Source organism: Stappia indica (genome assembly GCF_009789575.1).
In the GTDB taxonomy this organism is placed as follows: domain Bacteria; phylum Pseudomonadota; class Alphaproteobacteria; order Rhizobiales; family Stappiaceae; genus Stappia; species Stappia indica_A.
On record NZ_CP046908.1, the window covers coordinates 1072331 to 1179566 of the forward strand.

The window sequence follows — 107236 nt, forward strand, 5'->3', positions numbered from 1 at the left end:
CGAGGTGACGGCGCCGCTCTGCACCGCCGCCACCAGGTCGATCACGTCGCCCTTGTCGCCGGACACGAAATCCGTCCAGCCACCGCGCCGCGCGCCGGACAGCCAGATGACGGTCTGCGAGGCCTTGGCCCGCGCGCGCCACGGCCAGACGACGTTCCACAGCCCGCCGCGCTTGTGGCGCGCGGCCGCGCCCGAGCCGAACAGCTCGGGGATCAACGTCTCCAGGTGGTCCAGGGCCACCTGCTTGGCGATGGCGAAGCGGGATGTCATGCGCGCCGCCTGCTCTTGGGGCGGCGGCGGATCTCGGCGGCCGAATAGATCCGCGAGCGCCACTTCTCCTTGGCCAGCACGGTGATGACCATGCCGTTGTTGCACAGGCACACATGCCCCTTGCAGCGCACCCGCGCCGCGCCCTGGCGCAGGGCGAACAGCAGCTCCGGCGGCAGGATCTTCCGCCGCAGGTCCTCGATGTCGATGCCGGTTTCCGCCTGGAAGGCGGCGAGCACCTGCGCGGGCGCGGCCGTGCGCCCCTCGCCGCCGCCGGCCAGCCGCTGGAACGGCCGCAGGTCGACATGCATCACCCGCGCGAGGTAGCGCAGCACGGCATGTTGCGTGACCGGGTAGCGGGCGGGTGCGGTCACAGCAAACCGCCTTGCTCTTGGCTGTTCGAGGCGGGCCGCATCCATTTGGCGGGAGCAGGAACAATCGAAGCGTCACCCGGCGACCACCGGAAGTAGCCGAGCGCACCGACCGCAGGGACGAACGGGACCGCCCGGGCACTTTCCAGGACAAGCCCGCGGGGTCCAAAAAACCACGGGCTCTCGTGCTGCTTCACGACATCGACGACATCGACGACATCGACGACACCGATGATGCCACCTCGTAGGAGCTCCGCAGGAGGCGGGCATTCCACCCCGATGGACGCCATGAAATCGGCAGCGTCTTCATACTCGCTTCGGGTCATGCCCTTGGCAGCATGGACGCACACCCGGCCGCGCATGAGCAGGCCGCGATTTATGGCTTGCCACGAGCGATTTTCGATATCCTTGCCGGCATGGATAATTGCCCATGCCCACGGTTGCCGGACGGAAAGTGCAAGATCCGGGAGCTGCATCCCCTCACCTCCCCCAATCGGCACTGTAGGGATTGCGCAGGCCGGCGCGGCCGGGCTGCCCTTGGTCTCGGCAAGGGCGGCGTTCGCCTCGTCGAGGATCTGGCCCAGGCTGATCGCATGCACCTTGGACGCTTCACCGCCCGGCTCCGGCACGCGGAACAGCGCGTCTTCGGACACGCCGGCATTTTGAGCGAGGCAGGCCAGCACGGAGGCCGAGCGCGCCAGCGCCAGCTGCAGCAGCCGCACCTGCCGCTCGTGCAGATAGGCCTGCCCCGGCTCATCCGGCCGGCTGTCGAACACGCCCTGCACATAGGGTTTGCCGGACGGGTAGGACGTTCCGGCGCCGCGCCCCTTGGCACGGATCCACATCGGCAATTCGGTCATGGGCAGGCTCATCGCTTCACTCCTCCGGAAACAGCTGCAGCTCGATCGCGTCGAAGGCCGCCTCGATCGCCGGCTCCATCACCCGGCGCGCCTCCACCTGGGCGACGGCCTTGGACACGTACTGCTTGGACACGCCGAGCACCCGGGCGGCCGAGGCCCCCGGCACACCGGCCGAATTGACAAGAAGATGGATGGCCCCGGCATGGCGCAGCGCGCGCGGCACCGCCGACACCTCGACGAGGGCGCGGATGCCGGTGAGCGCCAGCTTCGCGCCCTTCTCCAGCGGCGTCAGCGGGGTCATGACAGCCACCCGCACACCAGCGCGAAAAGGCTTTGCGCCGGGCCGACGACGAACATGCCGTAGATCATCCAGAACACATGGGCGTTCTTCGCCTGCCGCTCCTGCGCCTTGCGCAGCGGCATCATGGCCAGCGCCGCGCGGCGCATTGCCTCGGCCTCCTGCAAAGCGGCGCCCGCCGCCTTGCCCAGATCGACGGCGCGTTGATCGCGCTCCAGCACGTCGATCAGGCCCTGGCAGTAGGCTTTCGACATGTCGAGCGTGAGCCTCTGTCCTTCCGGGCAGAGGGAAAGGTGAAGGCGCAGTCTCCTGGCCTGCTCGGCCGGGTCGAAGCGGGCGAACGCAGTCAGGGCCATCGCTCAGCCCTCCCGTGCGCTGCGCAGGGCGCGGCCGGCGGCAGGGTCCCAGACCGGCTTCGGCAGGTCGATGAACAGCGCCTTCTGGTTGCCGCGAAAGTCGGCGACGGAATGGCCGACCGCCATGGTCGCCATCTCGACCTCGGCCCAGCTGTCCACCGGCGGCAGAAACAGCCGATAGACCCCGCCGCCCTTGGCCTTGCCCACTTCCTGCAGCTCGAACCGCCCGTCGCTCGCCGGCACGATGGCCAGCCGGTGGCGGTTGCCGCCCTTGCCGATGCGCACAGAGAACCGCCAGTGCGTTGCCCGCAGCTTCTCCAGCACCTCCTTGCGGATCAGCACCGTGGCGCGCCAGGCGCCGCCACGCCCCTGTTTCAGCGAGAAGCGCACGGGAGCCGTCGCGGCGGCCGCCTTGGGCGCGGGCTGCAGATCGTCCCATTCGTCGGTGTTCAGGTTCATGATCCCAGCGCCTCCTGTTCGGCCGCGCGCTCGCGCTCGATGGCGCGAAGGGCAAAGCGCAGCGCCTTGATGTCGCGTGCGAAGGCCCGCCCTTCCGAGCGGATCCGGCACAGGCGGCGCAGGCGCACGCCCGAGCGGGCGGCAAGATCTTCGAGGGAGACGCCCAGCCGCTGCCGCCGCCGCTCCAGGCGGGCGATGGCCTGTTGCTGGTCGGGCCGGTACGGGCCGCGCTGTCGCAGGTCTGACATGGGTCGCCTCGTGAGGTGAGAAGTCGGGCGCCGGACACGAGACACACCGGCGGATAAGCGAACAAAGGACGGGGCGGCGTTCCAGGCTTCGATGTTTCGAGCTGCGGAAGTCAGCGCATGGGCTTTCACTTCACCGCAACGAACGCCGCCCCGAGGGCTTAGAAGTCCGGATCGCCGTCGCAGCGGCTGACCACCATGTCCGAGCGCAAGGTGGCGGCCGTCACCGGAACAGCGACGGCCTTCCATTCCGGCTCCGGCGCCGGAATGACCGTCTGGGCCTCCAGCACGACAAAGGCTGCCTTGTGCAGCCGCGACAGCCGGTAGGCCTCGGCGCAGGCCGCCTGGTAGGTCGAGTGGCGGAAGCTCGTCCTATCGCTGCCGAAGCCGTCATGCCGGATCACCATCCAAAACCGGATGACGATTTGGGTGTCACTCTCCATCTCACTTCCCTTCCTTGCGATGCCGCGAGCGGCAGTTGCGATACTTCATCGGCAGCGGCTTGCCCTGCTGCGCCTTCAGCCGCTCCCGATTGAGGGCGCGCATCTCAGCCTTGTGCGCGGCGCGCTGTGCCGAGGGCGGCTTCGCCGGCACGCGGAACCCCTTTCCCCCGGTCATTTCCGCGAAGTGGTTCAGCCGGAAATCGATGTTCCCGGCCGGGCAGCCGAGCCGATAATCCGTGCCGAGTTTCGGGCGGATGATCTTCCGCCATGAGGGAAAGAGGCTCATTCGCCGGTCTCCTGGTTGGGGTTTGCCGGCGGGTGCAGGCCGCGCACGGCCGCCTCCACCGCGATCAGCGCGGCGCCGAGAACCATCGGCGTGCGCGCATGGGTGATGTGCCGCGGGCTGCCGGCCAGCACCTGCTCGGCCAGCTCCAGCGCCTGCGGCAGGGTGAAGGGCCCGGCCCGCACGTCGGGGGCATCGCGCCCGCCGCCGGTCTCCAGAACGACGATCTCGCCGTCGTCCGTCTCGGCGATGTGGCGCTGGCGGCTCGCCTGCCCGTGCAGGGCCAGCGTGGCGATCTGGGTGCAGCCGACGGGCTCGCGCTTTTTGCGGGTCATGGCTCCGCTCCGGCGCGCGCCGCGTTCTCGCGCTCCGCCTCGTCCAGCACCTGTTCACAGACCGTGCGGACGGTGTTACGAGGGCTGATCTTCCGCTTCAGCCCCTTGGTGATCGTGCTTTCGGAAAGGCCTGCGCGCCGGCTCAGCTCGGCGCGGGAAATGCCGGCGGCAAGGCGTCGGCGTTCGATGTCATGCCAGCTCGTCACAGCATGTCCTCCTTTGCATATGTGAAAAAATGTGATTTGCTTCACGGAGTCAAGGGGACATTCACCGGATTTGTATTGGAGTACCGCTGAGGCATGCTCGCCCTTGTGGAAAACACTCGGCGAAAACAGTTGGCCTGGATCGAGGCGATCCTCGAACACAAGGGCTGGAACAGATCGCGGCTTGCGAAAGAGGCCGGCGTCGATCCCTCGACGCTGTCCAAATTCCTGGCCGACCCGCTGAACAAGGCTCAGCTCCAGACCAACTCGATCGAGAAGATCGCCGACGCCAGCGGCTTTCGCCCGTATCTCACGCACCCGCCGGTCCGTCCGGCCGGCCTTACCGACATCGAGGCCGAGCCCTTCGACGATGCCGCCGCCACTACGGTGGTTGACGTTGCGGTCTCCGCGATGAAGGCGGGGCGCAACGGGCTCGATCCGTGGGTGATGCGGTCGCGCGCGCTGGAGCACGAGGGCTATCTGCCCGGCGACATATTGATGGTCGATCTCAACATGCAGCCCCGTTCGGGCGATGCCGTCTGCGCCCAGGTCTATGACCGCCAGGGCAAGGCGGAAACTATCATGCGGATCTACGAACACCCCTTCCTCATCGCCGCTTCGTCCGATCCGGCGGCCCGCCGCCCGCTCCTGGTGGACGATGAAAAGGTGATAATTCGCGGCGTGATCGTCGCGTCTTTCCGTCCGCGCCGGGCCGCCTAAGTCCAGAATTCTCCACCGATTTTTCACTTATCGTGATTTTTCGCCATATCCTTTTCACGACTTTTCACGTGAATTTTGTTGACGCGATGTGAATTTCTTCACATCCTCGCTCGTGTTCACAGCGAGGGAACCGACATGGAACGACCCCGAACCACACCCGAAACCGCCCGAAAGGCGCAGGGCGCACCGCCCCGCCCGTCTTCGCCCAAGCTCACCGCCACGGCGGCCGAGGTGGCGGCGATGCTCGGAATTGCCGAGGGCACCTTCCGCGAAAAGCGAGCACGGTTGGAGGCCGCGCACGGCTTTCCGCCGCGCCTGCCGGGCTGCAACGCCTGGTCCCTGCCGGCGGTGCGCCGGTGGATCGCCACCAATGGCGGCACCTACCTGCCGTCCGACATGCACCCGCTGCACACGGTCGATGCCGGCCCTCTCTCCCTCGACACCCTCAGCCCCGACGCCAGCCAGCTGCTGGCCGACTACGGAAGGAAGTCCGCATGACCGCCCATGTGCATTTCGATGTAGAAGCCGCGGTGGCTCGGCTGATCGCCGAAACCGAGAATGTGGGGCAGGAGGCGCTGGCGCAGGTCGGCGACACGGACGGCCGCGCGTTCGTCATGGCTCAGACCGCGCTGCGCCTTGCCTTCATCTCGGTCGACAAGGCGGTGATGGAGTTGGCGAACAAGGGCGCCTCGCGCGCCACGGTCGAGAGCGCCATGTGCGCGATGCTGGCCAACGTCGTCGCCGGCAAGCTCGACGAGGGCGGCAACGTCGGCAGGCTCTGGACCAACAACTTCCTCGACTACGTGAAGATGTGCCGCGAAGGCATCGACACGGTGCAGCGCACCGTCACCACCACTCCGATGCAGGGAGGCCAGGCATGACCGCCCATGTGCATTACGATGTCGAGGACATCACCCGGCGCGTGCATGCGGAGGTCGAGCGCGGCTGCGCCAAAGCGCTGGAGACCGTTGCAGACGACGAGGCTCGCCAGCTGGTGGAGGCACAGCGCCGTATCCATCTCGCAGCGCACATCATGACGCGGGAAATGCTCGCCCTTCTCAATGAAGGCATGGATGAGACCGTGATCATGAACGCGGTCTGCGTCGTCCTATCCGGTCATGTGATGTCCCTGTCGCAGGGCTTTGGGCCTGCGTTCCAGGAAACGCTTGCGCGGGCCATGCTGAAAACCGCAACCAGAACCAACGCCTTTGACGGACAGGTCACCGCCACTCCCGTCAAGGGAGGCCGGGCATGAACCCGCGCGAGGCGGCCGAGCAGATGCCCAGGCTCGGCAAGCGAGAGGCGGCCATGTTGCGCCGCCTGCGCAAACAGGGCGTCGCCTTCAAGCAACCGCGCGGCTGGCGCTTCCGGGGCGACCGGGAAGGCACCCCGTTCAAGGTGGCGGACGAACTCGTCGGCCGCGGCCTCGCCTTCGAGGAAGGCGGCGCGCCGGCCCGGCTCAAGCTGACGCCGCGCGGCGTGCTGCTTAGCGCCCGCCTGTGCGGCGAGACGAAGGAGCGGCCCGATGCTTGAGCATCCGGAAGGCTGCCCCGACTGCGGCTGCACCGACGGGCAAAGCTGGATCCATGACGATCAGGTCTGTCTCGCCTGCGGATACGGCAGGAGTGCAACGCAGACTTTTGCCTTCATCCGCGGGCCCTGGAGGCCCGAAGGCCTGCCGCGTGCGCTCGCCGACAAGACCTCCGCCGTGGTGCTGATCGAAGCGGCCGAGCGCGAGCTGCGCGAGGCCAAATCCCACATCGACAGCCTTACGGTGCTGTTGGCGGCCGCCACCCTGCGGCTGAGCGAGGGCGCGAAATGATGGAGATCTTCGGCCCCTGGTCGGCGGCGCGCGTCGTCGTCGCCGGCCTCCTCCTGCTGACCATCGGCCTTGGCGTCCTCTGCCTGTGGGCGGCGCATCAGCTGGAAAGGGCCGTCGAGCGGCGGCGCCGGCGGCGCCTGCTGCAGAAGATCCAGGCCGTCGCCCGCCGCCGGCTGCCGTGAGCGCCCACGCCATGACGCCGCACCTCCTCGAGCTGATCGAGATCGTCGCATGGATCGTCGCGGCCGGCGCCGCGGTTCTCGTCGTCGCCGGCCTCGCCGCCCTGCGCCGCATCTCGCGGGCGCTGGCCCGGATCGACGAGGAAGAAGACCAGATCCGCGCCATCGAGGCGCGCCGCAAGGAGCAAGAGAGATGAACAGGGAACGACGCAAGCGGATCCAGGCGGCGGCCCAGATGATCGCCGATGCACACGCCGCCATGGAGGCCGCGAGGGATATCGTCGAGGGGGTTCGTGACGAGGAAGAAACGGCCCGCGATAACCTGCCGGAGAGCCTGCAGGAGGGCAATCGGGGCATGGCTATACAAGACGCGATCGACGCCTTGGAGGCGGCCCTCGGGGAGTTCGACACTTTCGATTTTTCCGAGCTGACCGACCAGCTCGAAAGAGCGGCACGAGGCTGAGCCATGCCCATGAAAACCACAGCCGCCATCGCCGCCGTTCTCGTCTTCGCCACGCTGCAACACGCCGCGGCGGACGAGCCGCAGCTCGGCCAGCGCATCGCCGTCGACGGCGCCATCGCCACCGTCGCGGCCGTCTCCTCGGCCGGCCGGCTCGGGATCGTCACGGACGATTGCCGCTACATCGTCACCGGCGCCCCGGTGCCGGGCGAAACCTGGACCGGCGACCTCGAAGACGAGACGCCCCTCCTCGACGATTGCCGGCCGGCAGCGGCCGAGTGAAAGGAGGCGGGCTGTGAGCGATCTTCGTTTTTTCCGAGACACAATGCACCATCTGATCGCCGTCGAACGCAGGCTTGCGGAGGTCGAGGCGAACGCCAGGACTTACGCGCAGAAGTGCGATGAGGAGCGACGTCACCACCTCACGCATAGCGGAGCGCGCGGCCCCGGCTTCTACGCAGCGGCGGAAGGGCTCTGCGCCGTCCGCACTATCATTAGGCGCGCGAAATGACCGACCGCGAACTCTGCCCGGCGTGCGACGGGCGCGGCTATTTCCACTGCGACTGCCGGCCGGCAACGGCCGAGTGAAAGGAGCAAGAAAGATGAAAGACGACACGAACCACGTTGATGTGACCACCCCGCCGCGCTTCCTCGTTTGCGAGGGTGCCGAGACCAGGGCCCTAATCGATGGGCCGGGCGACACGCAAGCGCATGCGGTCTCCGTCGCCAGGAAACTGCAGCAGGAAACGACACTCGGGATCACTCTCTGGCGGGAAGCCGGCCGCTTCCCTGCGCCGTCGCAGCAGCAGACGGACGCGCCACCGCCCAGAGAACCGCAGACCTGTGCCGAGGCGGCCGCACGAAACCCGTTCAAGTATGGCGACGTGGTGCGCCTGAAATCCGAAGACCGCTGGATGACGGTGGTCTGCCCGTCCTGCTTGGACGTGGAATGCGGCTGGTTTGACAGCAGCGGCGCGTTCCACTGCGAGAGCTTCCACATCGACACGCTCACAAAGGCCGAGCGCGACGACGAGCTGCCGTTCTAACCCTCCCCGGTTCGCGCCCTCCCTGGCGGACCGCACCTCGGGCGGCGGCCTGTGTCTCTCGTAGCCGCCGCCCGTTTTCTCTTGAAAGGATACCGCATGGCCGAATTCGCACGCCTGGAAGTGATCGACGGAACGCAGCTGCTTTGCTTCATCGACATGGAGCAGCAGGAAGACGGCGAGTATGTCGTCCGCCTGGTCGCGATGTGCCATCTTGAGGTGATCATCACGGTTCGCAAGGGACCATGGCCCGACGACGACGACGGCTGGCAGGTGGCGCAACGGGCCTTGGCCGCGTTCGACATGCCGGCCTTTCTGCTGTCCTCGCGAGAGCTTTCCAATCGGTTCAAGCCCGACGACGCGGCAGAGTGAGCGGAGATTGCCCCGATGGCACGCAAGCTGTTCCGTATCGCAATGGCATCGCTGGGCGTACTGGCGGTTCCAACCGTCGTTGCTATCGGTCTGGTCGCTGTCGTTGCCGAGATCAAACACGTTGACCGGCGCATTGCAGCAGCACGGCAATGCGTGATGGATGCCATCGCCACGCTGCCGGCGGCGTATCCGCTGGACAAGATCGAGTACCATTGCCACCAGCAGGCGAGGAACACACCATGAAGAAATCGAAAGGCCCGCGCATTCCCCTCGTCGCTTGGCGCGACGGCCGGCCGCGCTACGTGCCCTCCGCCACCGCCCGCGCGCGGGGCGAGAAGGGCCAGGACCTGAAACACCCCTCGGGCAGCTGGTTCACCTACGAGCAGGCGTTTGAATGGTCGCAGGAGAAGCGCGCAGCCCTTTCGGCCTCATCGCACGCGGGAGGGGCCGAACGCGCGCCAGCGGCGCCCGCTGGCCCGGCACGGGGCACTTTGCCCGCCGCCCCTCGCCGGCCGGCCACGGGCCGCAGCGGCCGCACGCTCGCCCACATCGTCACCGATTTCACCGACAGAAGCCCGCGCATGCTCGGCAAGGACATCGTCGAGGGCCGCAAGGTGCGCCCGGCGCTGGCGCCCAAGACCGCGCAATATTACCGCGATGCCGCCAGCCTGGTGCGCCGGCTGGACGGCGGCGACTTCTGGGCGCGCCCGGCCGAGGCCTGGCACCCGGAAACCATCTCCCTGCTGCTGGACCGGGCCGAAGTCTGCCACGGGCTGGCGCAGGCCCGCGCCGTGCGTGCCATGCTGTCCCAGGCCTTCGCCAACGAGGTGAAGCTGCGCCACCGGAAAAACAACCCGATGCGATTTCTGGAGGAGCGGCTGCCGGTCCTGCCGCCCCGCGTGCGCTACGGATCGGTAGAGGAAATTCGCCATCTGGTGGCGGCGGCCGATCTCGTCGGCCGGCCGGAAGTCGGCGACATGGTGCTCCAGGGCGTGTGGACCGGCCAGCGCCAGGCCGACCGCCTGTCGCTCACCCATGCGCAGCTCCGCGACCTGACGCTTGCCTTTCGCCAGGCGAAGAAGGGCGGCCAGCCGCTGGAGATCCCCGTCGCCCGCCTGCTGGAAAAGCGCCTCGCCGCCACCGCCCGCCGCCGGCAGCAGCGTGAAGACGCCCTGCGAGAGGGCGGCACGCCCGTCGTCGTCTGGCCGCATGTGAACCTCGACGAGAAGGCCGGCCGCCCGTTCAAGAGCAAGCACTACCAACACGTCTTTCGCGAGGTGGCCAATGCCGCCGCCTGGGGCCTGTGGCGCGTGCCGGCCGAAGACGGCGGCCCGCCGGCGCTGGCGACCGTCGTGCCCTCCGGGCGCCCCGCCCCGCGCCATATCGGCACGCTGGCGCTGGCGCGCCTGCCGGCCCGTGGCGCGGTGGAGGTGCTGCCGCCGATGCCCTCGCTGCTCGACCTGCGCGACCAGGACCTGCGCGACACGGCGGTGACATGGCTTGCCCGTGCCGGCGCCGACAAGATGGAGATCGCCTCCATCACCGGCCACTCCTTGAAAACCATCGACCAGATCCTGCAGCACTATTTCGGGCTGCACCCGGACCTGGCCAAACGCGCCATCGGCAAGCTGGAAGATTGGTACATGGGAGCAGAAGGGTGATGGACCCCGAGCGTGAAAAGCTGATCCGCCACACCTGGGACCGGACGCGCGCGGCCGTGATGTTTCAGGAAGGCATCATCCTTTGTGCGCGGGCCGATCTATTTGAGCGCCCGAAGGTGATGCAGCGCCGCGTTCCGGCTCAGCCTGAGCCCATCGAAATTCTGGAATACCGCTGCGAGTTCTATGGCAGGGAAGGCCGCAAGGCCTATCGCGTCGTCTGCGAGGGCATCGTGGTCGAAGACGGCTGGAGGTAGATCCGATGAAGACCAGATACGACAGCAGGACGGGAAGCTATCACCTCGACTACTCGGACGAGCTGCAGCCCTTCGAACAGATCATTGAGAAGGTCCGCACCGCCATCGCCGAGGACACGGAAGGCAAGCTCCGCCGCGCGCTGATCGAGCTGGACTGGACGCCGCCGTGCGGCGCCGAGCCGCCGCCGCTCCCGCCTTCGGAAAGTCTCCGCGGCTAACGCGCATTCTCCAGAACCGGCTCGCCGTCGAACTTATCAAAGATGTTCGGCGGCGTTTTCTTTGCGAACGTCGCGTCTTCGGTCGGAGTGCACAGGTCGAATTGGCAGTGCCGCACCTCGCCCGTCCAGCGATCGAGAATGTAGACGCCACCCGCGCCGCCGACGGCGCGCATGTCGAAGCGCATCCACCAGCCGGCAGCCAGAACGATGGCGAGAAGTGTGAGGGCAAAGACGCTTCGTGAAATCACTGCTGCAAACCTTGACAAGCCGTCGACGGCGGCACTATGCCACGCGCGCCGCAGGCACGAAAGGAACCATGGCGCTTTCCACGCAGCGACATGAGACTTTCACAAGAATTCGCGAAATGGAAAATGCTAAGCGATTGAAAACATTGGGTAGGTGACTGATTTGTAATCAGGGGGTCACGGGTTCGAATCCTGTTGCCGGCACCACTACCTCCCCGATGTTTTCCAGTCCGAACACGGCACGGTCCGCATCGCGGGTCGAACGGTTTCGCCCGGCTGCGCAACAGCCGGGCCGAAGGCGCAACACGGCGCATACAGCAGCGAGAGGACAGCACATGAACCCGATCGGTTTCCCGGATCCCGCCTTCGTGTCACGCCAGACGGCCAGGATGCTGCTCGAGGTCAAGGCGGTCCACTTCCGCGCAGACGAGCCCTACAAGCTGACCTCCGGCCTTGCCAGCCCGGTCTATATCGACTGCCGCAAGCTGATTTCCTTCCCGCGCCTGCGCGCCACGCTGATGGATTTCGCCACCGCCACGATCCTGCGCAATGTCGGCTTCGAATCGCTCGACGCGGTCGCCGGCGGCGAGACGGCCGGCATCCCCTTCTCCGCCTGGATCGCCGAGCGCCTCGGCCTGCCCATGCAGTATGTGCGCAAAAAGCCGAAGGGCTTCGGCCGGGACGCGCAGATCGAAGGCGTTCTGAAGGAGGGCGACCGGGTGCTGCTGGTCGAGGACCTGACCACCGACGGCGGCAGCAAGGTCCGTTTCGCCGAAGCGCTGCGCAAGGCCGGTGCCCAGGTCGACCACGCCATCGTGCTCTTCTTCTACGACATCTTCCCGCAGACCTATGAGGCGATGGCCCGCAACGGCCTGACGCTGCACTATCTCGCCACCTGGCGCGACGTGCTGGCGGTCGCCCGCGACGAGAACCACTTCGACGAGAAGACGCTGGCCTCGGTCGAGTCGTTCCTCAACGAGCCGCTGAAGTGGTCGGCCGCCCATGGCGGCATCTCCGAATTCTCGGTCTGAGCCGGCACGTCCTCACTCTGCCGACTGCAATTTCTCGCGCTCCAGCCGCCGCGCCAGGACCGGATGTTCCACCGGCTCCTTGGCGCGGAAGGCATGGCGGCGCGCGATCTCCAGATACGAGCGGTAGACATAGCCGCCGTTTTCGGCCCGGAACGCATCGCGGTGGCGGCGATAGAGCCTCGGCAACCGGTACCAGGGCACGGCCGGAAAGCGGTGATGCACCGCATGCAGCGAGTTGAAGAGGAACAGGACGGCAAGCGGCCCCCTGTCCTCAATGATCACCGTCCGGTGTCCGACCGCCTCTTCCGCCCGGTGCTCCAGGAACGTGCGCACGCTCAAGAGCGACCAGGCGCCGTAGCAGACCGCCAGATAGGCCGGCAGCGAGAAGCCCGGCAATAGCCCCAGCAGCCCCAGCAGAACGCCGGCGAGCACCAGATGCTCGCCCCAGGCGCGCAGCACGTCGTTGCGCCCGCCCCGCACCAGCCGCCATTCGGCAGCGACGAAGCCCGCCATGCCGATGGCAGGTCCCACCAGCATCCGTCCGAACAGCGTGTTGTTGAAGGCAAGCAGGGCGCGCCTCCCCCGCCCCGCCGCCTGCCAGTCGCGCGGATGCAGGTACCAGCTCTCGGGATCCTCGTAAGGATCGGTCAGGCGCGGGTCGTCGTGATGGGCGATATGCAGGGCGCGGAACCGCCAGTAGGGCACGAACAGCCCGAGCGGCAATCCGGCGAGCAGCGCGTTCAGCCGCGGATTGCGGAACGGATGGCCGTGCAGCAGTTCATGCTGCAACGACGAATGCAGCGTCACCACCGGCACCAGGCAGAGCCAGAGCAGCGCCGACCAGCCGGTCCCCTGCAGCGCAGACGCCGACGCCGCCAGTCCGGCGAATGCCAGATAGACCGCAGCGACAAGCGCCAGCGTGGGCCAGTCGAACGCCGCCCGCGAGAGCAGCTCCCGCTCGACACCGGCAAGCGAGCCCGCTCCGGCGTCCTCTTGCAAGGGAGGGAGTTCGAAGGGGGAGCCGGCGGCTGGCAAGGCTTGCGAGTGCTGCATCCGCACAGAGTGCCGGAACCGGCACGCGGAACAATGTGTCGATATCCAAAGACAAATGTGATTTCATTGAGGACATGTAGATTTGATGTGATTTCGCAAATTTCGTGCGAATCAGAAAATCACATCCGAGCGACGAGGAGCGGCCGACATGACCGGCACCGACAAGCGCGAACTCGCAGCGCTTTTCCGAGAGCGGCTCGGCATCCTGATGGCGCGGCGCGGCGAGCCGCCCGGCCGCTTTGCCGCCCGTGTCGGCCTCGACCGGTCGGCGCTGAGCCATTTTCTCGATGCTGCTTCCACGCGCATGCCGCGGGCCGAGGCGCTGTGCGATATTGCCCGCTCGGAGGGTGTCACCACCGACTGGCTGCTCGGGCTGACCCAGAGCGCGTCGGATGCGGCAGCCATTGCGCCGGCCATCGAGATCGAACAGGCGGAAAACGGCCGCGGCGACACGCTGCTGGCCAGCTGGCACCAGCAGGCGGTCGGCTACAAGATCCGCTATGTGCCGGGCACGATTCCCGACCTTCTGCGCACCGAGGCGGTGCTCGCCTACGAATTCGGCGCGCCGGAAACCGTCAAGGCGGCGGCCAAGGCCGATCAGGGGCGGCGCCTGCTCGCCTATACGCGCCGTCCCGAGACGGACATGGAAGTCTGCATGCCGCTGCAGACGCTGGAGCAGTTGGCCGGCGGAACAGGCATCTGGACGGGCCTGAGCGAAGGCGACCGGCGCGAGCTGCTCGAGCATATGGCCCGGCTGGTGGAGGAGCTCTATCCGACGTTCCGCCTGTTCCTCTATGACGGCCGCACCCGGTTTTCCCCGCCCTATACCGTCTTCGGGCCGCAGCGCGCCGCCCTCTTCCTTGGCTCGTTCTATCTGGTGGTGAATTCGGTCGAGCACATCCGCGCGCTTACCCGGCATTTCGACATGCTGATCCGCGCCGCATGCATCGGCCCCGACCGCGCGGCCGGACACTTGCGCGACCTGGCGCGGCACTAGGTCGCGAACGCGACTGCTCTCACGCCTTCGTGAAATGCGGCATCTTGAGCAATGAGGGGTAATGCGTGGACACTCCTCTCGGGCGGCGTGTCGTGCCGCACCTGAGGGAGACACACATATGCTCAAGTCCTGCCTGCGCACGGCAGCCGTGCTCGTGGCCTTTGCGACGACTGCGTCGCTCGCCAATGCCGACCCCATCGAGATCCGCCAGAACATGATGAAGTCCGTGGGCGCGGCCACGGGCACGCTCGGCAAGATGGTGAAAGGCGAAATCCCGTACAATCCGGAGCTGGCCGGACTGGCCATGCGCATCCTCTTCACCACGCCCTCGGGATTCGTTGCCCAGTTTCCGGACGGGGCCGATTCGCCGACCAGCGAGGCCGGTCCGAAGATCTGGGAAGACCGCGCCGGCTTCGAGAAGGTCGCCCTCGACATGCAGAACGCCGCCATGGCCGCAATCCCGGCGGCCGGCGAAAGCCTCGACGCGCTGAAGGCCTCGTTCGGTTCGGTCGCGCAGAACTGCCGCGCCTGCCACGAGACCTACCGCGTCAAGAAGAACTGATCTAACAAGGGCGCTTGAACATGCCGCACCGCGCGCTGGAGCAGGTCTCCTGGCGCGCGGTGCGGTTCTGCCGGTCGGCAGGCATTTCGCACGACGTGTCCCGGAGTAGCACATGACCCGCCGCACCTTCCGCCGTCTCCTCGGCGTGTTCCTGCTGCTGATCGCCGCGGGGCTGTATTTCACGCGGCCCGAGCGGGTGGACCCCGCCACGATCCCGGCGCATCAGGCGGACCTGGCAAACGGCGAGCGGATGTTCTGGGCAGGCGGCTGCGCCTCGTGCCATGCCGCTCCGGGAGCCACCGGCGACGCCAAGCTGGTGCTTGCCGGCGGGGTGGAACTGAACACGCCCTTCGGCCTTTTCCGCGTGCCCAACATCTCGCCGTCGCAGGCCGGCATCGGCGGGTGGTCGGTCAACGACTTCCTGAACGCGATGAGCCACGGCACCTCGCCGCAGGGCCTGCACTACTATCCGGCCTTCCCCTATGGCTCCTACCGCAACATGAAGGCGGAGGACCTGATCGACATGAAGGCCTATCTCGACACGCTTCCTGCCTCGGACAACCAGGTGGCCGACCACGAGCTGGCCTTCCCGTTCTCCTGGCGCAGCGCGCTCGGCATGTGGAAACTCCTGTTCCTCGACACCAGCGCCCCCGCCCTTGCCGCGAATGCCGGAGCCGAAGCCGAACGCGGCGCCTATCTCGTGACGGGCGCCGGACACTGCGCGGAATGCCATACGCCGCGCAATGTTCTCGGCGGTCTCGATACCTCGCAGTGGCTGGCGGGCGGCCCCAATCCCGATGGCGAGGGCACCATTCCCAACATCACGCCCTCTCCGCAGGGGATCGGCTCCTGGTCGGCGACCGACATCGCCTATTACCTGGAAAGCGGCTTCACGCCGGACTTCGACAGCGTCGGCGGCAGCATGGCGTCGGTTCAGGCGAACTGGGCAAAGGTGCCTGCGGAGGACCGCGCGGCCGTCGCCGCCTATCTCAAGGCCATCGCCCCGGTCCCGGCGCAGGGCAACTGATCCGATCCGCCAAGGTGCCGGAGATCAGCTGCCCTCGAAGGCCTCGCTGCCCGTCTGCCGGCGGATCCAGTCGAGGAACGAGGCGCTGCCTCCCTCCACCGGCAACAGCATGACCGCCGGCTCGTCGTAAGGGTGCGCCTGGACGACGGCCTCGATCGCCTCCCGTGCCCGCGACCTCGTGGTCTTGGCCAGGAACACCACCTCCTGGCTTTCCTCCAGCGCCCCGTCCCACTGGTAGATCGACGTCATTCCCGGCCACATGTTGACGCAGGCCGCCAGCCCCTCGCCAACCAGCCGTCCGGCCGCCGCACGGGCGCTCTGCGTGTCGGGAAAAGTCGCGTAGATCAAACGGATATCCATCTCGCCCTGCATCAAAAGACGGGTCCCCAAATTTCCCGGCCCGTGCTACGTGAAAGACATGGACCGTCTGCCGCAGACTATCGAAAAACTGGCCTTCGTCTCAAGCGAGACGGACGAGGCGGAGCGTGCCCGCATCCAGCTGGAGGGCCTCTACGGCGCCAACGACCCCAAGCAGGCCGATGTGATCGTCGCCCTCGGCGGCGACGGCCTGATGCTCCAGACCCTGCACCGGTTCATGAATACCGGCAAGCCGATCTACGGCCTCAACCGCGGTTCGGTCGGCTTCCTGATGAACGAGTATGGCGAAGAGGGACTGCCCGAGCGGATCGCGCGGGCCGTGGTCAGCCGCATTCATCCGCTCGTGATGGAGGCGACGGACACGTTCGGCCATATCCATTCGGCTCTTGCGATCAACGAGGTGTCGCTGCTGCGCCAGACGCACCAGGCCGCCAAGCTGCGCATCTCGGTCGACGAGCGCGTGCGGATGGAGGAACTGGCCTGCGACGGCGTCCTCGTCGCCACCCCGGCCGGCAGCACCGCCTACAACCTTTCGGCCCATGGCCCGATCCTGCCCATCGACGCACAATTGCTGGCGCTGACGCCGATCAGCGCATTCCGCCCGCGGCGCTGGCGCGGTGCCTTGCTTCCGAACTACGTCAACGTTCGCATCAGCGTTCTGGAAGCAGACAAGCGCCCGGTAAGCGCGGCAGCGGACTATACCGAGATCCGCAACGTCATCGAGGTGCGCGTGCGCGAAGAGAAGAACTCTTCCAGCCTTGCCCTGTTCGACGCGGACCACAATTGGGACGAACGGATCCTGTCCGAGATGTTCCGCTACTGACCGCAATAAGTAGCTTGCCTTATTTCGCAAATAATTAAGCTTTGGCCGCGATCTTTCCGCTAGGCTCTTTTGAAGACAAGAGCGTGCAGGACTGACGCAGGATGCAACTGCCCCATCTCGACCTCGGCGGAATACGAGTACTGATCGTCGACGACAACACCAACATGCGCAGGATCCTGCGGACGATGGTTGCCGGCTTCGGCGTCAAATCCATCTACGAGGCCGAGGATGGAGCCGATGCGCTGGAAGAGATCTCCCGCAACGATCCCGACCTGATCATCATCGACTGGCTGATGCCTCTGGTGAACGGCAACGAACTGACCCGCCGCATTCGCACCTCGCACGCGCCCGCCTGCTTCGTGCCGATCATCGCGGTGACGGCACATACCCAGAAGCGCCGCGTGATGCAGGCAAGGGACAGCGGCGTAACGGAGGTGATGTGCAAGCCGGTTTCCGCCCGCGCCCTCTACCTGCGCATCGCCAATTGCATTCTCAACCAGCGCGACTTCGTCCGCACAAAGGGCTTTTTCGGACCCGACCGGCGCCGCTTCCAGAACCCGAATTTCTCGGGAGACGAACGTCGGGGACAGCCGGTCGACGATGGATATACTCTGGACGGTCCATCGGAACTCCCGCAAAGTCACTCCTCACGGGCTGGCAGGGAATCGGCGACAGGATGAGACCGCATTCCTTTGGCAACCTGAGCAGCATGTCGTTCGACGGCGAGATTGTCGGGAACGGCGCGCAGCGGGAGCGAAAGAACAGATGAGCAGCGACCCGACCAAGCAGAATGCCGGCTACGAACTCGTGAAGCCACCACGCGATCTTCGCGCGAAGGTCCGGGTCATGAGCGAGCGCGAGGCTGCGCGGTTCGACCCGATCAAGTCGGCGGAAGCAGCGCTCGAGCGCCTTTCCCACGATTTCGACGACTGGATGGCCAGCGAGGCGCAAACCCTGTCGCAGGCCTGGACCGACATCCAGGAGAACGGCATCGGCGATACCGAGCGGCGCGAGACGCTGTTCCGCGCGGCCCACGACATCAAGGGCCAGGCGAGCACCTTCGGCTATCCGCGGGTCGGCGCCGTCGCCGGCAGCCTCTGCCATCTGATGGAGCATGTGGCGGCGGAAAAGCTGCCCTTGAAGCTTATCGCCCAGCATGTCGAGGCGATCCGCGCCATGGTCGCCGAGACCGGGCAGCAGGAAGAAAACGCCACCGCCAAGGCGCTGGTCGACAGGCTTGCCGACGTCACCAACGACTACGTGTCGCGGCATGGAGACGGCGAGGAGGAGTGATCCCCTCGCCCTCCGTCGACAAGCCGCAAACCGGTCAGGCGGCGGCCAGCGTCCGGCCGACATAGGCGCGCGCTGCCTCGCGCGCGATCTCGGCCGAGAAGCGGCGCAGCATGACCACCAGATCGTCCGCCTCGACCCCATCCTGCGACTGGTAGCGCTCGAGCACCTCGGCGATCATCAGCCGTGCCACGGCCGGGTTCGACGGAATGACGAGATCGGGAGAGATCTCGCGCGCCAGATCCCGCCACACGCCCACCGCAACCTGGATCAGCGCATGGGTGCGCGGCGGCAGACCGGCGCGTGCCAGCAGCGCCCGCACGGCAAGTCCCCTGCCCGTCTCGAGCACCGCGTGCACGCGATCTCCGCGCATGCCCGACAGGCGCGCCAGCGCTGCATTGAACAGGCGGATATTGCCCGTGCACAGCGCCCGCAACAGCAGGCCGGCCGTCAACTGTCCCGATTCCACGAGATGCCCGACCAACGCATCCGTTTCCTGCGGCCCCGCCTGGCTGGCAAGGCTCACCGTCGCCCGCTCGCGCGCTTCCGTCACCACCGTTCGGGCGCGCTCTTCCTTGAGCCCCCGGCGGACGAGAGGGTGATCGCTCAACAGGTCGCCAACCTGCTTCAGCAGCATCTGGCGGATCTCGATGGGAATGCCGGGCCGCGCCATCAAGGCCTCGCGCAAGGCCGCATCCTTGCCGTGCCGCTCGACGAGCCGCACCAGGCTGAAGCGCGGGATCTCCGCCGTGTCGTTTTCGGCAAGCGCCACGCATGCCTGCAGCGACCCGACCTCCGCGATCGCAGCCGCCACCTGAACCGACAGGTGGAACCGGCGCGCCACCGCCGCCGGCAGCGGGTCCGCGAAGCCGCCGATTGCATCGACCAGTTCCGCATCCAACAGCACGGGAGACCGCTCCAGAACGGGCAGCGCCACCTCCGGCAGATCGCTCACCAGCGCCAGCACCACCTCGCGCGGGGCCTTGTCGCTGCGCGACAGGGCCTCGGCCAGGGCGCGGCGCACCTGCAAGGCCGGGTCGTCGAGAAGGATGATCATCGCCGCTTCCGCCGCATCGCGGTCGTCGGCGGACATTTCGGAATAAAGATAGGCCTTGGCGAGCGCGCTCGTTGCCTCCGCCCGCCGGGCCACCGGCGCATCTGCCATCCAACGCAAAAACTGATGCACGATCATGATGCGTAGTCCCCTGGGTCGCGCCGCGTAACGCTGCGCAGGTCACCAGTCTGGGGCCAAAACGCTTAAAGCTTCGTTCACCATAAAGCCTTCGTTCACCATGACCGGCCGGGACAAAAAGAAAGACGCGCGAACCGCCTGGTCCGCGCGTCGCTGTCCATCCTTGCTGGTGCCGCGGCTCACACCGGCGGCAGCAATTCCCTCTGGGCGAAGGTCGGCTGGTAGTTGAGGAAGCCGGTGAGATCCATCGGCTGGCTGCGCACAAGGCTCGCAGTTCGCTGCCCGCCGCTTGCCTCGACGAGAACCCGCGACCGCCGCTCGGCATAGGCATCGCTGCTCGAAGCCGCCTCCAGACGCGCCGCAGCCCGCTCAAGCGCCTCGGCCTGCCCGGCTTCCTGGGCGGCAAAGGCGGAGGTGAAGCGCGAATCGAACGACACGCGCCGCGCCTCCATGCCATTGCGGAACAGCGCATGGAACGGCGAGGAAATGTCGTCGGTGGCGGACCAGGCGGTCAGCACCCGGCTGGTGGGGGCGTCGCTGGCGGACCGCTCGCCGCCGGCATTGTAGGCAAGCTCGGAGCCCGCGGCCGGCTTCGTCTCCGGGCGCGCTGCCACCATCGTGCCGCCGGCGCCGGGCAGCGCCGGCATGGGGCCGGAATGCTTGGAAATCAGGTTGGCATAGACCTCGGAAACGCTGCGCGCGCCGCTCCGGTCATAGAAGATCGGCTTGTTCGCCTTCGCCTGGCGGGAAAAGACCTGATCCGCAGCAAGGTCCGGCTGGCTCTGGGCCAGCGAGATCAGCTTGTGGGCACCGCCCGCCCCCAAGAAATGCGCGATGTAGAGTTCGCCCTCGCTGGGCGGCCTGCCGAGCTTGTCCGTGAGATACGAGGCGTTCTTCTGCGTCAGCTCGCCGGCCATCATCGATGCGATGTTGGCATCGTTGCGCAGATCGAGAATCGTCTCGCGCATGGCCGGATCGGCCACGCGATACTTGCCGTTCGCGGTCCGCTCGATCTGATCGGCATACTGCCCCAGGCCGTGGCGACCGCCCGATTCCTTGAGCGTCTCCAGCCAGGTGCTCTCGATGAACTGGAAAAGTCCGGTTGCGCTGGAGGTCCGTGCGCGGGCCGTTTCGACGAAGTTGGATTCCCGCTTCGCCGTCTTCACCAGATACTCGAAGGAGGTGCCGGTCGTCGTGCTGGCCGACTGGAACGCCTGCTCGATCCTGGATGCGATCGAGATCGGTTCGCCGACTTTCATGCTCCGCTCTCCTGCGTAACGCATGTCTTAGGATTTGATTAAGAGTCACGGCCATTTGGTTAACGAGTGGTTAACGCCCGCTAAGGTCCGTTGCGAATTGCACTTTATCTCTTTAATCGAGAGACTCGATTCGTCCGGAAAGCGGATTTGCCGGCCCTATGCCGGCCCACATGCAGGGAGGAACGCATGCCGGGACTGTATTACGAGGAGTTCGAGATCGGCCACGTCTTTGCCCATTCGCTGACCCGCACGGTCACCGAGATGGACAACATGCTGTTCTCCAACATGACGCTGAACCCGCAGCCGCTGCATATCGACCGGCATTTCTGCGAGACGCAGACCGAATGGGGCCAGCCGCTGGTGAACAGCATCTTCACGCTCGGCCTGATGATCGGCATCTCGGTCAACGACACCACCGTCGGCACCACCATCGGCAATCTCGGCATGACCGATGTCCGCTTCCCCCACCCCCTGTTCCAGGGCGACAGCGTCCATTGCACCACCGAGGTGGTCGCCAAGCGCGAGTCGAAGTCCCGCCCCGATGCCGGCATCGTCGAGTTCGAGCACAAGGCCTACAACCAGAACGACATCCTGGTCGCCAGCTGCCGCCGTCAGGCCTTCATGAAGAAGAAGGGCTGAGCATGCGCTCGCTCCTCTTCGTTCCCGGCGACAGCGAGCGCAAGCTGGAGAAGTCGCTGACGAGCGGCGCCGATGTGCTCCTGATCGACCTGGAGGATTCCGTCGCGCTCGAGGCCAAGCCGAAGGCACGCGAGACGGCCACCGCCTTTCTTGCAGCGAACCGCAGGCTCGATGCACGCCCCCGTCTCTATGTCCGCGTCAACGCGCTCGACACCGGCGAGACGGACGCCGATCTCGATGCGGTGATGCGGGCAGCGCCCGACGGCATCATGCTGCCCAAGTCCATCTCGGGCCGCGATGTCCAGCATCTTGCCGCCAAGCTGGCGGTGCACGAGGCCGAGCAGGGCCTTGCCGACGGCGCGACCCGGGTGATCGTCGTCGCGACCGAGACCGCCGCCTCCGTCTTCAACCTCGGCACCTATGCGGGAGCGAGCCCGCGCCTTGCCGGCCTCACCTGGGGCGCGGAAGACTTGTCGGCCGATCTCGGCTCGCTCGGCAACAGGACGGCAGACGGGCGCTATTCGGGACCCTTCTGGCTCGCCCGCAATCTGTGCCTCTTCGGCGCGGTCGCGGCCGAGACCGCGCCGATCGACACCGTCTTCACCAACTTCCGGGACATGGACGGCCTGCGGGCCGAGGCGCTGGAAGCTCTGAACGACGGTTTCACCGGCAAGATGGCGATCCACCCGGCCCAGGTTCCGGTGATCAACGAGGTCTTCACCCCCTCGAGCGAAGAGATCGCCAAGGCCAAGCGAGTGTTCGAGGCCTTCGCGGCCGCCGGCAACCCCGGCGTCGTCGGCCTCGACGGCGAGATGCTCGACCGCCCGCACCTGCGGCGGGCCGAGAAGATCCTGGCGCGCGCCGGCATCGCCGCCACCGCCTGACACGAAAAAAGGCCGGAGGGACACGCCCTCCGGCCTTCTCAATCGCGCCCAAAAGCGGCAGATGCTCAGGCCGTGGGACGGCGCATCTGAAAGACGCTGTCCACCACCGCATAGTCCATGTAGCCGAGGCGCGAGAGCGGCCGCGCCTTCGTCACGTCGAACAGCCCGTCGACCAGCATGGCCTCGGCGATATGCACGGCGACAACCTCGCCCAGCACCATCCAGTTGTTTGTCGGCGTGCCGTCATGGGCCGTCAGGCGGATCGTCTGCAGATGCTTGCATTCGAGCGCGGCCTTCGCCTCGGCAACGCGCGGCGCGCCGACGAGGAGCGAGTCCTGCGCCGTCAGGCCGGCCTTTTCGAACTCCGACACGCCCTTGTCGAACGGCGCCGAGGACGTGTTCATGGCGTCCTTCAGGTCTTCCGTTGCAAGGTTGAAGACGAAATCGCCGGTCTCGTCGACATTGGCGACCGAGTCCTTGTAGCCGGACGAGGCGAACACCACGATCGGCGGCGTATCGCAGACCGCGTTGAAGAAGCTGTAGGGGGCAAGGTTCACCGACCCGTCGGCAGCCCGGCTGGAAATCCAGCCGATCGGCCGCGGCGCCACCAGCGCCTTGAACGGGTTGTGCGGCAGGCCGTGCCCCTTGGCGACCTCGTAGCTGTACATGCTCATGCGGCACTCCATTCGCTGATCAGGTCGTCGAGGTCCGGGCGGGGGCGTTCGCTCGGCTGCTGCGAGGGCGTACCGAGATGAATGAAGCCCGCGATGCGCTCGGCCTCGGCAAGGCCCAGCAGCGACGACACGTCGTCGTCGAAGGCCATCCATTCGGTCAGCCACTGCGCCGCGAAGCCGCTGGCATTTGCCGCCATCACCAGGTTCATGCAGACCGCGCCGACACACAGCTGCTGCTCCCAGACCGGAATCTTGGGATGCACGGCGGCCCGGCTCACCACGGCGACCACCAGCGGCGCACGGGTGAAGCGCGTCAGTTCCTGATCGCGCCGCTCTGCGGAAAGCGCGCCTTCGCGCGCCTCGGCCAAGGGCAGCAGCTTCTTGCCGAGGTCCGCCCGCGCCTCGTCGCGGATCAGGATGAAGCGCCAGGGTACCAGCTTGCCGTGGTCGGGCACGCGCGAGGCGGCCTGCAGGATGGTGCGCAGGGCCTCGCCTTCCGGCGCCGGCTCGACCATGGACATGGCCGGATGCGAGCGCCGCGTGAGCATCAGGCGCAGGGTTTCGGATTGCTCCGTCGTCATTTTCAGCCTTTTTGTCGGCGCCGGCCGCAAACGGGTCGGCACAAGATGGAAGGGGCGCGAAACGCGCTGTCGCCTTCATGACCTAGACGGGTTTTCGCGCCTGTCAATCTTGCCGAGACCGCAGGCGACAGATGACTTGAAATTGCCCCAGTTTTGGAGTGGAACCCAGGGGCGGGATTTCTTCCACGCGCTTTCGTTTCAAGACAGGGGCAGGCAGCCGGCCAATGCAGGTGTTCAGGGCTTTCGCAATCGCGCTTTGCGCCGTCGGTCTGGCGATCTCCCCGCTCCAGGCGCAGGAGGTGGTGACGCCCCCGGCCAAGCCCGGCGAGCTGGAGGCCGCACCGACGGAGGGCGCGGATACGCAGGCCGCCCCCGAAGAGCCGGCGGCACCGCCCCTCGGCGACCTGTTCGGCGGCAACGCGGTGCCCGGCTCGTCGACGCCGGTCGTGCCCTACGCGCCCGCCATCACGCCGGACACCGGCATGCCCGACCAGGGCACGGAATCTCCAGTTTACATGGTCGCGCGCCTCGCCGAGGACGGCCCCGCCCTGACGCAGGGCGTCACCTGGCGCGTCTACCGGCCGACGCTGGACGACACCGGCCGGCTCGAGCTGGTGGCAACTGCAACCGGCGGCGATGCCGACTTCCGCCTGGCTCCGGGCGACTATTTCGTCCACACCGCCTTCGGCTATGCCGGCCGCACCAGCCGCATCTCCGTGCGCAACGGCCTCACCAGCCAGACGGTCGTGCTCAATGCCGGCGGCATCAAGCTCGACGCGCAATTCTCCGGCAATCAGCCGATCCGCACCGGCCGGCTGGTGTTCGACATCTACGAGCGCGACTTCAACAATCGCGGCGAGCGCAAGATCGTGGCGAGCAACGTCAAGCCGGGCGACATCGTGCGGCTGAACGCCGACACCTACCACATCGTCAGCCGCTACGGCGCCGTCAACGCCACGGTGCGCGCCGACATCCGCGTCGAGCCGGGCAAGCTGACCGAGGCGACGGTCTATCACAACGCGGCCCGCGTCACGCTGAAGCTGGTCAACCAGCCGGGCGGCGAGGCCATCGCCAACACCAACTGGTCGGTGCTGACCCCCGGTGGCGATACGGTGGTGGAAGGCACGGGCGCCTTCCCGGCCTTCGTGCTGGCATCGGGAGAATATCAGGTGATCGCGCGCAACGAGGACAAGCTCTACTCGCGCGACTTCGAGGTGAAGACCGCCGCCCATGGCGAGGTCGAGGTCCTGACGAGTTCGCTTCTCAAGCAGTAGTCCCGAGCAGGCCTCAGGCAGCGATCCGACGCAGCCGGCGCCGGTCAGGCCTGCCTCGCGGCCTGGGCACCGCCGGCGCCATCGCGACCACCCGCGCCAGCAGATGCTCGGTCATCGCCTTCTGGTCTCCGAAGGCCGCGAGTTCCTCATACGGGATCGGCGCGCCAACCCGCACGGGCAGGTCGCAGCCCATGATCCGGCGGAACTCGCGGATATACATCGACAGGCGCAGCGTCAGCGAAACGCGCGAGACCATGTGAAAGAGCGGCGAGTTCTGGCCGTCGAAATAGAGCGGGATGACCGTGGCACGGGCCGCGCGGATCATCTTGGCCGTGAAGGTTTTCCACGGCAGCTCACGCGCGCGGCCGAAGGGTCGGTCGGCCGTTGCGACCCCGCCCCCGGGAAACACGATGATCGTGACGCCTTCGGCGAGCAGGCGCAGGGCCTCCTGCCGGGTCCGCATATTGGTCCGTAGCGCGTCCGCCGTCTCCTCGAAGTCGATGGGCAGCGCGTAGGGACGGATCTCCGGCGCCTTCAGGAGTTCGTTGTTGATGAGGATGCGGTAGGGACGCCCCAACCGTTCGGCGAGCGACAGGATCGCCAGCCCGTCGCCGAGCCCATAAGGGTGGTTGGCGATCATCACCAGCGGTCCGTCGGGCAGGTTCTCCGGCGGCCAGCTGCCCTCTTCCACCACCACGTCGACGCCGATCAGCGCCAGCAGGTCGCTCCATTTGGTGGTCGAGGTCGCAGCGACGGCATCGCGCCAGTAGCGATAGTAGCCGAGCAGGTAATTGCGTCCCGACAGCGTCTCTATCCAGCGGATCACGACACGCTTGGTCCACGAATGCGCCTCGTTGGCGTAGCTGAGTTCCGTTTCCTTCACCACCCGGCCCCTGAATTCGCCTGCGCGGAAGAAACCCCGATCTAGCCCGCGTTGCGTGACAGGATCGCGACAGTCCGACAGCCCTCTTACGAAAAGAGCCGGCCGGGAGATCCCGACCGGCTCATTCTGGATTTGGGCATATGCCGTTTTCAGCTCCGACGCAGGTCCGGCGCCACCGCCTCTTCGACGAGCGCGGCAATCGCCTCGTCGAGCCCGGTGACGGACTGCTGCTGCGAGCCCAGCCGGCGGATGTTGACGGTGCGCTCTTCCGCCTCGCGCTTGCCGCAGACCACGATGACCGGAACCTTGGCCAGCGAGTGCTCGCGGACCTTGTAGTTGATCTTCTCGTTGCGCAGGTCGAGTTCGGCCCGCAGACCGGCCTTCTTCATCGCCGCCTGCACCTCGCTCGCGTACTCATCCGCATCGGAGGTGATGGTGGTGACGACCACCTGCTGCGGCGCCAGCCACAGCGGGAAATGGCCCGCGAAGTTCTCGATCAGGATGCCGAGGAAGCGCTCCATCGAACCGCAGATGGCGCGGTGGATCATAACCGGCGTCTTCTTCTCGCCGTCCTTGTCGACATAGAAGGCGCCGAAGCGCTCCGGCAGGTTGAAGTCCACCTGGGTGGTGCCGCACTGCCACTCGCGCCCGATGGCATCCTTGAGCGTATACTCGAACTTCGGTCCGTAGAACGCGCCCTCGCCCGGCAGGATGTCGGTCTTGATGCGCCCGCCCGACTGGTCGGCGATCTGCTTCAGGACCTTTTCCATCACCGCTTCGGCATGATCCCAGAGCTCGTCGGAGCCGACGCGCTTCTCCGGCCGGGTCGACAGCTTCACGACGATCTCGTTGAAGCCGAAGTCCTCGTAGACCGAGAGGATCAGATCGTTGATCTTCAGGCACTCCGCCGCCATCTGCTCCTCGGTGCAGAAGATATGGGCGTCGTCCTGGGTGAAGCCGCGCACGCGCATGAGGCCGTGCATGGCGCCCGAAGGCTCGTAGCGGTGCACCGCGCCGAACTCGGCCAGCCGCAGCGGCAGGTCGCGGTAGCTCTTCAGCCCGTGCTTGAAGATCTGGACGTGTCCCGGGCAGTTCATCGGCTTCAGGGCGAAGAGACGCGTGTCCTCGGCTTCCGGGTCGGCGCACTGCACGGAGAACATGTTCTCCTTGTACCAGCCCCAGTGACCCGAGGTCTCCCACAGCGAAGTGTCGAGGATCTGCGGCGCGTTGACCTCGTCATAATCCTCGTCGAGGCGCCGACGCATATAGGCGACCAGGCTCTGGAACAGGCTCCAGCCCTTGGCATGCCAGAACACGACGCCCGGCCCCTCTTCCTGGAAATGGAACAGGTCCATCTCCCGGCCGAGCTTGCGGTGGTCGCGCTTCTCCGCCTCCTCCAGCATGTGGAGATAGGCCTTGAGCTCGGCCTCGTTCGCCCAGGCGGTGCCGTAGATGCGGGTCAGCATCTCGTTGTTGCTGTCGCCGCGCCAATAGGCGCCGGCCACCTTCATCAGCTTGAAGGCATCGCCCACCTGGCGGGTGGAGGCCATGTGCGGCCCACGGCACAGGTCGAGCCACGCGCCCTGGCGATAGATCTTCACGTCCTGGTCGGCCGGAATCGCATCGACCAGCTCGACCTTGTAGGTCTCGCCCTTTTCCAGGAAGTGGCGCTTCGCCTCGTCGCGCGACCACACCTCGCGGGTGAAGGCATCGCCCCGCTGGATGATCTCGCGCATCTTCTTCTCGATGACCGGCAGGTCGTCGGGCGTGAAGGGCTCATCGCGCTTGAAGTCGTAGTAGAAACCGTTCTCGATCACCGGACCGATGGTCACCTGCGTCCCCGGCCAAAGTTCCTGCACCGCCTCGGCCATCACATGGGCGGCGTCGTGGCGGATCAGCTCCAGCGCCCGCGGGTCCTCGCGGGTGACGATTTCCAGCCGGGCGTCGCGCTCGATCGGCAGCGACAGGTCCGCGAGCTCTCCGTCGAGCGTCACGGCGACCGCCTTCTTGGCCAGCGACTTGGAAATGCCGGCAGCGATCTCGGCGCCGGTCACGCCGGGCGAAAAATCACGAACCGAATTGTCGGGGAAGGTCAGATGGATCATGTCTGTCTCCGGCTCACTCCTGCAAACAGGGCAGGTAAGCGTTGTGTTTTTGGACCGCGGTTGAATAGAGGATTTGGGCAAGGGCGGCAACCGTTACAACCCGGACGAAGGCCAAGTCCTTCTCTCGGGGGCCTGGCAGGGACCGGCCTCACGCACCGCCGCGACCGACAAATCCATTGCGCCAAAAAGCAGCGGGCCGGACCATGTGGTCCAGCCCGCTCTCATGATTGCCTCAGGGAAGGATGACGGCTCAGGCGGCCCTGAGAGTGCGGAGGAACTGGCTGACCTCCTCCTCCAGCGTACGGGACTGCCCCGAGAGCGCGCCGGACAGGCTCATGAGCTGCGTCGAGGCAGCGCCGGTCATTTCCGCTGCCGTGCCCACGCCGGCAATGTTCTGCGTCACCTCGTTCGCGCCCGAGGACGCACGATTGATGTTCGTGGCAATTTCGTTGGTTGCCGCGCCCTGCTGCTCCACTGCAATGGAGATTGCCTGGGATGCGTCCTGGATCGTGTTGATGGTGTGGACGATCTGCGAGATCGAGTCGACGGTCGTGCGGGTCGCTGCCTGGATCTCCGTGATCTTGCCGGAGATTTCCTCGGTAGCCTTGGCCGTCTGGCTTGCCAGCCCCTTGACCTCGGCCGCGACCACGGCGAAGCCCTTGCCCGCCTCCCCGGCTCGTGCAGCCTCGATCGTCGCATTCAGCGCCAGCAGGTTGGTTTGCTCGGCAATCGTCGTGATCAGCTCGACCACTTCCCCGATCTTCTGGGCAGCCTCAGACAGAGAGTTGACGTGACGGCTCGTCTTTTCGGCGGTTGTTGCGGCATCCTTCGAAATGGTCACCGAGCGCTCGACCTGCGAGGTGATCTCGCTGATGGATGCCGACAGCTCCTCCGCTCCAACGGCAACCGTCTGCACGTTGGTCGAGGCCTCCTCCGCAGCTCCCGAAACCGCCTGCGCCTGGCGCGAGGTTTCTTCTGCGTTCGCGGACAGGCCTTCGGCCGCGCTGGCGACTTCGCCGGAGGCACGCACCAGCGACTGGACCAGTTGTCCCATCGTCGCCTCGAACTGATCGGCCAAGGCGCGGCGCTGGCTCAGAGCCTGCTCGGCGTTGCGTGCCTCTGTTGCGATCTGCTCCGCACGCAAATTCTCGTTTTCCCGCAGGCTGTCGCGGAATGTCTGCAGCGTGTTCGCCATGTCGCCGAGCTCATTCTTGCGCCCTGCGCAAGGAATGTGGGCGTCGAAGTCGCCGCCGGCAATCTGGCTCATAGCGCCGGAAATACCGACGATGTTCCGGGTCACGTTGGCGACGATGTAATAGATGTAAACGAGACCGATCACCCCCGCGATCGAGGCGGCAACCGTGAAGATCCAGAAGATACTGGAATACTCTTCTTCGGAGTGCGTCACGGATGCACGGGAACCTTGCTCGTTGAGATTTATCAGGTTTGCAAGATCGTGGGACAGGCTGTCGAATTCGGGGCGAATCTCATCCCGAAGAATAACCGTCGCTTCTGCGTTCTTGTTCTGACGCGACAGCTCGACGACATCGTCGCTGCGCTTCAGATAGTCGGCCCACTTGGCCTTGAACCCGTCATAGACGCCCTGCTCTTCCGGCGACGAAATGAGCTTTTCATATTTTTGAGAGCTTGCGACGATGGCAGCCTGGATATCTGCCAGTTTCTTTTCCGCATTACGCATGGCCGCGTCATCGGCCGAGAGAATGTGCTCGGCCTGGTAGATTCGGAAGTCGGACGTTGCTGTGTTGATGGCATTCACCACGCTGACGCTTGGCAGCCAATTGTTGCCCAGCTCCTCGGCGCTGCTGTTCATCGTCGCCAAACCCGAGAGACCAACCCACGCGAGAGACGCCACTGCGGTCAGCAGCGCTACAGTGAATGAAATCAGAAGTGCCCTCAAACTCATTTCCGTCGCGCCTCCAAAAGCGGATTACTTGCGACAGCTACCAAAAAACAATTAAAGAACATTGAATTACATAGAGTTGAAATATTTTAAAAATCACAATCCAGGATCGCGCAGGTTCTATTTCCAATTGTATTGAAGGTGTTTCTACGTAATATAATATCCGGACCGATGGCCTTTGCGTCAGGCCGGCAGGCGGCAAGTCGGGCAGTCACCCGCCTCCGCACGTCTGGAGGTTACGCAAGGTCCGGAAGAACCGTCGGCCCGAGCACTCCGTGCCCCAAAGGGCGGGCAACAGGGGGCGCACGCCCGAGCTGATGCAAATGCGCTACCGCGCCTCGATCCGGCGGACGAACCAGCGCACCAACCTCTCCCAGACCGCGTCCTTCTCCATCGAGTCCTCCACCCCGTGATCGAGGTTGGGATTGTCGTTGACCTCGATGACGACGACCCGGTCGCCGAAGGACTTGAGGTCGACGCCGTAGAGCCCGTCGCCGATCAGGCGGGCGGCACGAACGGCGGTTTCCACCACGGCAGGCGGCGTCTCGGCGAGCGAGATGGAGCGGAAACTGCCCTCCTTCGCCTGCTTGCCGTCCTCGTGCTTGACGATCTGCCAGTGCTTCTTGGCCATCAGGTACTGCACGGCGAACAGGGGCTCGCCGTCCAGCACACCGATGCGCCAGTCGAACTCGGTCGGGCAGTATTCCTGCGCGATGATGATGTCGCTGTCTTCCAGAAGCTCCTTCACCTTGTCGGCGATGGCAGCCTCGCCCGCGACGCGGAACACGCCGCGGCTGAACGAGCCGTCCGGGATCTTCAGCACCACCGGCGAGCCGAGCCGCGCCTCCAGCCCCGCCGCTTCCTTGACGCTCGACAGGATCGCCGTCTTCGGGATCGGAATGCCGTGCGTTTCCATCAGCTCGGCGAGATAGACCTTGTTGGTGCAACGGATCATCGACACCGGATCGTCGATCACCGGCATGCGTTCCTGCACCGCCCGGCGGGCGAAGCGATAGGTGTGGTTGTCGATATTCGTGGTCTCGCGGATGAACAGCGCGTCGTATTGCGCCAGCCGGTCGAGATCCCCCTTGCCGATCGGCACGATCTCGACGCCCTGGCGTCCGGCGACCTTGGCCAGATGGCGCAGCGAGGCCTGGCTCGACGGCGGCAGGTCCTCCTTCGGGTTGGCGAGCACGGCGAGCGAGTATTTCATCGGCATGCGCTGCTTCGGCGCCCGCCAGGCGCGGTGCGTGTAGCTTTCCAGGCTGGCGCTCAGGAAGCCGCGCGAGGCCTCGTCGAGATCGGAGATCGGCACGACGCGGATGCGGGTGATCGCCCGCCAGCTGTCCTTGCCAAGACTCACCTCCAGGATCGGCGCCCGGTACCAGTCGAACAGCAGGCGCGCAAACGGTTCGAGGGCGGCGATCTCCGTCTGGCCGAGGCAGACCAGCAGCTTGTCGCCGACGCCGTCCGTCTTTGCCAGGCACCGGTTGAGACTGTCCTCCAGCTCGGGCAGCGCGTGCCGGTACAGCCCCTTGCGCGACAGCTCGATCATCGTCTCGACGTTCGGCAGCACCCGGTGCTGCCGTGCTTCGGCCAGCAGCGAGGCGTAATAGCCCGCCCCCTGGTAGGCGAAGGACCGCGACAGGTTGATGATGTTCGGGTTGGTGCCGGTGAAGAGCTTGGGGCGCAGCATGTAGTCGCGCACGCTCATCACCTTGTGGGGCGTGTCGGCGTTGGAAAAATCCTTCGGATTGTCGACGAGAACGACCCATGTAGCCATCGGTCTCAGCCCTTTCTCAAGATGATCTGCGCGCGCACCGGCGGCTTGCCCCAACGGGCCATGCGGTCGAATTCGGCATCCGGCACCGGCAGGTTCGAGGCGTCCTGCGGCGTCTCGTATCCCTCGTAGCCGAGCCAGGGGTCGTGAATGAACAGATGGCGGGCGTCCTCGCCCTGTACCAGCACCCAGTGCGGGCCGCGCCGGCCGAGCATGCGGTATTCGGAGATCAGCACGATGGCGAGTGCGCCCGCCCGCACCTCCGCTGCCAGCGCCCGGGCGGGCAGTTGCTCCTCCATCACGGGAACACCAAGCCGCCGCGCCTCGGCGCGATAGTCGTCCTGCACGGTCTGCATCACCCGCTGCTTGTCGGGATCGCGCACGGAGGAGATGAACAGGTGCCCCGGCGGCGACAGCCGCACCTCGGCGGAAAGCCCGCGGCTCGCGGCCGCGACGGCAAGGCCGAACGGCCCGCAGCCGCCATGGCCGGAGGCGAGGTAGATGGTCGTCGATTCCCGCCAGAGCCGCAGCTCAAGCCTTTCGCCCAGGTCGGTGGCCGGGTCGAAATGCTTGAGCGCCATCATCAGGCAGGCCGGCCCGCAGGTGAACTCGGTCGTCTGCGCGTGGTACGGCACGGTGGAAGGACGTGCGGCCTCATCGTGCAGCAGCTTCTCCATCCGCAGCGCGGCGGTGCCGTCCTCATAGTAGTCGGCAACCCGCCCATGCACCCGATATCCGGCCTTCTTGTAAAGGCCGCGGGCCGTCGTGTTGTCCTCGCGCACTTCCAGTCGCAAGACGATCCTGTCGCGGGCGAAGGCGTCGGCCTCGGCCGCTGCGAGCAGCACCCGGCCGTATCCCTGCCCGCGCATCTCCTCGCGCAGGGCAAAGGAGTAAAGCCGCGCAAGCGCCGTCCCGGAACGGAACAGCAGCAGGGCATAGCCGATGATCCTGCCCGCCTTCTCGGCAATGACGAAGGAGGCACCGGGGCTTTCAAGGAAGCGGCGGAAGGACCGCCGGGAGATCCGGTCCTGCGTGAAGCAGGCTTCCTCGACCTCGACAAGCGCGGAAAGGTCCTCCGGTCTGGCGACGCGCAGGGTGGGCCTGTCGCCGCCGGGTCGAGGTTCCGGGTCGGTTTCCGGCGCGTTTTCGCGGCCGGCTTCAGGTGCCGGGGCCGGCCCTGTCTCGAGAGTGTTCAAGTCCGGATCTCCGGGGGAATCTGCTGGGTCGATCACCGGTCGCCGCCTGTTCGCTCATGGCGCTTTCCCGATGATGACCTGAAAGGCCTCTATCTCCAAATTCGCCTTGCGTCTTCAACGGGTTTCGCATGGCTCCAACGGAATTCGCATGGCCGCGGGAAACACCCTCAATCGAGCCGCGTCGCAGGGTCGATATGGTCCGCCGTCCACTGCCCGTAGCGCCACGGCAGATACCATCTGGCCCTCTCCGGCAGGTGCTCGGGAATCGGGTCGAAACCGCTGCCGCCGCCGGGCCGGCAGCGCTGCAGGCGCGCAAAACCCATCCAGCTTCCGGCCCACAATCCGTAGCGGGTGATGGCATCGGCCGTGTATCCCGAGCAACTCGGCGCATAGCGGCAGGAGCGGCCGATAAAGGCCGACAGGGTCAGCTGGTAGATGCGGATCAGCAGCAGACCGATGCGCGCGGGCACGCCGGGTGCGTCCTTGCCCGTGCTGTCGTGGGCGGGCCGACCAGTACACATGCCCCGATCCTTCAGGCCGCGCGCCGCGCCTCGATCTGCTCGGCGGCTTCCACCACCGCCTCGAAGGCCAGCATTGTGGAGGCGTGGCGAGCCTTGAAGTCGCGCACCGGCTGCAGCACGGCCGCCTCGGCAAAACGTCCGCTCGGCGGCGGCCCGTTTTCCTTCAGCATGGCCAGCACCGCATCGCGCGCCTCGCGCAACTCGTCCAGCGTCGCGCCCTTGATATGCCGCGCCACGATGGCAGCGGACGCCTGACCGAGCGCGCAGGCTTTGACGTCCTGCGCGAAATCGGTCACAACTCCTTCTTGCATTTTCAGGTCGACAACCACCGTCGAGCCGCACAACTTGGAATGCGCCTTCGCGGAGGCATCGGGTGCGTCGAGACGGCCAAGGCAGGGGATGTTGCCGGCGAGTTCGAGGATCTTCGAGTTGTAGATGTCGTCGAGCATGGGCGCCTCATCAAGACAGCGTGACGCCGGAGCAACCGGCTTCACAGCCATTTGGCATTTCTTATATAGGGTGGAACGCGGGAAAGAAATGGACACACAGGTCTCAGGTCGCGACCGGGCCGGACAGGTCGCGAAGAATTGCCGTAATTCAAACAACATGGCATGCGACCCCTCCGCCGCCCGGGGCCAGCACTTTGAGAAACTCCAGTGGTCCGAAATCACGGGGGCGGCGTAAGGGATGCGGAATACAGTACAATCGGGAGATCCCGCAATGGATGCCATCTTGAAGCCGGTCACGACCCGCGACGACACTGCGGCGGCAACCCGCCCCCGCCCGTCCCGCGAGGAAGTGGAAGCGGCCGTGCGCACACTGCTTGCCTGGACCGGAGACGATCCCGAGCGCGAGGGGCTGCTCGACACGCCCAAGCGCGTCGCCAAGGCGTATGAAGAAATTTTCTCCGGCTACTTCCAGGACCCGGCAGAACACCTGAAGCGCACCTTCGAGGATGTCGGCGGCTATGACGACATCGTGCTCGTGCGCGGCATCCCGTTCTTCTCGCATTGCGAGCATCACATGCTGCCCTTCGTCGGCGAGGCGCATGTCGCCTACTATCCGTCGGAAGGCGTCGTCGGCCTGTCGAAGATCGCGCGCGTGATCGACATCTTCGCCAAGCGCCTGCAGACGCAGGAGAACCTGACGGCCCAGGTCGTCGATGCGATCGATACGCATCTTGCTCCGCGCGGCATCGCCGTGATGATCGAGGCCGAGCACCAGTGCATGACCATGCGCGGCGTGCAGAAGCAGGGCGTTACGACCATCACCACCCAGTTCACCGGCGTGTTCCGGGACGATCCCAGCGAGCAGGTCCGCTTCATGAGCCTGGTTCGCGGCGGCCGTCGCGACTGATCGGGCACGCAAGGACAAGGCGCCGCCCGGCGTCGACGGAAGACACATGACGGACATTCGCTTCGCCGGGCGCGGCGACAAGAACGAGCTGGAAAACGGTACCGTTTTCCAGCCGAAGTTCGATGCCGACGGGCTCATCGCCTGTGTCGTCACCGATGCCGACGACGGCACGGTGCTGATGGTCGGATACATGAATGCCGAGGCTCTCGCCCGCACCATCGAGACGGGCGAGGCCTGGTACTGGAGCCGGTCCCGCCAGGAATACTGGAAGAAGGGCGGCACCTCCGGCCAGGTCCAGCAGGTCGTCGAACTCCTCACCGACTGCGACCAGGATGCCCTGGTCATGAAGGTGCGCGTTGCCGGCAATGGCGCCACCTGCCATGTCGGCTACCGGTCGTGCTTCTATCGCCGCATCGTCTCGGGCAGGGACGGCAGCGTCGGTCTGGAACAGGCCGGCGGCGAGCGGGTCTACGATCCCAAGGACGTCTACGGCGGCTGACCGCCGCCGTCTCCCCGCACTCCCTCACTACCGCAACAGCGGCAACCTGCCGCAGATCCGGTCGACCGCCTTGCGCGGCCCGGCCAGCAGGATCGCCTGCGGCGTGTGGCCGGCAAGCGGTGCGGCTGCGATGCGGTGCGAATAGTCCTCGTAGTCTCTCGCCTCGAAGGCCGCGCGCATATAGGCAAGGCGAACCGGCAGGCCCTCGGCCTCCGTGAAGAGGACGGGCAGTTCTTCTTGCGGGGCACCGAGCACCGGCAGCGCCACCCTCGTGATTCCGGCAAGAACGACACCGTCATTCGTTGGCGTGTCCGCTCCAACGAGAGCAGGCTCGAACCGGCCGAGGCTCATCCCCAGCACAGCAGCGAAATTGGCCTTCAGCCCGACCGGCAGGCTGTCGGACAGAATGATTACAGGCTTGATCGACATGGCATTCCCCTGTTGTCAGGGGCTTGCCCTTGCCATGCCTGATCTGGCGCGGATTGGACGAAATTGACCTAGCAGTGACGGATCAGGGCGCCCGGCGTGACCCCGTAGTGCCGCCGGAACTGCCGGATCATGTGGCCCTGGTCGCAAAAGCCGGCGGCCACCGCCGCTTCTGCCGCACGCATACCATCCAGCAACAGCTGCCGAGCGAAATCGACACGGCGCTGCAAGACATGCGCGTGCGGTGTCATGCCGGTCACTTTCGCGACGCTGCGCACCAGATAGGACGGCGCAAGACCGGCTTCGGCCGACAGTTCCTGAAGCGTCAGGCTCTCCCCCGCCTCCACGCCGGCCGCGATGCGCTCCCTGAGCCTGCGGATCGCCGCAGTCTCCCGCCCTGCAGGTCGCAGCTCGGTCCGCCCGTGCAGGGAAAAGGCACAGGCGAGCACCTGGTGGATTGCTTCTTCTGCCGCCAATCGCCAGTCGGGCCCCTTGGCCGCGTTCAGCCTTGCGGCCAGCACGCCCAGCGCCTGCGTCAGAACCTGGGCCCGGTCGCGCGGCGCAATCTCCGCAAAGCCGCGCAGTTGCGACAGACCCAGGATCTCGCGAACCGCATCCTCGCTCGCATAGAGCATGTTGTAGCGGACGCGCCCGGCCGCGGCATGGCCGGTATGAGGCTCTTCCGGGTTCATCAAGGACAGCGTGCCTGCAGGAAGGATCATGCTCTCGCCGCGACAGACATATCCACCCGCGCCCTCGGCGATGGCGCCGATGGCAAAGCCGGCATGGGCGTGCCGCGCGAACGTCTGGGTACTGAAGGCGGCCTCGAACAGTTCGATTCCGTGATGCCAGCCGAGATGATGGTAGCGGTTTGCCCGCATGATGCCGCGTCTTCTCCGCTCGCCAGGCCGGCCCCGCCGCGTGGCGGCTCAAGCCGGCCCGCCACGCGCCCCTGTCACGTCATGGCGATATAGTTGCGCATGTCCTCCGCCTCGCGCTCGATCTGCGCGATGCGATGCTTGACCACGTCGCCGATGGAGATCAATCCGTCCAGCTTGCCGTCCTTGACCACGGGTACGTGACGGAAGCGCCCTCCGGTCATGCGCGCCATGACGGTGTTCACGGTTTCCGTAGCCTGGCAGGTCACGACTTTGGCGGTCATGTAAGCCGAGGCCGGCTTGTCGAGCGCATCGGTCCCGTCCTGCGAGATCGCGCGGACCACATCGCGCTCGGAAATGATCCCGCGAATGGCACCCTTGCCGTCGGTGATGACGATGGCGCCGATGCGCTTGGCTCCGAGAATCGCGCAAATCTCGCGCATCGTCGTCTCGGCATGCTCCGTCACCACGTCCCGCCCCTTCTCGTTGAGAATTGATGCGACCGTCATGTCCGACCTCCCCGGTGGCTTGTCCTGGCTGCGGGCCGGGAGCATCACAGCTCCCGATTCCGCTTCCATCATGACAAATCCCTGTCGCCGCGCAATCGGCAACACTGCGGGGGAGAGACGCCCTACCGGCGGCGCGGCACCGGATCGAACAGGGAAAACAACAGAAAACCGGCGACGAACCCGCCGATATGGGCTTCCCAGGCGACGCTACCGCCCTCCCCGGCGATCGGCAGGGAGATGATGCCGAACAGGAAGTTGATGCCGAACCAGACCAGCAGGAACATCATCGCCCGGGGGTTGGCGAGCGTCGCGGCCATGCCGGAGGCAGGGATACGGTAAGCGAACTCATCCGTCCGCCGCATCGCGCCGAGCGGCCCGCCCATGTCGAAGACGAAGCGCGTCGCAGCCGCCATCTGGCCGGAGATCGCGGCCGAAGCCCCGATCATCGGCACCGTCTCGCCGAAGTGCAGCGCCAGGTGCAGCGCAGCGCCGGCCACGGCGCAGACGGCGGAGAGCACCAGGAACCGCGCCGTACCGAAGCGCCGGGCGACCGCAGACCCGAAGACCGCCATCCACATCACATTGACGAAGAGGTGCCCCCATCCCCCATGCAGGAAGGCATAGGTGAGAAAGGTCCAGGCCTTTGCCGGTTCGCCGCCCGGCAACTGATACAGGGCGACCGCGTCCGGCAGGTAGCGTGCCGGCAGGAACGAGAAGGCGAGCAGGACTTCGTATCGCAGGTCTCTCGACAACAGATACGTGTCCGCCAGATGCACGCCGATCAGCACCAGCGACAGCCAGGTCACCACTTTCGGCAGGTTGAAGACCGGCTCCGACGGCGGCGGGCCCTGATCGTAAATCTCTAAAGGTCTGGGTTCGTGCATTGTCTCGCGCCTGGCGGTGATCGTCAGTCACCAGATCGGCCGCCGGGGACGATCCGTCAAGCCGCCTGCCGGCAGTCGGGGCAAAACGAACGACAAAGAAAAGCCGCCCGCCGCGCTTGCACGCGATCCGGGCGGCCAGGAAGTGGCGGAAATCGGCGCTTGGGCCGGTTTCTCGCAAACGAAGTCAGTCGTCGCGCGGTGCAGATAAGCTCGATTTACCAACTGCCTGATCCTGCACATCAAACCGACGCAGCGGCAACCGCCACCCTTCGTTAACCTTAACAAGAGGTAAAGCCAACCGTTCAACTGCTTGGCATGCGCCCTGCTTCGTAACCGTCAACGCGTGGCACAGGTGGGAAAACCGTCCCGAAACCGGACAGTTTTCCGCTTCTGCCGACAAGAAAGCGCAAGGCGTTCCACGTTCCGGCACACCTGCCGGTTCCGATGGCCGGCCTTGCGCGAAAACAGGACACACGCTCCCACCGGGCCCGCCGGGGAGGAGCGGAAACCGGGGGCAAGGTTGGTCGACATGAAACATCCGGTGACGCAGCAGCTCTACGAGTACTGGGACAGTCTGCGCGGCGATCGGCCCGCGCCGGACCGCGGCGAAATCGAGCCAGGCCGGATCCGCGCCGTGCTCGGCGACACCTTCATCCTGGAACTCGTCGACCGGGACACCTATCGCTACCGGTTGGCAGGCACCCGGCTTTGCGCCCTGCATTGCCGCGAGCTGAAGAACCGCAACATCCTGCGCGGCTGGTCGGACGAGGACCGCGAGGCGCTGTCGACGCTGCTCGCCGCGGTCAACGAGGACGCGGCCGCTGCAGTGATCGGGATCACCGGCTATACGGAGCGCAAGCAGACGGTCGACATGGAGATGCTGCTGCTGCCGCTTCACATTCCCGGCGAAGGCTGCAGCCGCGTGCTTGGCGCGTGTGTCGCATTGGAACAGCCCTACTGGGCCGGCATGCATCCGATCCTGTCGCAGACGATCAAGAGCGTGCGGCTGATCTGGCCGGACGAGCGTCCTGCCTTCCTGCGCCCGCAGCCGCGCGGCTCCGTCAGCACCGTTCCGCGGTTCGGGCGGCAGCCGTCCCTGCTGCAGGCCGCCCCTCCCCCCATGCAGGTGCTGGCCGAAGCGCGGCGGGTACAGCATCTGATGGTCATCGAGGGCGGCAAGAGCTGAGGTGGCCCTGCCGCAAGTATTGACATCCGCAGCCCTGCGCAGGCCGTTGCTTACCAACTGTTAACTGCCGCAACATATCTTCGACCGGCAGTGTTCGCGCGGCCTCCATGCCGTGCGCTCCAGGGAAGGTCGACGACGCATGGCGCACGCCACGGCACTCACGTACACGACAGCTGCCGCAGCCAAGAATGTCGACCGTCGGCGCCATTCCCGCGTTCCGGTGAATATCCTCGGCCGCTTCATGCTGGAGGATCGCCAGGAGTATCCCTGCCAGATCGTCGACATGTCTCCCGGGGGCGCCGCCATAATCGCCCCGGTGCCGGCGCGCGTCGGCGAGCGCATCATCGCCTATATCGACCATATCGGCCGGATCGAGGGCGAGGTGGTGCGCGAGATCGAGGGTGGGTTCGCCATCCGCATCAACGCGCCGATGCGCAAGCGCGACAAGCTCGCCAACGTCCTGACCTGGCTTGCCAATCGCGACGTGCTCAGCCTGCCGGAAGATCGGCGCCACGACCGCTTCACGCCGAAAAACCCGATCACCCAGATCGTCCTGCCGGACGGGCGCAGCTACAAGTCGCGGATCATCGACGTGTCGCTGTCGGGCGCCTCGCTCAAGACCGAGGTGAAGCCGGAGATCGGCATGGCGATCGGCATCGGCAAGATGCGCGCCCGCGTGGTGCGCCACACCGAGGACGGCATCGCCGTCGAGTTCGCGAACATCCAGAACCGCGACCTGCTCGAGAAGCACATTTCCTGATCCTGACGGCCTAGAGACCGCAGCACAGGCTCGCCCGGACGCCATGTCCGTGCGGGCCTGATCGCGTTTTCGCGCCGTTCTCTCCCCTCTTCCGATCGCTCGCTTTGCCGACCCGCACTCGCCCATGCGCTTGCGGGGAAAGGCGTTTTCGCGCCCGTTTCACGGCCCTTCCCCGGGGACGTTCGATCCCTACAATTTTAATCAAAACAAGTATAAATTATCGTATAAATCTCTTATATTTCAAATAAACTTCCGATATCGACCTTAGATGCAAATAAAAACGAGCGTGCCATTGTCTAGTCAGCCTTGGGGAGGGCGAAGACATGACAATGAACGCAAAACCTCTGAAGTATACTCTTCTCGCACTGGCGCTGATCGCGGCCGGCGCAAGCCAGGCCAATGCACAGGCCGGGCGCTTCATGGAAACCGGCACAACGGCGAAGGCCCCTGTCGGCCATGTCGGCTTCTGTCAGGAAAATCCTGCGGAGTGCGAACCGGACGGCAAGGGCGCCGTGGTCGTCAAGCTCGACCGCGAGCGTTGGAACGAGCTCATCGCCATCAATACGGAAGTGAATGATCGCATCCGTCCGGTGACCGACATCGAGCTTTTCGGCGTCGAGGAATATTGGACCTATCCGGTCGACGGTTCCGGCGATTGCGAGGAATACGTGCTGGAGAAGAAGCGCGTGCTCCTGAACCGGGGCTGGCCGGCCAGCGCCCTGCTGATCACCGTCGTCAAGGACACCAACAACGCGGGCCATGCCGTTCTCACGGTCCGCACCGATCAGGGCGACGTCATCCTCGACAACCAGATCGAGGCCGTTCTGCCCTGGTATTCGGCCCCTTATCGGTTCGTGAAGCGGCAGTCGGTGTCGCATCCGGCGAAGTGGGCCGCCATCTCCGACCTGCGGACCAGCACGCTGGCCAGCATCGGAAACTGACGCCTGGTCGGCGGGACCGAAAACCCGCCACCCGCGCGGGTTGGCAATACACGAAGCATTGCGCCGTCACTGATGGCAACCAGGCCCATCCCCCTCCCCCATACCCCGGGGTCGGGTTGCCGGCCGGTCTCCGCTGATGCGGAGGCCGGCCTTTTTTTTGCTCAGCTCTCGGCAACCGGCGACAGGCCGGCGATATAGCGGCGCCACTTGCCGACATAGCCTTCGGCAGAGGCGGCGTTGCGCGCCTCGGCGGCCTCGTCGAGCTGTCGCACCACACGCCCCGGCATGCCGACCACCAGCGAATTGTCCGGGATCTCCTTGCCCTCGGCGATCAACGCGTTGGCGCCGATGATGCAATTGCGGCCGATGCGGGCGCCGTTCAGCACGGTCGCGCCCATGCCCACCAGCGTGTTGTCGCCGATGCTGCAGCCATGCAGGATCGCCTTGTGTCCGATCGTGCAGCCCCGGCCGATGTCCAGCGGAAAGCCCATGTCCGTATGCAGCACGCAACCGTCCTGCACATTGGAGCCCTCGCCCACGGTGATCGTTTCATTGTCGCCGCGCAGCACCGCGCCGAACCAGACGCTGGCTCCTCGCATCAGGACGATACGCCCGATCACCGCCGCATCCGGGGCGACCCAATAGGTTCCGGGCTCGGGCGTGACGGGGCTGTGATCGTCGAGGCGGTAAAGCGGCATCTGAAACTCCGGCGGGGCTGTCATGCGGGACAGGAGGAGGGATCAAGGCAGCAAGGGGCAGCACCCGGCAGGCGCTGCGCCTTACAGAAGGACGGTCAACGCAGCATGCACGACCATGATGCCGGAGCAAAGGCTCCACATTCCCGCGATCGTGGAGGACGCAACCAGCCATCCGAGCGGCCGCTGTTCGATCCTGCGGCCGCGAATCGCGTTACGCATGATGATGAAGGGGCCCGCGAAGACGCACAGCACGCAGGACATGAGCCCCTTTATCCAGGTCTCTACCGAGATGGCAAACCGCAGGGGTTCTCCCGTCACAAGCTGATAGAAACTGCCGACAATTCCCGAAATGACGAAGCCCGCGCAGCCGAGATAGGCCGCCAGTGCCAGTTCACTCATGATGCCGTTAACCCCTCGTTAACCAATTCTCTGGGACCTTAACCGGAAACTCGGGTTTCCTTCCAGCAAATAGCATGCCGTTTGCGCGGCCCCATTAACGGACTGGTAACCATAAAGATGGCGAACGGAGCGCCCCGCGTCCCGGCACAGATCGGGACACCCGTCCCGCATCGGGACAGCCCGACGGGCGCCCTGCCCTGCCCCGGCGCGCCCTTGCGGGCGGCAACGGGAGCCCGCGGATGATGCCGCTCACCCTTCCCGGCGGAACGGGCATCGAGGCCCGCCACTTCACATCGATGGTCTTTGCGCTGGCCCTCGCCGGCACCGCGCTGGTGGCCCACACGGTCGGCAGCTGGCTGACCTATACCCGCGGCCCCACGGGGTGGAGCGACAGCCGCGAACGCGTTCCCGTCACCCTAGGCGCCACCGTGCTGAAAGTGCCGGCCAACATGATGCGCAGGGTCGAGGAGCGGATTGCCGGCGGCCCTGTCGACCGGCTGAGCCTGGCGGTCCTTTGGCCTTCCATGGACGGCTACAGCGAGCTCAACGCCCGCGCCTTCGCCGACCCGAGCGATACGTCCGCTGTCATTCTCGTGGCACTGGAGCCGACGCTGACGGCCGACATCATGGACACAAGCGAACGCCTGACCCAGGTCTGGCTGTCGCTCGCCGCGGGCGATCCCCTGCCCGGTCCGGCAGGCCTTGCCCTTCTGCCCCTGCCCGGCGATCCGGCCAGCGGCACCGATTTCGTCGCGCATCGCGCCGACGCGGGCCGCCTCTTTGCCGCCCGCTGCTTCACGCCGCGGGACAAGGCGCTGGCCGCCACCTGCGAGCGCAGCATCCGCCTCGGCCACGGCCTCTTCGCCACCTACCGCTTCCGCCAGGCCCAGCTGGAGCATTGGCAGAAGCTGGATGACGGCATCGCAGCCCTGGTCGCCGGCCTGTCGCCCGGCCCCACCTCCTGAAGCGCATCCTTGCTGCCGATACGAAAAACGGGCGCCCGCCAAGCGGTGCGCCCGTTTTCTTCAAGCCCCGGCCGGATGCCGGAGCCCGGTGGTTATACGTGCCGTCCGGCTCAGGCTTCGTCGAGATCGTACGACAGGATCGCCATCTGGAAGTTCCAGCTCAGGTCGTCGTCATCGTCGTCGTCGCGATAGATCACGCCGATGAACTCCTCGCCGATATAGACCTCGGCGGAATCGTCCTTCTTCGGGCGCGCACGGACGACAAGCTTCGGAAGCTCGAACTTCTTCTGGAGGTAGGCCTCGAGCTTGCGGATCTCGTCTGGCTTCACGAAAGGCTCCTTTCTGGGGCGTCGGACAGTGCATCCGCGCCCAAACGGGTTGCCGGCCATGCCGGAATGCGCCCGAACCTACACATTCGGCCGCTCGAACCAAGAAAAAAGCGCGCCTTTCCCCCAGTTGGGGGCGGCGCGCCCTGCTTTCGCGCGGCCTGAAGCGTCCCGCCTCGGCAGCGTCAGCCCTTCTCGCTGTCCGCCGAAAGAAGCTGGTCCATGGTGCGCGACGGTTCGGCGCAGCCGGCCGCCCCCACCACCCGTGCCGGCACGCCGGCAACCGTAGAGTTCGGCGGCACGTCCATCAGCACCACCGAGCCGGATGCCACCTTCGAGCAATGGCCGATCTCGATATTGCCCAGCACCTTGGCACCGGCGCCGAGCAGCACGCCATTTCGGATCTTCGGATGGCGGTCGCCCTCCTCCTTGCCCGTGCCGCCCAGCGTCACGTTCTGCAGGATCGAGACATTATCGCCGATCTGTGCCGTGGCGCCCACGACGATGCCGGTGGCATGGTCGACGAAGACGCCGACACCGACCGGGACGGCCGGATGGATGTCCACCTGGAAGGCTTCCGAGCATCGGCTCTGCAGGTAGAGCGCGAAGTCCTTGCGCCCGCGCTTCCAGAGCCAGTTGGCCAGACGATGCGTCTGCAGGGCGTGGAACCCCTTGAAGTAGAGCAGCGGCTCGAGCAGCCGGGTGCAGGCCGGATCGCGGTCGTAGACGGCAACCAGGTCGACGCGGAAGGCCTCGGCCAGCGCACGGGAATCCTGCAGCGCCTCCAGGTAGGTCTGGCGGATCAGCGAGGGCGAGACCACCACATGACCGAGCCGGTCGGCCAGGCGGTGGACGACGGCCTCTTCCAGCCGGTCATGGTTGAGCACGGTCTCGTAGGCGAAGGATGCCAGCGCCGGCTCGCAGCGCACCATCGCTTCGGCCTCTTCGCGGAGCTGGCTCCACACGGGATCGTGGCGCGGCAGGGCCGGCGCCTCGGCAAGGGGGTTGGTTTGCGGCATGTCCGCCTCCTTATGGAGCCCCCGCCGGACGGGCAGGACAGGCTCCCTTCAAGCACAGGTCGTTGGTGCCATCCTACTGCGATGTGTGCAGGCAAGGCCATAGGTCAAGCTTGCCGTAACGGTCATTTCACGCTGCTCTGGGTACACGGCATGCTCTCTGGCACGCATCCAACGCCCTCCTCGAATGGACTGTGTCGCCGCACCTTGCGATAACCATGCGCAACCCGCCCCTTCTCGAAGCTTCGGACCCGACATGACCGACAGTCCCGCCGACACCCGCCCCGCCCGTATCGCCACCCGGATCGAGGGTCGCATCGGCTGGCTGGAGGTGGACAACCCCGCCCGCAAGAACGCCATCACGCTCGCCATGTGGCAGGCCATCCCGCAGGCGGTCGCAGAGCTTGCCGCAGCCCCCGGCGTGCGCGTCATCGTGCTGCGCGGCGCCGGCGAGGAGACCTTCATCGCCGGCGCCGACATTTCCGAGTTCGCCACCTTGCGCAAGGACGCGGCCTCGGCCCGCGCCTACGAGGCCTCGAACGCCGCCGCCTTCGATGCCTTGCGCAATGCACCCTTGCCGACCCTGGCGATGATCCGCGGCTTCTGTCTCGGCGGCGGCTTCGGGCTTGCGGCCGCCTGCGACCTGCGCATCGCCGAGGACGGCGCCAGCTTCGGCATTCCCGCGGCGCGGCTCGGCGTCGGCTACCCGCCGACGGCGATTGCCGATGTCGTGCGCCTGCTCGGCCCCTCGCGCGCCAAGCTCCTGTTCATTACGGCGCGGCGCATCGGCGTACAGGAGGCCGAGCGGTTCGGCTTCCTCGACATCGTCGCCTCCGCAGGCACCCTGGAGGCAGAGGCACGGCGCCTTGCCGGCGAGATCGCGTCCGGTGCGCCCCTCACCCTTCGCGCGGCCCGCGTCGGCATCGACGCGCTCACCGCGCGCCTGTCGGGCGAGGACCTCGATGCCTGCCAGGCGCTGGCCGATGCCTGCTTCGACAGCCGCGATTTCGTGGAAGGGCGAACCGCCTTCATGGAGAAGCGGGCGCCGGAATTCACCGGCGGTTAACCATGACGCGCGATACCCGCCTTCGTCAGAGCAATCCCGCCGCGCGAAGGGCAACGGCGGGCGACGCAGAGTCATTTTGTTAACCGACTCCTTGCAGCGTCGAAAAAGAGCCGAGCACCCACCGACTTTGCGGACCGGCCACTTGACCGGCGGAATCCGGGATGATTCTCTGGCGCTCGATCCAGCTTGATTCTGCCTGCGAAGACCTTAAATCGGATCCTCAGCAGAAAGCTGACGCACCACTTTAAGACAGACTGAAAATTCATTCCCAATCAGCAGCTTGAGGAAAAATCCTCAAGCTATGCTTTTGAGTGAACCCATTTTCTGCATTAACTTTCAATTAACCATACAAGCCTTTGTACTCATTGAGAAAGCCCGAAGGCCATCCCAACACGCCAACTTGAATCGGCAGGTGAGAACCGCGGCCGCTCGGAGCGCGCGAGAGCATGCCCCGACCGCCACGCGCACGGCAGCGCTCCGGGCACCTCAAAGGCACCCGGCACGCCGGCTCAGACGCTGGAAAGATCGTTTCAAAAGCCGTGGGCGACTGACCTGCTCAGGCGGCGCGCAACCGGTCGAGGAAGGTAACCACCGCGCCCGCGAAGGCGTCGTTGCGGTCGCCGGCGACCATATGGCCGGCCCCTGCGACATCGGTGTACTCGGCATGCGGAACCATGGTCAGGAACTCGTCCACCTGCGCTTCGGTGACCAGTTCCGAGCGCGCGCCGCGCACCAGCAGGACGGGCACCTTCAGCGCCTGCGCCGCGCGCACGAGTTCGTCCTCGACGCGTTCCTCGATCCCCTCGCCAGGCTCGACCGGCCGGCCGCGCCTGTCGCCTAGGAAGCGCGGGTCCCAGTGCCAGCGATAGCGCCCGTCGTCGTGAAGACGCAGGTTCTTGGCCAGCCCGTCGAGCCGCTCCGGGCGCTTGCGATGCGGCAGGTAGCGGGCGATGGCATCGGCCGCCTCCTCCACCGTGCCGAAGCCTGCCTCCGCCCGGTCGGCCATGAAGGAGATCACCTTGTGCACGCCTGCCGGATCCATCCGCGGCGTCACATCGACCAGCACCAGCGCCGACAGCGTGCCGGGCTGGAACGCCCCCTCGGCCAGCAGGCTCGCCATGCCGCCGAGCGAGGCGCCGATGCCGATGGGCCGCGCGCCCGAGCGCTCGGCGATCTGGTCCGACACCGCCACCACGTCGCGGCCGAAGTCGCGGAACTCGTAGGCGCCGCTGTCGACCCAGTCGCTGTCGCCGTGGCCACGCTGGTCGAGGCACCAGGCGGCAAGACCGCGCGCGGCCAACCGCTCGCCGGTCCCCTCCCAGGCATGGCGCGTCTGTCCCCCGCCATGCAGCAGCAGCACGGGCTGCCCGCCGGCGCCATGCACATCGGCGACCAGACGGTTGTTCTCCGCCCCGGTCAGCGTGACGGTTTCGCGGCTCACGCAACCCCCTCCCGCGCCAGGCTCTCCAGGAAGTCGATCACGCCCGCCTTGTAGACCTTGTCGCCCACCGCGATCATGTGGTCTCGGCCGGGGATCTCCAGCACCCTCGCCCTTGGCATCAGCCGGGCGAGCTTCTCCGGCGAACCGGCGATCTCGTCCTTGGTCCCGACGGCAACCAGAACCGGCTGGGTGATGCGGGAGACCTCGTCCTCGCCGATCTTCTGCCGCGAGGAGCGCATGCAGGCGGCGAGCGCGAGACGGTCGGAATTGGTCTGCTCGGCAAAGGCCCGGAAAGCACGCGCTCCGCGGTCCGTGACATCCGAGAGCTTCTCCGCCTCAAGTCCGGCGGCGATCGGTTCGGGATCGCCGACGCCGGTGATCATGCCGTAGCCCAGCCCGCCGAAGACGGCGCTGCGCACCCGCTGCGGATGGTTGAGCGTCAGGAAGGCAGAGATCCGCGCGCCCATCGAGTAGCCCATCACGTCGGTCCGCTCGATGCCGAGATGGTCCAGCAGGCGCCTTGCATCCTCCGCCATCGCCGGCGCGCCGTAGTCGTCGGGATTGTGGCTGCCGGCGCTCTCGCCATGCCCGCGGTTGTCGATGGCGATCACCCGCCGGCCGGCCTCGGTCAGCAGCTTCACCCAGCCGGGATAGACCCAGTTCACATGCTTGTTGGAGGCAAAGCCGTGGATGAGAAGGATCGGCTCGCCCCGTCCCTCGTCCAGATAGGCGAGGCGGAGATCGGCGGAATCGAAATGGGGCATCGGAGCCTTTACCTTGACGTAAACGTAAAAAGACAGAGTCCCACGATAGTGCGCATGGCTGCCGATGAAAAGCCTGCAGCCCCCGGGCTGTGCGCCCCTTGCTCGCGCTCCCTGCTTCCGGTCGCCGCAGTTGTGGCGAAACCGCCACTTCCCCCTGTTCAAACTGCTCCTTCCTGCGTATGGTCCGGCAAATCCTGCAGGACATGCTGAACGACGGATGGATGCGATGGCGCATGCTGTAATTCCCCATTTCCAGAACGACCGCGGCCTGGAGTCGATCGAGATCGGCGCGAAGGAGTTCCAGTGCGTGGGGGCCCGCCCGCCCTTCGACCATCCGCACGTCTTCCTGGACATGGGCGACGACAACGAGATCATCTGCCCCTACTGCTCGACGCTCTACCGCTACAACCCGGCCCTGAGCGCTCATCAGGCGGAGCCGGCCGACTGCGTCTGGGCCCCGGAAGCCGCCTGACCGACGGCTGCCGCAAGGCTCGCCCATGGCGCAGTCCCACTCCGACGCGAACCGCATCTTCATCGCCGGTGCAGGCATCGGCGGCCTGACGGCCGCCTTGTGCCTGTCGCGCCGCTCGCGGGCCGTGACGGTGATCGAGCAGGCGAGCGAGCTGCGCCCCGTCGGCTCCGGCTTGCAGCTTCCCCCCAATACGATGCAGGTGCTGCGCGACCTCGGCCTTGAGGACGCGCTTCTTCCGCATGTTGCCGCGCCTCGTGCCATCGAGGTGATGACCTGGCGCAGCGACACCCCGGTCGCCGAAATTCCGCTCGGGAAGATCGCCGAGGAGCGGTACGGCGCGCCCTATCTGGTCATTCACCGCGCAGACCTGCAGGGAGTGCTGCTGAAAGCGGCCCGCGCCTCAGCCGGCATTACCCTGCGCCTCGGCACGCGGCTGCGCGCAGCCGCGCAAAGCGCCGACGCCATCAAGCTGGAACTCGAGCACGCAGCCGAGGACACGGATCCAGACACCCCGCTCGATCACGATACGGGCGCGGCGCTGATCGGCGCGGACGGCGTCTGGTCGACCGTGCGCCGCCGCATCATGGGCCTGCGTGCCGCCGCCTTCTCCGGGCGCACCGCCTACCGGGCCGTCATCCCGGCGAGCGAGGTGCCCGAGCGCTGGCGCAACGTCACCGGCCTGTGGCTCGGCCCGCGCGCCCATGTCGTGCACTATCCCGTCGCCGGCGGCGAGCGCTTCAATCTGGTCGCCCTGGTGGAAGAGGATTGGCAGGAAGAGGCCTGGTCCGGCCCCGCCGACCGCAGCGCCCTGCTGGACCGCTTCCGCGACTGGCCGGGCAGCTGCCGCGAACTGCTTTCCCTCCCCTCCTCTTGGCTGAAATGGGCGCTGTGCTCGATGGATCCTGGCACCAGTTGGGTCGACGGGCGTTTTGCCCTGCTCGGCGATGCCGCCCACGCGATGCTGCCCTTTGCCGCCCAGGGCGCGGCCATGGCCATCGAGGATGCGGAGGCGCTGGCGCGTCATCTCGACCAGGGCGCGAGCGATGTCCCGCGTGCCCTGCGCGCCTATGAGGCGGAACGGCAGGATCGGGCCGAGCGGGTGATGCGCCTGGCACGCTCCAACGACCGCATCTACCACATGAGCGGGCCGCTGGCGCTTGCCCGCGACCTGGTGATGCGATCCTTGCCGTCGGAACGTCTTCTCGCGCGGCTCGATTGGCTATATGGATGGCGGCCTCCGGGCGCCTGATCATGCCCGCGAGCGCACCGATCCACGCCCCGACGGCGCGGGAAAAGGGGCGACAGGGACTGATCCAGGAGTGGGTGGGCATGTCGACTGACCAGGACATCGTGACCGCAGGCTTCCTCGTCATCGGCGACGAGATCCTGTCGGGGCGCACCAAGGACAAGAACATCGGCTATCTCGCCGAATATCTCACGGCCATCGGCGTCGACCTGTCCGAGGTGCGCGTGGTGCCGGATGTGGAAGACCGCATCGTCGAGGCGGTGCGCGAGTTGAGCGCCCGCTACACCTATGTCTTCACCTCCGGCGGCATCGGCCCGACCCATGACGACATCACCGCCGATTCGATGGCCAAGGCCTTCGGCGTGCCGATCGACCACGATCCGCGCGCCGTCGAGATCCTTCGCAATTTCTATCCCGAGGGCCAGCTGACCGAGGCGCGCCTGCGCATGGCGCGCATTCCGCAAGGCGCCGACCTCATCGAGAATTCCGTCTCGAAGGCGCCCGGCTTCCGCATCGGCAACGTCCATGTCATGGCCGGCGTCCCCTCGATCATGCAGGCCATGCTCGATGCCGTCGCCCCGACGCTGAAGACCGGCAAGCGCATGCTGTCGGAGGCGGTGGATGCCGACCTGCCGGAAAGCCGCATCGCGGCAAGCCTGCGCGAGATCCAGGAGGCGCATCCCGGCGTCATGATCGGCTCGTACCCTCGCTCCGTCGACGGGCGCTTCTCGACCCAGATCGTCGTGCGCTCGCGCGACGGCGACTTGCTGCAACGGGCGGCCGAGGCGGTACGCAACGCCGTCGCCGCCACCACCCGCTGACCTTTCACGTATCTGCCGAACGACAGGACCCGACCCGCATGGAAAACCCGCAAGCCCCCAAAGCCTTTCCCGTTTCCTGGGACCAGTTCCACCGCGACTGCCGTGCCCTTGCATGGCGCCTGTCGGGACAGGGCAAGTGGGAAGCGATCGTCTGCATCACCCGCGGCGGCCTGGTTCCGGCGGCCATCGTCGCGCGCGAGCTCGGCATCCGGCTCATCGAGACGGTGTGCGTCGCCTCCTATCACGACTACGAGAATCAGGGCGAGTTGCAGGTCCTGAAGACCATCGACAAGAAGGTGGTCGACCTGAACGGCGGCAAGGGGTCCGGCGTGCTGGTCATCGACGACCTGGTCGATACCGGCAAGACCGCGCGCGTCGTTCGCGAAATGTTGCCCGAAGCGCATTTCGCCACCGTCTATGCCAAGCCGATGGGCCGTCCGCTGGTCGACACCTTCGTCACCGAGGTCTCGCAGGACACCTGGATCTATTTCCCCTGGGACATGGGCTGGCAGTTCCAGCCGCCGATCGCCACCAGCACTCAGGGCTGAAGAACCCTGCGTCAACTTTACCACATAGCTCCCCGGCGGGTGCAGGCCAGCCCTGCACTCGCGGGAAAGTTATTGCCCTGCCCATATTTCGGCGCAATTTCTCAGCCTATAACCCCGTTATGACACACGAGATTCTCCAGCGCGCCGGTTCCCTTCCCGCTTCCGGCAACACCCTCATGTCGCGTCGCACCGCTTTGGTCGGTCTCGGCGCGATGGCGCTTGCCGGCTGCCAGAGCACGGGCAACAACCCGCGCATCCAGGCAGCATCGGCGACGGCACCGGCCCCGGTGATCGACCCGTACTACCTGCAGATGTACGCGGCGATGCCGAACGAGAAGTTCCCGATCCCGGCCGTGGACCTGCGCCGGGTCAATCCGGTCTACTTCCGCCAGGTGGTGCCCTACCGCACCCAGGAACGCGCCGGCACACTGGTGGTCGATACGCCGAACCGGTTCCTCTATCTGGTGATGGAGAACGGACAGGCCTTGCGCTATGGCGTCGGTATCGGCCGCGCCGGCTTCGACTGGGGCGGGCGTGCCCGCATCGCCTACAAGCGCGCCTGGCCGCGCTGGACGCCGCCGGCCGAGATGATCGCCCGCCAGCCGGAGCTGGAGCCCTATCGCAACGGCATGGAGCCGGGGCTCGACAACCCGCTCGGCGCCCGTGCGCTCTACATTTTCGAGGGCAACCGCGACACGATCTACCGTATCCACGGCACGATGGAATACTGGACCATCGGCAAGGCGGTCTCTTCGGGCTGCGTGCGCCTGATGAACCAGGACATCATCGACCTTGCCGCGCGCGTGCCTAACAACACGCCGATCGTCGTCCTGCAGGACAATAGCGGCGTCGCCTGACGGCAGCGGCCGCATTTTCCCACCGAATACACAAGATGCTGGCGGGCCCGTTGCAACGGGCCCGTTTTCGTTATGGCAGCAGGGTTACCCGCTGCTCGGCGATGATTTCCTCCGGCGTGATCCGGCAGCCGATCGCATAGGCCTCGACGCCCCGTTCCCGCGCCGCCGCAAAGGCTGCGGCATAGGCCGGGTCGAGATCGCCGGCAAAGGAGAGGCGGTCGCAGTCCGGTCGCTGCACGAGGTAGACCATCGCCGCGCGCGAACCTTCCGCCACCATGTCTCCCATCTCGACGAGATGCTTGGCACCGCGCGCAGTCACCGAGTCCGGAAACTCTGCGAGGCCCGCCTGCCGCATCAGGTGAACGTTCTTGACCTCGACATAGACCGGACGGCCGTCAGCCCCTTCAAGCAGGATATCGATGCGCGAGTTGCGGCCGTATTTCACTTCGCGGCGCAGCCCGGTGAAACCGGCCAGTTCCTCGATCAACCCGGCACGCAGCGCCTCCTCGACCAGGCCGTTGGGATGAGCGGTGTTGATGCCGACCAGCGCTCCGTCGGCCTCCACGATCTCCCAGGAATATTTCAGCTTTCGCGCCGGATTGTCGGACACCGACAGATAGACCCGCGCGCCGGGCTCGCGCAGTCCCAGCATCGAGCCGGGATTGGCGCAGTGGGCCGTCACCTCCTCGCCGCTGTCGAGAACAACATCGGCAAGGAACCGCTTGTAGCGCTTGACCAGGCGGCCGGGCACGAGAGGAGTGGCAAAACGCAATGGAAACTCCGGACAGTTGAACGGGCTCAGCGCGACCAGAAGTCGGGATCGAGCAGCACCAGCACGGTGAACAGTTCGAGCCGGCCCATCAGCATGGCAAAGGACAGGATCCACTTCGCCCCATCGGGCAGCGGTGCGAAGTTGCCGGCCGGGCCGATGATCGGGCCGAGACCGGGGCCGACGTTGGAGACCGCCGTTGCCGCCGCCGACAAGGCGGTGACGAGGTCGAGGCCGAAGCCGGACAGCGCCAGCGTGATCGTGCCGACGGAGCCCATGTAGACAACGAGAAAGGCCAGGACCGAGAAGGACAGCTCCGGCGTCAGGCGGGTATTGGCGTATTGTTCGGACATCACCCGGTTCGGCCGGACCATCCGCCGCACATGCGCCCGCACGGTGCCGAAGAACACCAGAAAGCGGAAGATCTTGATACCGCCGGACGTGGAACCCGTGCAACCGCCGACAAAGGTCAGCAGCAGGGCAAGGCCTATCACCGGCGGGCCCCAGGTGGTGTAGTCGCCCATGGCGAAACCCGTCGTCGTGATGATCGAGACGATGTTGAAGGTGGAGGCCAGCAGCGCCTCCGAGAAATTCATCTCCAGCGCCGCCCCGAGATAGACCGTCACCGCCAGCGAGGTCAGCACCACCAGGCCGAGCAAGGCACGCACCTGCGGGTCGTTCCACAGCACCAGCGGCCGGCCGCGCAGCGCCTGGATGATAAGAACGAAAGGCATCGCACCCATCAGCATGAAGGTCACCGCGACCCAGCCGGATGCAGGGTTGGTGAAGAAGGCGAAGGACGCATCATGGGTGGAATAGCCGCCCGTCGAGATCGTCGCCATCGCATGGTTGATCGCATCGAACACCGTCATGCCGGTCAGCAGGAAGGCCAGCACGCAGACGAAGGTCAGGAACAGGTAGGTGATGCCGAACAGACGGATCAGCTCGACCGAGCGCGCGACGATCTTCTCGCTGCGGTCCGAGCTTTCGCTCTGAAAGAGCTGCATGCCGCCGATCCGCAGGAACGGCAGCAGCACGATGGCCATGACGACGATGCCGACACCGCCCATCCATTGCATCAGGGAGCGCCAGACCAGCAATCCGGGGGGCAAGCTGTCGAGGCCGGACAGCACGGTCGATCCGGTCGTCGTGAAGCCGGACACCGCCTCGAACACCGCATCCGCATACCCGATGCCGAGCCACAGGAACGGCAGCGCTCCGAAGGCCGGCAGCGTCAGCCAGGACAGCGTCGTCAGGATGAAGGTCTGGCGGATGTCGAGCCCTTCGGTCAGCGCACCGCCGACGGCGACGGACAGCAGCAGGCCGATCAGGCCGGTGATCAGCGCCGACATGACAAAGGCCTGCCAGTCGGCATTGCGCGCGGCGACGTCGACCATCGCCGGGATGAGCATGGCTGTCGCCAGGCCCACATAGAGGAAACCGAGGACGTTGAGCACGGGGCGAAGCGAAATCACGGAATGGCGTCTTTCGTCGTCTGGCGTCGTCCGGGATCTGCGATCGTCGTCCCGTCTTGCGATGCGTGGCGGCAATCCTGGTACGGACGGTAGGGCTCGATCCCGCATGGCCTAGGTCGTGGGACCGGGAACTCTGGAGACCGTACCTGTCGTTCTGTATCTGAAAGCGAGTTTTCCGGCTTATCCGGGAGCGCGCAGGACAGTGCGCACGAATCCTGCTGATTTTGCGGGCATCTCGGACCTCATCCGCCTGCTGCCTTGCGGCACCGACTGCATGTGGCTGCCAACCTACCATTTTCCCCGGCCGAGCCAAGTACAAGGCTGAACGGACATGGTCAAGGCTTCGCCCGGAAGCCACGCCTCCCGTGCCGCCCCTCGCCTCATCGCGGCCTTGTCATCTGCACTCGCCACCGCCGGCGTCGGAACAATGTCTTCGATCAGGCCGTTTGCAGGGGATGGAGTGGTCGCATGCTTGAAACGGATATCGTCCTGAGGCTGTCGCTCGCCGTTGCCGGCGGCCTCGTCCTGGGTCTCGACCGCGAGCTGCGCGGCATTTCTGCCGGCATTCGCACGCATGGCATCGTGTCGCTGAGTTCGGCGGCGATCACGGTGTCCGCGCTTCTGCTCTATGATGCGCTGAGGGTGGATGCCGGCCCGCAGAGCATGGATCCCTTGCGGGTCATCCAGGGACTGGCGCAAGCCATCGGCTTCATCGCGGCCGGGACCATCTTCTTCTCCCGCGGCGACGTCCACAACCTGACATCGGCCGCCAATCTCTGGCTTGCCGCCGCGCTGGGAATCGCCGCAGGCGCGGGCCAGTTCGTCCTGTTCGTTACCGCGCTCGTCCTGGGTGCGGTCCTGCTCACCGGCGTTCGTGTTCTGGAACGCTTCCTGCCCGGACGCGGCGAACCCGAGCAAACGCAGCCTACCGGGCGACAAGACTCGCGGGACGCACACTCCAACGCTCCGAACCGCGCGGTCACAAGCAAAGACTGACAGGCTGCTGCAGCAGGTCCCTGCTGCGGGGCACTAGCGCCTCATGTGACGAAGATCTGGAGCGCGACAGCGCCCGCATAGATGGCAAGCAGCGCTGCGCTTTCCGTCCCGATGCGGATGGGCCGGGAGCGCTCGCGCAAAATGAGCCCCGCCAGGAGAACCGCCGTCATCATGGCGGCGATAACGACCCAGAAGAAGTCCGAAGGGCCGGCCGCGTGATAGAGCGAACCGTCCCGATACGAGATGTCCGCGGCCGTCAGGAACAGGGTGTCGAACGTGTTCCCTCCGATGATCCCGCCGATGGCCAGTTGCAGCGAGCCGCGCCGGACGGCGACCAGCGTGGTCACAAGCTCCGGCATCGAGGTGATCGTCGCCGTCGCCAGCGCACCGACCAGCGAGGCCGAGAGCGCGAACCTGTCCACCAGCACCGAGGCGCTCGAGGCGATGGCCCAGCCAGCAGTCCCCATGACCACCATCAATCCTGCAAAGCTCGCGAAGAGCGCGGCAGTGGAGCGCTCGGCTTCGCCGCCGCCTTCCGCCTCCGGCCGGTCTTCCCGGGTATCGGAGGTCGCAACGGGGCGCCACATGGGTTCTGCGCGAATGGAGCGGCTGGCGACCAGCGACGCGATATAGATGACCGGTATCGCCAGGGAGACAGGATGGACCGACCACAAGGTCACCTCCGGCAGGGTCACCGCGAAGAACGGCAGCATCAGCAAGCCGAACAGCACCACCGCCTGAAACACATTTACCAGTTCGGCGCCGGCATGTTCGAGATTGGCCCGCCGGTATGTCAGGTCGGCGATGGCCAGGAACGCCGTCTGGGCGGCGATACCGCCGATGCTGTTGGAGAACGCCAGCGACGCCTGCCCCTCCAGTGCCGCCGTAATCGAGACGATGGTGCCGCTGAGCGAGGTGGACGCCCCCAGCAGCACCGCCCCGGCAATCGCTTCTCCCAGGCCCGTGCGATCGGCAAGCGTGTCGGCGAGCCTGGTGAGGCGGGTTCCGCTGACGAAAACTGCAAGGGCTGCCGCGATGAAGACAACCAGCACCGTGGTGGTGGACGCGCTGACAAGGATGACGAAATCTCCTTCTTCTGCAGGATTGCGATGTTTCGGGTAGGGCCGCCAGCCCCGGCGCGCACCGCCGTCTCTAGACCAGGGCTCTCACCGCCTCGACCGCCCTGTCGACCTCGGCGTCAAGATTGCGGATCGAGGGCGTCAGATGCACATGCGCCTGCGCACAAGGTGCGACCGATGCGACGATGCCGCGCTCCCTGAGTGCCGCCAAGCGCAGCTGGAAACGCCGCCATGAGGGTGGAGCAGATGACGGCGCGAAAACGCCATGGGGAGGCCTCCATGTCTGTCTTGGGAGTCAACGCAAGACCTAGCACATGGTTGCCCGAGGGAGGGACCATGCCGGCGGCGCAGTTCCAGGTTGAGCATTGGCCGGCGCTTTGCTAGCAGAGAGGCCAGTGCGGACGTGGTGGAATTGGTAGACACAAGGGACTTGGGTCAAACTTGAGTGCGCCGGCGGAAACGCGGGACGTAGAACTGCTCAAATTCGGGGAACCCTGTCACATGGCGATCCCGAGCCAAGCCCGAGAAATCGGGAAGGTGTAGAGACTAGACGGGCAGCACCTAAGGCTTTCGCTACGGTGAAGGTATAGTCCAGACCACAAACGCCGGAAGGCGGCGGCGAAAGCCGTAGCTGGTACGAAAATCCCTCAGCCTCGGCTATGCGGGTTCGAGTCCCGCCGTCCGTACCAGACAGACTGGCTTCACGCGCCGGCTTCTCGGCCGGCTTCCCCGGCACCCTCCTGCGCCGGCCCTGCGACCGGTGCGGCTCGCCCTTGCGGCGAAAGCGGATTGCGCCCCGCGCCCTCGCGTTTTAAGGCTATTGGAAATCCCGGCGGAGCCAGTCCCGCCCGACCCTTGCGCCCCGCATGCCTCCCGCATCGCGCGGCGACCGCAGACACTGCGGCGCGGGGGGCGGCAGTCCCGCGACACGAACAGCCCGGACGAGCATCTCGCAATGGTCACCTATATCGACGCCGCCACGGCCCCCCTCAAGAATACCGGCCAGATCCGCCTTTACGGGCCGGAGGACTTCGCAGGCATGCACAAGGCGGGACAGCTGACCGCACGCTGCCTGGATGCGCTGGTGGAAAAGATCGTTCCCGGCGTCACCACCCAGGAGATCGACGATTTCGTCTACCGCTTCGGCGTCGAGAACGGCGCCCTGCCGGCGACGCTGAACTATCGCGGCTACACCAAGTCGACCTGCACCTCGATCAACCATGTCGTCTGCCACGGCATCCCGAACGACAAGCCGCTCAAGGAAGGCGACATCGTCAATATCGACGTGACCTACATCCTCGAAGGCTGGCACGGCGATTCCAGCCGCATGTATGCGGTCGGCAAGCTGAAGCGCGCGGCCGAGCGGCTGGTGGAGGTCACCTACGAATCGCTGCTGCGCGGCATCGAGATGGCCCGGCCCGGCAAGACCACCGGCGACATCGGCCACGCGATCCAGAGCTTCGTGGAAGCGGAGCGCTGCTCGGTGGTGCGCGACTTCTGCGGCCACGGTGTCGGCCGTCTGTTCCACGACATGCCGAACATCCTGCATTACGGCCGTCCGGGCGAAGGCATCGAGCTGAAGCCGGGGATGATCTTCACCATCGAACCGATGGTCAATCTCGGCCGGCCGCATGTGAAGGTGCTCGGCGACGGCTGGACCGCCGTCACCCGCGACCGCTCTCTGTCGGCCCAGTTCGAGCACTCGGTCGGCATCACCGCGACGGGGTGCGAGATCTTCACCCTGTCGCCCGCCGGCCTCGACAATCCGCTGACCTTCGGTCGCGCCTGACGACGGCACCACGGGAGGGGGCGGCATGAACGGCACCGACGACGGCTTCTCAGACGCTGGCGTCGCTCCGCATTTCCATGGGCACCGCGACCGGCTGCGCCAGCGCTTCCGCGAAGGCGGCCATGCCGCGCTGCAGGATTACGAACTGCTCGAGCTGCTGCTGTTCTCGCCGATCCGCCGCGCCGACACCAAGCCCGTGGCCAAGGCGCTGATCGACCGCTTCGGGTCTTTCGCCGAGGTGCTGGCCGCCCCGCCGGCCCGCCTCAAGGAAGTGCGCGGCGTCGGCGACCGGGTGGTGGACGAGCTGAAGCTCGCCCATGCGGTGGCCGAGCGCTTCCTGCGCGGCCAGGTTCGCGAGCGCACCGTGCTGTCGTCCTGGTCGCAGGTGATCGACTATGTGCGCACCGCCATGGCCTTTTCCGACCGGGAAGAGTTCCGCATCCTCTTCCTCGACAAGAAGAACGCGCTGATCGCCGACGAGGTGCAGCAGCGCGGCACGGTCGACCACACGCCGGTCTATCCGCGCGAGGTGATGAAGCGGGCGCTGGAGCTTTCCGCCAGCGCGCTGATCCTGGTGCACAACCACCCGTCCGGCGACCCGACGCCCTCGCGCGCCGACATCCAGATGACCAAGCAGATCGCCGACATTGCCGGCACGCTCGGCATCGTCCTGCACGACCACATCATCGTCGGGCGCGACGGCCACGCGAGTTTCCGCGGCCTGCAGCTGATCTGAAGCTCCGAACAGCGCCGTCAGACAGCACCCCGGCAGCGACACCCCGTCGCAGCCGTGCTTGACGTTTATCAACGTTCTGCCACACGCCGGCGCTAGGATGGTCCTTGCGGTCGTGGACGGCCGCAACGCCTGTCCCCGCAAAGGGACGCCGCAGGGAGGACCGCACGATGGCAGATACTCGCAAGACCGCTTCCGAGGACGGCGTCAATGCCTCCCTCACCCCGTTCGAGATGGCCTATTGCAATCCGATGGTTCTGATCGGGCGCATGCAATCCGAGGCGCTGCGCGCGACACTGGACCGGCAAGTCGAGATGGTCGACTTCCTGCGCCTGCGGGTGGAAAAGGACGTCCGTCTCGCCGAGCGCCTGCTGCAGGCGCGCCAGCCCGTCGACGTCGTTGCGGCCTGCACCGAGTTCTGCAGCGATGCGCTCGAGGATTACGCCCGCGAGGGCTTCCGCGCGGCCAATCTTGTGCCAGAGGTCGCGGCGGAGGCGGCCGAACGGGCCGCCCGCGACGCGGAAGAAGTCTCCGACGAGTTGAAGGCGGCCTCTCTCGTCGTCGCCTGACGGCGCACCGCAACACTCACGAAGCCGGCAGGTCGCGGACATGCTCCGCGATCATCGCCTCCTCGTCGGTGGCGATCACCCGCACTTCGACAGCGCTGTCCGCCGCAGAGATGACCGGTGCCGCGTCCGCGTTCGCAGCCCTGTCGAGCCGCACGCCGAGCCATCCCAGCCGCTCGCAGACCCGCTCGCGGATTTCGGGCGCATTCTCGCCGATGCCGGCGGTGAAGACGAACCCGTCCAGCCCGCCGAGCACGCTGGCCAGCGCACCTGTCTCGCGCACGATGCGATGGACGAAGACGTCGACCGCCTCGGCCGCCGCCGGCTCCGCGCTCTCCAGCAGCACCCGCATGTCGTTGGAAATGCCGGAAAGCCCCAGCAGTCCTGCGCGCGTGTAGAGCAGCCGCTCCGTCTCGTCGATGGACAGCCCTTCCCAGCGCATCAGGTGCAGCAGGGCGCCGGGGTCGAGTGCGCCGCAGCGCGTGCCCATCACCAGCCCGTCCAGCGCCGTGAAGCCCATGGTCGTGTCGATGCTCTCGCCGCCCCTCAAGGCGCACATGCTGGCGCCGTTGCCCAGATGCGCCGCGATCACCCGCCCGCCATGCACCTGCGGCGAGACGACCGCCAGCCGCCGCGAAACGTACTCATAGGAGAGACCATGAAAGCCGTAGCGGCGGATGCCGCGCCGCTCGAACTCGCGCGGCAGGGCGAAGCGCGTCGCCACCGCCGGCATCGTGCGGTGAAAGGCCGTGTCGAAGCACACGACCTGCCGGATGCCGGGCCGTGTGCGGGCGATCTCGCGGATCGGTGCGAGATTGTGCGGCACGTGCAGCGGCGCCAGTTCCGCCAGGCTGCCGAGCAGGTCCAGGAGCTCCGGCGTCACCTCCTCGGGTGCCCTGTGGCCGGCCCCGCCATGCACCACACGGTGGCCGATACCGGCAAGATGCCGCCCGTGGAGTTCGCCGTCGAGCCGGGAAAGGAGATGCTCGAGCGAGGCCTCGAAACCGGTCTGTTCCCAGGCCTCGTCGGCGAGCAACTCACCGTCCGCGTCCTTCACCCGGAAGCGCTGGCCAGCTCCGTCCTCGCGCAGTTCGCCCCGCCGCCAGGCCTGCAGGGCGCCGTCCGCGGCAACATCGAAGATCGCGAACTTGATGCTCGATGAGCCCGCATTGAGCGTCAGGATCGCTCCGGTCTCGCCTGCCCCGCTCACGCCGCGCCCTCCCCGCCGGGGGCCGCGGCAAGGCGCAACCGTGCCAGCTTCGCGGCGACCGCGCAGGAGGCGAGCCGCGTGCGCTCCGCATCCGCCCGGCTGGTCAGGATGATCGGCACCCGTGCGCCCAGCACCACGCCGGCGGCATCTGCGCCGGCAAGGAAGGTCAGCTGCTTGGCGAGGATGTTGCCGGCCTCCAGATCCGGCACCACGAGAATGTCCGCCTCGCCCGCGACCGGCGAGACGATGCCCTTTTCCCTGGCGGCCCATGGATCGACCGCATTGTCGAAGGCCAGCGGCCCGTCGACGAGCCCGCCGGTGATCTGGCCCCGGTCCGCCATCTTGCACAACGCCGCGGCGTCCAGCGTCGAGGCAAGCTTCGGATTGATCGTCTCCACCGCCGAGAGGATCGCCACCTTCGGCAGGGCGAGACCCATCGCATGTGCCAGATCGATGGCGTTCTGGATGATGTCGCGCTTGATCGCGAGATCGGGCGCGATGTTGACCGCCGCATCGGTCACCAGCAGCGGCCGGGGGTAGCCCGGCACGTCCATCAGGTAGACATGCGACAGCCGCCGCTCGGTCCGCAGTCCCTTCGCCCGGTCGAGCACGGCGCGCAGCAGCTCGTCCGTGTGCAGCGAGCCCTTCATCAGCAGCGAGGCTTCACCCCGCCGCACCAGCGCCACCGCCTCCTCGGCCGCCGCGTGGCTGTGCGGCGTCTCGACCAGGCGGAACCGGTCGAGGGCAACGCCCGCCTCCGCTGCCGCCTGCTCGATCTTGCCGCGCGGCCCCACCAGGATCGGGACGACGATGCCCGCCTGCGCGGCCTCCGCGGCCGCGGCGATCGCCGGTGCGCTGCAGGGATGGGCAACGGCTGCGACCGGAGGCTCGGAGGACGCCGCCTCCGCCATCAGCGCGCGGAACCTCTCGTGCCGGCTCATGCGGATATCGGGCAGCTCGGCCCTCGGCCGGCGGATCTTCTCGTTCGGCGCGCGCACGCGGATGGTACCGCAAGCCACCTCCCTGCCCGCCTCGGTGCGGCAGTCGCAGGACAGGGTCAGCTCCCGTGTCCCGGCTTCCCGTCCGGTGACGGTGAGCGTCAGCACCAGGGCATCGCCGGCGGACACCGTGCCGCGAAAGGCAAGCTCCTGCCCCAGCATCACCACCCCGGGTCCCGGCAGCTCGGTCGCAACCAGCAGCGACACCAGTCCGGTCACCACCGGGCCGGCGCTGGCGCCTTCTCCGCCGCTGCCGCCGCCCGCGATCACCGCCAGCAGGTCGATATCCTGCTGGGCGAGCGTCCGGCGCAACACCGCGCTGTCGCCGGCCGCGATCTCGTCGAAGGTCCGGTTCTCCACCATGTCCTGGCTGGTGGCGCCCGTGCGAATGTCCATGAAAGATCGGTCCCGGCTTGTCTTTGGGTGTCAGTCGGTCGCGCGGGAGCATGTATGCCCCCCGCCCCGGCACGCAATCCGTCAATATCCGGACCCCTCGGCCGCCCTTTGCCGCACAGCGCGCAAACCGCTGCGGCAATCCGCCAGCCTTTTTACAGCGTAGCACATGCTGAACGTGAGGAGCCCGCCATGAACCGCCTGTTTGCACGTCTTGCCTGCGCATTGCTTACCCTTGCAGCTCTCGGCGGCCCGCCGCTGCGGGCGGACGAGAGAACCGCGCATGACTTCTCGCTGACGGCGATCGACGGTTCGGCGATGCCGCTTTCAGCCTATCGCGGCAAGACCGTTCTCGTCGTCAACACCGCCTCGCGCTGCAGCTTCACGCAGCAATATGCGCCGCTGCAGGCCCTGCACGAGGAATATCGCGACCGCGGCCTCGTGGTGATCGGCGTGCCGTCCAACGATTTTGGCGGACAGGAGCCGGGAACGGAAGGCGACATCGAGGACTTCACGCGATCCGCCTACCGGGTCGACTTTCCGCTGACCAACAAGACATCGGTGCGCGGCGAGGCGGCAACGCCGTTCTACAAATGGGTGACGCGCGAGGCCGGGCCGCTCGGCGCGCCGCGCTGGAACTTCCAGAAATACCTGATCGGACCCGACGGCCGCCTGGTGGAGTGGTACACGCCGATGACCGAACCGGACTCCCCGCGCCTGCGCGCCGCCATCGAGCGCAGCCTTGCCACCCATGCATCGACCGCCGGCGGGTCCTGACCGCCGATCCCGCTGACGCATAGCGCTGAAGACGCCCCCGGTGACCTCCCCTCCCGCCCCTGCCCTGCAGGTCGTGTGGTTCAAGCGCGACCTTCGAACGCATGACCACGAGCCGTTGGCGCGGGCGGCGGAGCGCGGGCCGGTCCTGCCGCTCTACGTCGTCGAGCCCGAGCTCTGGCAGCAGCCGGACATCTCCGCCCGCCACTGGGCTTTCGTGAGCCAATGCCTGGACGCTCTGTCGGCGGACCTCGGCAGGCTCGGCCAGCCGCTGCTCCTGCGCCACGGCCAGGTGGTCGAGGTGCTCGCCCGCATCCATGCCGCTCGCGGCATCGCCGCCCTGTGGTCGCATCAGGAGACGGGCAATGGCTGGACCTTCGCCCGCGACCGACAGGTCGGCGCCTGGTGCCGGGCGCAAGGCATTCCCTGGCACGAGCTACGCCAGGACGGCGTGACCCGGCGGCTGCGCAGCCGCGACGGCTGGGCGGCGAACTGGGAGCGCGACATGGCCGCGGCACAGGTCTGCGCTCCCGCTCTCGCCCCATTGCCCCTTGCCGATGCCGGCCGCATCCCGACAGCCGCGGACCTCGGCCTTGCCGCAGACCCCTGCCCCGGCCGCCAGCCCGGAGGCCGGCCGGCGGGGCTTGCCTGCCTCGACAGCTTTCTCCACCGCCGGGGCGAGCCGTACCGTGCGGCCATGTCGAGCCCCCTGCTCGGCTTCGATGCCTGCTCCCGCCTCTCGCCGCATCTTGCCTGGGGCACGCTGTCGCTGCGCGAGACGCTGCAGGCCTGCCGGGTCCGCCAGCGCACGCTTCGCGATGGGCCGGTGTCCGCGCGCGGTTGGCGGCAGTCGCTCTCCTCCTTCGACGGCCGGCTGCACTGGCGCTCGCATTTCATGCAGAAGCTGGAGGATGCGCCCTCGCTGGAGTTCCGCAACCTGCACCGCGCCTATGACGGCCTGCGCCCGCCGGCGGAAAGCGAGCCCGCCCGTCTCGCTGCCTGGATGCACGGAGAGACCGGGTTGCCCTTCGTCGATGCCTGCATGCGGGCGCTCGCGGCCACCGGCTGGATGAACTTCCGCATGCGCGCCATGCTGATGGCGGTGGCCAGCTACCACCTGTGGCTCGACTGGCGCCGGCCGGGCGAACATCTCGCCCGCCTCTTCACCGACTACGAGCCGGGCATCCACTGGCCGCAGGTCCAGATGCAGTCGGGAACCACCGGCATCAACACCGTGCGCATCTACAACCCGGTGAAACAGGGCATCGACCAGGACCCAGCCGGCGTCTTCACCCGGCGCTGGGTGCCGGAGCTCGCCCCCGTGCCGGACCGCTTCCTGCACGAGCCGTGGAAGTGGGAGGGCGCAGACGGCGTCCTCGGCAGCCGCTATCCCGCGCCCGTCGTCGACCATCTGGCGGCCGCACGCCATGCCCGCGAAGCCGTCTGGGGACGACGCGTCTCGTCCGGCTTCCGCGATGCCGCCGCCCGGATCCAGCAGCGCCACGGCAGCCGGCGCGCCGGCCTGTCCGTGCCCGGCCGCACAAAGCGCGGCAGCCCCGACACACGCCAGCTTTCGCTCTCGCTCGACATCGGCGGAGAGGACAAGTCATGAAGATGCGCAAACGCCAGGACCTGCCGCAAAAGGTCTGCGCGACCTGTGGCCGCCCCTTCGCCTGGCGACGCAAATGGCGCCTGAACTGGGAGGAGGTCCGCCACTGCTCGCAGCGCTGCAGGGAGAACCGAACTCGCTCCGGCTCGAGCGGAAATTCACGCTAAGCCATTGCGGATGATGAGGTTTCGCAAACAGGTGTTTACGCGGATTAACCAAGCATTGATGGTCATTTGTTAACAGCCGCCATGCCACCTTCGCCTCGTTATTAAGGGGCTCGCAATGGTAGCGACACGAACCGACACAGGCGCACGTCTGGCAAATGCCATCCTGTTTCCCGTTGTGGGACTGGTGCTGCTCGCGATCGCGTTCTCGGTGGCGCTGATCGCCTATACGTCGCGGTCCGCCGACATCGCCGCTCTCAACAGCGAGCGCTCCCTGCTGCGCGGCAGCACCAATCTCCAGCTGGAGTTGCTGGCCAAGGAGCAAGAAGGCGTCGCGGTCTGGGACCAGTCGTTCTTCTACGCCCGGCCGGAGACCTTGAGCGTCGACTGGCTCGACAGCAATGTCGGCCTGTGGCTCTTTGCCAATTACGGCCACGACCAGACCATCATCCTCGATGTCGACGGCAACCCGGTCTACAATTCGGTCCGCGGCAAGCGCATGCCGGTGGACGATGCGGCGGCGCTGCTCGACGACATCAAGCCGCTTGTGGCCCGCGCGCGCGCCCGCTTCATCGCCAGTTTCGACCGGCTGCCGTCGGGCCTCTTCTACATCGAGCGCCCGCCGAGCGGCTTCACCCGTTCGCTTCACGAGACCGGTATGACCTCGTTCGAGGGCGAGCCGGCCCTGGTCGCGGCGACGGCGATCAGCCCGGAGCTGAAGCAGTTCCTGTCCAAGCGCCGCGCCCCGGCCGTGGTCGTCAGCCTGAAGAAGCTCGACCCCGCCCGCCTGCAGGCTCTGGCCGAACGTTCGGGCATCACGGGCCTGCGCTCGATCGCAAGTCCCGCCGGCGAGGCCGCGACCTTCGAACTGCGCAACCCGCGCGCCCAGCATATCGGCTATCTCGCCTGGCAGGCGGAGAACCCGGGGTCCTCGATCCTGTCGGGCGTGGGGCCGATCCTGTTCTTCCTTGCCGCGACCATTGCCGGCCTCACCGGCCTGGTGCTGTTCTACACCCGCCAGAACACGCGCAGGCTCGCCGAAAGCGAGGCCCGCGCCCAGCATGCCGCGCTGCATGACAGCCTGACGGGCCTCGCCAATCGCGACTATTTCGCCAGCAGCTTCCGCGAGGAGCTGGCCGGATGGCAGGCCGCAAAGGGCCTGCTCGGCGTGATCTATATCGACCTCGACCACTTCAAGGACATCAACGATACGCTGGGACACGCCGCCGGCGACGAGGTGATCCGCGAGGCGGCGCGCCGGTTGCGCGTGCTGGTGCCGGAAGAGGCGACGCTCGCACGCATCAGCGGCGACGAGTTCGCTCTGCTGCTGCCCGGCTGCGACTCCCGCGAGCGCATCGAGCAGGTGCTGAAGCGCATGCAGGACCGCTTCGCCGTGCCGATGTATATCGGCGGCAACCACCTGCATGTCAGTCTCAGCGTGGGTGCGGCGATTGCGCCCGAAGACAGCCTGTCGATGGGCGAGCTGCTGCGCAAGGCGGACATCGCGCTCTACTCGGCCAAGGCGAGCGGCCGCGGCCGCTGGGCCTTCTTCGAGGCCTGCATGGAAGAACATGTGCGCACCCGGGAGAGCCTTGCCCACGCCCTGCGCGATGCCATTGCCCGCGGCAAGCTCGACGTCGTCTACCAGCCGCAGACCACGATCGACGGAACCAAGGTCCTGTCCGTGGAGGCGCTGCTGCGCTGGACCGATCCCGACATGGGCGCGATCAGCCCGGCGACCTTTGTGCCGATTGCCGAGGAGACCGGCCTGATCAACGATCTCGGCCTCTACGTGCTGCGCCGCGCCTGCCAGGACGCCGCCGCCTGGCCGCATCTGGGCCTTGCGGTCAATGTCTCGCCGACCCAGTTCCGCCATCCGCGTTTCATCGAGGACCTTCGCGACACGCTGGAGGCCTGCAACTTCGAGCCCTCGCGGCTGGAGATCGAGGTGACCGAGTCGGTCTTCGCCGACAACGACAACGACATTCTCAAGATCCTCACCCAGGTGCAGGAAATGGGCGTGCGCGTCGCGCTGGACGATTTCGGCGTCGGCTATTCGAGCCTGAGCTACCTGCGCCGCTTTCCCTTCAACACGTTGAAGATCGACCGCTCCTTCATCGCCGACCTGGAGATCGCACCGCATGCCCATGCGATCCTGTCGACGATCATCGACTTGGGCGAGGCGCTGGGGATGAAGGTGGTGGCGGAAGGCATCGAGACCCGCCAGCAGGCGGTGATCCTGCAGCGGACGAATTGCGACCGCCTGCAGGGCTTCTACCTGTCGCGGCCCGTGCCTCCAAGCCGCATCGCCGAAGCTGAGGCCCGTTTGTCGGGCGAGGATCAGCAGGCCGTGCCGCTCAGGGCGTGATCAGGGGACAAGTCGCGCCCGAAGCTCGCCGTCCAGCCGGGCGATGGCGCCGAACGGCCCGCCTGCCCCGGCAAGCGCCGCGTCGATGTCGCAGACCGCCCGTCCCACCGTGCCGAAGCGCCGGGTGACGGCATCCACCACCCAGTGCCGCTGCTGCCGCGCGCGCCGCCCGGCGAGTTCGCCGCCCGCCTCCAGCCGCGCCGCATGGGCATCGCAGGCCGCAACCGCCTCCGCGATACCCTGCTCCGCCGTCGCCGAGACCATCAGCACCTCGGACAGGGCGGCTCCGGCCGGGCGGGCCAGCGACAGCGCGCCTTGCACATCGGCCGCCGCGCGCCGGGCCAGAGCGCCCATGTCCGCCTTGGTGACCAGCACCAAGTCGGGCAGCTCCATCACCCCGGCTTTCATGAATTGCAGGCTGTCGCCCGACCCCGGCTGGATGCACAGGGCGAGCGTGTCGGCGACATGGGCGACATCCGCCTCCGACTGGCCAATGCCGACCGATTCGACGATCACCCGGTCCATCACCGCGCGCATCAGGACGACGGCGGCGATGGCATGGTCGGAGAGCCCGCCGAGCCGGTCGCGCGCCGCCATCGAGCGCACGAAGACGCCCGTATCCTCAGGATCGGTGGAAAGCCGCGTGCGGTCGCCGAGCAGCGCGCCGCCGGTGATCTGCGAGGAGGGATCGACGGCGATGACGCCGACGCTCTCGCCCCGCCCGCGATAGGTGCGGATAAGGGCGTTGGTCAGCGTCGACTTGCCGACGCCCGGCGGACCGGTCAGCCCGAGGACGCGGCCGCCCCCTGCCCCCGCCGCCTCATCCAGAAGCTGCAGGAAGGCGGGCTCGGCCGCCGCCGTCTCGATGGCCGACAGCGTGCGGGCGAGCGCCGGCTTGCCGCCGGCGGCAAGCTCCGCGATGGTCGCCGGCCGCCGGACCGCCATGGCCTCAGGCCGCTTTCTTCGCCTTCAGCGCCGCCTGCGCGGCCGCCAGCCGGGCGATCGGCACGCGGAACGGCGAGCAGGACACGTAGTCGAGCCCGACGCTCTCGCAGAAGGCGATCGAGGCAGGGTCGCCGCCATGCTCGCCGCAGATGCCGAGCTTGAGGCCCGGGCGGGCCGCCCGGCCGCGGTCGGCGCCGATGCGGATCAGCTCGCCGACGCCCTCCTGGTCGAGCGAGACGAACGGATCGCGCTCCACCACGCCCATGCGCTGGTAGGGGCCGAGGAACGAAGCCGCGTCGTCGCGCGAGATGCCGAAGGTGGTCTGGGTCAGGTCGTTGGTGCCGAAGGAGAAGAACTCCGCCGTCTCGGCGATCTCGCCAGCGCGCAGGCACGCCCGCGGCAGCTCGATCATCGTGCCGACCTGATAGTCGATGGTGACGCCGGTTTCCTGCGCCACCGCCTTCGCCATCGCGTCGATGCGCGCACGCACCAGGTCGAGTTCCGCCTTGACGCCGACCAGCGGCACCATGATCTCCGGCGTCACCGGCGATCCGGTCGTCTTGCCGGCCGCCACGGCACCCTCGAAGATGGCGCGCGCCTGCATTTCGGCGATTTCCGGATAGGTCACCAGCAGTCGGCAGCCGCGATGGCCGAGCATCGGGTTGAACTCGTCGAGATCGTGCGCCCGCTGCCGCAGCACCTCGCTGTCGACGCCCATCACCGCCGCCACCTCGGCGATTTCCTCCTCGCTATGCGGCAGGAACTCGTGCAGCGGCGGGTCGAGCAGGCGGATCGTCACGGGCAGGCCCTGCATGATCTCGAACAGCTCGGTGAAGTCGCCGCGCTGCATCGGCAGCAGCTTGTCGAGCGCCGCACGGCGGCCCTGTTCGGTCTCCGACAGGATCATTTCGCGCACCGCGACGATGCGCTCTTCTTCGAAGAACATGTGCTCGGTGCGGCACAGGCCGATGCCTTCGGCGCCGAAGCCGCGGGCCGCGCGCGCATCCGCCGGCGTCTCGGCATTGGTGCGCACCGCCATCCGCCGGTGGACGTCGGCCCACTCCATCAGCCGGGCGAACTCGCCGGACATTTCCGGCTGCAGCATCGCCACCTCGCCGACCAGGACCTGGCCGGTGGTGCCGTCGATGGTGATCACGTCGCCCTTGGAGAGCTTGCGGCCCGAGACCGTCAGCGTTGCCGTGCGATAGTCGATCCGCAGCGCGCCGGCGCCGGAAACGCAGGGCTTGCCCATGCCGCGCGCCACCACGGCCGCGTGGCTGGTCATGCCGCCGCGCGTCGTCAGGATGCCTTCGGCCGCATGCATGCCGTGGATGTCTTCCGGGCTGGTCTCGACGCGCACCAGGATCACCTTCCGGCCGGCAGCCTTGGCCTCTTCCGCCTCGTCGGAGGAGAAGACGATGGCGCCGGACGCTGCGCCCGGCGAGGCCGGCAGGCCGGTCGCGATCACGTCGCGCTCCGCCGCCGGATCGATCATCGGGTGCAGCAGCTGGTCGAGCGCGGCCGGATCGACGCGCATCACCGCTTCCTCGGTGGAGATCAGGCCCTCGTCGGCCATCTCCACCGCGATCTTCAGCGCGGCGCGCGCCGTGCGCTTGCCCGAGCGCGTCTGCAGCATCCACAGCCGGCCGCGCTCGATGGTGAACTCGAGATCCTGCATGTCGCGATAGTGGCCTTCCAGCCGGTCGCAGATCTCGATGAACTCGGCAAAGGCCTCCGGCATCGCCCGCTCCAGCGACAGCGCGTCGGAGCCGGCGGCGATGCGCGCGGCCTCGGTGATGTCCTGCGGCGTGCGGATGCCGGCGACCACGTCCTCGCCCTGCGCATTGATCAGGAACTCGCCGTAGAGCGCCTTCTCGCCGGTGGACGGGTTGCGGGTGAATGCAACGCCCGTGGCCGAGTCCTCGCCCATGTTGCCGAAGACCATCGCCTGCACGTTGACCGCCGTGCCCCAGTCGTTGGGGATGTCGTGCAGCCGGCGATAGGTGATGGCGCGCGCGCTTTCCCAGGACAGGAACACCGCGCCAATGGCGCCCCACAGCTGCTCGTGCGGATCCTGCGGGAACGGCGTGCCGAGCTCGTCCTCGACCAGCGCCTTGTAGCTGGCGATGACCTGCTGCCAATCGTCGGCGGTCAGGTCGGTGTCGAGGTCGCGGCCGTGCTCGTTCTTGAACTCCTCAAGGATCTCCTCGAAGGCATGGTGATCGAGGCCCATCACCACGTCGGAATACATCTGGATGAAGCGGCGGTAGCTGTCATAGGCGAAGCGCGGATCGCCTGCGGCCGCGGCAAGCGCCGGCACCGTCTCGTCGTTGAGGCCAAGGTTCAGCACCGTGTCCATCATGCCCGGCATCGAGACGCGGGCACCGGAGCGCACGGAGACCAGCAGCGGGTTGGTGGTGTCGCCGAAGCGCCGCCCGGTGATCCGGCCGACTTCCTCGAGCGCGGCATCGACCTGGCCGCGCAGCTCGTCCGGATAGGTCTTGTCGTGGCTGTCGAACCAGGTGCAGACCTCGGTGGTGATGGTGAAGCCCGGCGGCACCGGCAGTCCCAGATTGCTCATCTCGGCAAGGTTCGCTCCCTTGCCGCCGAGCAGGTTCCTCATTCCGGCAGTGCCCTCGGCCTTGCCGTCACCGAAACCGAACACCCATTTGGTCATGCCGCCTGCATCCTCTCGCTTCGGGGCTTGCGGTCGCGCACCCCGGAAGGCGCCGGGCCCTGCGCTTGGGCTCGCACGCGCCTCCCTCCCCGGATGCCCACCCCCATAAATGATGCAGTGCACGAAACAAAGGTTTTTTGCGCGATTGCCCGCTCCGTTCTCGGCGCAAGGCATCGGCGGATGCCGTAAAACCCTGCGATTCCAGCGCTTGCCGCATTGCCGGACATGCCGCAACGCCCCATATCGCGAAAACAGGCAGGATCGATGCGCAGCAGACCGCCCCACGTATGAGCCGGCTCAGCGGGCAGCAAGCCCGCCGATGCTTGCAGGCGGGACATATTGCGGCCATCCTCGCAGGCAAAATCAGGCGGATGACTCGCCGCATTCGCGCCAAAGCAGGGGCATTGAGACAATCCGGATGACAACACGCCGCCTCACCCGAACCGCCCGCCGCGGCAGCCTTGCCTGCAGCGTCGCACTTCTGGCCTCGCTCGCGGCCCTTTCGTCCGCCCCTCTGGCTTTCGCCGAAACGCAAGCGCAAGCGACCGATATCGCCCCCGACTTCAGCGCAGGCACTCCGGAAGGCCTGCCGATCACCCTGAGCGGCAGCTATCTCTCCGGACGGCTGGCCGGCCAGAGCAACGACCTCGACAATGCCGCCACCTTCTTCGGCGAGGCGTTGCTGGTCGACCCGGGCAATCCCTTCCTGCTCGACCGCACCTTCGTGCTGAAACTGGCCAACGGCGACCTTGCCGAGGCGCTGGAACTGGCCGAACGCCTCAAGGGCGAGCAGGCCGACCACTTCCTCGCCGGGCTGATGCTGGCGGTCGAGGAGATGCGCGCGGGCAACAACGCCAAGGCCGGCGAGTATCTTTCCGACGGCGGCCGCGGCCCGCTGGCGGAGCTTGCGGCCGGGCTGCTGTCGGCCTGGGCTCTGGCCGGCGACGGCAAGACCGACGAGGCGCTGGCGCGAATCTCGCGGCTGAACGGGCCGAGCTGGTACACCGTCTTCGTCGCCTACCACACCGGCCTGATCCAGGACTTCGCGGGCCGGGCCAAGGATGCGGAGGCGAACTTCCGCGATGCCTACAGCGCCGACCGGGGCGCCCTGCGCGTCGTCAACGCCTATGCGCTGTCGCTCTATCGCAACGGCGACAAGGAGGCCGCGCTGAAGGTTCTGGCCGAGTTCGACGCGATGCTGCCCGACCACCCGGTTCTGGTGGCCACCCGCGAGCGGATCGAGAGCGGCGAGACCATCGAGCGCATCGCCGCAAGCCCGCAGGTGGGCGCCGCCGAGGTTCTGTACGGACTGGGCGCGGCGATCGGCCGGGACGGCGGCGAGGAGCTGTCGGCGACCTTCCTGCAGCTCGCCCTGCATCTCGACGAGGAGGCCGATGTCGCGGCCATCGCGCTGGCCGGCCTCTTCGACCGCATGGGCCGCTTCCAGCGCTCCATCGAGGTTCTCTCGGGCGTTCCCGACAGCTCGCCGCTGAAGCGCGATGCCGAGATCCAGGTCGGCATCAACTACAACGCCATCGACAATCTCGACGAGGCGCGCGCGCATCTCTCGGCCCTGGTGGAGAGCGATCCGAGCGACCTCGACGCGGTGATGGCGCTCGGTAACGTCTTGAGATCCCACAAGCTTTTCAAGGAAGCCGAGGAAGCCTATTCCAAGGGCATCGACACCATCGCCGAGCCGGACAGCCGCCACTGGACGATCTTCTACTATCGCGGGATCTGCCGCGAGCGGCTGAAGACCTGGGGAGCGGCTGAAGCCGACTTCCGCCTGTCGCTGAAGCTGTCGCCCGAGCAGCCCCTGGTGCTCAACTACCTCGGATATTCGCTTGTCGATCAAGGGCTTAAGCTGCCCGAGGCGCTGGACATGATCCGCAAGGCGGTGGAGCTGCGCCCGCGCGACGGCTACATCGTCGACAGCCTCGGCTGGGCCTATTACAAGCTGCACCGCTACGAGGAGGCGGTGACCGAACTGGAGCGCGCCGTCGAGCTGCGGCCGCAGGATCCGGTGCTCAACGACCATCTGGGCGATGCCTACTGGAAGGTCGGGCGCCGGCTGGAGGCGCAGTTCCAGTGGAACCACGCCCGCGACCTCGGCCCCGAGCCGGAAGAGCTGCCGAAGATCCTGGAAAAGATCGAGAAGGGCCTGCCGGAACCCGGCGAGGCGCCGGCCGCCAAGGCCGAGCCGAAGCAGAACGGCGGCTGACGCCGCCGTGCGCCCTGACGCGCGGGGACAGAGCCCGCAGGACGACCGGCCCGGAGCGGGGATATCTGCGGGCGGGAACGCCCCTACCCCGCTGCTTGCGCGCGCCAAGATCAACTACGCCCTGCATGTCACCGGCCGGCGTGACGACGGCTACCACCTGCTGCAAAGCCTTGTCGCCTTTGCCGAATTCGGCGACCTCCTGTCGGCGAAACCGGCCGGGAGCGGACAAGGCACGACGCTTGCGCTCACCGGCCCCTTCGCCGGCGCGCTGGCGTCGGACACGGAGGATAAGCCGCAGGGCGACAACCTCGTGCTGCGTGCACTCGCCGCGCTCGCCCTCGCCCTCGAAACGGCGCCACCGCCCCTCGCCGTGACGCTCGAAAAGCACCTGCCGGTCGCCTCCGGCATCGGCGGCGGCTCGGCCGACGCGGCCGCAGCGCTGCGGCTCGGCTTCGCCGCGATGACCGGCCGCGCGGCGAACGCGGGCGAGATGGCGCGGCTTGCCGAGATCGCCGGAACGCTCGGCGCCGACGTGCCGATGTGCCTTGCCTCGCAGCCAGCGCTGGTCTCGGGCACCGGCACCGAGGTCGCCCCTTTTCCCCGCTTTCCGGGCCATGCGGCACTGCTGGCAAATCCGGGCTTACCCGTTGCAACGCCTCAGGTTTTCGCGCAGCTGGAGCGTCGGGACAACCCGCCGCTACCCCCGCTTCGCGAAAGCGATCTCGCCTCTTTCGACGCGCTCGTTGCCTGGATCGAGGGCACGCGCAACGACCTCGAACCGCCGGCGCTGAGGCTTGCGCCGCAGATCGCCGAGGTGCTGGCCGCGCTGCGCTCGGCGCCCGGCGCGCGGCTTGCCCGCATGTCCGGATCGGGCGCGACATGCTTCGCGCTGTTCGCGGGGATAGACGAGGCCGAGCGCGAGGCCCGCCGGCTCACCGCGCTTCATCCCGGCTGGTGGATCCAGGCGGCGCCCGTCGCGGCGGTCGCCTGAGGCGAAACCGCACGCCTGCCCGTCGCAAATCGTCGCCAATGCGCCGTTTTTCGAAATGTCCCCGGCGCGCGAACGCGACAACACTTGGACAACCCGCGACACTCCGCTATCGCGTGGGCCTGTTGTCCTCTCAGCCGGGAATCATCACCGATGAGCGCCTTCGCCCTGACCGTCACCTGCCGCTCGACCCGCGGCATCGTCGCCGCCATCTCCACCTATCTGGCGGAGCACGGTTGCAACATCACCGACAGCGCCCAGTTCGACGACCGCGAGACCGGGAATTTCTTCATGCGGGTCAGCTTCAACAGCGAGACCGGCGCAACGCTGGAGACGCTCTCAAGCGGCTTTGCGGCCCGTGCCGAGGCCTTCGGAATGGACTTTTCGTTCCACGACGAGAAGGCGCAAATGAAGGTTTTAATTATGGTTTCTCGGTTCGGGCACTGCCTGAACGACATTTTGTACCGGTGGCGGATCGGGGCGCTACCCATCGATATCGTCGGCGTGATCTCCAACCATCTCGACTACCAGAAGCTGGTGGTGAACCACGATATCCCCTTCCACTACATAAAGGTGACGAAGGACAACAAGGCGGAGGCCGAGGCGCGGCAGATGGCGATCGTCGAGGAAACCGGCGCGGAACTGGTGGTTCTGGCCCGCTACATGCAGGTGCTGTCGACGCGCATGTGCGAGGAAATGGCCGGGCGGATCATCAACATCCACCATTCTTTCCTCCCCAGCTTCAAGGGCGCCAACCCCTACAAGCAGGCCTTCGCGCGCGGCGTGAAGCTGATCGGCGCGACCTCGCACTACGTCACCAGCGACCTCGACGAGGGGCCGATCATCGAGCAGGACACCGTGCGCGTCACCCATGCCCAGTCGCCCGAGGATTACGTCTCGCTCGGCCGCGACGTGGAGAGCCAGGTTCTCGCCCGCGCCATCCACGCGCATATCCACCGCCGCGTTTTCCTCAACGGAAACAAGACGGTGGTCTTCCCGGCGAGCCCGGGCAGCTATGCGTCGGAGCGGATGGGCTGAGGGGACAACCGGCCCCATCGGGGGCGGTCCGGGGCGGTGCCGCCACGGGGACAACCCGCCCCGCAATCGGCAGCGAGGCGGTTGCAAATTTCGAGACGGATTTTGCAAAAACCCGTCTCGAAATCGCTCAAATTCGATAATGGCGTCTCGAAAAGCTCAGCTGACGCGGGCGATGCAGAATTCGACCGCCTCGGCCAGCGCCTCGCGCTGCCCGCCGGCAGGTAATCCCCGCAGCGCATCCAGCGCCTGCGCCCCGAAGGCACGAGCCCGCTCGACCGTCTCGGTGAGCGCCCCGGTCTCCTGCATGATCGCGATGGCGCGGTCGAGATCGCCGTCGCGCACGTCGCGCTCCTCCAGGCAGCGGACCCAGAATTCGCGATCCTCCGGCTTGCCCCGGCGGATGGCGAGGATAACCGGCAGGGTGATCTTGCCTTCGCGCAGGTCGTCGCCGGTGTCCTTGCCGAGATCAGCGGCCGAGCCGCCATAGTCGAGCGCATCGTCGACGAGCTGGAAGGCAAGGCCGAGCGCCATGCCATAGGCGCGGGCGTGGGCGCGGTCCGTATCGGAGGCCTCGGCGATGACCGGGCCGACCTCGGCGGCAGCGGCGAACAGGGCCGCCGTCTTCGCCTCGATGACCTGCATGTAGCGCTCTTCGGTGGTCTCCAGGTCCTGCGCCGCGCCGAGCTGCATGACCTCGCCCTCGGCGATGACGGCCGAGGCGCTGGCCAGGATCTGCAGCGCCTCGAGCGAGCCGACATCGACCATCATCTTGAAGGCCTGGCCGAGCAGGTAGTCGCCGACCAGCACGCTTGCCTGATTGCCCCACAATTTGCGCGCGGCGAGCTTGCCGCGCCGCATGTCGCTCTCGTCGACGACATCGTCGTGCAGCAGCGTCGCGGTGTGCATGAACTCGACGCTGGCGGCGAGGCCCACATGGCCCTCGCCCGCGTAGCCGAACATGTCGGCCATGGCGAGGGTCAGCATCGGCCGCAGCCGCTTGCCGCCCGACGAGATCAGGTGGCGGGCGATCTCCGGGATCAGCTCGACATTCGATCCCGCCTTGGACAGGATGAGCTGGTTGACGGCCTCCATGCCGCCGGCGGTGAGGTCGACCAGGTTCTGGATGCTGGCCGGTTCTGACCGGGTTTCGCGCAAGGGAACCACCACGCCCACGTTGAACAACCTCGTTTCGAGTAAGAGACGGGCGGACAATAGGTCCGCCCCATGCCCACGGCAAGCCGTCTTTCGCGAGACACACCGTTGACCAAACCGACGGGATGCCGCACAGCCGCGTCAGGGAATGTCGCCTCGACCGCCCTGGTCTTGTAAGGTGCCCCACCCGAACCCGCGAACGGACAAGGACTACATGGTTCCTCTGCTCAAGACCAACGATATGGTCCTGATTTCCTATGTCGAGGCGCTTCTGGGCGAAGCGGGCATCGGCCATCTCGTGCTGGACGGCAACATGAGCATCCTGGAAGGCTCGATCGGCATCATCGCACGACGGGTGATGGTGACCGAAGACGACCTCGGCGCGGCCATTCGCCTCATGCGCGAGGCGGAGCTCGCCCACGAGCTCGATGCCGACACGCTGGCCCGCCACGCGAAGGCCGGCGGGAGGCAGGCGCCGTGAGCGGCGACGCTCAGGACGCGGCCGAGGCCGAAGCCCCGGCCGGGACGGATCCCAGCGAGCCGGGACCTGTCGAGCAGGCCTTGCAGGAGAGCGCGGAGATCACCCGGGACGCCTTTCTCGGCGGGCTGGTGCAGGTGCTGCAGCCGGCGCGCGGTGCCCACCGCGCCGGGCTGGATGCGGTCTATCTGGCCGCCGCCGTGCCCCCGGCCACGCGCGGGCGGGTGGTCGACCTCGGCTCGGGCGTCGGCACTGCCGGCTTCTGCCTTGCCGCGCGCCTGCCCGAGGTGGAGGTGCTGCTGGTCGACCGCGACCGGGCCGCGCTCGATCTGGCGCAGCGCGCGCTGACCCTGCCCGACAATGCCGGTTTCGCGCCGCGCGTTACCATCATCGAAGCGGACATCACCGCCCGCGGGCGCGAGCGCCATGCCGCCGGCCTGACGCCGGGCCTTGCCGACCACGCCATCGTCAACCCGCCCTATTATGCCGACGGGCGGTTCCGCGCCTCGCCCGCCGCCCCGCGCGCCGGGGCGCATGTGCTGGACACGCGCGGGCTGGAGCCCTGGGTGCGGGTCGCCACCGACATCGTGCGCGAGGGCGGCACGCTGACCATGATCTTCCGCGCCGACGGGCTGGGCGAGATCCTGCAGCTGCTGCCCGGCCGCTTCGGCGCCATCGACGTCATTCCGCTGCGCCCGCGCCCCGAGGCCGCGGCAACGCGCATCCTGGTGCGCTGCGTGCGGGCGAGCCGGGCGCCGCTGCGCCTGCTGCCGGGCTTCGTGCTGCACGAGGGCGCCGGCTCCGATTTCACCCCCGAGGCACGCGCGATCATGCGCGACGGTGCCGGCCTGCCTCCGCCCCCGCCGCGCTGAGACGCGGCGCAGGCGGCAGTCCGGGATGCAGGAATTCGCGATTTTGGGGAACCAGGACCGCGCGCCCTAAAACATGATTGAGAGACTCATGTTTTATGCCTAACCTCCTCGCAATCGAGGATGGGGGTTTTCATGGAGTGGCGTCTCTCTCAAACGGCACAGGGCAACATCAAGTCGGTGTTGCTGATTTCGTGCCTCGCCATTGGAGCTTATTTCATTTTTACTTTAGGTAACTATTCTAATATTTCACCAATAATCATCTATACATCATTATATTTGTTATTTAGATTAATCGGCCTATGCAAAATTAAAACAAAGTATGAAAACTACAAATTTTATTCCTCCTTATTTTGGATAATATTTTCAACTTACGCCTTCTATAAATTTGACGCCGATAATTATTCGATGCTGAATTTTCTGTATTTTTTCTTTGGCATTGGCCTGCACGTGCCGCTCTCTCTCGAGCTCGCCCTGGGCTTCTATCGGCGTCGCAGGTAGCCGCGCGGCCGAAGTTGCCCGTGCGGCGGGGCATGGCACTCCGCCACGCCCCGCGCGGTGGACCGCAGGCAGGACCGATCCGTCAGTGGATCGGGAACTCCGCGTCGAGGATGCGCCAGTCGCTCGGCCCGATCAGGTCGCGATGGGAAATGCGCACCGAATGCAGCCTGCCCTCGATGTCGCGCTCCCAGAACTGCAGGAAGCGGCTGAGCTCGGGGAAGGTCGGCGCCTTGTCGAGCGTCTGCCAGAGGAAGGTCTGCAACAGCCGCGGATGGTCGGGCATGTGGTAGAGGATATGGGCCGTGAGCAGGCCGTAGCCCTCGAGCTGGCGGGAAAAATCCGATGATCTCATGATCCGAACCTTTCGAAGTCCCTCACCCAACGTCAAGTGTCCGGAAGTTATGGTTAACGGCGGGTTAACCGGCCGTTCCCCGCATCCGGGTCCGCCTTGTCCCTAAGGACACCTGACAAGCGCGGCCTGCCCGCACTATGTTGCAGGGAAAGAGCCCGGCGCCTTGAGACGGCAGCGCGGGCGAGCCAAGCAACAGGAGCCCAGATGACCGCGCAGCCTCTCCCGGACACGATCGACGCGACGAGCGCCCTGCTGGACGGCCAGGGCTATGTGGGCGACCGCTCGCTGGCCACCGTGCTGCTGCTGGCGCTGAAGCTGAAGCGGCCGCTCTTCCTGGAAGGCGAGGCCGGCGTCGGCAAGACCGAGATCGCCAAGGTGCTGTCGCAGGCGCTGGGGCGCGAGCTGATCCGCCTGCAATGCTACGAGGGGCTGGACGTTTCCACCGCCGTCTACGAATGGAACTACGCCGCGCAGATGGTCGAGATCCGCGTGTCGGAAGCGGCCGGCGACACCGATCACAGCGAATTGTCGAAGTCGGTCTTCGCCGAGCGCTTCCTGATCAAGCGCCCCGTGCTGCAGGCGCTGGAGCCTTCGCTCTCCGGCCCGCCGGTGTTCCTGATCGACGAGCTCGACCGGGCCGACGAGGCGTTCGAGGCCTTCCTGCTGGAAGTGCTGTCGGACAACCAGGTAACGATCCCCGAACTCGGCACGATCCGCGCCGAGGAGCCGCCCATCGTCATCATCACCACCAACCGCACCCGCGAGATCCACGACGCCCTGAAGCGGCGCTGCCTCTATCACTGGGTCGACTATCCGGACGCGGAGCGCGAACTGGAGATCGTCCGGCGCAAGGTGCCGGGCGCCGGCGACCGGCTGTCGCGCGAACTCGTCGCCTTCGTGCAGGCGCTGCGCACGGACGAGGACCTGTTCAAGCAGCCGGGCGTTGCCGAGACGCTGGACTGGGCGACCGCGCTGACCGAGCTGGACCAGATCGCGCTGGACCCGGACATGGTGTCCGACACGCTGGGCGTGCTGCTGAAATACCAGGACGATATCGAGCGCGTCCGCGGCTCGCGCGCCCGCAAGATCATCGAGGAGATCCAGCGCGACCACGACCGCACGGCAAGCGGAGCGGCTTGAGCCCCATGACGGACGAGCTCGCGACGCTGCAGGAGCAGGCCGGCGGACGCATCGCCGACAATATCGTGCATTTCGCCCGGACCCTGCGCCGTGCCGGCCTGCCGGTCGGTCCGGCCAGCGTCGTCGACGCGGTGCGCGCGGTCGAGGTCGCCGGCATCCGCAATCGCGAGGACCTGTACTGGACGCTGCATGCGGTCTTCGTGCGCAAGCGCGAGCAGCGCGCCGTCTTCGACGAGGCCTTCCGCATCTACTGGCGCTCGCGCGGGCTGATCGAGAAGCTGCTGTCGATCCTCTCGCCGGTGGCGCCCGCGCGCGGCGAGCCGGACAAGCCCAAGGCCGGCCAGACCCGCGTCGCCCAGGCCTTCCAGGCAACGCGCGAACGCCAGCAGCAGCACGAGCGCGAGGAGGTGGTGGTGGATGCCCGCTTCACCGTGTCGGGCCGCGAGCTGCTGCAGCGCAAGGACTTCGCCCAGATGAACGCGGAGGAGATCCGCCGGGCCAAGGCGGCGCTGCGGCGCATGGTGCTGCCGATGGAGAAGGTGCGCCTGCGCCGGCTGGTCAGCGCGACGCGCGGGCGCATCGACCCGCGCCGGACCCTGCGCGCCTCGCTGCGCACCGGCGGCGACATGATCGAGCTGCGCCACCGGCGCCACGACGTCAAGCGCCCGCCCATCGTTGCGCTTTGCGACATTTCCGGCTCGATGAGCCAGTACACCCGCATCCTGCTGCATTTCATGCATGCGCTGACCGAGGAGCGGCGCAACGTCCACACCTTCCTGTTCGGCACGCGGCTGACCAATGTCACGCGGCAATTGCGGATGAAGGACCCGGACGAGGCGCTCCTCGCCTGCACGCAAGGGGTGGAGGACTGGTCGGGCGGCACCCGCATCGCCACGGCGCTGGCCGCCTTCAACCGGCAATGGTCGCGCCGGGTGCTGTCCGGCGGGCCCATCGTGCTGCTGGTCACCGACGGGCTGGAGCGCGACACGGACGAGGATCTGGAGCGGGAGATCGACCGGCTGCACCGCTCGTGCCGGCGGCTGATCTGGCTGAACCCGCTGCTGCGCTTCGAAGGGTTCGAGGCGCGCGCAAGGGGCGTGCGGGCGATGCTGCCGCATGTCGACGAGTTCCGCGCCGTGCATTCGCTGGACGCGGTCGCCGACCTTTGCACCGCGCTCAGCGGCGAGCGCGGCCGCGGCGGCCAGCTGACCGACCCGCGCGCCTGGCTGCGCCGGGCGGAAGCGCATGCGGCGCAGGACGCAGCGCGCCTCGCCGCGAGCTGACGACCGCCCGAAGACCCGCTACCCGAAAATCAGGCGCCAGACGAGCGGCACCAAGAGCGCCGTCGCGATGGCATTGAGCCCCATGGCAAGGCCGGAAAAGGCGCCGGCGGTCTCGTTGACCAGCAGCGCGCGCGAGGTGCCGATGCCGTGGGCGGCGACGCCGATGGCAAAGCCGCGCGCCCGCCAGTCGCGAATGCGCGCCAGGTCCAGCACCAGCGGCCCGAGCGCTGCGCCGAGAATGCCGGTCAGGATGACGAGGACAGCGGTGAGCGAGGGCAGCCCGCCGAGCGGCTCGGCAATGCCCATGGCGACCGGCGCGGTGGCGGATTTCGGCGCCAGCGAGGCCAGCGTCTGGCGCGAGGCGCCGAGCAGCGAAGCGACGGCGAGCGCGGAGAGCGCGGCGGTGAGCGAGCCGGCAAGCAGGCTGACGCCGATGGCCAGCGCCGAGCGGCGCACCCGCGCGAACTGGCGGTAGAGCGGGATGGCGAGCGCCACCGTCGCCGGCCCGAGCAGGAAGTGCACGAACTTGGCGCCGTCGAAATAGACCGGGTAGGCGGTGCCGGAGAGAAGCAGCACGGCGCCGATCAGCAGCACCGCGACCAGCACCGGATTGACCAGCGGGTGAAAGCCGGCGCGCCGATACAGGAAGAAGCCGAGCTGATAGGCGGCAAGGGTGAGCGTCAGGGCGGCCAAGGGGCTCGCCGAGAGATAGACCCAGATCTGCGACAGCGGCTCGCTCATGGCGCGCCTCCCTCGGGACCGGAGGGGCTTTCCGCCTCGTGCCGCGCCAGCCGGCTCATGACGAGGCCGGTGACCAGCACGGTGAGCAAGGTGGAGACGATGAGCGCGGCGGTGATCGCCAGCCCCTCGCGCCCGATCAGGCCGAGATGCACGACGACGCCGACGCCGGCCGGCACGAAGAGCAGCGCCAGGTTCTTGAGCAGCGCATCGCCGACGCGGCCGAGATCCTCCCCCACCCCGCCGCGGATGAGCAGCAGCAGGAACAACAGGATCATGCCGAGCACCGGGCCCGGCACCGGCAGGCCGCCCGCCGTGACCACGAGTTCGCCGGCGAGCTGGCAGCACAGTATCAGCGTCAGAGCCCCGATCATTCGCGCTTCCCCCAATCTTCGATCCGCCCACAGTGCCCCCACAGTGCAAGCCCGCCGGACCGCCGGCAAGCGCGGCGATGCGAGGGCGTTGTGCAGCGACGTTTTTCACTCTCGCGAGGAAACCGGAAGACTCGCGAGGGAGTTACACGGATGTGATCAGTAGTCGGAAGGACAGATCGGCGGTCGACTTGAAATCGCCAAGATCGTCGCCATTTCTTGTCCGACGAAAGCAAGGGAGCCGCGAGAAAGAGCGGCGAACGGACCATGATGCGACTGACCGAGCCTTATGATCCTGCCGCACCGCGCCGCGGCCGGATGCTGCTGCCCGCGCTGATCGTCTTCGTGCTGGGAACGGCGACCTTGATGGTGCTGGGCGCCGGCCTTGCCGATGTCAGCCGCAAGGACGCGACGCTGGCCCGGCCGGCGGAGGCGCCAGCCCCGGCACAGGTCGGCTGAGGAGCAGGCCGTCAGTTGACCGCGATCAGTTGACCGCGATCACCGGCGTGTTGACGCCGACCCGGCGGAACAGGTCCGCAATGTCGCGATTGTGCATGCGGATGCAGCCGTAGGAGACCGGCCGGCCGATGGAACCCGGCCGGTTGGTGCCGTGAATGGCATATTCGCCCCCGGCGAGCGTCATCGCCGCAACCCCCATCGGATTGTTCGGCGCCCCGCCCGCGATCACCTTCGGCAGATGCGGCAGGTCGCGCTTGACCTCGGCCGGCGGGGACCAGGCCGGACGCACATGCATGCCGGTGATGTAGGTGCGGCCCGCCCAGGCCTTGCCGCGCTTGCCCACCGCAACGGAATAGCGCAGGGCCGTGCCGCCGCGCTGCACCAGGTTGAGGCGCTTCTCGCTGTTGCGGATGACGATGGTCCCCGGCGCGATGCGGGCGTCGGAAAAGGCGACGAGCTCCGGTGCGGCGAGCGCCTGATGGCTCCACAGCGCCACGCCGATTGCCAGATAGATCGCAACGATACCCCAGACGACCTTGCCCATCGCATGCCCCGGTATTGGTTTACCGAAAGTTTACGCAATAGCAGAGCGCGGGGAAGCAGCAAGCGCAGGCCGCCGCGCGGAATCGATTCGCATGGTTACGGATTAAGGTTTACGCGGGCCCCAGCGGGCAAAGAAAAACCCCGCCCGGACGAACCGGGCGGGGCCAGAAATCCAGTCAGCCGAAAGGCTTACTTCAGATAGTCGTAGGTGCCGTCCTTCCACTCGTAGAAGACGTAGCCCGGCAGGGTCACGTCGCCCACGTCGTTGAAGGCCAGGTTGCCGAGCACGGTGGAGAACTCCATCTCGTTCAGCTTGCCGACGACCGCGTCGAAGTCGGTCGAACCGGCGGCCTTGACGGCCTCGGCCCAGGCCTGGATCGCGGCGTAGGTGTAGAGCGAGTAGCCCTCGGCGGTACGGCCGGCGGCCTCGAGCGCATCCACGACCGGCTTGGCGACCTCGTTCTTGCGCGGATCCGGCGAGAAGGTCATGAGCGTGCCGGCACCGACGTCGCCGGTGATCGACCAGTACTCGTCGGTGACGAGCGCGTCGCCCGAGACGAGGATGGTGGCCATGCCCTGCTCGGCCATCTGGCGCTTGATGAGGCCGGCTTCCGTGTGGTAGCCGCCGACATAGAGCACGTCGACGTTCTCGGACTTCAGCTTGGAGACGAGCGCGGTGTAGTCCTTCTCGCCAGCCGTATAGGCCTCGTAGAGGGCTTCCTGCTTGCCGGCCTCGTTCAGGTACTTCTTGGTCTCGTCGGCGAGACCTTTGCCGTAGGCGGTCTTGTCGTGGATGATGGCGATGTTCTTGTCGCCGAACTTCTCGGCAAGGAACGCGCCGGCAACCTGGCCCTGCTGGTCGTCACGACCGCAGGTCCGGAAGATGCCCGGGCCCGGACGCTCGTCGGTGAAGGTCGGGTTGGTCGAGGCCGGAGAGATCTGGATGATGCCCTCCTCGGAATAGACCTGGCTGGCCGGGATCGAGGATCCCGAGCAGAAGTGGCCGGCGACGAAGACGACGCCCGAACCGACGAACTGGTTGGCAACCGCAACGGCCTGCTTGGGATCGCAGGCATCGTCGCCGATCTGCAGCACCAGCTTCTCGCCGTTGATGCCGCCGGCGGCATTGATGTCCTCGACGGCCTGCTCGGCACCGGCCTTCATCTGCGCGCCGAACGAGGCGTACTGGCCGGTCATCGGACCTGCGGTCGCGATGATGATGTCGGCCATGGCCGCGGTCGACAGGCCCATGCCGACGACGGTGGCGACGCTCGCCATAAGAAGCTTCTTCATAAGGTAGTCTCCCCTTGCTCCAGATGCATTCCCGACCCACCTCGGACCGGGAGCTGAACCACTCTGGTTGTGCGGGCTTTTTGCCCGCGGGCCGTCCCTTCCGGATCGGCCATCTACCGAAACACTATCGCCTTTTCTGGCAAAGTCGAGCGTTTCGGATCAGGTAGCGGGAAGCCGGAGCTTCCCGCAATGCGCGTATCGTCAGGCGATGCTGTCGTCCGCTCCCGGACGCAGCCGCCAGCCGAACGGGCTCGTCTTCTCGTAGAGCCAGCGGTACTGGCTGGTCATCTGGTTGGTGCGCGTCACCCGCCAGCCGGCAAGCGCCAGCGCGACCAGATAGGCGAAGGCGATCAGCCAGTGCTGCACCGACAGCAGCGTGCCGCCATAGAGCGCGAAACTGAGAAAGCGCACCGCCACCGACAGCAGGAAGATGAACCACACCAGGACGAAGAGCGGGCGCCAGGTCAGGGCGCAGGCGCGGCCCGTGGACCAGGCCGCAGCCCCGCCCAGCACCAGCGTCAGGATGATGAAGCCCGCAAGGCTCGTGTCATAGAGGAATCCCATCAGGACCTCCCGTTGTGCCGCCGGCCGCCCCATGGGGCGCTGGTGCCGGCGAGAATGAGAACACGGGTTCCGGCCGCCGCGCCGCAAAGGGCTGGCGGCCGCCGGATCAATGCCTGCCGCCTTCGAGATAGGCCGCCTTCACCTCTTCCTTCGACAGCAGCTCCTTGCCGGTGCCCGACATGGTGATGACGCCGTTGACCATCACGTAGCCGCGATGCGCCAGCTTGAGGGCGTGATAGGCGTTCTGCTCGACGAGGAAGACGGTGAGGCCCTCCGTGCGGTTGAGCACGGCGATGGCATCGAAGATCTGCTTGACGATCAGCGGCGCAAGGCCGAGGGACGGCTCGTCCAGCAGCAGCAGCCGCGGCCGGCCCATCAGGGCGCGGGCGATCGCCAGCATCTGCTGCTCGCCGCCCGACAGCGTGCCGCCGCGCTGCTCCCGCCGCTCCTTGAGGCGGGGGAAGAGCGTGAAGACCTTTTCCAGATCGTCGGAAAAATACTTCGGATCGACGACGGCCGCGCCCATCTGCAGGTTTTCCATCACCGACATGCGCGGGAAGATGCGGCGACCTTCCGGCGACTGGGCGATGTCCATCCGCATGATCTCGTGCGTCGGCATGTGGGTGATGTCGATGCCCTTGTAGTGGACCGTGCCGTTGCGCGCCTGCGGCGTGCCGCAGATCGTCATCATCAGGGTCGACTTGCCGGCGCCGTTGGCACCGATCAGGGTGACGATCTCGCCCTCGTGGACGTCCATGTCGACGCCGCGCAGCGCGACGATCTTGCCGTAATAGGTCTCGACGCCGCGAATCTGGAGAAGCGGTTGTTTCTCGCTCACAGGCCCACCTCTTCTTCCACCTGGTCGACTTCGTCATCGGCAACGCCCAGATAGGCGGCGATGACCTTCGGGTCGTTCTTCACCTCGTCCGGCGTGCCGTCGGAGATCTTCTCGCCGTAGTCCAGCACGACGACGTGGTCGGAGATTTCCATGACCACCGACATGTCGTGCTCGATCAGGAGGACCGAGGTCTTGTGCTCGTCGCGGATGTAGTGGAGCAGCGTGTTGAGCTCGGCGCTTTCGCGCGGGTTGAGGCCCGCCGCCGGCTCGTCCAGGCACAGAAGCTCGGGCATGGTGCACATGGCGCGGGCGATCTCGAGCCGCCGCTGGTCGCCATAGGGCAGGTCCGCCGCCGGCGCATCGGCCCGGTCGATCAGGTTGGTGCGCTCGAGCCAGTACCTGGCCCGGTCCACCGCGCCGGCCTCCGCCTTGCGGAAGCCGCCGATGCCCAGCAGGCCGCCGACCGTGTAGCCGGAGGCCACCATCAGCGGGTTGTGCTGCGCCACCATCAGGTTTTCCAGCAAGGTCATGCCGCCGAACAGGCGGATGTTCTGGAAGGTGCGCGCGACCCCGGCCTTGGCCGAGATCTGGAAGTCGGGCATGCGCTCCAGCAGGTAGTGCTCGCCGGTGCGCCGCTTCATGGTGATGCGGCCCTCGGTCGGCTTGTAGAAGCCGGTGGCGCAGTTGAAGACCGTGGTCTTGCCGGCGCCATTGGGACCGATCAGGGCGGTGATGTCGCCGCGACCGACATTGAACGACAGGTCGTTCACCGCGACCAGGCCGCCGAAGCGCATGGTCACATGTTCGATGCGAAGGACGGGATCGTCGTTCCAGCGGCTCATCCGTGGCCCTCCTGAACCAGATCGGCGGAAATGCCCTTGGCCTTCTTTCGGTCAAGCGCGATGGAGGGCGCACGGGTCGAGATCAGACCGCGCGGCTTCCAGACCATGATGACGACCATCAGGAGGCCGAACACGAGCATCCGGTATTCCTCGAACTGCCGGAAGAACTCGAAGCCGCCGATCATCACCACCGCGGCGATGACGACGCCGACCTGCGAGCCGAGGCCGCCGAGAACGACGATCGCCAGGATCACCGCCGATTCGATGAAGGTGAAGCTCTCCGGCGAGATGAAGCCCTGGCGCGTGGCGAAGAACGAGCCCGCGAACCCGCCGAACATGGCGCCGAGCGCGAAGGCGGTCAGCTTGGTGTTGGTGGTGTTGATGCCGAGCGAGCGGCAGGCGATCTCGTCTTCGCGCAGGGCCTCCCAGGCCCGCCCGACCGGCAGCTTGCGCAGCCGCATGGTGACGAAGTTGGTCGCGAGCGCCATCACCAGGATCAGATAGTAGAGGAAGATGATCCGGTGGATGGAGTTGAAGTCCAGCCCGAAGAAGTCGGCAAAGCCGCCCTCCCCGCGCTCGAACTCCAGACCGAAGAAGCTCGGCCGGGGAATGCCGGACAACCCGTTCGGGCCGCCGGTGAACTCGTACCAGTTGAGCAGCACTACGCGGATGATCTCGCCGAAGGCCAGCGTCACGATGGCGAGATAATCGCCCCGCAGGCGCAGCACCGGGAAGCCGAGGATGACGCCCCAGAAGGCGGCGAGGATGCCGGCCAGCGGCAGGCAGAGCCAGAAGGAAAAGCCGAAATACTGGGCCAGCAGCGCATAGGAGTAGGCGCCCACCGCATAGAAGGCGACATAGCCGAGGTCCAGCAGGCCGGCGAGGCCGACCACGATGTTGAGGCCCCAGCCGAGCATCACGTAGGTGGTCACCAGGATCGCGAGATCGAGATACTGGCGCGAACCGCGCGAGCCGAGGAAATACATCAGCAGGAACGGCAGGACCACGGCGAGCACGAAGAGCGCCGGGGTGATCAGGTGGCCGAAGCGGGAGGCCGCCTCCTGGCTGGGCACGAACCCGCCGAGCACGGCGGTGACCGGCTTCTCGCTCTTCCAGACGAAGAGGTTGAGAGCCAGGCGTCCGACGAAGACGACGGCGACCGCGATGGCGACCGCGCCCCAGCGGTACTCGATCGACAGACCGCCGATGCTGACGTCGGTCTTCATGCCGATGAGCATGGCGAACAGGCCGAATGCGACCAGCGCGCCCACGGCGGCATCCTTCACGGAGCCGGCGAGCAAATCCTGTTTCTGTGCGGCCATGGTGTCAGACCTTCTCGACTTCGGGTTTGCCCAGGAGGCCTTCGGGCATGAAGATCAGCACGATGGCGAGGATCGAGAACGCGGCCACGTCCTTGTATTCAAGGGAGAAGTAGCCGGACCAGAACGTCTCGATGAGGCCGATCAGAAGGCCGCCGAGCATGGCGCCGGGCAGCGAGCCGATGCCGCCGAGAACGGCCGCGGTGAAGGCCTTAACGCCGGCCAGGAAGCCGATGTAGAAGTCGATGACGCCATAGTAGAGCAGGAACATCAGGCCGGCGACGGCGGCCAGCGCCGCACCCATGACGAAGGTCAGCGAGATGGTGCGGTCGACATTGATGCCGAGCAGCGCGGCCATCTTGCGGTCCTGCTCGCAGGCGCGCTGGGCGCGCCCGAGCGGCGTCTTGGTGATGAGGAAGGTGAAGCCGGCCATCAGCAGCAGCGTCGCGACGATGATCAGGATCTGCATGTAGCTGATCTGGACGACGAAGTTGCCCTCCGGACTGACCGTCTCCCACAGCTGGATGTTGCCGCCCAGCAGCGGCTGCAGCGGCTTGGTGCGCGCGCCTTGCGAAATCTGCACGAAGTTCTGCAGCGCGATGGAGGCGCCGATGGCGGTGATCAGCGGCGCCAGGCGGAACGAACCGCGCAGCGGCCGGTAGGCGATCCGCTCCACCGTCCAGCCCCAGACGGCGGTCAGCGCCATGGCGATGACCAGCACGAGGCAGAGCGCCAGGATGAGTAGCAGCAACGGCGTCGCCGCGGTGATGCCCAGCGCGATGATCACGATGAGCGCGATGAAGGCTCCGACCATGAAGATATCTCCATGGGCGAAGTTGATCATGCCGATGATCCCGTAGACCATCGTGTAGCCAATGGCGATCAGGCCGTAGATCGACCCGAGCGTTACGCCATTGATCAACTGTTGGATGAAGTAGTCCATAGGCCCTGTGGTCCCCCTGAAGGACTGGCGGCTTCGCCGTTCTCAGTCCGCAGCACCGCCGACATGGCAGCGGCGCATGATCTTATGTACTTACCAAGCCCCTGTGGGCGGCACAATTCCCCTCGAAAACCGGTACTTAGAAAAGAACATCTTTCCCCTCCGCCGGCAAACGAAACGCGATTGTTCCTCCACTGCGCCCCGATGGCCCTCCCCGCGCGCGGATACCGTCCGGCGGCCCCGCAGGGCGCGCAATGCACCCGGCGATATCCGGACAGACCTGTGGCGGGGAATCGAAGCGGCGACGTGGCTCCTCCCGATCGCGCCGTTAACGTAGGGGAAAAAAGTCACAAGGAAACGCCAGTTTCAATTGAAACTTCCCGACGTGATGGTTAGAAAATCTAACGATGAGCACCGGCAGCCTGCCTCCCCTCAATGCGCTCAGGGCCTTGGCCGCCCTCGCCCAGACCGGCCGCGTCGGCCTGGCCGCCGACGAACTGGGCGTCACCCATGCCGCCGTCAGCCACCATCTGCGCAATCTGGAGGACTGGTTCGGCGTCGCATTGGTGCGGCGGGTCGGACGCCGCGTCGAGCTGACGCCGGAGGCCGAGCGCATCGCCGAGGTGACGCGCGCCTCGCTGCAGCGGATCGGCGACGTCTGCCACGACGTGCTGGAGACGGTGCGCCGGCCGGAACTGTCCATCGCCTGCGTACCCTCCTTCGGCACGCGTTACCTCATTCCCCGGCTGGTCGACTTCGCGGAAGTCGCGCCGAACCTGCGGCTCAGCCTGCTCTACGCCCAGCACGGGCTGGCGCAGGACACCGACATTTCCATCGACTGGTTCGACACCCCGCCGCTGGCCGAGCGCTATGCGGTGCGCCTGCGGCTCCTGTCGGGCCACACGCGGCCGGTCTGCAGCCCGGCGCATCTGGCCGCGCACGGCCCCTTCGACACGCCGGAAAAGCTCGCCGGCGCGCGCCTGCTGCACGACGAGACGCGCAAGGACTGGCGCGACTGGCTGGCGGAAAACGGCCTGCCGCCGGACCTTGCCGGCAACGGCCCGGTGTTCAGCGACTTCAACCTCCTGGTCAGCGCCGTCGTCGCCGGCCACGGGGTGGCGCTCTGCGTGGAAACGATGATCGAGGCGGAGCTGCAGCGCGGCGACCTGATCCCGCTCACGAACACGCTTGGCAGCCGCGACCGCGGCTACTGGCTGACCGCGGCGCAGCCGCCCGGCCCGGCCGCCCAGCGCTTCATCGAGTGGATCACCGAGCGCATGCTGGGCAGCGTCGCCGACCCGCCGGACCTCGGACGGGCCGAAAATCCGCACACCGCCCCGTGAAACCACTTCGAAACCGCCCTAGGTTAGGATCGATGCTCAAGATGCGGACAAACAGGGACGGGCACGGTCGGGCCATGTGAATTGGCCGATAGGACCGGAGGGGACGACATGACGAACAGCTCAGCCTTCAGGACGGGAGGCCTCGACGGCGAGGGCACGCAGCCCGTCGACCGCTTCGCCTTCCGCGAGGCGATGAGCCGGCTGGGCACCGCGGTGCACATCGCCACGACCGACGGCGTTGCCGGGCGCGGCGGCACCACCGTCTCGGCCGTCGCCTCCGTCTCCGACGCGCCGCCCACGGTGCTGGTCTGCGTCAACCGCCAGGCCCGCATCAACGCCGCGATCAAGGCCAACGGCCTGTTCGCCATCAACACGCTGCCGGCCGAGGCGCAGGACCTGTCCGACGCCTTCGCCGGCAAGGGCGACCTCACCTTCGACGACCGCTTCGCGCTGGCCGACTGGCATCGGCTGGCGACCGGATCGCCGATCCTGCGCGGGGCGCGCGTCGCCCTCGACTGCCGGGTGACCGGCATTTCCGAAATCGGCACCCATTCGGTGATCTTCGGCGAGATCCTCGGCATCGAGCTGGGCGAGCGCGGCCCGGCGCTGATCTATCTCGACCGCGCCTATCACCGCATCTGATCTTCCCCGCCCCCTGTTGCAACGATCCGACGAGGCCCCGCCTTGCGCAACCTGATCACCGACGTGCCCGGCCTTTCGGTCGGCAATGCCTCCTGCGAGAAGCTCAAATCCGGCGTCACCGTGCTGACCGCCGACACGCCGCTGCGCGCCTCCGTGGCGATCCATGGCGGGGCGCCGGGCACCCGCGAGGCAGCGCTGCTCGATCCGCGCTTCACGGTTGAAAACGTCGACGCGCTGGTGCTGTCTGGCGGCTCGGCCTTTGGCCTCGATGCGGCCTCCGGCGTGCAGATGGCGCTGGCCGCCCAAGGGCGCGGCTTTGCGGTGGGCACCGCGCGCGTGCCCATCGTGCCGGGGGCGATCCTCTTCGACCTGCTCAACGGCGGCGACAAGGACTGGGGCGACACCAACCCCTATGGCGCGCTCGGTCGCACGGCGCTGGCCGCAGCCTCCCCGGACTTCGAGATCGGCAGCCATGGCGCAGGCACCGGCGCGACGACGGCAACGCTGAAGGGCGGCCTCGGATCGGCCTCGGCGAAGCTGTCGTCGGGTGCGACCGTCGGCGCGCTGGTCGCGGTCAATGCGCTCGGCAGCGCGGTGCTGGGCGAGGGTCCGCATTTCTGGGCCGCGCCCTTCGAGAAGGGGGACGAGTTCGGCGGCCTCGGCTGGCCGGCAGCACTGCCCGCCCTGCCCGACAGGCCGCGCACCAAGCTCGACGGCCTCAGCGAGGGCGCCAACACCACCATCGCCATCATCGCGACGGATCTGGCGCTCACCAAGGCGGAACTGCAGCGGCTGGCGGTGGCAACCCATGACGGCTTCGCCCGCGCCCTGTGGCCGGCGCATACCCCGCTCGACGGCGACCTGATCTTCGCGGCCTCCACGGCCGCGCGCGAGATGCGCGATCCCCTGGCCGAGACGGTGGAGATCGGCGCGGTCGCAGCTGCCGTGATGAGCCGGGCGATCGCCCGCGCCGTCCATGCGGCCAGCCCCGCCCCCGGCGACACGCTGCCGACCTGGGCTGAGCGCTTCGGCGGATAGAGCCGGACCGGACCCGCGGCGGCGGATTACTCCGCCGCCTCCATCACAGGCGTGCCCTCGCCCTGCGGCGCGAGCTGCGCCAGCAGCGCCTCGCGCCGGACCATCGCCTTGGCGAAGTTCGCCTCCTTCACCGGACCGAAACCGCGCACCGTGTCGGCAGTGCGGGCGAGCTCGACGAGCAGGCCGTAATTCGCCGTGCCGACAAGACCGGCGATGCGCTCGGCATCGGCAAGGCAGAGGCTGGCGAAGTCCCGCTCCATGCGCCGCTCTTCGGTGCGGCCGAACGGATCGAACGCGGTGCCGCGCAGGCGCTTGGCCCTCGCCAGCAGGCGGAAGGCGGTGAAGATCCACGGGCCGAAGGCGATCTTGCGCGGCCGCCCCGTGCGCGCGTCGAGCGTGCGGGAGATCAGCGGCGGCGCCAAGAGCACCTTGAGCTTGCGCGGACTGTCGAACTGCGCCTCCAGCCGGGCACGGAAGTCGGGCTGCGAATAGAGCCGCGCGACCTCGTACTCGTCCTTGTAGGCCATCGCGCGGTAGAGGCCCTCGGCGAGCGTGCGCGTCAGCCGCAGGGTGCCGTTGCCGGCGCGCTCGTCGGCGGCGCGGACCTGTGCCACCGCATCGAGGAAGCGCTGCGCGTAAGCCTCGTCCTGATAGGCGGCAAGCTCGCGACCGAGAAACGCGATCCGCGTGTCGAGATCCATCTCCGCGGCCGGATCGACGGAATTCGCCGCCGGCAGACCGGCAAGGATCTTGTCCGGTGCCGCGAACAGCACCCGGCCGGCATGGAAGGCGGCAAGGTTCTTGTCGACCGCCGCGCCGTTGAGGCGGATCGCGGTGTCGAGCGCGGTGGTCGAAAGCGGCAGGCGGCCGGCCTGATGCGCCATGCCGACCAGCATCATGTTGGCGTAGATCGCATCGCCGAACAGCGCCTCGGCGATGCGGGCGATGTCGTGACCGGCAAAGAGCGGACAGGCCTCGTCCAGCGTCTTCAGCATCCGCGCCTCGTCGAAGGAGAGCGTCTGCTTCATGACGAACTCGGCCGTCGGCGCGACGCGCGAATTGGCAAAGCCCGCAGTGCGCTCCCGGTCGATCAGCGCCAGCTGCTCGGCATTGGTCGCCACCACCATGTCGGAGGCGAGCAGCACGTCGAGGCTGGCGGTCGGGATGCGCGGCCCCTCGATGGCCCGGTCCGCGGTGGAAAAGCGCAGATGCGAGGTCACCGGGCCGCCCTTCTGGGCAAGGCCGGTCATGTCCAGGGTCGAGGCCTGCTTGCCGTCCACATGCGCGGCCATCGCCAGCACCGCCGCCGTGGTGGTGACGCCGGCCCCGCCGATGCCGGCGATCAGCAGGTTGAGCGTCGTCTCCAGCCCCGCGACCTCCGCCTCGGGCAGCTCGGCGACGAGGGCGGCAAGGTCGAGCCCGCTCGCCTCGGCTCGGCGCAGCGAGGCCCCCTCCACCTCCACGAAGGAGGGACAGAAGCCCTTGGCGCAGGAAAAGTCCTTGTTGCAGGACGACTGGTTGATCCGCCGCTTCTCGCCGAAGGGCGTCGCCAGCGGCTCGATGGAGATGCAGTTCGACTGCACCGAACAATCGCCGCAGCCCTCGCAGACCCGCTCGTTGATGAAGAGGCGCATGTCGGGATCGGCGAAGTTGCCGCGCTTGCGGCGGCGGCGCTTTTCGGCCGCGCAGGTCTGGTCGTAGATCAGCACGGTGACGCCGGCGACCTGTTGCAGCTCCTCCTGCACGCGCATCAGCTCGTCGCGGTGGAAGACATCGGTATCCGGCGCAAGATCGTGGCGGCCGAGATAGGCGTCCGGCTCCTCGCTGACGACGACGATGCGCTCGACGCCCTCGGCCTCCAGCTGGCGGGTGAGCTGCGGCACGGTGAGGATACCGTCGACCGGCTGGCCGCCGGTCATCGCCACCGCATCGTTGTAGAGGATCTTGTAGGTGATCGGCACCTTGGAGGCGACGGCCTGGCGGATCGCCAGGATGCCGGAGTGGAAATAGGTGCCGTCGCCCACATTGGCGAAGACGTGGCTATCGCGGGCAAAGTCCGCCTGGCCGACCCACAACACGCCCTCGCCGCCCATGGCGATCTGGCCGTCGGTGGTGCGGCCCGGGATCTCCGTCATCGCATGGCAGCCGATGCCGGGCATGGAGCGGGCGCCCTCCGGCACCACGGTGGAGGACGAGTGCGGGCAGCCGGAGCAGAAATACGGCACCCGCGCGGCGCGCTCCGCATGGCCCTGCGACCACATCACCTGCCGGTTCATCCGCTCGGCGACGGCGCGCATTTCGGCGGTGACGAAATCGGCCGGCAGGAAGGCGAGCAGCGCCGGGATGATCTCGGCAACGGCGAGTTCCAGCAGGTCGGAGAGGAAGGGATTGCCCTGCGGCGTCATCTTGCCCCAGATCGCCGGACGGGCATGGTCCGGCCAGCCATAGGCGATCTCCTTGATCTGCGGCTCGAGGAAGGCGCGCTTGTGCTCCACGACGAGCAGCCGCTCCAGCCCGCGGGCGAAATTCGACAGGCCGATGGGCTCCAGCGGCCAGGGCATCGCCACCTTGTAGATGGCAAGGCCGATGTCGCGGGCTCGCTCCTCGGTGAGGCCGATCAGCTCGAACGCCTGGCGCAGGTCGCGATAGGCCTTGCCGGTGGCGACGATGCCGATGCGCGGGCGGCTGGCGCCGAAGGCGACGCGGTCGAGCCCGTTGGCCCGCACATAGGCGCGCGCCGCCGGAATGCGCACATCGCGCAGCAGCCGCTCGGTCTCCAGCCGATTGCCGAGCAGCATCACCCGGTTGAGATCGTCGTGGCGGCGCGGGTCGCGGTCCTGCGGGAAGACGAAATCGAGCCGCGCCGGATCGACGGAGATGGTCGCCGAGGCGTCCATCGTGTCGGCAAGGCAGATCAGCCCGCTCCACAGCCCGCTGAAGCGCGACAGGGCGAAGCCGTGCAACCCGTAGTCCAGCACTTCCTGGATGTCGGACGGGTTGAGCACCGGCATCTCGACATGCTGGAAGAAGAATTCCGACTGGGCCGGCAGGATCGAGGACTTGGCGAGGTGGTCGTCGCCGGCCAGCGCCAGCACGCCACCATTGGCCGCGGTGCCGCTGGCATTGGCCTGGCGCAGCACGTCGCCGGCCCGGTCGACGCCCGGCGCCTTGCCGTACCAGATGCCGAAGACGCCGTCGTAATCGCTGCCCTTGCCGTGATGGGCGACCTTCTGGCTGCCCCAGACGGCGGTGGCGCCGAGTTCCTCGTTGACGCCGGGCTTGAACACGATGTCGGCGGGGGCAAGATGGCGCTTCGCGCGCACCAGCTCGGTGTCGAAGCCGGCAAGCGGCGACCCGCGATAGCCGGAGATGAAACCGCCGGTCTTCAGCCCGGCCGCCCGGTCGAGCCGGCTGCGGTCGAGGGCGAGGCGAACAAGCGCCTGGATGCCGGTCAGGTAGACACGGCCGTCATTGGAGACGTATTTGTCGTCGAGGGAGACAGAGCGCATGATGGCGTTCATGGAGACGGCCTCCTCATCCGTCTTCGAGGGTCGCGCGCGAGGGGGCGTGAAGCGCCCGCACCCCGCGCAATCTGCTGGGACCCAATATGCTCCTTCTTTGCGTGAAATTCTGTGCTATCGTGCCCGAAACAGACCCTAAAACCGCACGGAATTTCCCCTCGACACCCCATGAGCGAAAAAAACCTTCTGGATCCGTCCGATATCCGCGTGCTGCAGATCATGCAGCGGGATGCCTCCCTCTCCATCGCCGAAATCGCCCGCGAGGCAGGCATGAGCCAGACCCCGTGCTGGCGCCGCATCAAGAAGCTCAAGGAGACCGGCGTGATCCGCCAGGTCGTCGCCGTCGTCGACCGGGAAGCGGTCGGGCTGGGCTTCGTCGCCTATGCTTTCGTCAAGCTGGCCGTGCCCAGCCGCGAGAACATGGAGACCTTCGACAAGCTGCTGCAGCGCTGGCCGGAAGTGGTGATCTGCGAGCGCATCACCGGCGCGGTCGACTACCTGATCAAGGTCGTCGCCAGCGACATCAAGGCCTATGACGACTTCCTGCGGCTGAAGCTGCTCGACAACACGCTGGTCTCCGACGTGCAGTCGCGCATCGTCGTCAGCACGGTGAAGCACACGGTGGCGCTGCCGATTCGCGAGACGTGAGGGACGGTGGCGGCGGCCGAGAGGATGCGAGGCTGCCACTCCTTCTCGAAGGTCATCCCGGTCGCGGGCAAGCGCGACCCGGAACCCATTGGCACCCTCGGCAAGCGTGAGGCGGGAGCGCTTCGCCACCTCCACAGCTGTCATACCTGCGAAGGCAGGTATCCAGTATCCGCCGGGGCGTGTGGGTTTGCGAAAGCGGCTGCCCCTCGACAAAGGGCGCTTGCGACAACGCCGAGGTCTGAGCCGAACCGTTGGGGGTTACTGGTTCCCGGTCTTCGGCTGCGCCGAAACCGGGATGACACACGGTGTGTGGGCGCGCGTGGGCGTGTCCTCACCGCCGCTCTGGAAACTAATAGGCCCGGATCTCGCGATGCTCGTCCGGGGTGACGGCAGAGGGGATGCGAAGTCGCGCACCTCCCCCGCAGCCAATGGTCGCACCCGACTTGACCCTGCACGCGGACAGGGCAGAGTGGCGGCGCGCGGGTGCAGGCTCGCGATGCCGCAATCGGGTGCGGCGCATTCGGGAAACACCACTTCGGGAAAGGACAGACGATGGGACACACTGCCGGGCCGCTGACGGGCAGCTGCCGCTGCGGGGCCACCACGATCGCGATTGCCGCCGATCCGGTGATGACCGCCGCCTGCCACTGCCGGGGCTGCCAGAAGATGAGCTCCAGCGCCTTTTCGCTGACCGCGATGGTGCCGGCCGAGGCGTTCTCCGTCACCGCCGGCGAGCCGGTGAAGGGCGGCATCCAGGGGCCGCAGCTCGACCACTATTTCTGCCCGCACTGCAAGACCTGGATGTTCACCCGCATCACCGGCTTCGAGGCGGTGGTCAACGTGCGCCCGACCATGTTCGACGACGACGAGCGCTGGTCGCGCCCGTTCATGGAGACGATGACGGCGGAAAAGCTCGCCTGGGTCGAGCTTCCGGTGGCGCGCAGTTTCGAGGGTTTCCCGCAGCCGGAGGAGTTTCCGCAGCTGATCGCCGAGTTCGCCGCGCGCGACTGACGGTCAGCGCTAAGGCAGGGTCCCTCCCTGGCGTCTTCCCGGACGAGGCGAAGCCGCGACCCGGGAGGACGCGGGGAGAGGTGGCGCTCCGTCGCCAGCACTGCTCACCCCCCTCTGTCGGCTCCGCCGACATCTCCCCCTCAAGGGGGGAGAAGGGAGCGAGAGGTTAGCTCCTGCCTCTCTCTCGGACGTCTGGACTTGCTTCGCAAAAGCGGAGAGGCCTTACCCGACCAAAAAACGCGAGGGCGAATAGGGCTGCGGGTCGGCCAGCGGCAGCATGTCGGTGACGAGATCGGCCAGGAGCCGCGCCATCGCCGGGGCCAGCGAAAAGCCGTCGCGCATGTGGCCGACCGACAGCCACAGGCCCGGCATGCCGGGCATTTCGCCGACGATGGGCAGCTGGTCCGGCACGAAGACGCGCACGCCCGCGACCGGCAGCTCCTCCACCGCCGAGCCGAGCGGCAGCAGCGCGCGGGCGGTGGCGGTCGCACGGTGCAGGGCATTGGCGCGCACCGGAAGCCCGGACAGCGCACGGGCCGTCGACATCAGCTCCGTGCCGCCGACAAGCCGCAGCCCGCGCTCCATCGGCGTCAGCGTGAAGCCGCCCTCCAGGTCGGTGACCGGCCGGGTCAGCGACACGCCGGAGACGGCGCGGAAATGGCGGTGATAGGTGCGGCAGGCGGCGAGCGGCATCGTCAGCCCGAAGCGCGCCAGCACCGGCGAGATGCCCGCGCCCAGCGCCAGCACCACGATCGGCGCGCCGACCTCGCCGCGCACGGTGCGCAGCGCATAGCCCCGGCGCGTGTCGAGAAGCGTGGCGGCATCGCCGATCTCCACCTCGCCGCCGCGCTCGCGGAACAGCCGGCCATAGGCCTTGGTAACGCCGCCGGGCGAGGAGACCGACTGGCTCTCCGGCCAGTAGATCGCCGCCTCCTCCAGCGAGCGCAGATGCGGCTCCAGCCGGACGATCTCGACCGCGTCGAGATCCGCGTAAGGCACGCCGAGAATGCGGGCGAAATGCCGGTCGACCTCGGCAAGCTCGCGCACCCGCGGCGAGCGCAGCAGCTTGATCCAGCCGGTGCGGCGGAAGAAGCGCAGGGCGCTGGCCGCCCGCGCCAGCGCCAGATGCTCGGCCGCCGCCACCGCCTGCAGCGGGGAGAGCGCGCGCGCCGCCCGCGCCACGGCGGCCGGCTGGGCGGTGAGCCGGCATTCGCCGAAGAAACGGGCAAGATCGGGCAGCGAGCGCGAATCGATGCCGAAGCCGCGGCGCCGGGTCAGCGCGCCGGCGAGGATGCCCGGCAGGGTCAGCGGCAGGGCCGGTGCGCAGTAGGCATCGCGGCCGATCAGCCCGTCATTGCCGCGCGTTGCCTCCTCTCCCGGCGCATCCCGGTCGACGAGAAGCACGCGAAGGCCCCGCCCCTGCAGGTGCAGGGCGGCACTCGTTCCGGTGATTCCGGCGCCAAGGACGATCGCGTCGAAGCTGCGCATACGCTTTTCGACACCGTTCACAATCGCCTTGCAAGTGGAAGACGCTCTCCACGATACTCAAGGTCCTGAAATTGTTCCCGCCCGGCGCCGTTGCGGCGCCCCCGAGCCCCTCCCGGGGCGCCCCCGAGCCCTTCCCGGAAAGTGTCCGACATGCCGGCGCTCGCCCTGCCGCTCACCCTCCTTGCCTGGCTCGGCCGCCAGGGCACCCGCGCCGTTGCCATCAGCGCCCTGCTCGGCATGGTGCTGCCGCCGCTCTCGGCGCTGTTCCGCCCGCTGGTCGAGGAAGCGATCTTCGTGCTGCTGGTGCTGGCCTTCCTGCGGGTCGATCCGGTCGCCGTCGTCGCCCATGTCCGCCGGCCGAAACTGGTGGCCCTGTCGCTGATATGGATGCTGCTCGCCGTGCCGCTCACCGTGGGCGCGCTGCTGCAGGCGAGCGGGCTTGCCGCCCTGCATCCCGACATCGCGCTGGCCGCCTTCATCGTCACCGCCGCCCCGCCGATCATGTCGGCCCCGGCCTTCATCGCGCTGATCGGCCTCGACGGAGCGCTGTCGCTGGCGCTGGTCGGCTGCGGCATGCTGCTGACGCCGATCACAGCGCCGCTGATCGGCGGGCTGCTGCTCGGCGAGAGCCTGCCCATCGACGCGCTTGCCCTCGGCCTGCGCCTGACCGGGCTGCTCGCCGCCTCCGCCGGCATGGCGCTGCTGATTCGCCGCTTTGCCGGCAATGCCCGCGTCGTCGAGGCGAAGGAGCATATCGACGGGCTCAACGTACTGATCCTGTTCATCTTCGCCGTGGCGGTGATGGACGGCGTCGCCGAGCGCTTCATGGCAGCGCCCCTGTTCACCCTGGCGGTGGCGGCGCTGACATTTGCCGTGGCACTGACGCAGATGGGGGTGACGCTGCTGGTGTTCGCGCGCGTGCGCCGCGACCAGGGCTTCGTCATCGGCCACGCGGTCGGCAACCGCAACATGGGGCTCCTGGTCGCCGCGCTGGGCGGCACGCTGCCGGATCTCGCCTGGCTGTATTTCGGGCTCGGCCAGCTGCCGATCTACCTGCTGCCATGGCTCCTGAAGCCGCTGGCCAACCGCATCGCCGCCGATCAGGCGGAACGTGACCGGGATCACGGCAGCGCCGCACCCGGCGGCTAGTCTGACGGGCAACGCAACCCGGATCATCAGGAAGACCGCCCCTTGCCACACCGCCCGACGTCGAAAGGCACGCCTCTTGCCGCAGCCGCTCCGCTGGGGGCCGCCGCCCTCGCCCTGCTTTTGACGCTGGGCACCACGCCGGCCTTCGCCGCCGACCATGCAAGGGTCGACGTGCTGGGCTTTTCGTCCGATGGCAGCCGCTTCGCCTTCGAGGAATACGGCACGCAGGACGGCTCGGGCTTTCCCTATTCCAACATCTACCTGTTCGACGTCGACCGGGACGCCTGGCTCGGCGGCAGCCCGTTCCGCCGGCTGGACGAGACCGGCGACGCAACGCCCGCACAGGCGGAAGCCGACCTTGCCCGCACCCGCGCGGCCAATCGCGACGAGGCATGGGGCCTGATCTCCTCGGCCGCGATCAGCGGCCATGGCGACACGGTGGCGCACAATCCGCCGACGCAGCGCGGCGCCGACCCGCACCTGATGATCGCAACGATGCGCGCGGAAGTGCCGGAGTTCGGGCCGCAGGTGGAGCTGCGGCTGACCGAGCACGGCGTGGAGCGGCCCGCGCGCTGCCCGGACGGCTTCGGCGAGATCAAGGGCTTCCGCCTGACGCTGACGCTGGAGGGCGAGACGCGGGTGCTCAACGACGATGCCCGCCTGCCGCAGAGCCGGGGCTGCGCGCTCGGCTACCGGATCGACCGGCTGGTGCTGCATCACCCCGCCGATGGCGGCCCGACCGCCTTCGCGGTGCTGGTGCTGGTCGAGCAGGTCGGCTTCGAGGGGCGCGACGGGCGGTATCTGGCGATCACCGGGCGGCTGTGAGACGAGAGGGAGCGCCCACCTGGATGCTTGTGGCACCGGGGAGCCTGTGATAGCGGCTTGCGCCAGATCAGCCTCCCCCAAGCTCAGCCATCGGAGCCGCCGCCCATGACCCGCCCCGTCGTCATTGCCCCGTCCATGCTCGCCTCGGACTTCTCCGCCTTCGGAAGGGAAGTGCGCGACGTGGTGGAGGCCGGCGCCGACTGGATCCATCTCGACGTGATGGACGGGCATTTCGTGCCCAATATCAGCTTCGGCCCCGACGTCATCAAGGCGATGCGCCGGCACACGGACAAGGTGTTCGACACCCATCTGATGATCGCCCCCTGCGATGCCTATCTGGAGGCCTTCGCCAAGGCGGGCTCCGACATCATCACCGTGCATGCCGAGGCCGGCCCGCATCTCGACCGCTCGCTGCAGGCGATCCGCGCGCTCGGCAAGAAGGCCGGCGTCTCGCTGAACCCGGCAACGCCGGAAAGCGTCATCGAATACGTGCTCGACCGCCTCGACCTGGTGCTGGTGATGAGCGTCAATCCGGGCTTCGGCGGCCAGTCCTTCATCCCGGCGATGGTCGACAAGGTCGCCCGCATCAAGGCGATGATCGGCGACCGGCCGATCGACATCGAGGTCGACGGCGGCGTGACCGCGCAGACCGCGCCGCTGGTCGCCAAGGCCGGCGCCAACGTGCTGGTCGCCGGCTCGGCGGTGTTCAAGGGTGAGGGCGTTGCCGGCTACCGCGCCAATATCGAGGCGATCCGCAAGGCCGCCGACGCCGCCGCGGCTTGACCGGCTGCGCGGCGCGGCCGACAGTCGGCGTTTGAATCTGAAGTTCGCACAGAGCGTGCTGACAAGTGTGACGAACTTCAGGTTCGGGTGACCAGAACGGATGGACCTGCCACGTGCGACCGCTCGTCTTCGCCATTGCCTGGGCCGCCTTCATCGGCCTGACGGAGACCGCGCTCACCTTCTGGCGCGGCGAAGCCCTGACCGGCCGCTCGGCCGGGGTCGTCACCGTCTTCACGGTGAGCGCCTTCCTCGGCGCCTTCTGCGCCTGGGGCGCGGCGAACCTCCTCACCTTCCGCCGCCGCAAGGGACGGCTGCCGGCGCGCTTTGCCGCGATGATCCTGTCGCTGACGCTCGGCACCGCGGGCTTTTGCGCCGTGTTCTTCTTCCTGCAGCTGCGCTCCTATTATTCGGAGTGGCACACCAGCACGATCTCCATGGAGATGTTCTGGCAGTTCGCCTTCACCGGCGCCTCGACCAGCTACATCTTCGCCGTGATGGGCGCCCGCCCGCTGCTGCCTTTCGTCTTCCTGCCGATGCTCGCCTTCTCGTGGTACTTCGCGCGCATTGAGCCGCCGCGCCACGTCTGATAAGGAGCCGGCACACCCCGCCGCTGCCCGAGAAGGACACCCGCATGATCCCGCGCTATTCGCGGCCCGAAATGGTCGCAATCTGGTCTCCCGAGACGAAGTTCCGCATCTGGTTCGAGATCGAGGCGCATGCCTGCGACGCGCTCGCCGAGATCGGCGTGATCCCCAAGGAGGCCGCCCGCACGATCTGGGAGAAGGGCGGGGCCGCGACCTTCGACGTCGCCCGCATCGACGAGATCGAGCGCGAGACCAAGCACGACGTCATCGCCTTCCTGACGCATCTGGCCGAGATCGTCGGGCCCGACGCCCGCTTCGTGCACCAGGGCATGACCTCGTCCGACGTGCTGGACACCTGCTTCAACGTGCAGCTGACCCGCGCCGCCGACCTGCTGCTGGCCGATATCGACGCGCTGCTGGCCGCCCTCAAGCGCCGCGCCTTCGAGCACAAGGACACGGTCTGCATCGGCCGCTCGCACGGCATCCATGCCGAGCCGGTGACCTTCGGCCTGAAGATGGCCGAGGCCTATGCCGAGTTCGACCGCTGCCGCACGCGCCTGATCGCCGCCCGCGCTGAAGTGGCCACCTGCGCCATTTCCGGCGCCGTCGGCACCTTCGCCAATATCGATCCGCGCATCGAGGAACATGTCGCCGAGGCGATGGGCCTGGCCGTCGAGCCGGTCTCCACCCAGGTGATCCCGCGCGACCGGCACGCGATGTTCTTCGCGACGCTCGGCGTCATCGCCTCGTCCATCGAGCGCGTGGCGACCGAGATCCGCCACCTGCAGCGCACCGAGGTGCTGGAGGCGGAGGAGTATTTCTCGCCGGGCCAGAAGGGCTCCAGCGCCATGCCGCACAAGCGCAACCCGGTGCTGACCGAGAACCTGACGGGCCTTGCCCGCATGGTCCGCGCCTATGCGATGCCGGCGATGGAGAACGTCGCCCTGTGGCACGAGCGCGATATCTCGCACTCCTCCGTGGAACGGATGATCGGCCCGGACGCGACCGTGACGCTCGACTTCGCGCTGGCGCGCCTGACCAACGTCATCGACAAGCTGATGGTCTATCCCGAGCGCATGCTGGCCAACATGAACCGCCTCGGCGGCCTGGTGCACTCGCAGCGCATCCTGCTGGCGCTGACCCAGGCCGGCACCTCGCGCGAGGACGCCTATCGCCTGGTCCAGCGCAACGCCATGAAGGTCTGGGACAGCTACCAGAAGGACGGCAGCGCCGATGTCGACTTCCTGGAGGAGCTGCTGAACGACGCCGACGTGCGCGCCGCCCTGTCGGAGGAGGAGATCCGCTCGCGCTTCGACCTCGGCTACCACACCAAGGCCGTCGGCACGATCTTCGACCGGGTGTTCGGCAAGGCCTGACACCCGGCCTCAGGCTGCGGGCGGGGACCGGCGCCGGTATTGCCTTCCCGCCCGCTGCGGCCTAGATTCGGATTGAGGGCAGGCGTCAACCTGTCCTCAATCGGATCAAGGGCATACTGATCTTCGACATGGCGAAAACACCGGATCCTTTCAGCCTCGACGCGCTCGACGGCGTAGCCCGCCGCGCGAGCGAAACGGTGCGCCGGCACGCAGCCGACACCAAGGGCACCTTGCCGGTGCTGCGCGACGGCCGTGTCGTCGAGATCGACCCGTCCAGCGCTCCCCCTTCCGCCGCGAAGCGGGGCGGAGAGCGCGCTTCCGTGAAGAAGCTGAAGCTTCCGAATGTCGGGTGACCCGGCACCGCCGGTTCTGACCATCTTTGCCGGCCCCAACGGCTCAGGCAAGACAACTCTCCGGAACCAGTTCGTCGCCGACGGATACGATCTGGGAGACTATATCAACGCCGACGATATCCAGGCCAGTTGGCACACCCTCGCTCCCGAACTCTCCAGCCGCCGCGAACGCGAGATGTGGGCCTTTCACGAAGCCGAACGTCAACGCCGGGCCTGCCTGACCGGCGGGCGCGACTTTTCGTTCGAGACCGTCTTCTCCCACGAAAGCAAGCTCGACTTTATGCGGGACGCCAGGACGGCGGGGTATTTCATCCGCCTTCTGTTCGTGGCAACGGACAGTCCGCGCCTCAATGTCGCCCGTGTGGCGAAGAGGGTGAAAGACGGCGGGCACGACATCGAAACCGACAAGGTCGTGAACCGCTACCGACGGACCTTGACCCTGCTGCCGCAGGCAATGGAACTGGCCGACCACAGTGTCCTGTTCGACAATTCCCGCGCGACCATGCACGCGGTCGCCACGATAAAACTGGCCGAAGACAGGCTGACAAGCTTCGGCATCCAACACCCGCTGCCCAGCTGGGCGGAAACCGCACTCAGTCAATACAAGGCCAGACAAGCAAAGCCATGAAGATCGCCGAGACCGATATCCTGCTGCTGCCCGGCTACGGCGACACGCCGGCCGGCCACTGGATGCACCGCTGGTGCGAGAAGATGCCGACGGCGCGCATCATCGCCCAGCGCAACTGGTTCCAGCCCGTGCTGAAGGAGTGGATCGACGCCTTGAGGGAGGCGGTCGCCGCCGCCGAGCGCCCGGTGGTGCTGGTCGGCCATTCGCTCGGCTCGATCACCGCGGTGCACGCCGCGCACGGCCACGGGCTCGACACGGACAAGATCAAGGCCGCCTTCCTGGTGGCGCCGACGGACCTGAACCGCGCCGAGCCGAAGCCCGCCTTCGACGCCGCCCAGTTCCGCGCCGTGCCGAAGGGGCCCCTGCCCTTCCGCGCAAGGGTGGTGGCCAGCCGCACCGACCCCTATTGCGCCTATGAGGTGGCCGAGCAGATGGCGAGGGACTGGGGCGCGCATTTCCAGGATGCGGGCGATGCCGGCCACATCAACCTGGAAAGCGGCCACGGCCCCTGGCCGGAAGGCCTGATGTCCTTCGCCTATCTGATGAAGGACCTGTGAGGGGTCTCGCCGCTCGTCCCCCTGGTCTGAAGTTCGTCACAATACACGGCGTCGGGCATCAGGGTTTCTCCCGCCCCTCGCTTGGCAGGCGCGCCCGCCGTTGATATGCAACTTTCCCGGAACGACAGGTTCGGGGCGAGATCGACGCGAGCAAGGCTCGCCCGGGCTGCAGGACCTTCCCACACAGCAGCGGGATCCTCCGATGACCGTGTGCATTCTCACGTTTTTGGAAAAGACATTGCGATGAAAACCAGCAAGACCTTTTTGCGTGCCGCGCTTCTGATTTCGATTCCGATGGTCCTCGCCGGCTGCGGCCCGAGCAAGGAAGTGCTGCAGCAGGAGCGGGAGCTGTTCGCGCAGGCGCGCGACCGGCAGAGCAGCTGCGGCAACACCGAGAACGATTCACCGGCGGCACGTGCCATCGTGGAAAAGGACCGGCTGCGCGGGCTGACGCGCTACACGGAAGCCGATGCGCAGGAGATGATGACCGACCGCACCGATGTCTCCTACATGCCCGGCCACGGCACGCAGATCTCCTACACCTCCGCGGACGGCCGCGCCTGGCTCTGGTATCCGGGCAACCCCCGCATCCTGGAAGGGCGCTGGAAGCTGGACGACAGCAAGAACTTTCTGCAGGTCTGCTACGACTACGGCCCCGGCACCCGCAACCCGACGATGAAGGACGCGCCCTCCGGCTTCCAGTGCGGCAGCTTCCACAACCAGAACATCTTCACGCTCGACACCAAGCGCGGCGACGTGTTCGGTCTTGCCACCGCGAAGGTCCTGAAGCCGCTGCCGCGCGATGCGGCCAAGCCCTATTTCCCCGGCTGCGCGCCGGCGAAAAAGCCGCTGCTGAAGAACGGCAAGCCGCCGCTCGACAACCTGCAGAACGACCTCAAGAGCTATATCGGCCGCGCCTGACGCGCTGGCCGGGCCTTGCGACGCGCGCCGTTACGAGGTGCGCGGACGCGGCCCCATCGCCGCGACGAGGCGGCGGGCGACCAGCAGGGCCACCGGCACGGCCAGCAGCAGGCCGACGCCGGCGAAGACGGCCAGCAGCCACGGCTCGAAGGCGTTGATGCCGTAGAAGGTCATCGGCACCAGCGCGAAGACCCCGGCCATGGTCGGGCCGATGACGATGAAGAGGACGGCGGCAAGCTTCCACATGACAGGCACTCCCGATCAAGGGTCGGGGGCGTGCGTTTCCAAGGCGAACGCTGCCCCGTCACCGCCTGCCATCGTAATCTTCAATGGCCCGAAAATAATGCGACACCCGACCTCATAGGGGTTTGCCCATTGGGGGGATTGCCCATCAGGGGTTCCCCGCATGAAAACGCCGCCCGGCGGGGGGCCGGGCGGCGCTTTCGAAGAAATCCGGAAACGGAAGGGCGTCAGTCGAGTTCGGCGAGCCTGGCCCTGGCCGCGTCCAGCAGCATCGACATCTCGATGCCGTGGGAGATGAAGCGGAAGCCCATCCGGCGCGCCGACTTCGCATCCTCGGCATTGTTGCAGAAGATGCCGGCGATCTTGCCGGCAGCGCGGGCGCGCTTTGCCACGTCGGCGGCGATGGTTTGCACCTTCTCGCTGCTGGGGGCGAGTTCGCGCCCCTCCGACAGGGTCAGCGACAGGTCGCCCGGGCCGATGAAGACGCCGTCGAGGCCGTCCACCGCCAGCATCTCGTCGAGGGCATCCAGCGCGGCCGGCGTCTCGATCATGGCGAAGGCGACCGTCTCATCGTTGGCGGTGGCGAGATACTCGGCCGGCGTGCGGCCCTGCAGCATGGCCGCGCGGTGCGGGCCCCAGCTGCGCACGCCGACGGGGGGAAACTTGCTCGCCCCGACCAGCGCCAGCGCATCTTCCACCGTGTTGACCATCGGCATGATCACCGCCTCGGCGCCGAGATCGAAGGCGCGGCTCACGGTGGCGAAGTCGTCGACCGGCGGACGCACGACGGCGTGGGCACCGCCGAGGCGCGCGGCCGCAATGCCCTCGCGGATGGAGGCGATATCATGGGCGCCGTGCTGCATGTCGAGCGTCACCGCACCATACCCCGCGCGGCCCAGCAGCTCCGCCATCGCCGGCACGGCCAGCGTCGACCAGGCGGTGATCACGGTCTCGTCGGCGCGAAGGCGGGCGGCAAGGGAGGGAGCGGAAGCGGTCATGGCGGGGGTTTCCGAAATGGCAGGGTGGGAAGGACCCGCAACCGGGCCCGGTGGGCGGCGGCCCGCACCTGGCGCGGCCCGCGATCTTTCAAAGGTGCCCCGTGATTTTTTAAAACTGCAAAGGGCAATTCGGGAGGCGAGCCTCGCGTGCGAAACGCGAAAGGGGCAGCGTGTGCGCTGCCCCTTCGTGTCGTCTCAGCCTTCGTTCTGGATCTGCTCGACCGCCTGATGCAGCAGCTCGTCCATGGTCCGGCGGATCTGATGGTCCGACTGGGCGACGCCGGCATCGTCGAAATCCTTGCGGATCTTGCGGAACACGTCCTCGTCGCCCGGCTCCTCGAAATCGGCGCGGACCACTTCCTTGGCGTAGTCCTGGGCCTTGTCGGCATCGAGGCCCAGCTTTTCCGCGGCCCACAGGCCGAGCAGCTTGTTGCGGCGGGCCACCGCCTTGAAGCGCAGCTCCTCGTCGTGGGCGAACTTGGATTCAAAGCCCTCCTGGCGACGGTCGAAGGTGCTCATGCGTCAGTCTCCTGCCTTCTAGCGGTGGCGCCCTCGGGCGCTGAAATCGGTTGCGGTGCCGCCATCATATGGGGATCCGATGCGCCCTTGCATATCCTTCGCGACACACCAAATCAACGCGTATCGGTCGCTTCCCGCCAGCTCAATCCGACATCGCCCCGCGAGCGGGCCGAACGCCGGAAAATCTCTTGAGCGGCTTCATTGTACTTTACGGGGCGATCGTGTAGGTTCCGCGCCATCGAGCGGGGGGTCGAAAGCGCATCTGCCGTTCTCGCGCCCTTCCGATGACCGTCCCGGGTCCGGCCACGGCCGAACGAGACACTGTCCGACAAAGGGCACGGGACCGCAGTCAACCGGAGCATCTCCGCCAGTTATGGATTTTCTTTCTCCAACACGGTACGTGCCTATGAACCGCCGCAGGCGCATTTACGAGGGCAAGGGCAAGATCCTCTATGAGGGCCCGGAACCCGGTACGCTCATCCAGCACTTCAAGGATGATGCAACTGCCTTCAACGCCAAGAAGCATGAGATTGTCGATGGCAAGGGGGTCCTGAACAACCGGATCTCCGAGTACATCTTCAACCATCTCAACGCGATCGGCATCCCGACCCACTTCATTCGCCGGATGAACATGCGCGAGCAGCTCATCCGCGAGGTCGAGATCATTCCGCTGGAAGTGGTGGTGCGCAACGTCGCCGCCGGCTCGCTGTCCAAGCGGCTCGGCATCGAGGAAGGCACGCAGCTGCCGCGTTCGATCATCGAGTTCTATTACAAGAACGACGCGCTCGACGATCCGATGGTCTCCGAGGAGCACATCACCGCCTTCGGCTGGTGCTCGCCCCAGGAGATGGACGACATCATGGCGCTGGCCATCCGCGTCAACGACTTCCTGACCGGCCTGTTCCTGGGCGTC

Annotated in this window: 127 protein-coding genes (2 of these 127 cut by a window edge); 69 read left to right on the plus strand and 58 right to left on the minus strand. The window is 67.1% G+C overall.

Translation table 11 applies throughout. The features are described 5' to 3' along the window. The 11 genes from GH266_RS05040 to GH266_RS05090 form a co-directional block, all read right to left on the minus strand. Window positions 1–270 carry the beginning of a DUF7146 domain-containing protein gene (locus GH266_RS05040; protein WP_158192922.1) on the minus strand. 864 nt of this gene lie to the left of the window's left edge, so only the first 270 of its 1134 coding nucleotides appear in the window; it begins with the start codon at window positions 268–270; its stop codon lies off the left edge, out of view. After that, complete coding sequence (locus GH266_RS05045; protein ID WP_158192923.1) at window positions 267–641, minus strand: hypothetical protein; 375 nt, start codon at window positions 639–641, stop codon at window positions 267–269. Before GH266_RS05045 ends, GH266_RS05040 begins: the two co-directional genes overlap by 4 nt. Continuing rightward, window positions 638–1510 (minus strand): ASCH domain-containing protein, encoded by an 873-nt coding sequence (locus GH266_RS23435; protein ID WP_199270444.1) that lies wholly within the window; start codon window positions 1508–1510, stop codon window positions 638–640. Before GH266_RS23435 ends, GH266_RS05045 begins: the two co-directional genes overlap by 4 nt. A gap of 4 nt (window positions 1511–1514) precedes the next feature. Continuing rightward, window positions 1515–1799 carry a hypothetical protein gene (locus tag GH266_RS05055; RefSeq protein ID WP_158192924.1) on the minus strand — a complete coding sequence of 95 codons (285 nt, stop codon included), beginning with the start codon at window positions 1797–1799 and terminating at the stop codon, window positions 1515–1517. Continuing rightward, on the minus strand, window positions 1796–2152 hold the full coding sequence (locus tag GH266_RS05060; RefSeq protein WP_158192925.1) for a hypothetical protein: 357 nt from the start codon (window positions 2150–2152) through the stop codon (window positions 1796–1798). Before GH266_RS05060 ends, GH266_RS05055 begins: the two co-directional genes overlap by 4 nt. Window positions 2153–2155: 3 nt before the next feature. Next, window positions 2156–2611 carry a hypothetical protein gene (locus tag GH266_RS05065; RefSeq protein WP_158192926.1) on the minus strand — a complete coding sequence of 152 codons (456 nt, stop codon included), beginning with the start codon at window positions 2609–2611 and terminating at the stop codon, window positions 2156–2158. Beyond that, window positions 2608–2859 carry a hypothetical protein gene (locus GH266_RS05070; RefSeq protein ID WP_158192927.1) on the minus strand — a complete coding sequence of 84 codons (252 nt, stop codon included), beginning with the start codon at window positions 2857–2859 and terminating at the stop codon, window positions 2608–2610. The genes GH266_RS05065 and GH266_RS05070 overlap by 4 nt, the downstream gene beginning before the upstream one ends. Before the next feature lie 158 nt (window positions 2860–3017). Beyond that, window positions 3018–3299 (minus strand): hypothetical protein, encoded by a 282-nt coding sequence (locus GH266_RS05075; protein WP_158192928.1) that lies wholly within the window; start codon window positions 3297–3299, stop codon window positions 3018–3020. 1 nt (window position 3300) lies between these two features. Then, entirely contained in the window at window positions 3301–3585 is a 285-nt protein-coding gene (locus GH266_RS05080) for a hypothetical protein (protein ID WP_158192929.1), read from the minus strand. After that, window positions 3582–3917 (minus strand): hypothetical protein, encoded by a 336-nt coding sequence (locus GH266_RS05085; RefSeq protein WP_158192930.1) that lies wholly within the window; start codon window positions 3915–3917, stop codon window positions 3582–3584. The genes GH266_RS05080 and GH266_RS05085 overlap by 4 nt, the downstream gene beginning before the upstream one ends. After that, the gene (locus GH266_RS05090; protein ID WP_158192931.1) at window positions 3914–4123 is read right to left on the minus strand and encodes a helix-turn-helix domain-containing protein; all 210 of its coding nucleotides are present in this window, start codon (window positions 4121–4123) and stop codon (window positions 3914–3916) included. The genes GH266_RS05085 and GH266_RS05090 overlap by 4 nt, the downstream gene beginning before the upstream one ends. Window positions 4124–4252: 129 nt before the next feature. On the opposite strand from GH266_RS05090, the gene GH266_RS05095 reads away from it, so the two are divergent. The 16 genes from GH266_RS05095 to GH266_RS05170 all read left to right on the plus strand — a co-directional run bounded on the left by GH266_RS05095 (window position 4253) and on the right by GH266_RS05170 (window position 10849). Then, window positions 4253–4840, plus strand: a complete 588-nt coding sequence (locus GH266_RS05095) for a helix-turn-helix domain-containing protein (protein ID WP_158192932.1) — start codon at window positions 4253–4255, stop codon at window positions 4838–4840. Window positions 4841–4975: 135 nt separating this feature from the next. Next, the gene (locus GH266_RS05100; protein WP_158192933.1) at window positions 4976–5338 is read left to right on the plus strand and encodes a helix-turn-helix transcriptional regulator; all 363 of its coding nucleotides are present in this window, start codon (window positions 4976–4978) and stop codon (window positions 5336–5338) included. Then, entirely contained in the window at window positions 5335–5721 is a 387-nt protein-coding gene (locus GH266_RS05105; RefSeq protein WP_158192934.1) for a hypothetical protein, read from the plus strand. The genes GH266_RS05100 and GH266_RS05105 overlap by 4 nt, the downstream gene beginning before the upstream one ends. Next, a complete protein-coding gene (locus tag GH266_RS05110; RefSeq protein WP_158192935.1) occupies window positions 5718–6095 on the plus strand; it encodes a hypothetical protein in 378 nt (125 codons plus the stop codon). The genes GH266_RS05105 and GH266_RS05110 overlap by 4 nt, the downstream gene beginning before the upstream one ends. Next, window positions 6092–6373 carry a hypothetical protein gene (locus GH266_RS05115; protein ID WP_158192936.1) on the plus strand — a complete coding sequence of 94 codons (282 nt, stop codon included), beginning with the start codon at window positions 6092–6094 and terminating at the stop codon, window positions 6371–6373. The genes GH266_RS05110 and GH266_RS05115 overlap by 4 nt, the downstream gene beginning before the upstream one ends. Continuing rightward, complete coding sequence (locus GH266_RS05120; protein ID WP_158192937.1) at window positions 6366–6662, plus strand: hypothetical protein; 297 nt, start codon at window positions 6366–6368, stop codon at window positions 6660–6662. Before GH266_RS05115 ends, GH266_RS05120 begins: the two co-directional genes overlap by 8 nt. After that, window positions 6659–6844 carry a hypothetical protein gene (locus tag GH266_RS05125; RefSeq protein ID WP_158192938.1) on the plus strand — a complete coding sequence of 62 codons (186 nt, stop codon included), beginning with the start codon at window positions 6659–6661 and terminating at the stop codon, window positions 6842–6844. The genes GH266_RS05120 and GH266_RS05125 overlap by 4 nt, the downstream gene beginning before the upstream one ends. 11 nt (window positions 6845–6855) lie before the next feature. Continuing rightward, window positions 6856–7038, plus strand: coding sequence for a hypothetical protein (locus GH266_RS05130; protein WP_158192939.1), 183 nt, complete (start codon window positions 6856–6858; stop codon window positions 7036–7038). 38 nt (window positions 7039–7076) lie between these two features. Continuing rightward, complete coding sequence (locus tag GH266_RS05135) at window positions 7077–7304, plus strand: hypothetical protein (protein ID WP_158192940.1); 228 nt, start codon at window positions 7077–7079, stop codon at window positions 7302–7304. 9 nt (window positions 7305–7313) lie between these two features. Beyond that, on the plus strand, window positions 7314–7583 hold the full coding sequence (locus tag GH266_RS05140) for a hypothetical protein (RefSeq protein ID WP_158192941.1): 270 nt from the start codon (window positions 7314–7316) through the stop codon (window positions 7581–7583). 320 nt (window positions 7584–7903) lie between these two features. Beyond that, complete coding sequence (locus tag GH266_RS05145; RefSeq protein ID WP_158192942.1) at window positions 7904–8347, plus strand: DUF2158 domain-containing protein; 444 nt, start codon at window positions 7904–7906, stop codon at window positions 8345–8347. 96 nt (window positions 8348–8443) lie between these two features. After that, a complete protein-coding gene (locus GH266_RS05150) occupies window positions 8444–8716 on the plus strand; it encodes a hypothetical protein (protein WP_158192943.1) in 273 nt (90 codons plus the stop codon). 15 nt (window positions 8717–8731) lie between these two features. Further along, a complete protein-coding gene (locus GH266_RS05155) occupies window positions 8732–8959 on the plus strand; it encodes a hypothetical protein (RefSeq protein WP_158192944.1) in 228 nt (75 codons plus the stop codon). Next, the gene (locus tag GH266_RS05160; RefSeq protein WP_158192945.1) at window positions 8956–10377 is read left to right on the plus strand and encodes a site-specific integrase; all 1422 of its coding nucleotides are present in this window, start codon (window positions 8956–8958) and stop codon (window positions 10375–10377) included. Before GH266_RS05155 ends, GH266_RS05160 begins: the two co-directional genes overlap by 4 nt. Further along, on the plus strand, window positions 10377–10631 hold the full coding sequence (locus tag GH266_RS05165) for a hypothetical protein (RefSeq protein WP_158192946.1): 255 nt from the start codon (window positions 10377–10379) through the stop codon (window positions 10629–10631). The genes GH266_RS05160 and GH266_RS05165 overlap by 1 nt, the downstream gene beginning before the upstream one ends. 5 nt (window positions 10632–10636) lie before the next feature. Next, the gene (locus GH266_RS05170) at window positions 10637–10849 is read left to right on the plus strand and encodes a hypothetical protein (RefSeq protein WP_158192947.1); all 213 of its coding nucleotides are present in this window, start codon (window positions 10637–10639) and stop codon (window positions 10847–10849) included. On the opposite strand, the gene GH266_RS05175 is transcribed toward GH266_RS05170, so the two are convergent. After that, the gene (locus tag GH266_RS05175) at window positions 10846–11034 is read right to left on the minus strand and encodes a hypothetical protein (RefSeq protein WP_158192948.1); all 189 of its coding nucleotides are present in this window, start codon (window positions 11032–11034) and stop codon (window positions 10846–10848) included. The genes GH266_RS05170 and GH266_RS05175 overlap by 4 nt on opposite strands. 395 nt (window positions 11035–11429) lie before the next feature. On the opposite strand from GH266_RS05175, the gene GH266_RS05180 reads away from it, so the two are divergent. After that, window positions 11430–12125 (plus strand): orotate phosphoribosyltransferase, encoded by a 696-nt coding sequence (locus GH266_RS05180; protein ID WP_158192949.1) that lies wholly within the window; start codon window positions 11430–11432, stop codon window positions 12123–12125. A 12-nt stretch (window positions 12126–12137) separates the two neighbouring features. Here the strand turns inward: GH266_RS05180 and GH266_RS05185 are convergent, their stop codons facing one another. Beyond that, window positions 12138–13124: a fatty acid desaturase gene (locus GH266_RS05185; protein ID WP_209001542.1), complete on the minus strand. Its 987-nt coding sequence runs from the start codon at window positions 13122–13124 to the stop codon at window positions 12138–12140. Between the two features lie 202 nt (window positions 13125–13326). Here GH266_RS05185 and GH266_RS05190 point away from each other — a divergent pair, with 202 nt between their 5' ends. The 3 genes from GH266_RS05190 to GH266_RS05200 all read left to right on the plus strand — a co-directional run bounded on the left by GH266_RS05190 (window position 13327) and on the right by GH266_RS05200 (window position 15764). Continuing rightward, window positions 13327–14175, plus strand: coding sequence for a transcriptional regulator (locus tag GH266_RS05190; RefSeq protein ID WP_158192951.1), 849 nt, complete (start codon window positions 13327–13329; stop codon window positions 14173–14175). A 118-nt stretch (window positions 14176–14293) separates the two neighbouring features. Continuing rightward, window positions 14294–14737, plus strand: coding sequence for a c-type cytochrome (locus tag GH266_RS05195; protein WP_158192952.1), 444 nt, complete (start codon window positions 14294–14296; stop codon window positions 14735–14737). 112 nt (window positions 14738–14849) lie between these two features. After that, a complete protein-coding gene (locus GH266_RS05200) occupies window positions 14850–15764 on the plus strand; it encodes a cytochrome c (RefSeq protein ID WP_158192953.1) in 915 nt (304 codons plus the stop codon). 24 nt (window positions 15765–15788) lie between these two features. Here GH266_RS05200 and cutA read toward each other — a convergent pair whose 3' ends face one another. Continuing rightward, on the minus strand, window positions 15789–16124 hold the full coding sequence (cutA, locus tag GH266_RS05205; RefSeq protein WP_158192954.1) for a divalent-cation tolerance protein CutA: 336 nt from the start codon (window positions 16122–16124) through the stop codon (window positions 15789–15791). A gap of 58 nt (window positions 16125–16182) precedes the next feature. Between cutA and GH266_RS05210 the strand changes: the two genes are divergently transcribed. The 3 genes from GH266_RS05210 to GH266_RS05220 all read left to right on the plus strand — a co-directional run bounded on the left by GH266_RS05210 (window position 16183) and on the right by GH266_RS05220 (window position 18258). Then, the gene (locus GH266_RS05210; protein WP_158192955.1) at window positions 16183–16965 is read left to right on the plus strand and encodes an NAD kinase; all 783 of its coding nucleotides are present in this window, start codon (window positions 16183–16185) and stop codon (window positions 16963–16965) included. A 101-nt stretch (window positions 16966–17066) separates the two neighbouring features. Further along, entirely contained in the window at window positions 17067–17645 is a 579-nt protein-coding gene (locus GH266_RS05215; RefSeq protein ID WP_158192956.1) for a response regulator, read from the plus strand. A gap of 85 nt (window positions 17646–17730) precedes the next feature. Beyond that, the gene (locus GH266_RS05220) at window positions 17731–18258 is read left to right on the plus strand and encodes an Hpt domain-containing protein (protein ID WP_158192957.1); all 528 of its coding nucleotides are present in this window, start codon (window positions 17731–17733) and stop codon (window positions 18256–18258) included. 34 nt (window positions 18259–18292) lie between these two features. On the opposite strand, the gene GH266_RS05225 is transcribed toward GH266_RS05220, so the two are convergent. Beyond that, on the minus strand, window positions 18293–19447 hold the full coding sequence (locus GH266_RS05225) for a DUF2336 domain-containing protein (protein WP_158192958.1): 1155 nt from the start codon (window positions 19445–19447) through the stop codon (window positions 18293–18295). A gap of 179 nt (window positions 19448–19626) precedes the next feature. Further along, window positions 19627–20706, minus strand: a complete 1080-nt coding sequence (locus GH266_RS05230) for a lytic transglycosylase domain-containing protein (protein ID WP_158192959.1) — start codon at window positions 20704–20706, stop codon at window positions 19627–19629. 186 nt (window positions 20707–20892) lie between these two features. Between GH266_RS05230 and GH266_RS05235 the strand changes: the two genes are divergently transcribed. Together GH266_RS05235 and GH266_RS05240 are read left to right on the plus strand one after the other, a co-directional pair. Beyond that, window positions 20893–21345 carry a MaoC family dehydratase gene (locus GH266_RS05235; protein ID WP_158192960.1) on the plus strand — a complete coding sequence of 151 codons (453 nt, stop codon included), beginning with the start codon at window positions 20893–20895 and terminating at the stop codon, window positions 21343–21345. 2 nt (window positions 21346–21347) lie between these two features. Further along, window positions 21348–22229: an HpcH/HpaI aldolase/citrate lyase family protein gene (locus GH266_RS05240; protein ID WP_158192961.1), complete on the plus strand. Its 882-nt coding sequence runs from the start codon at window positions 21348–21350 to the stop codon at window positions 22227–22229. A 65-nt stretch (window positions 22230–22294) separates the two neighbouring features. Here the strand turns inward: GH266_RS05240 and GH266_RS05245 are convergent, their stop codons facing one another. Both GH266_RS05245 and GH266_RS05250 read right to left on the minus strand, forming a co-directional pair. Beyond that, entirely contained in the window at window positions 22295–22897 is a 603-nt protein-coding gene (locus GH266_RS05245; RefSeq protein ID WP_158196047.1) for a flavin reductase family protein, read from the minus strand. A gap of 2 nt (window positions 22898–22899) precedes the next feature. Continuing rightward, window positions 22900–23484, minus strand: a complete 585-nt coding sequence (locus GH266_RS05250; protein ID WP_158192962.1) for a nitroreductase family protein — start codon at window positions 23482–23484, stop codon at window positions 22900–22902. Window positions 23485–23708: 224 nt separating this feature from the next. On the opposite strand from GH266_RS05250, the gene GH266_RS05255 reads away from it, so the two are divergent. Beyond that, complete coding sequence (locus tag GH266_RS05255) at window positions 23709–24758, plus strand: hypothetical protein (RefSeq protein ID WP_158192963.1); 1050 nt, start codon at window positions 23709–23711, stop codon at window positions 24756–24758. 13 nt (window positions 24759–24771) lie between these two features. Here GH266_RS05255 and GH266_RS05260 read toward each other — a convergent pair whose 3' ends face one another. The 7 genes from GH266_RS05260 to GH266_RS05290 all read right to left on the minus strand — a co-directional run bounded on the left by GH266_RS05260 (window position 24772) and on the right by GH266_RS05290 (window position 33613). Next, a complete protein-coding gene (locus GH266_RS05260) occupies window positions 24772–25641 on the minus strand; it encodes a lysophospholipid acyltransferase family protein (protein WP_158192964.1) in 870 nt (289 codons plus the stop codon). Window positions 25642–25790: 149 nt separating this feature from the next. After that, a complete protein-coding gene (thrS, locus tag GH266_RS05265; protein ID WP_158192965.1) occupies window positions 25791–27746 on the minus strand; it encodes a threonine--tRNA ligase in 1956 nt (651 codons plus the stop codon). 250 nt (window positions 27747–27996) lie between these two features. Continuing rightward, complete coding sequence (locus GH266_RS05270) at window positions 27997–29670, minus strand: methyl-accepting chemotaxis protein (protein ID WP_158192966.1); 1674 nt, start codon at window positions 29668–29670, stop codon at window positions 27997–27999. 325 nt (window positions 29671–29995) lie between these two features. Beyond that, window positions 29996–31450 (minus strand): RimK family protein, encoded by a 1455-nt coding sequence (locus tag GH266_RS05275; protein WP_158192967.1) that lies wholly within the window; start codon window positions 31448–31450, stop codon window positions 29996–29998. Window positions 31451–31455: 5 nt separating this feature from the next. Then, complete coding sequence (locus GH266_RS05280) at window positions 31456–32643, minus strand: GNAT family N-acetyltransferase/peptidase C39 family protein (protein WP_244953774.1); 1188 nt, start codon at window positions 32641–32643, stop codon at window positions 31456–31458. Between the two features lie 167 nt (window positions 32644–32810). Beyond that, on the minus strand, window positions 32811–33164 hold the full coding sequence (yidD, locus tag GH266_RS05285) for a membrane protein insertion efficiency factor YidD (protein ID WP_158192968.1): 354 nt from the start codon (window positions 33162–33164) through the stop codon (window positions 32811–32813). 11 nt (window positions 33165–33175) lie between these two features. Further along, window positions 33176–33613, minus strand: a complete 438-nt coding sequence (locus GH266_RS05290; RefSeq protein WP_158192969.1) for an iron-sulfur cluster assembly scaffold protein — start codon at window positions 33611–33613, stop codon at window positions 33176–33178. Window positions 33614–33884: 271 nt separating this feature from the next. Between GH266_RS05290 and folE the strand changes: the two genes are divergently transcribed. Both folE and hisI read left to right on the plus strand, forming a co-directional pair. Next, window positions 33885–34520, plus strand: a complete 636-nt coding sequence (gene folE / locus GH266_RS05295; RefSeq protein ID WP_158192970.1) for a GTP cyclohydrolase I FolE — start codon at window positions 33885–33887, stop codon at window positions 34518–34520. Between the two features lie 46 nt (window positions 34521–34566). Then, window positions 34567–35019: a phosphoribosyl-AMP cyclohydrolase gene (hisI, locus tag GH266_RS05300; RefSeq protein WP_158192971.1), complete on the plus strand. Its 453-nt coding sequence runs from the start codon at window positions 34567–34569 to the stop codon at window positions 35017–35019. A gap of 27 nt (window positions 35020–35046) precedes the next feature. On the opposite strand, the gene GH266_RS05305 is transcribed toward hisI, so the two are convergent. From GH266_RS05305 to GH266_RS05320, 4 genes are all read right to left on the minus strand, one after another. Further along, window positions 35047–35448: a DUF2000 domain-containing protein gene (locus tag GH266_RS05305; RefSeq protein WP_158192972.1), complete on the minus strand. Its 402-nt coding sequence runs from the start codon at window positions 35446–35448 to the stop codon at window positions 35047–35049. Window positions 35449–35516: 68 nt separating this feature from the next. Further along, window positions 35517–36326 (minus strand): AraC family transcriptional regulator, encoded by an 810-nt coding sequence (locus GH266_RS05310; protein WP_158192973.1) that lies wholly within the window; start codon window positions 36324–36326, stop codon window positions 35517–35519. Between the two features lie 74 nt (window positions 36327–36400). After that, window positions 36401–36832, minus strand: a complete 432-nt coding sequence (locus GH266_RS05315) for a CBS domain-containing protein (protein ID WP_158192974.1) — start codon at window positions 36830–36832, stop codon at window positions 36401–36403. Between the two features lie 122 nt (window positions 36833–36954). Then, a complete protein-coding gene (locus GH266_RS05320; RefSeq protein WP_158192975.1) occupies window positions 36955–37716 on the minus strand; it encodes a rhomboid family intramembrane serine protease in 762 nt (253 codons plus the stop codon). A gap of 529 nt (window positions 37717–38245) precedes the next feature. Here GH266_RS05320 and GH266_RS05325 point away from each other — a divergent pair. The 3 genes from GH266_RS05325 (at window position 38246) to GH266_RS05335 (ending at window position 40603) form a co-directional block, all read left to right on the plus strand. Next, entirely contained in the window at window positions 38246–38902 is a 657-nt protein-coding gene (locus GH266_RS05325) for a PAS domain-containing protein (RefSeq protein WP_158192976.1), read from the plus strand. Between the two features lie 139 nt (window positions 38903–39041). Beyond that, on the plus strand, window positions 39042–39662 hold the full coding sequence (locus tag GH266_RS05330; RefSeq protein WP_158192977.1) for a PilZ domain-containing protein: 621 nt from the start codon (window positions 39042–39044) through the stop codon (window positions 39660–39662). Window positions 39663–39985: 323 nt separating this feature from the next. Continuing rightward, window positions 39986–40603, plus strand: a complete 618-nt coding sequence (locus GH266_RS05335; RefSeq protein WP_209001545.1) for a transglutaminase-like cysteine peptidase — start codon at window positions 39986–39988, stop codon at window positions 40601–40603. A gap of 161 nt (window positions 40604–40764) precedes the next feature. Here GH266_RS05335 and GH266_RS05340 read toward each other — a convergent pair whose 3' ends face one another. Both GH266_RS05340 and GH266_RS05345 read right to left on the minus strand, forming a co-directional pair. Continuing rightward, the gene (locus GH266_RS05340) at window positions 40765–41301 is read right to left on the minus strand and encodes a gamma carbonic anhydrase family protein (protein WP_158192978.1); all 537 of its coding nucleotides are present in this window, start codon (window positions 41299–41301) and stop codon (window positions 40765–40767) included. Between the two features lie 81 nt (window positions 41302–41382). Further along, window positions 41383–41700 (minus strand): DUF6949 family protein, encoded by a 318-nt coding sequence (locus GH266_RS05345; protein WP_158192979.1) that lies wholly within the window; start codon window positions 41698–41700, stop codon window positions 41383–41385. 239 nt (window positions 41701–41939) lie between these two features. Between GH266_RS05345 and GH266_RS05350 the strand changes: the two genes are divergently transcribed. Next, a complete protein-coding gene (locus tag GH266_RS05350) occupies window positions 41940–42665 on the plus strand; it encodes a hypothetical protein (RefSeq protein WP_158192980.1) in 726 nt (241 codons plus the stop codon). Between the two features lie 110 nt (window positions 42666–42775). On the opposite strand, the gene GH266_RS05355 is transcribed toward GH266_RS05350, so the two are convergent. Then, window positions 42776–42994, minus strand: coding sequence for a DUF3126 family protein (locus GH266_RS05355; RefSeq protein ID WP_067216731.1), 219 nt, complete (start codon window positions 42992–42994; stop codon window positions 42776–42778). Between the two features lie 182 nt (window positions 42995–43176). After that, window positions 43177–44010, minus strand: coding sequence for a serine O-acetyltransferase (cysE, locus tag GH266_RS05360; RefSeq protein ID WP_120267368.1), 834 nt, complete (start codon window positions 44008–44010; stop codon window positions 43177–43179). 253 nt (window positions 44011–44263) lie between these two features. Between cysE and GH266_RS05365 the strand changes: the two genes are divergently transcribed. Next, a complete protein-coding gene (locus GH266_RS05365) occupies window positions 44264–45073 on the plus strand; it encodes an enoyl-CoA hydratase (protein ID WP_158192981.1) in 810 nt (269 codons plus the stop codon). A 556-nt stretch (window positions 45074–45629) separates the two neighbouring features. Here GH266_RS05365 and GH266_RS05370 read toward each other — a convergent pair. Next, the gene (locus GH266_RS05370) at window positions 45630–46514 is read right to left on the minus strand and encodes an alpha/beta fold hydrolase (protein ID WP_158192982.1); all 885 of its coding nucleotides are present in this window, start codon (window positions 46512–46514) and stop codon (window positions 45630–45632) included. Next, window positions 46511–47278, minus strand: a complete 768-nt coding sequence (locus GH266_RS05375) for an alpha/beta fold hydrolase (RefSeq protein WP_158192983.1) — start codon at window positions 47276–47278, stop codon at window positions 46511–46513. The genes GH266_RS05370 and GH266_RS05375 overlap by 4 nt, the downstream gene beginning before the upstream one ends. Before the next feature lie 226 nt (window positions 47279–47504). Here GH266_RS05375 and GH266_RS05380 point away from each other — a divergent pair, with 226 nt between their 5' ends. The 5 genes from GH266_RS05380 to GH266_RS05400 all read left to right on the plus strand — a co-directional run bounded on the left by GH266_RS05380 (window position 47505) and on the right by GH266_RS05400 (window position 51222). Continuing rightward, window positions 47505–47750 carry a zinc-finger domain-containing protein gene (locus GH266_RS05380; RefSeq protein ID WP_199270445.1) on the plus strand — a complete coding sequence of 82 codons (246 nt, stop codon included), beginning with the start codon at window positions 47505–47507 and terminating at the stop codon, window positions 47748–47750. A 25-nt stretch (window positions 47751–47775) separates the two neighbouring features. After that, a complete protein-coding gene (locus tag GH266_RS05385; RefSeq protein ID WP_158192985.1) occupies window positions 47776–48999 on the plus strand; it encodes an FAD-dependent monooxygenase in 1224 nt (407 codons plus the stop codon). Window positions 49000–49079: 80 nt separating this feature from the next. Next, a complete protein-coding gene (locus tag GH266_RS05390; protein ID WP_158192986.1) occupies window positions 49080–49817 on the plus strand; it encodes a competence/damage-inducible protein A in 738 nt (245 codons plus the stop codon). Window positions 49818–49855: 38 nt separating this feature from the next. Further along, entirely contained in the window at window positions 49856–50365 is a 510-nt protein-coding gene (gene gpt / locus GH266_RS05395) for a xanthine phosphoribosyltransferase (protein ID WP_158192987.1), read from the plus strand. 176 nt (window positions 50366–50541) lie between these two features. Beyond that, window positions 50542–51222 carry a L,D-transpeptidase gene (locus GH266_RS05400; protein WP_158192988.1) on the plus strand — a complete coding sequence of 227 codons (681 nt, stop codon included), beginning with the start codon at window positions 50542–50544 and terminating at the stop codon, window positions 51220–51222. Between the two features lie 70 nt (window positions 51223–51292). Here the strand turns inward: GH266_RS05400 and sfsA are convergent, their stop codons facing one another. Together sfsA and GH266_RS05410 are read right to left on the minus strand one after the other, a co-directional pair. Then, the gene (gene sfsA, locus GH266_RS05405) at window positions 51293–51994 is read right to left on the minus strand and encodes a DNA/RNA nuclease SfsA (protein WP_158192989.1); all 702 of its coding nucleotides are present in this window, start codon (window positions 51992–51994) and stop codon (window positions 51293–51295) included. A gap of 26 nt (window positions 51995–52020) precedes the next feature. Next, complete coding sequence (locus GH266_RS05410) at window positions 52021–53466, minus strand: TrkH family potassium uptake protein (protein ID WP_244953775.1); 1446 nt, start codon at window positions 53464–53466, stop codon at window positions 52021–52023. Window positions 53467–53934: 468 nt separating this feature from the next. Here GH266_RS05410 and GH266_RS05415 point away from each other — a divergent pair, with 468 nt between their 5' ends. Then, window positions 53935–54462 carry an MgtC/SapB family protein gene (locus GH266_RS05415; protein ID WP_158192990.1) on the plus strand — a complete coding sequence of 176 codons (528 nt, stop codon included), beginning with the start codon at window positions 53935–53937 and terminating at the stop codon, window positions 54460–54462. A gap of 41 nt (window positions 54463–54503) precedes the next feature. Here GH266_RS05415 and GH266_RS05420 read toward each other — a convergent pair whose 3' ends face one another. Further along, entirely contained in the window at window positions 54504–55514 is a 1011-nt protein-coding gene (locus GH266_RS05420) for a sodium:calcium antiporter (protein WP_244953776.1), read from the minus strand. Between the two features lie 982 nt (window positions 55515–56496). Here GH266_RS05420 and map point away from each other — a divergent pair. The 3 genes from map (at window position 56497) to GH266_RS05435 (ending at window position 58632) form a co-directional block, all read left to right on the plus strand. Further along, entirely contained in the window at window positions 56497–57330 is an 834-nt protein-coding gene (map, locus tag GH266_RS05425) for a type I methionyl aminopeptidase (RefSeq protein WP_158192991.1), read from the plus strand. A gap of 25 nt (window positions 57331–57355) precedes the next feature. Beyond that, window positions 57356–58066, plus strand: coding sequence for a RadC family protein (gene radC / locus GH266_RS05430; RefSeq protein WP_120267357.1), 711 nt, complete (start codon window positions 57356–57358; stop codon window positions 58064–58066). 167 nt (window positions 58067–58233) lie between these two features. Beyond that, a complete protein-coding gene (locus GH266_RS05435) occupies window positions 58234–58632 on the plus strand; it encodes a hypothetical protein (RefSeq protein ID WP_158192992.1) in 399 nt (132 codons plus the stop codon). Window positions 58633–58648: 16 nt separating this feature from the next. Here GH266_RS05435 and GH266_RS05440 read toward each other — a convergent pair whose 3' ends face one another. Together GH266_RS05440 and GH266_RS05445 are read right to left on the minus strand one after the other, a co-directional pair. After that, window positions 58649–59839, minus strand: a complete 1191-nt coding sequence (locus tag GH266_RS05440) for an acetate/propionate family kinase (RefSeq protein WP_158192993.1) — start codon at window positions 59837–59839, stop codon at window positions 58649–58651. Then, entirely contained in the window at window positions 59836–61233 is a 1398-nt protein-coding gene (locus tag GH266_RS05445) for a bifunctional enoyl-CoA hydratase/phosphate acetyltransferase (protein WP_199270447.1), read from the minus strand. Before GH266_RS05445 ends, GH266_RS05440 begins: the two co-directional genes overlap by 4 nt. 189 nt (window positions 61234–61422) lie before the next feature. Here GH266_RS05445 and GH266_RS05450 point away from each other — a divergent pair, with 189 nt between their 5' ends. The 4 genes from GH266_RS05450 (at window position 61423) to GH266_RS05465 (ending at window position 66145) form a co-directional block, all read left to right on the plus strand. Then, a complete protein-coding gene (locus GH266_RS05450) occupies window positions 61423–62007 on the plus strand; it encodes a glutathione peroxidase (RefSeq protein ID WP_158192994.1) in 585 nt (194 codons plus the stop codon). A gap of 40 nt (window positions 62008–62047) precedes the next feature. Continuing rightward, window positions 62048–63616: an FAD-binding domain-containing protein gene (locus GH266_RS05455; protein ID WP_209001547.1), complete on the plus strand. Its 1569-nt coding sequence runs from the start codon at window positions 62048–62050 to the stop codon at window positions 63614–63616. Window positions 63617–63618: 2 nt separating this feature from the next. Then, the gene (locus GH266_RS05460; protein ID WP_158196054.1) at window positions 63619–63780 is read left to right on the plus strand and encodes a DUF2256 domain-containing protein; all 162 of its coding nucleotides are present in this window, start codon (window positions 63619–63621) and stop codon (window positions 63778–63780) included. 115 nt (window positions 63781–63895) lie between these two features. Then, window positions 63896–66145, plus strand: a complete 2250-nt coding sequence (locus GH266_RS05465) for a bifunctional diguanylate cyclase/phosphodiesterase (protein WP_158192995.1) — start codon at window positions 63896–63898, stop codon at window positions 66143–66145. Here the strand turns inward: GH266_RS05465 and GH266_RS05470 are convergent, their stop codons facing one another. Then, window positions 66146–67090 (minus strand): ArgK/MeaB family GTPase, encoded by a 945-nt coding sequence (locus GH266_RS05470; RefSeq protein ID WP_158192996.1) that lies wholly within the window; start codon window positions 67088–67090, stop codon window positions 66146–66148. It abuts the gene before it with no gap. Window positions 67091–67094: 4 nt separating this feature from the next. After that, a complete protein-coding gene (gene ppdK / locus GH266_RS05475; RefSeq protein ID WP_158192997.1) occupies window positions 67095–69767 on the minus strand; it encodes a pyruvate, phosphate dikinase in 2673 nt (890 codons plus the stop codon). A 418-nt stretch (window positions 69768–70185) separates the two neighbouring features. On the opposite strand from ppdK, the gene GH266_RS05480 reads away from it, so the two are divergent. The 3 genes from GH266_RS05480 (at window position 70186) to purU (ending at window position 74014) form a co-directional block, all read left to right on the plus strand. Further along, complete coding sequence (locus GH266_RS05480) at window positions 70186–71988, plus strand: tetratricopeptide repeat protein (RefSeq protein ID WP_158192998.1); 1803 nt, start codon at window positions 70186–70188, stop codon at window positions 71986–71988. Between the two features lie 7 nt (window positions 71989–71995). After that, on the plus strand, window positions 71996–72979 hold the full coding sequence (locus GH266_RS05485; RefSeq protein WP_209001689.1) for a 4-(cytidine 5'-diphospho)-2-C-methyl-D-erythritol kinase: 984 nt from the start codon (window positions 71996–71998) through the stop codon (window positions 72977–72979). 150 nt (window positions 72980–73129) lie between these two features. Continuing rightward, window positions 73130–74014: a formyltetrahydrofolate deformylase gene (purU, locus tag GH266_RS05490; protein ID WP_158192999.1), complete on the plus strand. Its 885-nt coding sequence runs from the start codon at window positions 73130–73132 to the stop codon at window positions 74012–74014. Between the two features lie 156 nt (window positions 74015–74170). Here purU and GH266_RS05495 read toward each other — a convergent pair whose 3' ends face one another. Further along, complete coding sequence (locus tag GH266_RS05495) at window positions 74171–75187, minus strand: polyprenyl synthetase family protein (protein ID WP_209001617.1); 1017 nt, start codon at window positions 75185–75187, stop codon at window positions 74171–74173. A 193-nt stretch (window positions 75188–75380) separates the two neighbouring features. On the opposite strand from GH266_RS05495, the gene GH266_RS05500 reads away from it, so the two are divergent. Then, entirely contained in the window at window positions 75381–75647 is a 267-nt protein-coding gene (locus GH266_RS05500) for a putative signal transducing protein (RefSeq protein WP_158193000.1), read from the plus strand. Beyond that, window positions 75644–76516 carry a tRNA1(Val) (adenine(37)-N6)-methyltransferase gene (locus GH266_RS05505; protein ID WP_209001548.1) on the plus strand — a complete coding sequence of 291 codons (873 nt, stop codon included), beginning with the start codon at window positions 75644–75646 and terminating at the stop codon, window positions 76514–76516. Before GH266_RS05500 ends, GH266_RS05505 begins: the two co-directional genes overlap by 4 nt. A gap of 580 nt (window positions 76517–77096) precedes the next feature. Here the strand turns inward: GH266_RS05505 and GH266_RS05510 are convergent. Beyond that, a complete protein-coding gene (locus GH266_RS05510) occupies window positions 77097–77366 on the minus strand; it encodes an usg protein (RefSeq protein WP_120267346.1) in 270 nt (89 codons plus the stop codon). 204 nt (window positions 77367–77570) lie between these two features. Between GH266_RS05510 and GH266_RS05515 the strand changes: the two genes are divergently transcribed. After that, a complete protein-coding gene (locus GH266_RS05515; protein WP_158193001.1) occupies window positions 77571–78506 on the plus strand; it encodes an AAA family ATPase in 936 nt (311 codons plus the stop codon). A gap of 5 nt (window positions 78507–78511) precedes the next feature. After that, on the plus strand, window positions 78512–79789 hold the full coding sequence (locus GH266_RS05520; RefSeq protein ID WP_158193002.1) for a vWA domain-containing protein: 1278 nt from the start codon (window positions 78512–78514) through the stop codon (window positions 79787–79789). Between the two features lie 18 nt (window positions 79790–79807). On the opposite strand, the gene GH266_RS05525 is transcribed toward GH266_RS05520, so the two are convergent. Both GH266_RS05525 and GH266_RS05530 read right to left on the minus strand, forming a co-directional pair. Further along, window positions 79808–80530, minus strand: coding sequence for an LrgB family protein (locus tag GH266_RS05525; RefSeq protein WP_158193003.1), 723 nt, complete (start codon window positions 80528–80530; stop codon window positions 79808–79810). Next, complete coding sequence (locus GH266_RS05530; protein WP_158193004.1) at window positions 80527–80901, minus strand: CidA/LrgA family protein; 375 nt, start codon at window positions 80899–80901, stop codon at window positions 80527–80529. The genes GH266_RS05525 and GH266_RS05530 overlap by 4 nt, the downstream gene beginning before the upstream one ends. 264 nt (window positions 80902–81165) lie before the next feature. Here GH266_RS05530 and GH266_RS05535 point away from each other — a divergent pair, with 264 nt between their 5' ends. Further along, complete coding sequence (locus GH266_RS05535; RefSeq protein ID WP_158193005.1) at window positions 81166–81357, plus strand: hypothetical protein; 192 nt, start codon at window positions 81166–81168, stop codon at window positions 81355–81357. Window positions 81358–81382: 25 nt separating this feature from the next. Here GH266_RS05535 and GH266_RS05540 read toward each other — a convergent pair whose 3' ends face one another. From GH266_RS05540 to GH266_RS05570, 7 genes are all read right to left on the minus strand, one after another. After that, complete coding sequence (locus GH266_RS05540) at window positions 81383–81901, minus strand: L,D-transpeptidase (RefSeq protein ID WP_158193006.1); 519 nt, start codon at window positions 81899–81901, stop codon at window positions 81383–81385. Window positions 81902–82089: 188 nt separating this feature from the next. After that, window positions 82090–83193: a branched-chain amino acid ABC transporter substrate-binding protein gene (locus tag GH266_RS05545; RefSeq protein ID WP_158193007.1), complete on the minus strand. Its 1104-nt coding sequence runs from the start codon at window positions 83191–83193 to the stop codon at window positions 82090–82092. 201 nt (window positions 83194–83394) lie between these two features. Then, a complete protein-coding gene (locus GH266_RS05550) occupies window positions 83395–83757 on the minus strand; it encodes a DUF6867 family protein (protein WP_158193008.1) in 363 nt (120 codons plus the stop codon). Window positions 83758–83863: 106 nt separating this feature from the next. Beyond that, window positions 83864–84595, minus strand: coding sequence for an ABC transporter ATP-binding protein (locus GH266_RS05555; RefSeq protein WP_158193009.1), 732 nt, complete (start codon window positions 84593–84595; stop codon window positions 83864–83866). Continuing rightward, a complete protein-coding gene (locus GH266_RS05560) occupies window positions 84592–85437 on the minus strand; it encodes an ABC transporter ATP-binding protein (protein ID WP_158193010.1) in 846 nt (281 codons plus the stop codon). The genes GH266_RS05555 and GH266_RS05560 overlap by 4 nt, the downstream gene beginning before the upstream one ends. Further along, on the minus strand, window positions 85434–86759 hold the full coding sequence (livM, locus tag GH266_RS05565) for a high-affinity branched-chain amino acid ABC transporter permease LivM (protein ID WP_158193011.1): 1326 nt from the start codon (window positions 86757–86759) through the stop codon (window positions 85434–85436). Before livM ends, GH266_RS05560 begins: the two co-directional genes overlap by 4 nt. 4 nt (window positions 86760–86763) lie before the next feature. Beyond that, a complete protein-coding gene (locus GH266_RS05570) occupies window positions 86764–87699 on the minus strand; it encodes an ABC transporter permease subunit (protein ID WP_158193012.1) in 936 nt (311 codons plus the stop codon). Window positions 87700–88103: 404 nt separating this feature from the next. Here GH266_RS05570 and GH266_RS05575 point away from each other — a divergent pair, with 404 nt between their 5' ends. The 3 genes from GH266_RS05575 to GH266_RS05585 all read left to right on the plus strand — a co-directional run bounded on the left by GH266_RS05575 (window position 88104) and on the right by GH266_RS05585 (window position 90719). Next, complete coding sequence (locus GH266_RS05575) at window positions 88104–89039, plus strand: LysR substrate-binding domain-containing protein (RefSeq protein ID WP_158193013.1); 936 nt, start codon at window positions 88104–88106, stop codon at window positions 89037–89039. A gap of 108 nt (window positions 89040–89147) precedes the next feature. Beyond that, window positions 89148–89681, plus strand: coding sequence for a flavin reductase (locus GH266_RS05580; RefSeq protein ID WP_209001549.1), 534 nt, complete (start codon window positions 89148–89150; stop codon window positions 89679–89681). Window positions 89682–89723: 42 nt separating this feature from the next. Then, complete coding sequence (locus GH266_RS05585) at window positions 89724–90719, plus strand: P1 family peptidase (protein ID WP_425329563.1); 996 nt, start codon at window positions 89724–89726, stop codon at window positions 90717–90719. 26 nt (window positions 90720–90745) lie between these two features. Here the strand turns inward: GH266_RS05585 and GH266_RS05590 are convergent, their stop codons facing one another. Further along, window positions 90746–94240 carry an indolepyruvate ferredoxin oxidoreductase family protein gene (locus tag GH266_RS05590; protein WP_158193014.1) on the minus strand — a complete coding sequence of 1165 codons (3495 nt, stop codon included), beginning with the start codon at window positions 94238–94240 and terminating at the stop codon, window positions 90746–90748. 168 nt (window positions 94241–94408) lie between these two features. Between GH266_RS05590 and GH266_RS05595 the strand changes: the two genes are divergently transcribed. Together GH266_RS05595 and GH266_RS05600 are read left to right on the plus strand one after the other, a co-directional pair. Beyond that, window positions 94409–94888, plus strand: coding sequence for an Lrp/AsnC family transcriptional regulator (locus GH266_RS05595; protein WP_067216841.1), 480 nt, complete (start codon window positions 94409–94411; stop codon window positions 94886–94888). A 552-nt stretch (window positions 94889–95440) separates the two neighbouring features. Beyond that, window positions 95441–95899: a GFA family protein gene (locus GH266_RS05600; protein WP_158193015.1), complete on the plus strand. Its 459-nt coding sequence runs from the start codon at window positions 95441–95443 to the stop codon at window positions 95897–95899. A gap of 222 nt (window positions 95900–96121) precedes the next feature. Here GH266_RS05600 and GH266_RS05605 read toward each other — a convergent pair whose 3' ends face one another. Continuing rightward, entirely contained in the window at window positions 96122–97387 is a 1266-nt protein-coding gene (locus tag GH266_RS05605) for an NAD(P)/FAD-dependent oxidoreductase (protein ID WP_158193016.1), read from the minus strand. 150 nt (window positions 97388–97537) lie between these two features. On the opposite strand from GH266_RS05605, the gene GH266_RS05610 reads away from it, so the two are divergent. The 9 genes from GH266_RS05610 to GH266_RS05650 all read left to right on the plus strand — a co-directional run bounded on the left by GH266_RS05610 (window position 97538) and on the right by GH266_RS05650 (window position 104563). Continuing rightward, window positions 97538–98536, plus strand: coding sequence for a sodium:proton symporter (locus tag GH266_RS05610; protein WP_158193017.1), 999 nt, complete (start codon window positions 97538–97540; stop codon window positions 98534–98536). Window positions 98537–98578: 42 nt separating this feature from the next. Then, window positions 98579–99361: a DUF2259 domain-containing protein gene (locus GH266_RS05615; protein ID WP_199270449.1), complete on the plus strand. Its 783-nt coding sequence runs from the start codon at window positions 98579–98581 to the stop codon at window positions 99359–99361. 105 nt (window positions 99362–99466) lie between these two features. Continuing rightward, window positions 99467–100144 (plus strand): ribulose-phosphate 3-epimerase, encoded by a 678-nt coding sequence (gene rpe / locus GH266_RS05620; RefSeq protein ID WP_158193018.1) that lies wholly within the window; start codon window positions 99467–99469, stop codon window positions 100142–100144. Window positions 100145–100257: 113 nt separating this feature from the next. Next, window positions 100258–100731 (plus strand): hypothetical protein, encoded by a 474-nt coding sequence (locus tag GH266_RS05625; protein WP_158193019.1) that lies wholly within the window; start codon window positions 100258–100260, stop codon window positions 100729–100731. Window positions 100732–100775: 44 nt separating this feature from the next. Then, the gene (gene purB, locus GH266_RS05630; RefSeq protein WP_158193020.1) at window positions 100776–102104 is read left to right on the plus strand and encodes an adenylosuccinate lyase; all 1329 of its coding nucleotides are present in this window, start codon (window positions 100776–100778) and stop codon (window positions 102102–102104) included. A gap of 128 nt (window positions 102105–102232) precedes the next feature. Next, complete coding sequence (locus tag GH266_RS05635; RefSeq protein WP_158193021.1) at window positions 102233–102457, plus strand: hypothetical protein; 225 nt, start codon at window positions 102233–102235, stop codon at window positions 102455–102457. Further along, window positions 102447–103085, plus strand: a complete 639-nt coding sequence (locus GH266_RS05640; protein ID WP_158193022.1) for an ATPase — start codon at window positions 102447–102449, stop codon at window positions 103083–103085. The genes GH266_RS05635 and GH266_RS05640 overlap by 11 nt, the downstream gene beginning before the upstream one ends. Next, window positions 103082–103642: an RBBP9/YdeN family alpha/beta hydrolase gene (locus GH266_RS05645; RefSeq protein WP_158193023.1), complete on the plus strand. Its 561-nt coding sequence runs from the start codon at window positions 103082–103084 to the stop codon at window positions 103640–103642. The genes GH266_RS05640 and GH266_RS05645 overlap by 4 nt, the downstream gene beginning before the upstream one ends. A 243-nt stretch (window positions 103643–103885) precedes the next feature. Continuing rightward, window positions 103886–104563, plus strand: coding sequence for a hypothetical protein (locus GH266_RS05650; RefSeq protein ID WP_158193024.1), 678 nt, complete (start codon window positions 103886–103888; stop codon window positions 104561–104563). Window positions 104564–104593: 30 nt separating this feature from the next. Here the strand turns inward: GH266_RS05650 and GH266_RS05655 are convergent, their stop codons facing one another. From GH266_RS05655 to GH266_RS05665, 3 genes are all read right to left on the minus strand, one after another. Further along, on the minus strand, window positions 104594–104809 hold the full coding sequence (locus GH266_RS05655; protein ID WP_158193025.1) for a hypothetical protein: 216 nt from the start codon (window positions 104807–104809) through the stop codon (window positions 104594–104596). A 224-nt stretch (window positions 104810–105033) separates the two neighbouring features. Next, entirely contained in the window at window positions 105034–105804 is a 771-nt protein-coding gene (locus tag GH266_RS05660; RefSeq protein ID WP_158193026.1) for an HpcH/HpaI aldolase family protein, read from the minus strand. A 195-nt stretch (window positions 105805–105999) separates the two neighbouring features. Continuing rightward, complete coding sequence (locus tag GH266_RS05665) at window positions 106000–106323, minus strand: DUF1476 domain-containing protein (RefSeq protein ID WP_158193027.1); 324 nt, start codon at window positions 106321–106323, stop codon at window positions 106000–106002. Between the two features lie 373 nt (window positions 106324–106696). Here GH266_RS05665 and purC point away from each other — a divergent pair, with 373 nt between their 5' ends. Beyond that, window positions 106697–107236, plus strand: partial view of a phosphoribosylaminoimidazolesuccinocarboxamide synthase gene (purC, locus tag GH266_RS05670; protein WP_158193028.1) — the 5' portion only. Its footprint extends 258 nt past the window's final position; the window shows 540 of its 798 coding nt (coding positions 1–540); it begins with the start codon at window positions 106697–106699; the stop codon falls past the right edge of the window.

Coding starts and splice junctions, on each gene's coding strand:
- GH266_RS23435 (WP_199270444.1), bottom strand. CDS start 1,510: ATGAGCCTGCCCATGACCGAATTGCCGATGTGGATCCGTGCCAAGGGG.
- GH266_RS05055 (WP_158192924.1), bottom strand. CDS start 1,799: ATGACCCCGCTGACGCCGCTGGAGAAGGGCGCGAAGCTGGCGCTCACC.
- GH266_RS05060 (WP_158192925.1), bottom strand. CDS start 2,152: ATGGCCCTGACTGCGTTCGCCCGCTTCGACCCGGCCGAGCAGGCCAGG.
- GH266_RS05065 (WP_158192926.1), bottom strand. CDS start 2,611: ATGAACCTGAACACCGACGAATGGGACGATCTGCAGCCCGCGCCCAAG.
- GH266_RS05070 (WP_158192927.1), bottom strand. CDS start 2,859: ATGTCAGACCTGCGACAGCGCGGCCCGTACCGGCCCGACCAGCAACAG.
- GH266_RS05075 (WP_158192928.1), bottom strand. CDS start 3,299: ATGGAGAGTGACACCCAAATCGTCATCCGGTTTTGGATGGTGATCCGG.
- GH266_RS05080 (WP_158192929.1), bottom strand. CDS start 3,585: ATGAGCCTCTTTCCCTCATGGCGGAAGATCATCCGCCCGAAACTCGGC.
- GH266_RS05085 (WP_158192930.1), bottom strand. CDS start 3,917: ATGACCCGCAAAAAGCGCGAGCCCGTCGGCTGCACCCAGATCGCCACG.
- GH266_RS05100 (WP_158192933.1), top strand. CDS start 4,976: ATGGAACGACCCCGAACCACACCCGAAACCGCCCGAAAGGCGCAGGGC.
- GH266_RS05105 (WP_158192934.1), top strand. CDS start 5,335: ATGACCGCCCATGTGCATTTCGATGTAGAAGCCGCGGTGGCTCGGCTG.
- GH266_RS05110 (WP_158192935.1), top strand. CDS start 5,718: ATGACCGCCCATGTGCATTACGATGTCGAGGACATCACCCGGCGCGTG.
- GH266_RS05115 (WP_158192936.1), top strand. CDS start 6,092: ATGAACCCGCGCGAGGCGGCCGAGCAGATGCCCAGGCTCGGCAAGCGA.
- GH266_RS05120 (WP_158192937.1), top strand. CDS start 6,366: ATGCTTGAGCATCCGGAAGGCTGCCCCGACTGCGGCTGCACCGACGGG.
- GH266_RS05125 (WP_158192938.1), top strand. CDS start 6,659: ATGATGGAGATCTTCGGCCCCTGGTCGGCGGCGCGCGTCGTCGTCGCC.
- GH266_RS05130 (WP_158192939.1), top strand. CDS start 6,856: ATGACGCCGCACCTCCTCGAGCTGATCGAGATCGTCGCATGGATCGTC.
- GH266_RS05135 (WP_158192940.1), top strand. CDS start 7,077: ATGATCGCCGATGCACACGCCGCCATGGAGGCCGCGAGGGATATCGTC.
- GH266_RS05140 (WP_158192941.1), top strand. CDS start 7,314: ATGAAAACCACAGCCGCCATCGCCGCCGTTCTCGTCTTCGCCACGCTG.
- GH266_RS05145 (WP_158192942.1), top strand. CDS start 7,904: ATGAAAGACGACACGAACCACGTTGATGTGACCACCCCGCCGCGCTTC.
- GH266_RS05150 (WP_158192943.1), top strand. CDS start 8,444: ATGGCCGAATTCGCACGCCTGGAAGTGATCGACGGAACGCAGCTGCTT.
- GH266_RS05155 (WP_158192944.1), top strand. CDS start 8,732: ATGGCACGCAAGCTGTTCCGTATCGCAATGGCATCGCTGGGCGTACTG.
- GH266_RS05160 (WP_158192945.1), top strand. CDS start 8,956: ATGAAGAAATCGAAAGGCCCGCGCATTCCCCTCGTCGCTTGGCGCGAC.
- GH266_RS05165 (WP_158192946.1), top strand. CDS start 10,377: ATGGACCCCGAGCGTGAAAAGCTGATCCGCCACACCTGGGACCGGACG.
- GH266_RS05170 (WP_158192947.1), top strand. CDS start 10,637: ATGAAGACCAGATACGACAGCAGGACGGGAAGCTATCACCTCGACTAC.
- GH266_RS05175 (WP_158192948.1), bottom strand. CDS start 11,034: ATGCGCTTCGACATGCGCGCCGTCGGCGGCGCGGGTGGCGTCTACATT.
- GH266_RS05180 (WP_158192949.1), top strand. CDS start 11,430: ATGAACCCGATCGGTTTCCCGGATCCCGCCTTCGTGTCACGCCAGACG.
- GH266_RS05190 (WP_158192951.1), top strand. CDS start 13,327: ATGACCGGCACCGACAAGCGCGAACTCGCAGCGCTTTTCCGAGAGCGG.
- GH266_RS05195 (WP_158192952.1), top strand. CDS start 14,294: ATGCTCAAGTCCTGCCTGCGCACGGCAGCCGTGCTCGTGGCCTTTGCG.
- GH266_RS05200 (WP_158192953.1), top strand. CDS start 14,850: ATGACCCGCCGCACCTTCCGCCGTCTCCTCGGCGTGTTCCTGCTGCTG.
- cutA (WP_158192954.1), bottom strand. CDS start 16,124: ATGGATATCCGTTTGATCTACGCGACTTTTCCCGACACGCAGAGCGCC.
- GH266_RS05210 (WP_158192955.1), top strand. CDS start 16,183: ATGGACCGTCTGCCGCAGACTATCGAAAAACTGGCCTTCGTCTCAAGC.
- GH266_RS05215 (WP_158192956.1), top strand. CDS start 17,067: ATGCAACTGCCCCATCTCGACCTCGGCGGAATACGAGTACTGATCGTC.
- GH266_RS05220 (WP_158192957.1), top strand. CDS start 17,731: ATGAGCAGCGACCCGACCAAGCAGAATGCCGGCTACGAACTCGTGAAG.
- GH266_RS05225 (WP_158192958.1), bottom strand. CDS start 19,447: ATGATCGTGCATCAGTTTTTGCGTTGGATGGCAGATGCGCCGGTGGCC.
- GH266_RS05230 (WP_158192959.1), bottom strand. CDS start 20,706: ATGAAAGTCGGCGAACCGATCTCGATCGCATCCAGGATCGAGCAGGCG.
- GH266_RS05235 (WP_158192960.1), top strand. CDS start 20,893: ATGCCGGGACTGTATTACGAGGAGTTCGAGATCGGCCACGTCTTTGCC.
- GH266_RS05240 (WP_158192961.1), top strand. CDS start 21,348: ATGCGCTCGCTCCTCTTCGTTCCCGGCGACAGCGAGCGCAAGCTGGAG.
- GH266_RS05245 (WP_158196047.1), bottom strand. CDS start 22,897: ATGTACAGCTACGAGGTCGCCAAGGGGCACGGCCTGCCGCACAACCCG.
- GH266_RS05250 (WP_158192962.1), bottom strand. CDS start 23,484: ATGACGACGGAGCAATCCGAAACCCTGCGCCTGATGCTCACGCGGCGC.
- GH266_RS05255 (WP_158192963.1), top strand. CDS start 23,709: ATGCAGGTGTTCAGGGCTTTCGCAATCGCGCTTTGCGCCGTCGGTCTG.
- thrS (WP_158192965.1), bottom strand. CDS start 27,746: ATGATCCATCTGACCTTCCCCGACAATTCGGTTCGTGATTTTTCGCCC.
- GH266_RS05270 (WP_158192966.1), bottom strand. CDS start 29,670: ATGAGTTTGAGGGCACTTCTGATTTCATTCACTGTAGCGCTGCTGACC.
- GH266_RS05275 (WP_158192967.1), bottom strand. CDS start 31,450: ATGGCTACATGGGTCGTTCTCGTCGACAATCCGAAGGATTTTTCCAAC.
- yidD (WP_158192968.1), bottom strand. CDS start 33,164: ATGTGTACTGGTCGGCCCGCCCACGACAGCACGGGCAAGGACGCACCC.
- GH266_RS05290 (WP_158192969.1), bottom strand. CDS start 33,613: ATGCTCGACGACATCTACAACTCGAAGATCCTCGAACTCGCCGGCAAC.
- folE (WP_158192970.1), top strand. CDS start 33,885: ATGGATGCCATCTTGAAGCCGGTCACGACCCGCGACGACACTGCGGCG.
- hisI (WP_158192971.1), top strand. CDS start 34,567: ATGACGGACATTCGCTTCGCCGGGCGCGGCGACAAGAACGAGCTGGAA.
- GH266_RS05305 (WP_158192972.1), bottom strand. CDS start 35,448: ATGTCGATCAAGCCTGTAATCATTCTGTCCGACAGCCTGCCGGTCGGG.
- GH266_RS05310 (WP_158192973.1), bottom strand. CDS start 36,326: ATGCGGGCAAACCGCTACCATCATCTCGGCTGGCATCACGGAATCGAA.
- GH266_RS05315 (WP_158192974.1), bottom strand. CDS start 36,832: ATGACGGTCGCATCAATTCTCAACGAGAAGGGGCGGGACGTGGTGACG.
- GH266_RS05320 (WP_158192975.1), bottom strand. CDS start 37,716: ATGCACGAACCCAGACCTTTAGAGATTTACGATCAGGGCCCGCCGCCG.
- GH266_RS05325 (WP_158192976.1), top strand. CDS start 38,246: ATGAAACATCCGGTGACGCAGCAGCTCTACGAGTACTGGGACAGTCTG.
- GH266_RS05330 (WP_158192977.1), top strand. CDS start 39,042: ATGGCGCACGCCACGGCACTCACGTACACGACAGCTGCCGCAGCCAAG.
- GH266_RS05335 (WP_209001545.1), top strand. CDS start 39,986: ATGACAATGAACGCAAAACCTCTGAAGTATACTCTTCTCGCACTGGCG.
- GH266_RS05340 (WP_158192978.1), bottom strand. CDS start 41,301: ATGCCGCTTTACCGCCTCGACGATCACAGCCCCGTCACGCCCGAGCCC.
- GH266_RS05345 (WP_158192979.1), bottom strand. CDS start 41,700: ATGAGTGAACTGGCACTGGCGGCCTATCTCGGCTGCGCGGGCTTCGTC.
- GH266_RS05350 (WP_158192980.1), top strand. CDS start 41,940: ATGATGCCGCTCACCCTTCCCGGCGGAACGGGCATCGAGGCCCGCCAC.
- cysE (WP_120267368.1), bottom strand. CDS start 44,010: ATGCCGCAAACCAACCCCCTTGCCGAGGCGCCGGCCCTGCCGCGCCAC.
- GH266_RS05365 (WP_158192981.1), top strand. CDS start 44,264: ATGACCGACAGTCCCGCCGACACCCGCCCCGCCCGTATCGCCACCCGG.
- GH266_RS05375 (WP_158192983.1), bottom strand. CDS start 47,278: ATGCCCCATTTCGATTCCGCCGATCTCCGCCTCGCCTATCTGGACGAG.
- GH266_RS05380 (WP_199270445.1), top strand. CDS start 47,505: ATGGCGCATGCTGTAATTCCCCATTTCCAGAACGACCGCGGCCTGGAG.
- GH266_RS05385 (WP_158192985.1), top strand. CDS start 47,776: ATGGCGCAGTCCCACTCCGACGCGAACCGCATCTTCATCGCCGGTGCA.
- GH266_RS05390 (WP_158192986.1), top strand. CDS start 49,080: ATGTCGACTGACCAGGACATCGTGACCGCAGGCTTCCTCGTCATCGGC.
- gpt (WP_158192987.1), top strand. CDS start 49,856: ATGGAAAACCCGCAAGCCCCCAAAGCCTTTCCCGTTTCCTGGGACCAG.
- GH266_RS05400 (WP_158192988.1), top strand. CDS start 50,542: ATGTCGCGTCGCACCGCTTTGGTCGGTCTCGGCGCGATGGCGCTTGCC.
- GH266_RS05415 (WP_158192990.1), top strand. CDS start 53,935: ATGCTTGAAACGGATATCGTCCTGAGGCTGTCGCTCGCCGTTGCCGGC.
- map (WP_158192991.1), top strand. CDS start 56,497: ATGGTCACCTATATCGACGCCGCCACGGCCCCCCTCAAGAATACCGGC.
- radC (WP_120267357.1), top strand. CDS start 57,356: ATGAACGGCACCGACGACGGCTTCTCAGACGCTGGCGTCGCTCCGCAT.
- GH266_RS05435 (WP_158192992.1), top strand. CDS start 58,234: ATGGCAGATACTCGCAAGACCGCTTCCGAGGACGGCGTCAATGCCTCC.
- GH266_RS05445 (WP_199270447.1), bottom strand. CDS start 61,233: ATGGACATTCGCACGGGCGCCACCAGCCAGGACATGGTGGAGAACCGG.
- GH266_RS05450 (WP_158192994.1), top strand. CDS start 61,423: ATGAACCGCCTGTTTGCACGTCTTGCCTGCGCATTGCTTACCCTTGCA.
- GH266_RS05460 (WP_158196054.1), top strand. CDS start 63,619: ATGCGCAAACGCCAGGACCTGCCGCAAAAGGTCTGCGCGACCTGTGGC.
- GH266_RS05465 (WP_158192995.1), top strand. CDS start 63,896: ATGGTAGCGACACGAACCGACACAGGCGCACGTCTGGCAAATGCCATC.
- GH266_RS05470 (WP_158192996.1), bottom strand. CDS start 67,090: ATGGCGGTCCGGCGGCCGGCGACCATCGCGGAGCTTGCCGCCGGCGGC.
- ppdK (WP_158192997.1), bottom strand. CDS start 69,767: ATGACCAAATGGGTGTTCGGTTTCGGTGACGGCAAGGCCGAGGGCACT.
- GH266_RS05480 (WP_158192998.1), top strand. CDS start 70,186: ATGACAACACGCCGCCTCACCCGAACCGCCCGCCGCGGCAGCCTTGCC.
- purU (WP_158192999.1), top strand. CDS start 73,130: ATGAGCGCCTTCGCCCTGACCGTCACCTGCCGCTCGACCCGCGGCATC.
- GH266_RS05500 (WP_158193000.1), top strand. CDS start 75,381: ATGGTTCCTCTGCTCAAGACCAACGATATGGTCCTGATTTCCTATGTC.
- GH266_RS05510 (WP_120267346.1), bottom strand. CDS start 77,366: ATGAGATCATCGGATTTTTCCCGCCAGCTCGAGGGCTACGGCCTGCTC.
- GH266_RS05515 (WP_158193001.1), top strand. CDS start 77,571: ATGACCGCGCAGCCTCTCCCGGACACGATCGACGCGACGAGCGCCCTG.
- GH266_RS05520 (WP_158193002.1), top strand. CDS start 78,512: ATGACGGACGAGCTCGCGACGCTGCAGGAGCAGGCCGGCGGACGCATC.
- GH266_RS05525 (WP_158193003.1), bottom strand. CDS start 80,530: ATGAGCGAGCCGCTGTCGCAGATCTGGGTCTATCTCTCGGCGAGCCCC.
- GH266_RS05530 (WP_158193004.1), bottom strand. CDS start 80,901: ATGATCGGGGCTCTGACGCTGATACTGTGCTGCCAGCTCGCCGGCGAA.
- GH266_RS05535 (WP_158193005.1), top strand. CDS start 81,166: ATGATGCGACTGACCGAGCCTTATGATCCTGCCGCACCGCGCCGCGGC.
- GH266_RS05540 (WP_158193006.1), bottom strand. CDS start 81,901: ATGGGCAAGGTCGTCTGGGGTATCGTTGCGATCTATCTGGCAATCGGC.
- GH266_RS05545 (WP_158193007.1), bottom strand. CDS start 83,193: ATGAAGAAGCTTCTTATGGCGAGCGTCGCCACCGTCGTCGGCATGGGC.
- GH266_RS05550 (WP_158193008.1), bottom strand. CDS start 83,757: ATGGGATTCCTCTATGACACGAGCCTTGCGGGCTTCATCATCCTGACG.
- GH266_RS05560 (WP_158193010.1), bottom strand. CDS start 85,437: ATGAGCCGCTGGAACGACGATCCCGTCCTTCGCATCGAACATGTGACC.
- livM (WP_158193011.1), bottom strand. CDS start 86,759: ATGGCCGCACAGAAACAGGATTTGCTCGCCGGCTCCGTGAAGGATGCC.
- GH266_RS05570 (WP_158193012.1), bottom strand. CDS start 87,699: ATGGACTACTTCATCCAACAGTTGATCAATGGCGTAACGCTCGGGTCG.
- GH266_RS05575 (WP_158193013.1), top strand. CDS start 88,104: ATGAGCACCGGCAGCCTGCCTCCCCTCAATGCGCTCAGGGCCTTGGCC.
- GH266_RS05580 (WP_209001549.1), top strand. CDS start 89,148: ATGACGAACAGCTCAGCCTTCAGGACGGGAGGCCTCGACGGCGAGGGC.
- GH266_RS05590 (WP_158193014.1), bottom strand. CDS start 94,240: ATGAACGCCATCATGCGCTCTGTCTCCCTCGACGACAAATACGTCTCC.
- GH266_RS05595 (WP_067216841.1), top strand. CDS start 94,409: ATGAGCGAAAAAAACCTTCTGGATCCGTCCGATATCCGCGTGCTGCAG.
- GH266_RS05600 (WP_158193015.1), top strand. CDS start 95,441: ATGGGACACACTGCCGGGCCGCTGACGGGCAGCTGCCGCTGCGGGGCC.
- GH266_RS05605 (WP_158193016.1), bottom strand. CDS start 97,387: ATGCGCAGCTTCGACGCGATCGTCCTTGGCGCCGGAATCACCGGAACG.
- GH266_RS05610 (WP_158193017.1), top strand. CDS start 97,538: ATGCCGGCGCTCGCCCTGCCGCTCACCCTCCTTGCCTGGCTCGGCCGC.
- rpe (WP_158193018.1), top strand. CDS start 99,467: ATGACCCGCCCCGTCGTCATTGCCCCGTCCATGCTCGCCTCGGACTTC.
- purB (WP_158193020.1), top strand. CDS start 100,776: ATGATCCCGCGCTATTCGCGGCCCGAAATGGTCGCAATCTGGTCTCCC.
- GH266_RS05635 (WP_158193021.1), top strand. CDS start 102,233: ATGGCGAAAACACCGGATCCTTTCAGCCTCGACGCGCTCGACGGCGTA.
- GH266_RS05640 (WP_158193022.1), top strand. CDS start 102,447: ATGTCGGGTGACCCGGCACCGCCGGTTCTGACCATCTTTGCCGGCCCC.
- GH266_RS05645 (WP_158193023.1), top strand. CDS start 103,082: ATGAAGATCGCCGAGACCGATATCCTGCTGCTGCCCGGCTACGGCGAC.
- GH266_RS05650 (WP_158193024.1), top strand. CDS start 103,886: ATGAAAACCAGCAAGACCTTTTTGCGTGCCGCGCTTCTGATTTCGATT.
- GH266_RS05655 (WP_158193025.1), bottom strand. CDS start 104,809: ATGTGGAAGCTTGCCGCCGTCCTCTTCATCGTCATCGGCCCGACCATG.
- GH266_RS05660 (WP_158193026.1), bottom strand. CDS start 105,804: ATGACCGCTTCCGCTCCCTCCCTTGCCGCCCGCCTTCGCGCCGACGAG.
- GH266_RS05665 (WP_158193027.1), bottom strand. CDS start 106,323: ATGAGCACCTTCGACCGTCGCCAGGAGGGCTTTGAATCCAAGTTCGCC.